The sequence below is a fragment of the Actinoplanes subtropicus genome, from assembly GCF_000721705.1.
GTDB classification, from domain to species: Bacteria; Actinomycetota; Actinomycetes; order Mycobacteriales; family Micromonosporaceae; genus Actinoplanes; species Actinoplanes subtropicus.
In genome coordinates, this window is record NZ_JOJL01000026.1 from 114,522 (window position 1) to 226,983 (window position 112,462).

Genomic DNA, 112,462 nt, shown 5'->3' on the forward strand with positions numbered 1-112,462 from the left:
CCTGGGTCAGCAGGGCGTCGAGAATGCCGTCGCTGATCTGGTCAGCGATCTTGTCCGGGTGGCCTTCCGTGACCGACTCGGAGGTGAACAGGCGGCGTGCCACGGTGCTCCTCAGCTTGTCGAAGTACAAACGTATCGCGAGAGTGTAGTCACGCCGCGCGGGCGCGGTCACCCGGGTGCTAGGTCGTCCGACCGTCGCCGACCAGGGATTCCAGGACGCCGATCGCCCGATCCCAAATCATATCGGCCACATCGTCTTTACGTAATTCACCGAGAGTTGTCGTGGTTCCGTCCGCCCCGAGCAGGGTGACCTCGTTGTGATCACGGCCGAACACCCGGTCCGGACCGACCTCGTTCACCACGATCAGGTCGGCACGTTTCCTCACCAACTTAGCTCTCGCGTGCTCGATCGCGTCGTGCGTCTCGGCGGCGAACGCGACCAGCACCTGACCGGCCCGTTTGTTCGCACCCAGTTCGGCGGCGATGTCCGGGTTCGTCACGAGTGCGATGGGTTCCGGCGTACCCGCATCGGTCTTCTTGATCTTTTGTTGCGCGATCGTTGCCGGGCGGAAGTCGGCGGGCGCGGCCGCCATCACCACGACGTCGGCGTCACCGGCCACTTTGATCACGGCCGCACGCAGGTCTTCCGTCGTGCCGACCCGGATGATCTCGACACCCGCGGGGTCGGGCAGCGTGACGTTCGCGGCGATCAACGTCACTCGCGCGCCGCGGGCCGCCGCCGCCTTGGCGAGCGCGTAACCCTGCTTGCCCGACGACCGGTTTCCGAGGAATCGCACCGGATCGAGCGGTTCGCGCGTGCCGCCCGCGGTCACCACCACATGCCGCCCGGCCAAATCAAGATCAAGACCACGATTGCGTACGCGCAGAGCCAGCTCGAAGATCGTCTCCGGGTCCGGCAGCCGGCCCTTGCCGGTGTCCGCGCCGGTGAGCCGCCCCACGGCCGGCTCGATGACGATCGCCCCGCGCTCACGCAAGGTAGCCACGTTGGCACGCGTAGCCGGGTTCTCCCACATCTCGGTGTGCATGGCCGGCGCGTAAACGATCGGACAGGTCGCCGTGAGCAGGGTGTTGGTCAGCAGGTCGTCGGCGATGCCGTGGGCGGCCTTGGCGAGCAGGTCGGCTGTGGCGGGCGCCACCACGACCAAGTCGGCTTTCCGACCGATCCGCACGTGCGGCACCTCGTGCGCGTCGTCCCACACCTCGGTGGCGACCGGCCGGCCGGACAGCGCGGCCCAGGTCGGCGCCCCGACGAACTTCAGCGCCGACGCGGTCGGCACCACCCGCACCCCGTGCCCCGACTCGGTGAACAACCGCAGCAGTTCACAAGCCTTGTACGCGGCGATACCGCCACAAACCCCCAGCACGACCTCAGTCATAACCGCAATGATCCCGCGCCCCGAACCGGGACGCGGGATCACCCACGAGTTGTGTGACGACGACTGCCCGCCGTTCAGCGACGGCGACTACCCGCCAATTCGCGGGGTGTCCGGGGCTCGGCCCCGGAGCAGAAATGCGGAGTGCTGCGGGTTCGCGTGTTCGGCGAACAGAGTCCGCCCAAGCGCTTCGCGCTTTCCGCGAACAGAGTGCACCGATCCGACTACGGGTTGTCCGTGGCCTCGGCGGTCAGGAGGCCGGCGTTGATCTCGCGCATGGCGATCGACAGCGGCTTCTCCTGCGGAGTGGTCTCGACCAGGGGGCCGACATACTCCAGGAGGCCCTCGCCGAGCTGGCTGTAGTAGGCGTTGACCTGACGGGCGCGCTTGGCCGCGAAGATCACCAGCGAGTACTTCGACGAGGTCTTGTCGAGCAGCTCGTCGATGGGCGGGTTGGTGATGCCTTCGGGGTTCGCGATGGTTCCCACTGTTCAACAATCCTTAGTGATCTGGGGCTTGCGCGGGTGTGAGGTATAACGAACCGAGCAATCCTACCAGCTCGTCCGCCGCGCGCTCGACGAAGTCGTTGACCACCGTACGGTCGAATTCCTTCTCGGCCGCCAGCTCCTCGTCGGCGTGGGCCAGGCGACGGCGGATCGTCTCCTCGTCGTCCGTGCCGCGGCCGATCAGCCGGCGCTTGAGCTCCTCGACGCTCGGCGGCGCGAGGAAGACCAGCTGGGCCTCGGGCATGGCGGCCCGGACCTGGCGCGCGCCCTGCAGATCGATCTTGAGTAGGACCGGCCGGCCCTGGCTGAGCCAGCCCTCGACCTGGGCCCGCGGAGTGCCGTAGAGGTTGCCGGCGAACTCGGCCCACTCGAGCAACTGACCGCCGTCGATCAGACGCTGGAACTGCTGACGGGTCACGAAGTGGTAGTGCTCGCCGTCGGTCTCGTAGTCGCGCTTCCTCCGCGTCGTGGCCGACACGGACAGCTTGATCCAAGGCGAGCGCGCCCGGATCAGCTCGATCACGCTGTCCTTGCCGACCCCTGACGGGCCGGAGAGGACGGTGAGGCGGGCTGCCGGGCGCGCGTCGTCATCCATGCTCACAGGCTCATTCAACACGAGCCGGTGAGTCAGTTCGCAGCGAACTCCCCCAGGAGGGCCTTACGCTGCTGGTCGCCGAGACCGCGCAGCCGGCGGCTGTCAGCGATCTTCAGCTTCTCCATGATCTGCGTCGCGCGGATCTTGCCAATGCCCGGCAGCGCCTGCAGCACGGCCGAAACCTTCAGCTTGCCGACCACCTCGTCCTCCTCCGCACGGTCGAGTACGGCGGCGAGGGTGGTCTTGCCGGACTTGAGCTGTTCCTTCAGCTCTGCCCGAGCCTTGCGAACTTCCGCGGCCTTCTCCAGCGCTGCAGCGCGCTGCTCGGGGCTCAGTGACGGGAGCGGCACCAGTTCTCCTCAGGTCCCTATCGCGCCGTAGTCAATACCGGCGCTTCTGTGAAACGTGGTGTGCCAGGGAACCAAAGGGGCATGTGGTTCCCGGCGCGGGGAAAACTAGCGGTCAACGGCGCATTCGGCAACGTGGGGGTACCCCCGTCCACGCTCCGGCACGGCCTGGTAAACAGGCCCGACTCACTCGAGAGCGGCTCGACAGTCGTCGACGGCACGCCCCGCGGCGGCCCTCAGTCCGGACACGGAAGGTCCCGCGTCGAGGACTTCCCGTGAGTACGACGGCAGCACGTTACGCAGGCTTTCGCCGAAGACGGCGCGCAGGTCGGAGGGGGTCGCGCCCTGCGCGCCGAGCCCCGGAGCGAGCAACGGACCGTTCACTTGGGACAGGTCGTGACCGGTCCGTCCGATCGTCGCACCGACCACGAGACCGAGGTTGCCGAGCGGCTGGGCACCGGCGTTGAGCTGCGAAATCTCGTCGATTACGCGCTGCGCGACGGTGCGGCCGTCCGAACCGGCCGCATGCTGGACACTCGCTCCCTCCGGGTTGGACGTCAGCGCGAGGACGAAAACGCCGGCGCCGTTGGCCGCCGCGAGGTCGAATGCCGGCTGCAACGACCCGACTCCGAGATAGGGACTCACAGTAATCGCGTCGGCACTCAGTGAACTCGCCGGATCCAGGTACGCGGACGCGTACGCGGCCATCGTCGAGCCGATGTCGCCCCGCTTCACGTCCAGCAGGACGAGGGCGCCGGCCTGCCGTAACTGTCGGATAGTTGACTCAAGAATCCCGATGCCCAGTGACCCAAATCTCTCGAAAAAAGCCGACTGCGGCTTCACCACGGCCACCCGATCGGCCAGGGCGTCGACGACCGTACGGGCGAAGCGTTCCAGGCCGGCGACGTCATCGCCGAACCCCCAGCGGGTGAGCAGGGCGGGGTGCGGATCGATGCCGACACACAGCGGCCCCCGCTTCCCGACGGCGTCCGTGAGCCGCTGTCCGAAGGTCTCCATCGCTGCCATCCTCTTCCGTGTCAGGTAGCCGCCACCGCGGCGGCGCTCGGCGCGGTATTGCGATCTCCGGCCCGCCGCCGCGTCCAGGCGGGCGGCAGAGCCGGTCGGGCCCGCCCGCCGGGCCGACCCCGGAGCCGGGCGATTTGTCTGGTCGTCCAGCACCGGGCCGATCCCCGGTTCTGGGCGATTTGTCGGGTCCCGCCGCCACGGCGAGTCGGGCGGGTCAGGTGGCCGCGACCGCCGCGGCGATCCCCGCCACGATCCGGTCGACGTCCGTTCGGTCGGTCGGGTAGGGCGGCATCGTGTAGATCAGATCGCGGAACGGCCGCAGCCACACCCCGGCGTCGACGGCGGCCGCGGTCGCCTTCGCCACGTCCACGGGACGGTCGAGTTGCACCACCCCGATCGCGCCCAGCACCCGCACGCCGGCGACGCCCGGCGCCCCGCGCAGCGGCTCCAGGCCGTCCCGTAGACCGCTTTCGATCACCCGCACGAGTGATCGCCAGTCCGTGTCCCGCAGCAGCCTCAGCGACGCGTTGGCGACCGCGCAGGCGAGCGGGTTGCCCATGAAGGTCGGCCCGTGCGCGAGCCCGCCGCCCTCCCCCCGGGAGATCGCCTCGGCCACCGCCGGCGTGCACAGCGCCGCCGCGAGCGTCAGATAGCCCCCCGTCAGCGCCTTTCCCACGCACATGATGTCGGGGCTCACCCCGGCATGATCGGCCGCGAAGAACTCGCCGGTCCGCCCGAACCCGGTGGCGATCTCATCAAAGATCAAGAGGATTCCGTACGCCTCCGTGGCCTCCCGCAGGACGCGGAGGTACTCCGGATGGTGGAAGCGCATCCCGCCGGCCCCCTGCACCACCGGCTCGACGATCACCGCCGCCACCTCGTCGGCGTGCTCGGCGACCAGCGCCCGCAGCGAGTCGGCATACGCCGGGTCGAACTCTTCCGGCGGCACCTCCGCGAAGACCTGCACCGGCAGCACCCCCGCCCAGAGCGAGTGCATGCCGCCGACCGGGTCGCAGACGGTCATCGGGTGGAACGTGTCGCCGTGGTAGCCCCCGCGCCACGTCAGCAGCCGCCGCCGGGCGGGATGCCCGAGCGCGAGCTGAGCCTGCAGCGCCATCTTGATCGCCACCTCGATGCTCACCGACCCCGAGTCGGCCAGGAAGACGTGCTCCAGCCCGGCCGGCGCCAGCTCGACCAGCGTGGTGGCCAACTCGATGGCCGGCTCGTGCGTGAGCCCGCCGAACATGACGTGACTCATCCGCTGCGACTGCCGGACCAGCGCCTCGTCGAGCACCGGATGCCGATACCCATGGATGGCCGCCCACCACGACGACATCCCGTCGACCAATTCCCGCCCGTCGGCCAGCCGCAGCCGCACGCCCTGAGCGCTCTCGACCAGATAGGGCTCGCTCCGGCCGGGCATCGGCCCATACGGATGCCAGACATGCGCCCGGTCGAGGGCCAGGAGGTCGCTCACCGTATCGCCGCCGCCGCCCGCGCGACTGACCGGACCAGCGCCGGCCCGTGGTAGATGAAGCCGCTGTAGAGCTGCACCAACGAAGCGCCCGCGTCCAGCAGGCGGCGGGCGTCGTCGGCGCACATCACCCCGCCAACTCCGATGATCGGCAGCCGCCCGCCGGTCTCGGTATGGACAAAATGGACTACCTTGCGGGCCTTCTCGGTCAACGGCGCACCGGACAAACCGCCCGTTTCTGCCGCCCTCGGCTGATCCGTCGCGGCGAGCCCGTCCCGAGCGAGCGTGGTGTTCGTGGCGATCACCCCGGCCGCGCCGTGGCTCAGGCACACGTCGAGCAGCTCGGCGATGGCCGGCTCGGTCAGGTCGGGCGCGATCTTCACGAGCACCGGCACCCGGCCGACCAGGGAGCCGAGCAGGTTCCCGATCGCCGACTTGTCCTGCAGCGTGCGCAGCCCCGGCGTGTTCGGCGACGACACGTTCACGGCGATGTAGTCGGCAAACGGGTGCAGCAGCTCGTAGGAGGCCAGATAGTCCTCCACCGCCTCCTCCAGCGGCGTCACCTTGGACTTCCCCAGCGAAACCCCGAGCGGGACTCCCAGGTTGGATGAACGCGGCGGCCCCAGCGCCTTCAGGCGGGCGGCCAGCGCGGCCGCCCCGGCGTTGTTGAAGCCCATCCGGTTGATGATCGCCTCGCTGTCCCGCAGACGGAACAGCCGGGGCTGGTCGTTGCCCGGCTGCGCCTTCGCGGTGACCGTGCCGACCTCGACGAACCCGAACCCGAGCGCCGGCCACGCGCGCAGCGCCACGCCGTTCTTGTCCATCCCCGCGGCGAGCCCGACCGCGTTCGGAAACCTCACCCCGAACACCTCGACCGGCGCATCGGTCGCATAGCGCGCCCGCAGCACCGCCCGGCTCCGCTCCCCCAGCCGGGAGAGGCGCCCGAGCGTGAACTCGTGCGCCTTCTCCGCGTCACCCCCACCGACCCGGAAGAGCGCAGGCCGGACGAAACGCTCGAAAGCGGTCACTTGTCGCCCCGGAGGGCGGCGTGCAACTCCTGCAGCGGGCGGACCGTCATGTCCCCGCGCATCAGGGCCTCGATGCCCATCACCGCGGCCGCCGCCCCCTGCGTCGTCGTGATGCTCGGGATGTCGGCCGTCACGGCGGCGCTGCGGATCTCGTACCCGTCCTCGCGCGCGCTCGCGCCCGACCCCTGCGGCGTGTTGATGATCATCGCGATCTCGCCGGCCAGGATCAGCTCCACCGCGTTCTGCCCCGGGCCCTCGTAGTGCTTCGGGACGACCTCGCAGGCGATGCCGTGCCGCCGCAGCACCTCGCCGGTGCCGGCCGTCGTGACGATCGTGAAGCCGAGGTCGGCCAGCCGCTTGATCGGGAAGATCATCGAGCGCTTGTCCCGGTTCGCGACCGAGACGAAGATCTTGCCGGCGGTCGGCAGCGACCCGTACGCGGCGGCCTGCGACTTGGCGAACGCCTGGCCGAAGCCGGCGTCGATGCCCATCACCTCGCCGGTCGACTTCATCTCCGGGCCGAGCAGGCTGTCCACGCCGTGGCCGGCCGGGGTGCGGAACCGCTTGAACGGCAGCACCGCCTCCTTGATCGCGATCGGCGCGTTCTCCGGCGTGCTGCCACCGTCGCCCGACGGCAGCAGCAGACCTTCCTCGCGCAGCGAAGCGATCGTCGCGCCCAGCATGATCCGGGCCGCCGCCTTGGCCAGCGGCACCGCCGTCGCCTTGGAGACGAACGGCACCGTCCGGGACGCGCGCGGGTTCGCCTCCAGCACGTAGAGGCTGTCGTCCTTCAGCGCGTACTGGACATTCAGCAGGCCGCGCACCCCGACGCCGCGGGCGATCGCCTCGGTGTAGCGGCGCACCTCGGCCAGGTGCGAGCCCGCGAGGGTGACCGGCGGCAACGAGCAGGACGAGTCGCCGGAGTGGATGCCGGCCTCCTCGATGTGCTCCATCACGCCGCCCAGGTAGACCTCGCCGGTGGCGTCACAGAGCGCGTCCACGTCGATCTCGATGGCGTCGTCCAGGAAGCTGTCGACCAGCACCGGGTGGTGGGGCGAGATCTGGGTGGCCCGCTCGATGTAGCCGGCCAGCGTGGGCTCGTCGTACACGATCTCCATGCCCCGGCCGCCGAGCACGTAGGACGGCCGGACCAGCACCGGGTAGCCGATCGCGTCGGCGATCGCCTTTGCCTCCTCGAAGCTGGTGGCGGTGCCGTGCTCGGGCGAACGCAGGCCGGCCCTGCCGAGCACCTGGCCGAACTGCCCGCGGTCCTCGGCCAGGTCGATCGACTCGGGCGAGGTGCCGACGATCGGGACGCCGGCCTCCTTGAGCCGCTTGGCCAGGCCGAGCGGGGTCTGGCCGCCGAGCTGCACGATCACGCCGACCACGCCGGGGCCGCCGGCCGCCTTGCCGCTCTCGTTCTCCGAGTGGAACACCTCGAGGACGTCCTCGAAGGTGAGCGGCTCGAAGTAGAGCCGGTCGGCGGTGTCGTAGTCGGTCGACACGGTCTCCGGGTTGCAGTTGACCATCACGGTCTCGTAGTCGACGCCGCGCAGCGCCATCACCGCGTGCACGCAGGAGTAGTCGAACTCGATGCCCTGGCCGATCCGGTTCGGCCCCGAGCCCAGGATCAGCACCTTGGCCCGGTCGCTCGGCGCGACCTCGGTCTCCTCGTCGTAGGACGAGTAGTGGTACGGCGTGTTCGCCTCGAACTCGGCCGCGCAGGTGTCCACCGTCTTGTAGACCGGGCGCACGCCCAGCCGGTGCCGCAGGGTGCGCACGCCGTCCTCGCCGGCCAGCTCCGGCCGCAGCGCGGCGAGCTGCCGGTCGGAGAGGCCGGCCCGCTTGGCCCGCCGCAGCAGTTCCTCGTCGAGCACGGCGGCGTCCGAAATGTCCCGACGCAGTCCGACCAGTGCCTGGATCTCCTCCAGGAACCACGGGTCGATTCCGCCGCTGGCCTCGTAGACCTGCTCGATCGAGGCACCCAGCCGCAGCGCCTGCTCGACGGTGTAGAGCCGGCCGTCGTGCGGGACCCGCAAGGCGGACAGAACGGCCTCAAGATCGGCAAACGAGTCGGGCGCGGTCCAGAAGCCCGAACGCGACGTCTCCATCGAGCGCATCGCCTTGTTCAGCGCCTCGGAGAAGTTGCGGCCCAGCGACATCGCCTCGCCGACCGACTTCATCGTGGTGGTGAGCTCGGGGTCGGCGCCCGGGAACTTCTCGAACGCGAACCGCGGGATCTTCACGACCACGTAGTCGAGGGCCGGCTCGAAGGCGGCCGGGGTCTTCAGCGTGATGTCGTTCGGGATCTCGTCGAGCGTGTAGCCGATGGCAAGCTTCGCCGCGATCTTGGCGATCGGGAAGCCGGTCGCCTTGGACGCCAGCGCACTGCTTCGCGACACCCGCGGGTTCATCTCGATGACGACCAGCCGGCCGTCGCGCGGGTTGACCGCGAACTGGATGTTGCAGCCGCCGGTGTCGACGCCGACCTCGCGCAGCACGGCGATGCCGAGGTCGCGCAGCGCCTGGTACTCCCGGTCGGTGAGGGTCATCGCCGGGGCCACGGTGACCGAGTCGCCGGTGTGCACGCCCATCGGGTCGACGTTCTCGATCGAGCAGACCACCACGACGTTGTCGTGCTTGTCGCGCATCAGCTCGAGCTCGTACTCCTTCCAGCCGAGCACGCTCTCCTCGATCAGCACCTCGTGCACCGGCGACGCGGCGAGCCCGGACCCGGCAATCCGAGAAAGGTCCTCCCGCGTGTGCGCCATGCCGGAGCCCAGCCCGCCCATGGTGAACGACGGCCGGATGACGACCGGCAGCCCAAGATCCTCAACGGTCGAGAAGACCTCGTCCATGGTGTGGCAGACCCGCGATCGCGGCGTCTCCCCGCCGGCGCGAGCCACGATGTCCTTGAACAGCTGGCGGTCCTCGCCGCGCCGGATCGCGTCGATGTTGGCGCCGATCAGCTCGACGCCGTACTTCTCCAGGACGCCGCTCTCGTGCAGCGCCACCGCGGTGTTCAGCGCGGTCTGCCCGCCCAGCGTCGGCAGGATCGCGTCCGGCCGCTCCTTGGCGATGACCAGCTCGACGAACTCCGGGGTGATCGGCTCGACGTAGGTGGCGTCGGCGAACTCCGGGTCGGTCATGATCGTGGCCGGGTTGGAGTTGACCAGCGAGACGCGCAGCCCCTCGGCCCGCAGCACCCGGCACGCCTGGGTGCCGGAGTAGTCGAACTCGCAGGCCTGCCCGATGACGATCGGCCCGGAGCCGATCACCATCACGTGCTTGAGATCTTCACGCTTCGGCATGAGGCGTCAGCCCTTCTTTTCCACGAGCTCGACACTGGGCTTGCCACTTCGTTCCACAAGCTCCACGAAGCGGTCGAAGAGGTAGTCCGCGTCGTGCGGACCGGCCGCGGCCTCGGGGTGGTACTGGACGGTGAACGCGGGCACGTCCAGGCCCCGCAGCCCTTCGACCACGTTGTCGTTGAGGCAGACGTGCGACACCTCGACGCCGCCGAACTCGGTGTCGATAACCGTGTTGAGCGGGGCGTCGACGGCGAAGCCATGGTTGTGCGAGGTGACCTCGACCTTGCCGGTGGTCCGGTCGAACACCGGCTGGTTGATGCCGCGGTGGCCGTAGCCCAGCTTGTACGTGCCGAAGCCGAGCGCCCGCCCCAGGATCTGGCTGCCGAAGCAGATGCCGAACAGTGGCTTGCGGATCCGCATCACCTCGCGGGCCAGCGCGACCGGCCCGTCGGCGGTGGCGGGGTCGCCCGGGCCCGGCGAGAAGAACACGGCGTCGGGTCCGACCGCCAGCAGGTCCTCGATCGACGAGCTCGCCGGGAAGATGTGCGTGGTCACGCCGCGCACGGCCAGCCGCCGGGCAACGTTGCGCTTGATCCCCAGGTCGAGCGCCGCGACGGTGTACCGGTGCTCCCCGGCCGCCGAAACCGTGTATTTGTCCGGAGTAGACACCTCAGCCGAGAGGTCGGCGCCGAGCATTTGCGGCGAATTGCGCACCTTTTCGAGCAGCGAAGTGGGGTCAAGATCCACGCTCGACACTCCCACCCGCATCGCGCCTCGAGACCGCAGGTGCCGGGTCAGCGCCCGAGTGTCCACCCCACTGATCCCGACGACCCCCTCGGCGCCAAGCCGTTCGCCAAGATCACCCGTGGATCGCCAATTCGACGGACGACGAGCCGGATCCCGTACGACATATCCGGCAACCCAGATTTTGTCGGATTCGTCGTCTTCATCGTTGACGCCGGTGTTCCCGATCATCGGGGCGGTCTGCACCACGACCTGCCGGTGATACGACGGGTCGGTCAGCGTTTCCTGGTACCCGGTCATCCCGGTGGTGAACACGGCCTCGCCGAACGTCTCCCCCACGGCGCCATAAGCGTCGCCGTAGAACGTCCGGCCATCCTCCAGCACGAGGATCGCTTTGCTCATTTCACAGCCTTCCCGTCGAGGACCGTCGGCTCTCCCCGGAGGAAGGTCGCCACGATGCGACCCGGCAGGGTGGTGCCCGAGTACGGCGTATTGCGGCTGCGGCTCGCCAGCTCGGCCGGGTCGACGACCCGGCGGGCGGACGGGTCCACCAGCGTGAGGTTGGCCGGCGAGCCGACCGCGAGGTCGGTGCCGTGCCCGGCCAGCCGGGCGATCCGGGCCGGCGTGCGGGACATCCGGTCGGCGATCAGATCCCAGCGATCGCCGAGGACGCTGAGCACGATCGAGAGCGCGGTCTCCAGCCCGAGCATGCCGGGCCGGGCGTACGCCCACTCGCATTCCTTGTCCTCCACCGCGTGCGGCGCGTGATCGGTGGCGACCACGTCGATCACGCCCTCGACGAGCGCCTCGCGCAGGGCGGCGACGTCCCCGGCCGTACGCAATGGGGGGTTGACCTTGAAAACCGGGTCGTAGGAGGCGGCCAGCTCATCGGTCAGCAGCAGGTGATGGGGGGTGACCTCGGCGGTGACCAGGACGCCGCGGGCCTTGGCCTGGCGCAGCACCTCGACCGAGCCGGCCGTGGAGACGTGACAGACGTGCAGGCGGCTGCCCACGTGCTCGGCGAGCAGCACGTCCCGGGCGATGATCGCCTCCTCGGCGACGGCCGGCCAGCCGGTCAGGCCCAGCCGGGTGCTGACCTCGCCCTCGTGCATCTGCGCGCCCTCGGTGAGCCGCGGCTCCTCGGCGTGCTGGGCGATGATGCCGTCGAACGCCTTCACATACTCCAGGGCGCGGCGCATGAGGCGCGGGTCGGCGACGCAGAAGCCGTCGTCCGAGAAGATCCGCACGTTCGCCGCGCTGGTGGCCATCGCGCCCAGCTCGGCGAGCTGCTTGCCGGCCAGCCCGACGGTGACCGCGCCGATCGGCTGCACGTCCACCAGCCCGGCCTCCCGGCCCAGGCGCCAGACCTGCTCGACCACGCCGGCGGTGTCGGCGACCGGCGACGTATTCGCCATCGCGCAGACGGCGGTGTAGCCACCCAGGGCGGCGGCGCGAGAACCGGTCTCCACGGTCTCGGCGTCCTCCCGGCCGGGCTCGCGCAGGTGGGTGTGCAGGTCGACCAGCCCCGGCAGAGCGACCAGACCCGCCGCGTCGATCTCCTCCAGCGCGCCCGACCTGTCGGAAGAAATCACACCGTCGCGGATGATCAGGTCGGTCGGCGAACCCCCCACGACGGAGACGCCCTTGAGCAGATATGCGGTCATGCCTTGCCCCCCAGCAGCAGATAGAGAACCGCCATGCGGGCGCTGACCCCATTGGCGACCTGTTCGACGATCGTGGAACGGGACGAATCCGCCACCTCGGGCGCGATCTCCATGCCCCGGTTCATCGGGCCCGGGTGCATGACGATCGCGTGCTCGGGCAGCTTGCGCATGCGCGCGACATCGAGGCCGTAGCGCCGGCTGTACTCCCGCGCGGAGGGAAAGTACGAATCCTGCATGCGCTCGGTCTGCACCCGCAGCATCATCACGACGTCCATCACGGGCAGGACGCTATCGAGGTCGTACGACACTTTCGTGATCGCCGCCGGTGAGAAGGCACTCGGTTTGCCGTCGTCCGCGGGGTTTGCGGACGCCGGCAAACCGAGTGCCTTCTCACCGGTTACCAGGCGATCACCGCGGAGCGAAGCGGAGCCCGCCAGCTCAGTCGGCGAGAGCGCCGCCGCGATGTCCACCGGAATCAGCGTCGGCGGCCCCACCAGAGTGATCTCCGCGCCGAGCGTGGTCAGCAGCAGCACATTCGACCGGGCGACGCGGCTGTGCAGCACATCGCCGACGATCGCCACCTTGAGACCGTCCAAACGACCAAGGCGAGACCTCATCGTGTACGCGTCGAGCAGGGCCTGCGTGGGGTGCTCGTGCGTGCCGTCGCCCGCGTTGATCACCGAGCCGTCCACCCACGAGGCGAGCCGGTGCGGCGCGCCCGAGGCGGAGTGCCGGATCACCACCGCGTCCGCGCCCATCGCCTGCAGCGTGAGAGCGGTGTCCTTCAGGCTCTCACCCTTCGAGACGCTGGAGCCCTTCGCGGAAAAGTTGATGACGTCCGCCGAGAGCCGCTTCGCCGCCGCCTCGAACGAGATCCGGGTGCGCGTCGAGTCCTCGTAGAAGAGGTTCACCACGGTCCGCCCGCGCAGCGTCGGCAGCTTCTTCACCTCGCGGCCGGCGAGCGCGGCCATCTCCGCGGCGGTGTCCAGGATCAGGGTGGCGGTGGCCGCGTCCAGGTCGGCGGCCGATCGCAGATGCTTGATCACTTGTCGTCTCCCCCGGTCAGCTTGACCTCGTCCGACCCGTCGGTCTCGGTCAGCGAGACCCGTACGCTCTCGGTCAGCGCGGTCGGGATGTTCTTGCCCACGTAGTCGGCGCGGATCGGCAGCTCCCGGTGCCCGCGGTCGACCAGGACGGCGAGCTGCACGGAGCTCGGCCGGCCGACGTCGTTCAGCGCGTCCAGCGCGGCCCGCACCGTACGGCCGGAGAAGAGCACGTCGTCGACCAGAATCACGCGACGCCCGTCGATGCCCCCGCCGGGCAGCTCGGTCTTGCCGAGGGCCCGGGTGGCGTGCAGGCGGAGATCGTCGCGGTAGAGCGTGATGTCGAGCGCGCCGACCGGCACGTCGATGCCCTCGAAGGCGTGAATCCGGGCGGCCAGCCGCTGCGCGAGCGGCACGCCCCGGGTGGGAATCCCGAGAAGCACGGTGCCGGTGGCGCCCGACGTCTTCTCGAGGATCTGATGAGCGATCCGGTCGACGACCCGATGCAGGTCGGACCCGGTCAAAATGATCTTGGTGCTCGTGTCTGCGCGCGGCGAAGCCACGGCGGACCTCCTTCCCCGCCTCACGGGACGGGTCGTTAAAGGACGTCGAACGGGAGCCCTCCACGGAAGGCTTGCCCCGATGGCTGACGCTACGTTACCAGCGGACGGACCGTTGACCATGGTGACGTGGCTGACCCTGAGCGCCGCAGCTCACGGTATCGGCCGGACGGACGAATCCGACAGTTCACCCGTGGGACGCACGACTCATCGGTAACCAGCACTTGACCGGCGGACTCACACTGCGTACCGTCACGCTCCGTAGCGATCGCGGAGGAGAACCCTCCGGGCCAGCACAGTGGGAGTGTTCCGAATGCCGTCTGAGTACGCCAAGTCGTTGGGTGCCCGCCTGCGCTCCATCCGCCAGCAGCAGGGCCTGTCTCTGCAGGGCGTGGAAGAGAAGTCGAACGGACGGTGGAAGGCCGTCGTGGTGGGCTCGTACGAGCGTGGTGACCGCGCGGTCACCGTGTCCCGCCTCGCCGAACTGGCCGACTTCTACCGCGTGCCCGTCTCGGAACTGCTGCCCGACGGCAGCGGCGTCCGCCTCGAGGCCACCAACAAGATCGTGCTCGACCTGGAGAAGCTGTACGACACCACGGGCGAGGACCTCGCGTACGTCGCGCGGTACGCCCGGGCGATCCAGCAGCAGCGCGGCGACTACAACGGCCGCGTGCTCTCCATCCGGGCCGATGACCTGCGCGCGCTCGCCATCGTTTACGACATCTCTCCGTCGGGGCTCATCGAGCGCCTTACGGAGCAGGGTGTCCTGGTGGCGGACCCGCGCGCGTTCTTCGCCAGCTGAGTTTCAGTCCATCCCCTCGCGTCAAAAGGCCCGCGGTAGGTTCGCGGGCCTTTGGCATATCCGGGGCCTGGACGGCCGCCACGCGCCGTCACGGGGTTGTCCGCCGGTTGAAGCGCTCTACATCACCGATCGTGCCGGAGACCGGAGCGACCTCAACAGGGCCGCCCGTTTTCGCACATGAAGCGAACACGTCGGACATTTCTGGGGTGGAAAAACCCTGGGGCGCTGCCCCAGATCCCGGCCACGCTCAGAGATCAGCCTGGCGTGCTTGTTGCGGTGGGGTGGGGTGATCTCCTCGCGGCGGCAACCGCACGGAATCAGAGCAGGTGGAGGGACGCAACCAAACACCGGTTGCGTCCCTCCACCTGCTCTTGAAGGGTTTGCGTGATGGGAGGGGCGGGGCGGGGTACAACCAAGCCGCCCGGGGAGAACCGGGCGGCTTCGCGGGAAGTGCTAGCGGGTGGCGAACTCCGAGATGCGGCCGAGGATGCCGTTCAGGAAGCGGGGGCTGTCGTCGGTCGACATCTGCTTGGCCAGCTCGACTGCCTCGGTGATGGCTACCGGGTCGTCGATCTCGGGGACGTAGAGCAGTTCGAAGACCGCGATCCTGGCCAGGTTGCGGTCGATCACGGGCATGCGCTCCAGCGTCCAGCCCTCGGCGTAGCTGGCGATCAGCTCGTCGATCCGGTCCAGGTTCTTCGCCACACCCTCGACCAGGCTGATCGCGTAGTCCATGTGGTCGGGACGTGGCTTCTCGATGCGGTCCAGGTAGACCCGCAGCACCTCGCTCGGCGGCAGGTCGCGCAGGTCGGCCTCGTAGAGGACGTCGAGCGCCCGTTTGCGCGCCTTGCGGCGCGCGGGCATCTGCGTCTTGGGGGCCTCGGCCATTGTCAGGAACGACCGAGGTAGCGGCCGTCGCGGGTGTCGACCTTGATCTTCTCGCCGGTGGTGATGAAGAGCGGGACGTTGACCGTGGCGCCGGTCTCGACGGTGGCCGGCTTGGTGCCGCCGGTCGAGCGGTCGCCCTGCAGGCCCGGCTCGGTGTAGGTGACCTCGAGGAAAACGCTGGTCGGGAGCTCGATGTAGAGCGGGACGCCCTCGTGCGTGGCGACCGTGGCCTCGGCCTCGGGGAGCAGGTAGTTCGCGTTCTCGCCGACCGTGCCGGCGGGGACCGTGATCTGGTCGAAGGTGTCCAGGTCCATGAAGACGAAGTCGCCCGCGTCCTGGTAGAGGTACTGCATCGTGCGCTTGTCGACGGTGGCGGTGTCGACCTTCGTGCCGGCGTTGAACGTCTTGTCGACGACCTTGCCGGAGAGCACGTTCTTCAGCGTGGTGCGCACGAACGCCCCACCCTTACCCGGCTTCACGTGCTGGAACTCCACGACGGACCACAGATCGCCGTCGAGGTTGAGCACCAGGCCGTTCTTCAGGTCGTTCGTGGTAGCCATTGCCTGCCTTATCAAGTTCGTATTCGGTGACCGAACGAGTCTACCGGCGGCTACCTTGCGTCGCCCACCTGGGCCAAGTGCTCCAGCGCCAGGCGGTAACCGTCCACGCCCAGGCCCGCGATCACGCCGGTCGCCACACCCGTGATGACCGATTTGTGGCGGAATTCCTCGCGCTTGTGGATGTTCGAGATGTGCACCTCGATCAGGCGGCCGCCGAGCAGCGCGCACGCGTCCCGGATCGCGATGTTGTAGTGCGTCCAGCCGCCGGGGTTGAGCACCACGTCGGCGCCCTCGTCGACCGCCTCGTGCAGCCAGCAGATCATCTCGTACTCGGCGTCGGTCTGCCGCACCCGCACCTCGAGGTCGAGCCGCTTCGCCGCGTCCTGGCAGATCTGCACCAGGTCGGCGTAGGTGGCCGAGCCGTAGATGTGCGGCTCCCGGGTGCCGAGCCGCCCGATGTTCGGCCCGTTCAGCACGTAGATCATTTCGCTACCTCCGCGTAGGCCTCGCGCAGCATCTCCTCGTCGGGGCCGGTCAGGATGCCCGGCTTCGCCAGGCCGTCCAGGACCACGAACCGCAAGGTGTCCGCCCGCGCCTTCTTGTCGACGCGCATCGCGCTGAGCAGGTCGTTCCAAGCCTCTTGCGGGTACGCCGTGGGCAGCCCCGTCATCTCCAGGACCGCCCGGTGCCGGCGCGCGGTCGCGTCGTCCAGCCGGCCGGACAAGCGGGACAGCTCGGCCGCGAAGACGAGCCCGACCGAGATCGCGTGGCCGTGCTTCCAGGTGTACTTCTCGCGCTTCTCGATCGCGTGCCCGAGGGTGTGCCCATAGTTGAGGATCTCGCGCAGCCCGGACTCCTCGAGGTCGACGCTGACCACCTCGGCCTTGACCCGGACGGCCCGCTCGACCAGCTCGGGCAGGTTTTCCGGCTCTTGCTGCTCGACCAGCTCCAGGATCCGCGGGTCGGCGATGAACCCGCATTTGATCACCTCGGCCAGGCCGGCGGTCAGGTCGTCGGCGGGCAGCGTGCCGAGCGCGTCGAGGTCGCAGATCACCCCGGCCGGCGGGTGGAACGCGCCGACCAGGTTCTTGCCGGCCGCGACGTTCACCCCGGTCTTGCCGCCGACCGACGCGTCGACCATGCCGAGCAGCGACGTCGACACCGGCACCCAGCGCACCCCGCGCAGCCAGCAGGCGGCGACATAGCCGGCCAGGTCGGTGACCGCACCCCCGCCGACGCCGACCACCACATCGGTCCGGGTGAACCCGGCCGCGCCCAGCTCGTCCCAGCAGCGGGCGGCGACCTCGACGGTCTTGCCGCGCTCGGCGTCGGGCACCTCGACCGGCGTCACCCGCGCGGACAGCGCGCCGGCGATCCGCTCGGCCCGCTCCCGCAGCGGCGCCGAGTAGAGCACCGCGACCCGCGCCGCGCCGTCGACCAGCCCCGGCAGCTCGCCGGACAGGCCGCGGCCGACCAGCACGTCGTACGGCCGATCGCCACCCACGTGTATGCGCGTCACCACGGACGACACCCTATCGGCGCGCGTCGCGAGCGGCGTTGGGGTTATATCTTCGTACCCCCATAAGGGTTATAACTGCTCCATGCCGAAAATCAACGTGTACCTGCCGGACGACCTGGCCGACGCGGTCCGCGACGCCGAACTGCCCGTCTCCGCCATCTGCCAGCGCGCCCTGGAGCAGGCGATCCGCCGCATCACCGCGATCCGCCAGTCCCTGCTCGACGACCTGCACCCGGATCGGATAGCCGCGCGCCTGCCGAGCTTCACCGCCCGCCTGGTGGCCACCCTCACCGGAGCCGTCGACCGGGCGAAGGCGGCCGGCGCGGCCAACGTCACCACCGGTGACCTGCTGGCCGGCATGATCGGCGAGGGCGGCAACCTGGGCCTGCAGGTCCTCGGCGCCCTGGAGATCGAGTCCGGCTCACTGGAGCCGCCCGCCGAGGCCGAGCCCGGCACGGCGGGCACCGGCCTCCGGTTCAGCGCCCCGGCCGCGGTCGCCATCGAACTGGCGGTCGGTGAGGCGATCGGCATGGGCCACAACTACGTCGGCTGCGAGCACCTGCTGATCGCCCTGGCCACCGAGCCCGACGGCGCGGCCGGCCACCTGCTGCGGTCGAGGGGCGCCGATGGCCGCTCGGTCCGCCGCGCGGTGGCCGCCGCCCTCGTCGGCTACGCCCAGGCGAAGGCGGCCGCCACCCCGACCGGGCTCCGCGCCGCATTGCAGGCCGAACTGGCCCCCCTGATCGAGCGGATCGAGCGCCTGGAGCGTCAGGCCGCCGGCTGACGGCCCGCGTCGGGTGGGAGCTCCATGGACAGGACGATCTTGCCGCGGGTGTGCCGGGCGCCCAGCTCGGTGTAGGCCTCCCGGACCGCCTCCAGCGGGTAGATCGCGGCGATCGGCAGGACCACGCGGCCCCACGCCACCTCGCCGGCCAGGAACGCCAGGATCTCCGCGTCGCTGGCCGTCGAGCTGCCCTCGGCCTTCGCCCCGGCCCGCTGGGCCGCGGCGTAGTCGATGATGGTGTTGATCCGGGACGGGTCCACGCCCAGATCGACGGCCAGATCGACGTACCCCTGCCCGTACGTGTCAATGACGGCGTCGATGCCGGACGGAACCACCTTGCGCAACCGCTCCGCGAGATCGTCACCGTAGGCGACCGGAATGGCGCCCACGGAGCGCAACCAGGCCGCGTTGTGCTCGCTCGCGATGCCGATCACCGTGGCGCCGGCGTTGCGGGCGAGCTGCACGGCGAGCGAGCCGACCCCGCCGGCCGCGCCGCTGACCACGACGACCTCGCCGGCGGTGGGCTGGACCGCCCGGACCGCCGCGTACGCCGTCACGCCGGCGACGAACAGGCCGCCGGCCCGGATCCAGTCGAGCGCCAGCGGCTTGCGGGTCAGGTGGTCGGCCGGCACCAGCACGTAGTCGGCGTGCGACGACCGCCAGTCGGACCAGCCGAGCACCTCGTCGTCGATCGCGAACTCGGTCACCGAGGCGCCCACCTCGACGACCCGTCCGGCGAAGTCGCTGCCCTCGCCGGACGGGAAGGTGGCCGGCCAGCGCTCGTGCAGCAGCCCGGAGCGGATGGCGATCTCGCCCGGATTGATGCCGGCCGCGACCACCTCGACGAGGATCTGGTCGGCCGCCGGCTGGGGACGCTCGACGTTCTCGATGCGGAGAACGTCCACGTCACCGTACTGATCGAAACGAACCGCGCGTGTCATGCCGTCAGTCATATCCCCTCGGCGGGGAGTCAGGCCTTCAGCAGGGCAGTGACCTCCGCCGCTATCTCGTCCGGCTCGCGCCCGTCGGTGGGGATCGTGTGGGTGGCCACCTCGGCGTAGAGCGGGCGGCGCTGGTCGAGCAGGTACTTCAGCGTCGCCCGGGGGTTGACCGCCAGCAGCGGCCGCCCGGCGCCCAGCCCGACCCGCTTGACCGCGTCGCTCAGCTCGACCGAGAGATAGACGACCGTCTGCTCGGCCAGCAGCGCGCGGGTGGCCTCGTTCAGAATCGCCCCGCCACCCAGCGCCAATATCCCATTAAATCCGGACAAAGCGTCAGCGATCGCTTCGCGCTCCAAGGCCCGGAAAGCGTCCTCCCCGTCATCGAAGAAGATCTCCGGGATCGGCTTCCCGGCCCGCTCCTCGATGATCGCGTCCGAGTCGACGAACGGCACCCCGAGCAGCCCCGCGACCGCCTGACCGATGGTCGACTTGCCGGCCCCGGGCGCGCCCACGAAGACCGCCACCGGTGCCATCAGCGGATCACCAGCGCTTCCAGGTACCCCTTGAGGTTGCGCCGGATCTCGGCCACCGAGTCACCGCCGAACTTCTCCGTCGCCGCCTCGGCCAGCACCAGCGCCACCATCGCCTCGGCCACCACGGCACCGGCCGGCACCGCGCACACGTCCGACCGCTGGTTGATCGCCGTCGCCGGCTCCCCGGTGGTCACGTCGATCGTCTGCAGCGCCCGGTTCAGCGACGAGATCGGCTTGAGCGCCGCCCGCACCCGCAGCGGCTCGCCGTTGGTGATGCCGCCCTCGAGCCCGCCGGCCCGATCGGTGACCCGCCTGACCCCGTCCGCGGTCGGAATGATCTCGTCGTGCGCCACCGATCCGCGCGACCGCGCCTGGGTGAACCCGTCGCCGATCTCCACGCCCTTCACCGACTGGATGCTCATCAGCGCGGCCGCGAGCCGCCCGTCGAGCTTGCGATCCCACTGCACATGCGACCCGAGGCCCGGTGGCACTCCGTAGGCGAGCACCTCGACGATGCCACCCAGCGTGTCCGCGTCCTTCTTCGCCGCGTCGACCTCGGCCACCATCCGCGCGCTGGCCTCCGGATCGAGGCACCGCAACGGGTCGGCGTCGATGCGCTCGGCATCCTCGGGCACGGGGATCAGCCCCGACTTGGCCGCCACCGACCCCAGCTCGATCACGTGCGACACGATCTCGATCCCGAGCGCCTGCCGGATCAGCGCCTTCGCCACCACGCCGACGGCCACCCGGGCCGCCGTCTCCCGAGCACTGGCCCGCTCCAGGATCGGCCGCGCGTCGGAGTGCCCGTACTTCTGCATGCCCGCCAGATCGGCATGCCCCGGCCGCGGCCGCGTCAGCGGCGCGTTACGGGCCTGCTTGGCGAGTTCCCCCGGATCGACCGGGTCGGCGGCCATCACCGTCTGCCACTTGGGCCACTCGGAGTTGCCGACCCGCAGCGCCACCGGACTACCCAGCGTCACCCCATGCCGAATCCCGCCGATGACCTCGACGACATCCTGCTCGAACGACATGCGGGCGCCACGCCCATACCCCAGCCGCCGCCGAGCGAGATCACGCCCGATCTCGGCCGTCGTCACCTCGACGCCGGCGGGCACGCCCTCGAGCATCGCCACCAGCGCCGGTCCATGGGATTCACCAGCAGTAAGCCACCGCACCGAAGAATTCTTACACGCGCGTTCTTGCTGCCCTCTCAACCCCGACGCCATCCCGCCCACCGGAATCGTCACGCCCGGCGACCCATCAAGATCCCCACCATGCCGCCGTACGAGGTCGGTGGCCTCCAACCGCAATCCGGCCGAACCCGCCGCTCCCCGCGATCCAGGAGATCCGTTGCGCCCGGACACGCGACCGCCGGGCTGAGCTGCCGGGAATCCCCACGCCAAGCAAGATACTCGCCCAGCAAGATACTCGCCCAGCAAGATACTCGCCCAGCAAGATACTAGCTGGGCGAGGCGAAAGCGGCGGGTGCTGGTTGGTGTTTCGGCTGGCAGAAACGGACGCGGGCGTTTCCGCTGGCGCGGCGGTAGGGTCCGGCTCGTGACAGACGGGGCGACCGACAGTTCGGCTACTCGGGGCGAATCGGGCGGTGGCCTCGAAAGCGCGCCGAGATCCGGCGCTCCCGGCGGGGCGTTGATGGTTGTCATGCTCGGGCTGGTCACGGCCGTGGGGCCGCTGTCGATCGACATGTATCTGCCGGCGTTTCCGGCCATTTCGCGGGAGCTTGGCGTCCCGGCGTCGCAGGTGCAGTTGTCGCTTACCGCGTGTCTGGTCGGGATCGCCGGTGGGCAGCTGATCTGCGGGCCGCTCAGTGATCGGTTCGGGCGGCGGTGGCCGGCGATCGCGGGGCTTTCGGCGTACGCCATCCTCTCGTTCTTGATTGCTCTTTCGCCCTCGGCGGGGATGCTGATCGGGCTGCGGTTGCTACAAGGGCTGGCCGGCGGCACCGGGGTGGTGGTGGCCCGGGCGATCGTGCGGGATCTGCACTCGGGGGTGGCGGCGGCGCGGTTCTTCTCGCGGCTGACGCTGATCTTCGGGCTGGCGCCGATCCTCGCGCCGAGTCTGGGGAGCGCGGTGCTGCGGTTCAGCTCGTGGCACGGGATCTTCGTGGCGCTCGGGGTCCTGGCCACGCTGCTGACCATCCTGCTCGCGGCGCGGCTGCCCGAGACGCTGCCGGTCGAGCGGCGCACGGCCGGCGGCCTGGGGACCATCGTGCGGCTGGCGAAGCCGCTGTTCCGGGATCGGTCCTATGTCGGTTACACGCTGGCGTTGGGGCTCGCCTTCGGAGCGTTGTTCGCCTATCTGGCCAACTCACCGTTCGTGCTGCAGGACGGCTACGGACTGTCCCCGACGATGTTCTCGCTGCTGTTCGGCCTGAACGCGGTCGGGCTCACCGCGCTGAGCCAGGCCAACGCGCGGCTGCTCAACCGGTTCTCGACCCGGTCGCTGCTGATCGCCGCGCAGTGCGGGCAGACGGTCGCCGGCCTGGTGCTGGTCGGCTCGGCGCTGGCGGGCAGCCTGCCGGGCCTGGTGGGCGGCCTGTTCCTGCTGGTCTGCACGATCGGGATGATCCAGCCGAACGCCACCGCCCTGGCGCTGGAGACGCACGCCGACCGGGCGGGGACGGCGGCCGCGGTGATGGGCGGGATCCAGCCGGTGGTGGCGGCGGTGCTGGCGCCGCTGGCGGGGCTGGGCGCGATCGGCACCGGCGTCCCGATGGCGGTGCTGATCCTGGGATGCGCGGTGGCCAGCCTGCTCACGGTCGCGCTGCTGACCCGCGACGCCTGACCTACTGAAGCCGGGAGTGGGCCGCCGCGAACAGTGCCTCCCGCATGGCCGCCTCGGGGGCCGGCACCACGCCGGTGAACTGCTCGAACTGGCTCAGCGCCTGGGCCAGCAACAGGTCCAGCCCGGACGCCACCGGTACGCCGGACCGTGCGGCGGCCGCCGCCAGCGGCGTGGGCCACGGGTCGTAGATCGCGTCGAACAGCACCGTCCCGGGCCGCCAGACCACCTCGTCGGCCAGGTGGTCGGCGGCGCCCTTGGGCACGGTCGAGATCACGGCGTCGGCCTCGAAGAACGACGCCGCCGCCGGCCAGTCCGCGCCGAGCAGCTTCACCCCGAGCGCGTCGGCGGCCGGCTCCAGCTCCTCGCGTGCCGACGGCCGGCGGGTCACCACGGTCACCTCGGCGGCGCCCAGCACGGCGGCGGCGCCGAGGGCGGCCCGGCAGGTGCCACCCCCGCCGAGCACGGTCACCGACGGCGCGGGCTTCAGGCCCGCGTCCCGCAAGACGCGGACCATGCCGGCGACGTCCGTGTTGTCGGCATGCCAGGACCCGCCGGCGCCGCGGACGAGCGTGTTGGCCGCACCCGTCGCCAGCGCCACCGGCGTCGCGGTCGCGGCCAGGCGCAGCGCCTGCTCCTTGAGCGGCATGGTCAGCGACAGGCCGGCCCACGAGTCGTCGAGGCCGTCGAGCACCGGCGCCAGCTCGGCGCACTCGATCGCCACGTAGCTCCACCCGGTGAGCCCGGCGGCCGCGAACCCGGCGTTGTGGATCACCGGGGAGAGCGAATGCGCGATCGGCTTGCCGAGCACCGCCGCCCGGCGGCCGGCGGTCAGGGCCGGCCCCCGGAGACGCGGGTGAACGCTATCCGCACAGCGGAATTCCGTTCCTGCAGGCGAGCTGCTTGTTCGCGTTGTGCTCGGCGTACGTTTTCGCGTACGCCATGGTTCCTTGCTTGTCGATGCTGATGAAGTAGAAGTACGGGAAATTCGCCGGCGGATTCATCGCGCCCTGGAGCGCGGCCTTACCGGGGCTGCCGATCGCGCCCGGTGGCATGCCCGGCTTGTCGTACGTGTTGAACGGATTCTTCGGGTCGTGCATCTCGGAGACGGTGAGATGTTCGGACGCCTTGCCGCCCTTGCCGGTGACCTTCAGCCAGTAGTTGACCGTACTGTCCAGCCCGAGGCAGTTGCACGGGAACTTTTTCGAGTACGCCCGGTTGTAGAGGACCTTGACCACCTTGGGCATGTCCTCGTCCTTGAGCGCCTCGGCCTGCGCGATCGAGGCGGCGACCAGGGCCTCGTTCGGCGAGATCGACAGGTTGTTCTGCACCGTGTCGACGAAGTTGAGGTCCTGCGTCACCGTGAGGAACCGCTGGATCATCGCGGAGAGGATCTGCGCGGCGGTCAGCTTGGGGTCGAACTCGTACGTGTCCGGGAAGAGGAAGCCCTCGACCGTCTTGATCGCCGTCTTGCCGTCGCGCCGGTTGAACCAGTACGCCGGGATGCCGAGACCCACCGGGTCCTTGGCCGCGTCCTGGAAGTCCTTGACCGGGATCTTGGTGGCCTTGGAGAGCAGTTCGAAGGTCTCCGGAACGGTCTTGCCCTCGGGAATGGTGATGCCCGAGGTGATCCGCGACTTGGGGTCGAGCAGCGCGGTCACCGCGTTCTTCGCGGACATCTGCTTCTTCAGGTTGTACGTTCCGGACTGGATGTTCTTGCCGCGCGGATTGTCGTTCGCCGCATTCACGAACGCCTTTGTGCTCTTCACCACGTCCGCGTCGACGAGAGTGTTGCCGATATCGGTGAGGCTCGAACCCTTCGCGATCGTCACCGATACGGCCGTGGTGCCGGTGCCGCTGTAGTCCGCCGCGACGAAGAAGCCCTTGACCTTGCTGTAGCCGAAGTAGACTCCGCCGCCCAGCACGGCCAACAGGATGAACGCCATGACAAAGGCGATGCCGGACTTACCCGAGCCCTTCTTCCCGCCGCGGCTCCCCCGCCGATGGCGAGGCTTGCCGCGATCGGCGTGCTCGTCGAACGCCAGGTCCAGCTCGTCGATCATCTCTGCCTCCGCTGCGCGTCCAGCCAGCTCTGCAGGATCTCCACCGCGGCCGCCTGATCGACGACTGCCCGCTGCCGCTTGCCCCGGACGCCACGCTCGGCGAGCCGTCGGGTTGCGACCACGGTCGACATCCTCTCGTCCGCCAGGACGACCGGCACCGTGCCGACCGCCTCCGCCAGTCGCCCAGCGTACGCACGGATGTCGATGGCGGCGGGACCCTCGGCGCCGTTGAGGCGTACCGGAAGCCCCACCACGATCCCGACCGCCTCGTGCTCCCCCACGAGACGAACGAGCTCGACTATGTCGCCAGGCACGGCATCGGGTGCCGTGCCCATGTCACGGGGCACCGTGACCAGGGGGGTGGCCAGGATCCCGTCAGGGTCGCTTACGGCAACCCCGACGCGCACCTTACCTACATCGACGCCCAGTCGCCTACCCCGCGACAGTGCGGTCATCCGATTACCCTCCGCAATCACCATCACCCGGCGACGTCCAGCACCGCCTTCTCCACCGCCGCTAGCAGCGCCGGAACCTGGTCGGCCGGCACGCCGCCACCCTGCGCAAGCTCCTTGTTACCGCCGCCTCGCCCGGAAAGTGCTCCCTTGACCAGATCAGCAGCGGAGAGACCGTTACCTAGCGCGGCGCCATTGATCGCTACGATCAGCGACGCCTTGCCGTTCGCCCGGGACGCGACCGCGACCACCGCCGGTCGAGCGGCGTCGATCTGGCCCCGGATCTCCTGCGCCAGCGTACGCACATCGTTGCCGGCCGCGCCCTCCGGAGCCTCGGTTCCGACGAACGCGACGCCGCGCAGGTCCTTGGCCTGGCCGGCGAGCGCGCCGGCCCCGCCGAGCACCATCTGGGCGCGCAGCTTCTCCAGCTCCTTCTCGGCGTCGCGCAGCGCGGTCACGGTCTGCTCGACCCGGTCGGCGACCTGCTCGCCGGGCACCCGGAACAGCTCGGCCAGCCGGGACACCAGCAGGTGCTCCTTGGCCAGGAAGCCGAACGCGTCGATGCCGACCAGCGCCTCGACCCGGCGTACGCCGGAGCCGATCGAGGACTCGCTGAGGATCTTCACGAGGCCCAACTGGCCGGAGCGGGCCACGTGGGTGCCGCCGCAGAGTTCACGCGCGTAGTCGCCGACTTCAACCACGCGGACCTCGTCGCCGTACTTCTCTCCGAAGAGCGCCATCGCGCCCAGCCGGCGCGCTTCCTCCTGGGAGGTGATGAACGCGTGCACCTCGAGATCGCGGAGCAGCACCTCGTTCACCTGCTGCTCGACGTCGTGCAGCACCGCGGGCGAGACGGCCCCGGGCGTGTTGAAGTCGAACCGCAGCCGGCCCGGCGCGTTCAGCGAGCCCGCCTGGGTCGCCGACTCGCCGAGGAAGTGCCGCATGGTCTGGTGGATCAGGTGGGTCGCGGTGTGCGAGCGCGAGATCGCCTTCCGCCGGGTGATGTCGATCTCGGCTTCCGCGGACTCGCCGGCCCGCACCTCGCCGCGGATGACCCGGGCCTTGTGCACGATCAGCCCGGGCAGCGGCTGCTGGACGTCGACGATCTCGAGCTGGCCACCGCCGACCCGGATCACGCCGGTGTCGGCCTGCTGGCCACCGCCCTCGGCGTAGAACGGGGTGGTGTCGAGGACCAGCTCGACGAAGTCGCCCTCGCCGGCCGCTTCCAGACGACCGCTGTCCCCCAGAAGCGCCCGTACGCGCGACTCGCGGGAAATTTCCTGATATCCCGTGAATTCCACCGGTCCGCCGGCGTCCAGAACGCCCCGGTAGGCGCTCAGGTCGGCGTGGCCCGTCTTGCGCGCGGCGGCGTCCGCCTTCGCGCGGGCCCGCTGGTCGGCCATGAGCCGCCGGAAGCCGTCCTGGTCGACGGAGAGCCCCTGCTCGGCGGCGATCTCCAGGGTCAGGTCGATCGGGAAGCCGTACGTGTCGTGCAGCTGGAAGGCCTGCGAGCCGGACAAATCTGATTTGCCGGACTTCTTGGCGTCGGTGATCGCGGTGTCCAGGATCGTGGTGCCGGCCCGCAGCGTGGACAAGAAGGAGTCTTCCTCGGCGTACGCGTAATCGGAAATTCGCCCGAAGTCCTCGGCGAGCTCGGGATACGACGGGGCCATGCAGTCCCGGGCCACCGGCAGCAGCTCGGGCAACGCCGGCGCCTGCCAGCCGAGCAGCCGGATCGACCGGATCGCCCGGCGCATGATCCGCCGCAGGACGTAGCCGCGGCCCTCGTTCGAGGGGATGACGCCGTCGCCGATCAGCATCAGCGCGGTACGCACGTGATCGGCGATCACCCGCAGGCGGACGTCGTCCGGGTGGCTCTCCGACGCCGCGTGGCCGGAGTGCGCGCCGTACTTCTTCCCGGTCATCTCCGCCGCGCGGGACAGGATGGGGCGTACCTCGTCGATCTCGTACAGGTTGTCGACGCCCTGCAGGATCGACGCGATGCGCTCGAGGCCCATGCCGGTGTCGATGTTCTGCTTCGGCAGGTCACCGACGATCGTGAAGTCCTCCTTCGACCGCACGTCGGTGATCTCGTGCTGCATGAAGACCAGGTTCCAGAACTCCAGGTACCGGTCCTCGTCGACCTCCGGGCCACCCTCCGGGCCGTACGAGGGACCGCGGTCGTAGTAGAGCTCCGAGCACGGGCCGGCCGGGCCGGGGATGCCCATCGACCAGAAGTTGTCCTTCTTGCCCCGGCGCACGATGCGCTCGGCGGGCAGGCCGGTCTGCTTCCAGATCTCGATGGCCTCGTCGTCGTCCAGGTAGACCGTCGCCCAGATCTTCTCCGGGTCGAGCCCGAAGCCGCCCTGCTCGACCGGCTTGGTGGACAGCTCCCAGGCCAGCGGGATGGCCCCGGCCTTGAAGTAGTCGCCGAACGAGAAGTTGCCGTTCATCTGGAAGAACGTGCCGTGCCGGCTGGTCTTGCCGACCTCGTCGATGTCCGGCGTCCGGATGCACTTCTGCACGCTGGCCGCGCGGGAATACGGTGGCGTGCGCTGCCCGAGGAAGAACGGGACGAACTGCACCATGCCCGCGTTGATGAACAGCAGGTTGGGGTCGTCGATGGCCGGCAGCGGGGCACTCGGCACGACCGTGTGCCCGTTGGCCTCGAAATGCGCGAGAAAGCGCCGTTTGACTTCCGCCGTCTTCATCGGTTCCCCTCCTGGCCAAACTGATCCAACTCAGTGAGCCCGTTTTCGAACAGCTCACCCTCGGCGAACGCCTCGTTGATCTGCTCCTGCCGCTCGGTCATCCCGTCGCGGACGTCCTCCACGAAGCTACGCACCGACTCGACCAGGCCGCCAGCCGATTGCGACAGCGAGGTCGCGATGCCCGACGGGGTGAACTCGTTCGCCTTCTTGGTCATCTTGCGAACGACGAGGGCGCCGACGGCCAGACCGACGCCCAGCCACAGCAGGCGCTTCATGTGCTTTCCCCTTATCGGTTAGCGCCGGGCCTTACGGCGCTGCTTGATCGTCTCGCGGACCTCGCGGTCCTCATCGGCACGCCGCCGGTTGTTCACGGCCTTGCGCAGGCCGTAGCCGAACGAGGCCACCTTGACCAGCGGGTTGGCGGCGGCCGCGGCCACGACCGTGGACAGGTTCGCGACGTTGGCGGTGACGTGCGCCGCGTGCTCGGTGATCGTGTCGACCTTGGCCAGCTGCAGGTTGACACCGTCCAATGAGACCTGCACCTGGCCGAGGGTGGTGTTCACATTCTCCACCGTCTCGTTGACGTTGGTCAGCAGCGGGCCGGTGCGGTCGGTCAGGTCGTCGATCGCCCGGGTCGCGGCGTCGATGGTCCGGCCCAGCTTCAGGATCGGCACCGCGAGCACGATGACGAGCATCAGGAAGGCGCCCGCCGCGATCAGTCCAGCGATTTCTCCGGCGTCCATCTGGCGCTTCTCCTCTACGGGTGGCAGGTCAACGTGCAGACCTTACCGGCCGTGACCGCCGCCCGCCTCACGACGTCGCGGGTGTCGGCGCGCTCGGCGCCAGGAGAGGGTCGTTGGAGAGCGTCGGGGCCGGCGTCTCGCCGGTGAGCGGCTTGTCCTGCTTGGGCTCCGGCTTGCCACGGGTGTCGGAGATCGCATTCTGCACCTTGATGCTGACCGTCGAGCCCACGCATTTCTTCGGCGCCGGCGGAGCCGCGGCCGCCGGCAGCGGCGCCGTCGGATCCTGCTGGGCCACCTGGTCCACGGCGCACTCGGGCTGCCGCACCCAGAGGTCCAAAGTGAACTCGTCTCGCTTCCAGCAGCTGTAGGCGCCCGGCATCGCGGTGTCCGGGCAGTCGGTGACCTTCCACAACGACCAGCCGGCCTTCTTCAGGGCCGCGGCGTACGTCGCGTTGGTGTCGTTGATCGGCCTCGAGGACTGCGCGAGCCGCTCCCGGAACCGGCAGTCGATGAAGCACCACCGGCTGCCGCTGCCGTTGTCGCGCACGTCCTGGGCCGCCCACGACGGCACGCCGAGCGAGTCGAGCGAGCCGAACACCGGGTCCTTGCTGGCCGACCGCAACCCGAACAGGGCCGGCAGCACGACGAGCACGACGACCGCGAGGGAGAGCAGCGTCACCACCCGGAGCCGGCGCTGCGTGCGCATCTTGTTCCGCAGCTCGTCCCGCGCTCCGCGCAGGCCTTCGCCGGCTTTCCGGCCACCTTCCGCCGCTGCGGCGAGTTCTTCACCCCTCGGGGGTACGCCGGGTGCAGCCGTACGCGAATCGCCGCCCCGATCCAAGCCCGGCGCGAGGGTCGAGTTGCCGGCGGCGCCCACGGCGGCGCTCCCGGCGGGAGGTGCGCCGACGGAGGCCGCCCCCACGGAGGCGGCGCCAACCGAGGCGGCCCCGACCGAAGCGGCGCCAACCGAAGCGGCGCCAACCGAAGCGGCGCCAACCGATGCCGAACCCACCGAGGCAGCGCCAACCGAAGCCGAACCCACCGAGGCGCCGCCAACCGAAGGCGCGCCAACCGAGGCAGCGCCGACCGAAGGCGCACCCACCGGGGCAGCGCCAACCGAAGCGGCACCCACCGAGGGCGCGCCCACCGAGGCAGCACCGACAGAGGCGGCGCCAACCGAAGCGGCGCCCCGCGAAGGAGCGCCTGCCGGAGCGGCGCCTCGCGAGGAAGCGCCGGTCGGAGCGGCGCCCTTCGCGGGGGCGCCCACGGATGCGGCGCCCACCGACGCGGAACCCCTCGGCGCGCCATCCACCGGCGCGGCGCCGACCGACGTCGAACCCACCGCGGCGGAGCCGACCGAACCGGAAGCGGCACCCATCGCGGCGCCCGCCACCGAGGCCGCACCGATCGAAGCACCCCCGACGGAAGCTGCGCCTACCGAAGCTGCACCGGCCGCGCCACCGCCGCCCGGCCCGCCATTGCGACCCGGAGCCGCGCCACGCGGTCCCGGACCGGCCTGCGCCGCACCGACCCGGCCCGGCAACGGCTGCCCCTGCTGACCGGAGACGGGCCGTCCCGGAAGCGGCTGACTGTGCTCGGGGTCGCGCATGCCGCGCGGTCCCGCACCCGGCTCGCCCGAAACGGGGCGGCCCGACAGACCGGGCTCACCCGACACCGGACGACCCGGCATACCAGGCTCACCCGATATCGGACGGCCCGGCAAAGCTTGGCTGTGCTGCGCCGAACCGCCGGCGAGCGGCGGTCGCCCCGGCGAAACCGGCCCGGGCGGCATCCCACCGGCCCGACTCCCGATCGGCCCGGACGGCATGTCCACGGGGCCCGACGGCATGTCGTCGACCTCGGGCCGAGGCCTACGCCGCGGGCCGATCGGCCCCGACGGCATCTCGTCCACCCCGGGACGCATGCCGATCGGTCCGGACGGCATCTGGTCCACGCCAGGACGCATGCCCACCGGGCCGGACGGCATCTGGTCCACGCCAGGACGCATCCCGACCGGGCCGGACGGCACCTGGTCCACGCCAGGACGCATGCCCACCGGGCCGGACGGCACCTGGTCCACGCCAGGACGCATCCCGACCGGGCCGGACGGCATCTGGTCCACGCCGGGGCGGGGGCCGGCGTTGGGGCGGCCGTCCGGGCCGCGGCGTGGGCCGACGGGGCCGGAGGGCGGACCGTCCGGGCCGCGGCGGGGGCCGATCGGGCCTGAGGGCGCGCCGTCCGTGCTCGACGGCATGCCGGGCGCGCCCGGGCCGGCCGGCATCGCGCCGCTGGCCGGGCCGTTGCGCGGGCCGCGACCGCCACGAGGCGGGTTGATCGGGCCGGAAGTCTCGCCGGGTCGCTGGGTGGCACCGCCGGCCATTGCGCCCGCACGTCCGGGGACGGCGGGAGTGCGTGCGCCCTGACGCCCCGGCACCACCGGGGGCATGACCTTGGCCGACGCCCGCGCGGTGCCGCCCGCCGCCGGACCGCCGGGAACCACACCCGGGCCACCGGCCACGCCGGGCCCACCCGCCGCGGCCGGGCCACCAGGCATGCCGGGCCTACCCGGCGTAGGGCCACCGGGCGCACCAGGGCCGCCCCCGGGGAAGCCGGGACCACCGGCCGCACCCGGGCCACCAGGCCCACCAGCGGCGCCTCGGCTGCCGGGCACGCCGGGACCACCAGCGGCACCTGGGCCGCCGGACATGCCAGGACCACCAGCCGCACCTGGGCCGCCGGACATGCCGGGACCACCGCCCGCACCTGGAACGCCGCCCGGCATGCCGGGCACGCCCGCTCCGGCTGGGCCTGGGCCGCCGCGGCGGGGGTCGCCCTTGGGGCCGCCCTGGGCGGGGGCCGGGCGGCCGCCGCGGCCGCGGGTTCCGGTGCCGGGCGGGGTGGCGCCGGCTAGGTCCTTTGCTCGGCGCCGGCCGGTCGCGCCGTCGTCGGGGGTGCCGTGGCGGCCGGTGCCTTCGCCGGCGTCGCCGCCGTGCCGGGCCGAGCCGTGCCGGCCGGTCGGCTCGCCGTCTTGATAGCGCGGTCCGCCCGGGAGGTCACCCTCGTCGCCGCCATGCCGACCGGTGGACGCGCCACCGTTCGTAAAATCCGGCCCACCGCCTGGGCCGTCGCCGGCGCGCCTGCCGCTGGCGTCGTTGCCGTGCCGCCCGGCGGCGTCACCCGCGAAGCCGTCACGCCGACCAGGAGCGTCGCCACCGGGGAAGCCATCACGCCGCCCAGAGGCATCGCCACCCGGGAAACCGTCACGCCGCCCAGGAGCGTCGCCACCCGGGAAGCCGTCACGCCGCCCAGATGCATCGCCGCCCGGAAAACCGTCACGCCGCCCAGAGGCATCGCCACCCGGGAAACCGTCACGCCGCCCAGAGGCATCGCCACCCGGGAAACCGTCACGCCGCCCAGGAGCGTCACCACCCGGGAAACCGTCACGCCGCCCAGGAGCGTCACCGCCCGGGAAACCGTCGTGCCTCCCCGGGGCGTCGCCGCCGGGAAAGCTGTCGCTGCCGTGGCGGCCGGCGGACTCGCCGCCGCCATGCCGCCCGGTGACCTCACCGGGGTAGCCCGGGCCACCGCCGGGAAAGCCCGGAGCGCCACCGCCGGGGAAGTTCGGAGCGCCACCGCCGGGAAAGCCCGGAGCGCCGCCGGGGGGACGCGCACCTGGCGGCGGTCCGGCGGGCGAGGACGGCGTCGGCGCGCCGGACACCGGTGCGCGGCCACCCGGCGGGGGCCCGTCGGTGCGGAAGCGGTCGCGCGGGCCGGCCGACGAGGTAGGCCGGGACGCCGGGGACACGGGCCGCGACGCCGGCGAGACCGGGCGCGAGGCGGGCGAAACCGGGCGCGAAGCCGGCGACACCGGGCGCGGCATCGGCACCTCGGGCGCGTTGCCGGAGAGCGGCACCGACGGGATCGGCCCCGAGGTCGACGGGTCGAGCGGCCGCCGGCCCTGTTCCTCGGCCGGAGCGCCGTGCCGGGTGGCGTAGGAGGCCTCGTCGGCCGTCCCGCGCCGCTGCCCGGGGATCTGGGGCTGGCCGGGGATCTGGGGCTGGCCGGGGATCTGGGGCTGGCCGGGCGCGCCCCGACGGCCGGCAGCACCCGGCGAGACCGGCGCGGCGCCCATCGGCCCGTTCGGATACTGCCCCGCCGGACCCTGGCCGGGCGCTACCCGGCCCGGAGGCATCTGCTGGGCCGGCGACACCGGCCCGGTGGCCTGGCGCGGCACCGGGTTGGGCCGGGCACCCCGGCCACCGGGCGCCTGTCCCGCAGCGGGCCGCCCGTCATTCCAGCCGTCAGCCGGCCCGGCCGGGCCACCGTCGGGCCGGCCGGGAGCGGGCCGCGAGTCATCCCACCCGGCCGCACCCGTGGGCCGGCCAGGAGCAGGCCGAGACTCGCCGTCGGATCGGCCAGGAGCAGGCCGGAAATCCCCATCGGGTCGGCCAGGAGCAGGCCGGAAATCCCCGTCGGGACGGCCAGGAGCAGGCCGGAAATCCCCATCGGGTCGCCCAGGCGCAGGCCGGAAGTCCTCATCGGGACGGCCAGGCGCAGGCCGGAAGTCCTCATCGGGACGGCCAGGCGCAGGCCGGAAGTCCTCATCGGGACGGCCCGGAGCAGGCCGGGAGTCGTCAAACCGTCCGGCGGGCGGCGGGACCGGGCCCGACCGAGGAGCCGCCGGAAACCCGCCACTAGGCGACTGCCACCCTGGCTGGCCCTGAGCCGGCGGCGGCGCATCACGCCGACCGGTCGCCGGGTGCGACCCGCTCGGTGACTGCCACCCGGGCTGGCCGTCGCGCCGGCCCTGGGCCGGATGGGCGCCGCTCGGCGACTGCCACCCCGGCTGGGCGTCTCGCGGGCCGACCGTAGGCTGGCCGCCGCTCGGGCTCTGCCAGCCCGCCGCGGCGAACGGGAGGTCGTCCGGCTGGTCGTCGGGGCCGGGCGCCACCCGGCCGCTCTTGCTGGGGCGGGTCTCGCCGGCCAGGGTGCCGGGGCCGATCGCGGCGCGCTGCTCCTTCGCCGTGCGCAGGTCGTCGAGCCAGCCGGTCTCCTCGCGGGGTACCTCCACCGGCTCCGCCGCCTCGGGACGGCCTCGACCGAACCGGCGGCCCTTCCTGGCCCCGGTTCCGCTGCGCAGGTCGGCCTCGTCGTCGGGCCGTTCGGCACCGCGCGAATTCACGGCTGTTCCTCTCCGGCGGCGTCGCCACTGTCGTCTGCCCTGCTCACGGCCTCGTCGGTCGGCGTCGTCGGATCCGCCACCGTTGGCGTGGGCGGCGGCGGATCGGTGCTGGCCGACGAGCGTGGGTCGGTGCTAACCGAAGAGCGTGACGCATCCGGGCCGGATCCACCACCCGCCGCGCGGTCAGGTGTCGGCTCCGGGGCGGGCTCGGGCGGCCGGGGCGGGGCGGCCAGGCCCCGGACGATCCGGCGCAGCCGGGGCACCCGTTCGCTCACCGCTCGTTCGGCGCCGTGGTCGGTGGGCTGGTAGTACTCGGCCTCGACAAGATCGTCGGGGAGGTACTGCTGGGTGACCACGCCGCGCGGGTCGTCGTGCGGGTACTTGTAGCCGCGACCGTGACCAAGACCACGCGCGCCGGGGTAGTGCGCGTCGCGCAGGGGTGCGGGGACCGCGCCGCCCCGGCCGGCCCGGACGTCGGCCATCGCCGCGCCGAGCGCGCTGGTCACCTTGTTCGACTTCGGGGCGGTGGCCATGTGCACGACCGCCTGGGCCAGGTTGAGCTGGCACTCGGGCAGGCCGATGAGCTGCACGGCCTGGGCCGCGGCGGTGGCCACCACCAGGGCCTGCGGGTCGGCCATGCCGACGTCCTCGCTGGCGAAGATGACGATGCGCCGGGCGATGAACCGCGGGTCCTCGCCGGCCACCAGCATGCGGGCCAGCCAGTGCAGCGCCGCGTCCGGGTCGCTGCCGCGCATGCTCTTGATGAACGCGCTGGTCACGTCGTAGTGCGCGTCGCCGTCCCGGTCGTAGCGAACGGCCGCGACGTCGACCGCCTTCTCCGCGGTGGCCAGGTCGATCTCGGGAGCCTGGGCCGTCGAGGGACCGGCCTGGGCCTGGGCCGTCGACGCCGCCGCCTCGAGAGCGGTCAACGCCTTGCGCACGTCGCCCGACGCCAGGCGTACGAAATGGTCTTCGGCCTCGGCGGAAAGAGTGACGGCACCGCCCAGCCCTCGTTCGTCGGTGAGCGCGCGGCGCAGCAGGCGGCGGACGTCGTCGTCGCCGAGCGCCTGCAAGGTCAGCAGCACACACCGCGAAAGCAGGGGCGAAATGATGGAGAAGTACGGATTTTCCGTGGTCGCCGCCAGCAGCGTCACGGTCCGGTCCTCGACCGCGGCGAGCAGGGAATCCTGCTGGGTCTTGCTGAAGCGGTGCACCTCGTCGATGAACAGGACGGTCGGCGGGCCACCGTGCCGGCGCTCGCGCCGGGCCGTGTCGATCACCGCGCGCACGTCCTTGACGCCCGCCGACAGCGCGGACATCGCGACGAACTTGCGGTTGGTGGCGGCGGCGACCAGGTGCGCGATCGTGGTCTTGCCGGTGCCGGGCGGGCCCCAGAGGATCACCGACATCGGGCTCGAGCCGGTGACCAACTGGCGCAGCGGGCTGCCGGCGGCGAGCAGATGCTCCTGGCCGACCAGCTCGTCGAGGCTGGCGGGACGCATCCGGACGGGCAGCGGCGAGTCGGCGGACGGCGGCGTGAAGGCACCGGCCGGCGACGCGACCTGTACGCCACCCGGGGAAGCCAGCGAGAAGAGCCCGTCCGTTTCCATCGGCACCGACAGTACCGGCCCGCCGGGCGATGCCGGAAATGCACCAAAGAGGCGGGCCGGTGGGGAAATCAGCCGCGACCGGGGCGACGGCCGTAGAAGCGACGGCCCGAGCCGGTGCCGGTGCGCGGTCCGCTGCCGAAGCCGGCCAGGTAGAGGGAGAGCAGCAGCAGCCCGATCAACACCAGGGTGTTGAAGTTGAACAGGTCGTGGGCGCCCAGGTCGGTGTTGAAGAAGTCGAGCAGGAGCGCGAACGCGAACACGATAGCCGCGGCGATGGCGAGCATCTGGTTCCTCCGGGGGTAAGGGCCTTCTGAGGTGCAGATACCCACCCGTCGATGAATCCGAAACGCTCAGCTGAGCGAATTGATCGCCTGCGCCACCACCAGGGCCGCGATCGTCAGGGCGATCGCCGACTGGAGCGCCATCCCCAGCTTCGCGCCCCGGGTCATCGGCAACGTGTCGGTCGGGCTGAACGCGGTCGCGTTGGTGAACGCCACATACAGATAGTCGGCGAATCGCGGTTCCCAGTCCTTGTGCGCCATGTCCGGGGAGGTCATCGGCGGAAAGAGGAAGTCCGGGTACGGGTCGGTCCCCCGCGACCGCGCGACCGGCCCGCCGCGGTCCAGCTCCCAGTACCACACCGCGAAGGTGAGGATGTTCATCAGGTAGATCCCGCCGCCGACGAACAGCCGCTGGGCGGGGGTGCCGGCGTCGTACTTGGTGACGATGTCGCGCACGAGCATCGCCACCGAGTAGACCGTGCCCAGGCTGACCACGCCGATCAGGCCCAGCGCGACCATCCGCAGCGACGGGGTGCCCCGCTTCATCCGGCCCGGGTCGGCCGCGTTCAGCACCACGACCAGCACCGCCTCGATCGCCGGCAGCAGCCACCGCGGGCCCGGGGTGAGCCGGTCGGGCAGCACCCACTGCAGCACGATCACCGCGACGATGGCGATCCCGACCGGCAGGCGGTGCTCACCCTCGGTGTGCCGCCGCCAGGCCGGTTGCGCGTCGTCGTCGTTCGCGTCGATTGCCGGGTCTCAGTTCGAGTGCTGGACCGGGTCGGCCTGGCCGTCGGTGCCGGGGGTGCCCGCGGCCGCCTTCGGCTTGGCGTCGATGCCGGCCTCGAGGCGCTGCTGCGCCGTGATCGGGGTCGGCGCGGTGGTCAGCGGGTCGTAGCCGCCGCGGGTCTTCGGGAACGCGATGACCTCGCGGATCGACTCGTTGCCGGAGAGCAGCATGCAGGTGCGGTCCCAGCCGAGCGCGATGCCGGCGTGCGGCGGCGGCCCGTACTTGAACGCCTCGAGCAGGAAGCCGAACTTGTCCTGCGCCTCCTCCGGGGAGATGCCGAGCAGGTCGAAGACCCGGCTCTGCACGTCCGCGCGGTGGATACGGACGCTGCCGCCGCCGATCTCGTTGCCGTTCACCACGATGTCGTACGCGTAGGCGAGCGCGCGGTCCGGCGCCGACTCGAAGTTGTCGATCCAGTCGGCGTTCGGCGAGGTGAAGGGGTGGTGGACCGCCGTCCAGCCGCCCTCGTCAGTCTTCTCGAACATCGGCGCGTCGACGACCCAGCAGAACGCCCAGGCACTCTCGTCGATCAGGCCGGCCCGCTTGGCGATCTCGATGCGGGCCGCGCCGAGCAGCTCCTGCGCCTCCCGGCGCTCGTTCGCGGCGGCGAAGAAGATCGCGTCGCCCGGCTTGGCGCCGGTCGCGTCGGCCAATCCGGACAAATGCTCAGATGACAGATTTTTCGCGACAGGTCCGCGAGGCTCACCGGTTTCGGCGTCGAGCACGACATAAGCGAGACCGCGGGCCCCGCGCGCCTTCGCCCAATCCTGCCAGCCGTCCAGCTCCTTACGGGTCTGCGAGGCACCGCCCGGCATGACCACCGCGCCGACATAGCCGCCCGCGTCGATCGCGCCCGCGAAGACCCGGAACTCGGTGCCACGGAGGTAGGCGGTCAGTTCGACCAGCTCCACCCCGTACCGCAGATCGGGTTTGTCGGATCCGTACCGGTTCATCGCGTCGGTCCAGGTGATCCGCGGGATCGGCAGCTGCACCTGGTAACCCGCGAGCTCGCTCCACAGCCGGGAGACGATCTCCTCACCCAGCGAGATGATGTCGTCCTGAGTCACGAACGACATCTCGATGTCCAGCTGGGTGAACTCCGGCTGCCGGTCGGCGCGGAAGTCCTCGTCCCGGTAGCAGCGGGCGATCTGGTAATAGCGCTCCATGCCGGCCACCATCAGCAGCTGCTTGAACAGCTGCGGGGACTGCGGCAGCGCGTACCAGGTGCCCGGCTGCAGGCGGACCGGGACCAGGAAGTCGCGGGCGCCCTCGGGGGTCGACCGGGTCAGCGTCGGGGTCTCGATCTCGTTGAAATCGCGGGCGTGCAGCACCTCGCGGGCGATCTGGTTGGCCCGGCTGCGCAGCCGCAGCGCCGCGGCCGGCCCGGAGCGGCGCAGGTCGAGGTAGCGGTACTTGAGCCGCAGGTCGTCGGAGGCGGTGGTCGCGTCGTCGACCGGCAGCGGCAGCGGCGCGGCCTCGGAGAGCACCGTCAGCTCGCTGGCGACCACCTCCACCGCGCCGGTGGCCAGGTCGGGGTTCTCGTTGCCCTCGGGGCGGGCGCTGACCTCGCCCACGACCTTGACGCAGAACTCGTTGCGCAGGGCGTGCGCGTCCTCCTCCCGGAAGACCACCTGAACCACGCCCGAGGCGTCCCGGAGATCGACGAAGATGACCCCGCCGTGGTCGCGCCGGCGGGCCACCCACCCGGCGAGCGTCACCGTCGTGCCGGCGTCGCTCGCGCGGAGGCTGCCGGCGTCATGGGTACGGATCACGGGAACTCGACTCCTCACCGATGCTTCTTACAGGGTGCGCACCGGCCATTCTGTCAGGAGTCAACCCGCTACTTTCCACGAGGTGGCCCGCATGCCGGCGGTGCCGGTCGTCCCCACGTCGGTGATCTCGACCAGCGACATCGAGGGCGGGACGGCCGCGGTCAGCACGCACAGGGTCGCGCCCTTGCGCACCTCGACGCTGCCGCCCGGGCCGATCGGGCTGGTCCGGATCGCCTGCTGGCAGCCCTCGGCATCGGTGTCCGAGTCCTTCACCTGCGCGCCGGCCGCGGCGCCCGGGCCGAGCGTGAGCCGCGGCGTGTCCTGGCCGCACCGGCTGTCGTAGCGCAGGTCGCTGACCTTCTCGTCGGCGTTCGCCCGGGGCTCGTCGAGATCCAGGAAGAGCACGGCCGAGCAGCCCACCTGCACCCGCAGTGGCTCCTGGGCGTACGTGACGGTGAAGCCGGTCGTGCGCGGCGCGGCGACCGGCGCGGCGGCGGCCATGCTGGTGGCGACCAGCCGGGACAGGTTCATCGCCCGCCACGCGGCGAACCCCGCGATCGAGGCGGTGGCCAGCGCGCACACGGCGATGAAGACGGCGAGCCAGAGGATCCGGTCGCGCCGGCGCCGGGCCGTCCGCTCGTCGATGCGCTCGGTGGGGCCGTCCGGGACGGGGTCCGGGTGCGACCGGTTGATCACGTACGGGTCGTGGGGCGGCTTGTTGACGTTGTTCGCGGCGCGGAACACGGACATGTGGCGGCTCCCGACGGCTGCCGGCGGCTCCCCGGCAAAAGGCGTAAAGGGGACCCTACGGAGGTCGATCCCTCGATCCCATCCCCCGCCGAGGGGACTCACCTGCCCGGGCGACTCCGCCGTACGATCGGAAAATGGCGCCCGAATCCCGCGCGATCGACCGCGTCGACCGTCAGATCCTCCACGCCCTGCAGATCGCCCCGCGCGCCCCGTTCGCCCGCATCGCCACCGTCCTCGGCGTCTCCGAGCAGACCGTGGCCCGGCGGTACCAGCGGATGCGCGGCGCCGGCATCGTCCGGGTGCTCGCCCGGCAGGAGCCGACCCACCGGCCGAAGGCGTCGTACTGGTCGCTGCGCATCGGCTGCCGGCCCGGCACCGCGGAGGCGCTCGCCGACGCGCTGGCCCGGCGAGGCGACACCTCGTGGATCAGCATCGGCGCGGGCGGCGCCGAGGTGACCTGCCAGGCCGAGGTGGAGGGCGACTCCGGGCTGCTGCACCACCTGCCCCGCGCCTCGACCGTGCTGACCTTCAGCGCCCACCAGATGCTGCACCACTTCCCCGGGCGCGGCGAGATCGACTGGATCCTCCCGGACAACGACGTCACCGCCGAGCAGCGGCTGTTCCTGGCCGAGGGCCCGGCGCCGCGGTCCGGCGACGCCCGGGCCGAGCCCACCGACCGGCCGCTGCTCGACGAGCTGTCCCGGGACGGCCGGGCGAGCTGGGCCACGCTGGCCGCGGCGACCGGCTGGAGCCAGCGGCAGGTCGCCCACCGGGTCGGCGAGCTGGTCGGCAGCCGGGCGATCTACTTCCATCTCGACGTGGCCGACGAGCTGATCGGGGTGCACACGGCGGCGAACCTGTGGTTCACCGTGGCGCCCGCCCATCTGGCCTCGGTCGGCGCGCGCCTGGCCGACCACGCCGAGCTGGCCTTCGTCGCCGCGGTGACCGGCAGCGCCAACCTGATGGCGGCGGCGCGCACGCCCGATGCCCGGGCGCTCTACACCTACATCACCACGAAGGTGGCGGCGATCGAGGGCATCCACAACGTCGAGATCGTGCCCAGCCTCATCCGGGTCAAGCAGTCGCACTCAGTGATGGTGGGCGGCCTGGTCCGCGAGCCACCGCGCTAGGCCGGCCGCCGCGCGTCCACCTCGATCTCGATCCTCATCCGCGGATCGGCAAGCCCACACACCATCATCGTGGCCGCCGGCCGCACCGCTCCGAACGTCCGCCGCAGCACCGGCCAGCACGGCTCGAAATCCGCCCGATCCGGCAACAGATACCGCACCCGCACGACATCGGCAAAGCCACATCCCGCCTCCTCGAGCGCGGCCCCCACATTGACCAGGCATTGCTCCGCCTGAGCCACGACATCATCGGAAATGGTCATGCTCCGGTAATCGAACCCCGTCGTCCCGGAAACGTGCACCCGATCCCCATCGACAACGGCCCGGGCGTACCCGATCTGCTCCTCGAAGGTGGAACCACTGAAAATCGCGCGTCGTTCGCTCACGGTGGAACGCTACCGATCAAAACCATTCGACCGTACGTCCGACGGCTCCCCGACCGCACAGCGGCCGCCCCGCCCTTTCCCCGCGGCCTGCCTGCATCAACAGGCCGTAACGCGGGTCTCGCGGGTGGCGATGGGCAAGCCCGGGTTCGGCGCGGAACCCGGGCTTTTCCGATCGGGCCGCCGCGGGTCAGACGGTGGCCGGCTCGCGGGCCGGCTCCGGCTTCGTCGGGGCGGAGGGGCGGACCAGGGCGAAGACCACCAGCGCGCAGACGATGCCGACCGCGCCGCTGATCAGGTAGCCGGCGTCCAGACCGGCGGCCGCGGCGCCGCGGATCGCGCTCTCGGGGACCGAGCCGGCCAGTCGGGCCGCCTGGCCGCCGGCGACGGCGTGGCCGGCCGTTGCCGAGCCCAGGTGGTCGGTCACCCGCGACGCGAAGACGGTGCCGAGGACGGCCACGCCGATCGCGAAGCCGAGCTGGCGGGCGGTGGTCAGCGAGCCGGCCGCCATGCCGCCGCTGCGGAGCGGGACCGCGGCCATCGCCGAGGACGACAGCGTGGGCATGACCAGGCCGACGCCGAGACCGATCACGACGTAGCCGGGGATCAGCGCGAGCCAGCCGGCCGACGCGTCGACGAGCAGGCCCAGCAGCAGGCTGCCGGCGCCGATCAGCAGCATGCCGACGCCGATCAGCACGCGGGGCGAGCGGCCGTGCAGGCGGGCGCCGACGACGCCGGAGGCCAGCGCCGCGCAGACCGACATCGGCAGGCCGACCAGGCCGGCCCGCAGCGGGGACAGGCCGAGCACCGACTGCAGCCAGATCGAGGTGTAGGTGAAGGCCGAGAACGCCGCGAAGTTGACCAGCAGCCCGGCGATCAGAATCCCGGTGTACGAGCGGCCCCGCAGCAGCCCCAGGTCGAACATCGGCTGCTCGCTGCGCCACTCGACCAGCACGAACGCGGCGAGCGCCACCGCCGAGACCACGAACAGCCCCCACGTCTTGACCGAGGACCAGCCCTCGTCGTTGGCCCGGATCACCGCGTACGTCAGCGTGCCCGCGGCGACCGTGAAGGTCAGCGTGCCCCCCAGGTCGAAGCGGCCCGGCCGGCGTGCCCCGTCGTGCCGCAGCGTGGTGAAGCACATGACCACGGCGGCGACACAGATCGGCAGGTTGACCAGGAAGATCCAGCGCCAACTGAAACCCTCGGTGAGCAGGCCGCCGAGAATCGGGCCGACCGCGGTGGCGGCGCCCGAGACCCCGCCCCAGATCCCGTACGCGACCCCGCGCTCGCGCCCCTGGTAGGAGCTGTTGAGCAGGGCGAACGTCGTGGTGAACATGGCCGCCGCGCCGGCGCCCTGTACCACCCGGGCGGTCACCAGCAGCGCCGGATCGGCGGCGAGCCCGCAGGCCAGCGAGGCCAGCGCGAAGACGATCAGACCGCCGACGTAGAAGCGACGGTGCCCGTGCATGTCGCTGAGCGCGCCGGCGCCGAGCAGCAGCACGCCGAGGGCCAGCGCGTACCCGTCGACCACCCACTGCAAGGCGTTGAACGAGGTGCTCAGGTCGGTGGCCATCTGCGGCAGCGCCACGTTCACGATGGTCACGTCGATGAGCAGCATGAAGGTGCCGAGACACACGGTCACCAATGGCCACCACTTGCGCATGGCTCTTCCTTTCGCGGGTCGTGCTTGCCGCTCCACGATCGGGCCCGGGGCACCGATTCACCCAGCCACCGATCGGAAACGGCGTCTTTCTGCCATGGCGGCCGCGTCAGGGACGGAATCCGCCACGCCGGTCACACCACCGCGAAGGATCCTCCATCGACGAACCACCCGTCCCGGAGCACCGGGACCGCGCTGCTCACGCCCACCGCCGAGGCCACCGCGACGTCGCCCTCGAAGCCGAAGCCGCGCAGCTCACGCCCGCTCACCGACTCGTGCAGCGCACCGCCGAGGCCCTCCGCACCGCGGAGGCCGTCCGCGACGCCCCGATAGGCCCACATCGCGGCGTCGGCCTCGGGCGAGAAGCCCGCGCCCGACCCGTCCGCCAGGCCGTGCAGGAACGCGCCGGCGCCGAGCAGGTCCTCGATCGCCGGGCGCAGCGAGCCGTCCGGCCACCGCTCCCCCGACGCGACGACCCCGATCGGCCGGTCGCCGGCCCGCTCCCGCACCCAGGCCGCGGCGGCCGCCGCGTTGCGCAGCGACACCCCGACCACGGTCACCCCGGCGTCGGCGAGCCGGACCGAGATGGCCGAGCCGTTCGGCGACGGCAGCACCAGCCGGTCGATGCCCTCGGCGCGCAGGTTGGCGTGCAGGATGCTCTCCGGCGACAGGGTGACCTGCCCGGGGCCGGCCTCCTTGCGGAGCACCGCGAGCATCGCCCCGTGCCGGCGGGCCACGTCGACCGCGGAGTCGTCGCGCCACCGGTAGGGCAGCACGTGCAGCCCCTGCTCGATCGCCACGGTCAGCGTGGTGGTGAACGACAGCACGTCGACCACGGCGACGAACGCGGCGCCCGGCGCGACCGCGTCGGCCCCGACCGGACCCCATTCGAACCGCACCCGGTAGCCGCCCTGCCCGTCAGCGAGGTCCATGGCCATCATGCTGCCAGCCCGGCAGGCATCAACGCGAATGAATCAGGGCGGGCCGCCGACCGCCTTCAAATCGAACTGCCAGTCGTGGCAGCGGATCGGATTGCCCTTCGGATACTCGAAATCGACCTCGCCGAGCAACGCGAAGCCGGCCTTGCGGCAGACCGCGTTGGACGGCTCGTTGGTCACCTTCGGATACGCATGCGCGAACCGGTGCCGGCCGCCGGCCGCGGCCAGGCCGATCGCCGCGAGGACGGCGCCGACCGCGATGCCCCGGCCCTGGAAGCCGGGCAGCACCTTCCACCCCATCTCGTAGACGCTCTGGCCGAGCCACTCGGAGTCCCAGAAGCCGACCGAGCCGATCGGGTCGGGATCGTCGTCCACCATGATCAGGAAGAAGCCGGTGGTGCCGTCGCGCACCCCGTCCAGGATGCGTTTGTGCCGCGCCGCGATCGACTCCGCCGACTCGACGCCGCCCAGATGCGCCTGCATCTCCGGGGTATTCGCCCGGCGCTCCAGGATCGGACCCCGCTCGTCCCACGGCTCCAGCCAGAAGTTCGTCATGGCGCCACTCTTCTCCGGGGGTACGACAGTTTTTCTCAGAAGTAGGTCTCGAGGATGTCGACCACTCGGTGGTCTTCGTCGACCACCGGGAGGTGCCGCCACTTGTCGAAGGCGGTGCAGGGATGCGAGATGCCGAAGCGAACGAGATCGCCCGGAGCCAGCCCGTCCGCGGCCAGGTAGGTGTGGTGATCGTTGAGTTTGGACACCGACATGCCGGTCGCGGCGATCGTCCGCCCGTCCCGCCGCACCTCGATCGGCACCGGCAGCCCCTCGTCGAACGGCGCGTCCCGCTTGCCCATCCCGCAGATCGCCAGGCCCGGCTCCGGCGTGGACAGCACCTGCGCCCAGATCTCCAGCGCGGCGGTCAGCGGCCCCTCCGCGGGCACCCGCCGGAACGGCGTACGTTCGCGATAGAAACCGTCGTCGTGGGTGACCGACGCGCCGCTGCGCAGGATCAGCCGCAGGTCGCTCGGCAGCGCGGCCAGCCGGGCCACGACCCGGTCGAACCAGGCGCTGCCACCCGCCGACACCAGCGGGAACGTCAGGCCGGCCGCGCGCAGCCGCTCGACCCCGGCCACCAGCAGGTCGAGGAAGTCGTCCACCTCGCGCTGGGTGGTCAGTTGCCCCTCGTACGCGGTCACGCCGACCAGTTCCAGCCGTTGCGCGTCCCGCGCCGCGCGGGCGACAGATTCCAGGCCTTCGAGCGTACGTACGCCCGTGCGCCCACCCGCATGACCGAGCTCCACGAACACCCGCAGGCATCCGGCCTCGACCGACGCGGCGGCCGCCACGCCCGCCGGCGAGTCGACCTGGAAGTAGATGTCGTCCTGCCCGGCCAGCCAGCGCAGCGCGGCCGGGTCGAGCACCTCGTTCGCGATCAGGATCCGGCCGGCGCCGAGCTTGCGCAGCACGAGCGCCTGGTTCGGGGTGGCCACGGTCATCCCCCAGGCGCCGGCGTCGAACTGCGCGGCGATCAGGCCGGGCGCCATCGTGGTCTTCGCGTGCGGGGCGAAAGCGAAGCCGTGCCGCGCGCAGTAGGCGGCCATGGTCGCGATGTTCGCCAGGGCCGCCTCCCGCCGCAGCGCCAGCACCGGCCAGGTGAAGCCGCCGTCGAACAGGCTCGGTTTCTCCTTGGCGTAGTCGGCGGCGGTGCGCTCCCCCTCGGGCAGGAAGAAGCCCTTGCTGCGCCAGTCGACCCGCGGCTCCGGCACGTCCACCTCGATGCTCCCCTCGTCGGTCGCCTCAGGGTTGCACGACCAACCGCCTTCCGTGCAGATCCGTGCGCTGCCAGGCCGTCTCGATGTCGCTCAGCGGCACCCGTTCCACGCCGAACGTCAGCCGGCCGCTCGTGGCCCACTCGACGACCTGGGCGTAGGCGGCGCCCGTCGACTCGGGCCCGAATCCCTTGGCGGCGCCGTAGATCTCGACGCCCGAGGTGCGCAGGCTCTCGGCGGACACCCGCGGCATTGCCGGAACCAGCGATGAGCACCCTGGTCGCCCGGGGCATGCCGCTGCACCAGGCCCGCGTGATGGTCCTGACGGTCGAGCGCGTGACGATCGGTTTCGTCCTGGAGGAACAGGCCCCGCCCCCGGACACGGAGGGCTTCGACCTGGCCGAGTACACGGCCGCCTACCCCACGATGATCGTCGGCATCACCGAGTACTTCAAACCTGGCCGCACGGTCGACGACCTGTTCCTGGAGTGCGTCACCCTGGTGGTCGAAGGCCCGTCCGTCACCAGGAGCGGATGAGGCGCTTGACAGTAAGGGCTGCCTCGCGAGCCATTTCGGCGGCGGTCATGAAATACCGCCCGTGCGTCCGCCGCAGCGCCTCGGCCGATTCGGCCCACCGCACGACGACTTCAACCTCGTTGCCGAGCGACCGGCCATCCCAGGCGCGCTCACGCTCGACGCGGACGCGGGCTTTTCGCGCGCTGGCGGCGTCCGGGAACTCGACCTGGGCGATCAGGTCGCCCGGGGCCGGATCGAAGACGAGCAGGAAATAGCGCATCGCACCTCACCACTGTGGAGTAGCAGTTGCCTAGCGCCCAGGTTACTCACGCCTAGATCTGGCGCACGCGAATTTGGTGGAGGCGCAGGTCGGCGGTCATCTCGTCGAGTTCGGCGAGGCGGTCGGGCAGCGTGCGGGGGTTGCCGGGGGCGCCGGGTCGGGCGTCGCCCGGGCGCGGGCCGGAGAGCGGCCGGTAGTTGACGCCCAGGGTGTCCAGGTGGCGCAGGTGGGGCTCGAGTCGCTCCAGGAAGGCCGGGTAGTCGCGTTCCGGGCCGGACCAGACCGCTTCGGCGAAGGCGCACAGGCGGGGGTAGGTCATGTAGTCGACTCGGCGGGGGGACTCCATGTGTTCGGTCCAGACGTTGGCCTGGGCGCCCTGGATGTGGGCGGCCTCGGTGGCGGTCAGGTCGGGTGGGATCGGGTCGAAGGCGTACACGTCGGCCAGGGTCAGGAGAGTGCCGACGGGGGTGGGCTCGCCGGGGTCGTCCGACTGGCGGTAGTCGAGATAGCAGGAAATATCGGGACAGGCGACGACGTCGTAGCCGGCGCGAGCGGCCACCGTGGTCGGGAGCGGGCCGCGCCAGGCGGCGATCACGGCGGAGGGCGGGGCGCCGCGGGTCAGCAGCTCGTCCCAGCCGTAGACGCGCCGGCCCAGCGAAGCGAGGAACGAGGCCATCCGGGCGGTGAACCAAGGCTGCACGTCGGACGGCCCGGCGAGGCCGAGCCGGGCCAGGTCGGGGCTGCCCACCCACTCGTCGACCGGGCACTCGTCGCCGCCGATGCCGATCAGCTCGGACGGGAAGATCGAGCAGACGTGGGCGAGCACGTCGCGGCAGAACGACAGGGCGCGGTCGGACATGTTCAGCACGTGGGTGGAGATTCCCCACGATTGCCGTACGGGTCCGGACCAGCCATTGCCCAGCTCCGGATAGGCCGCGACGGCCGCCTGCAGGTGGCCCGGCATGTCCACCTCGGGCACCACGGTCACGAAGCGTTCGGCCGCGTAGGCAACGATCCGTCGCAGGTCGTCGGCGGTGTAGTACCCGCCGTGCGGTTGGCCGTCGTACCGTGCGTGCACGCGCGCGCCGAGCATCGTCGAGGACCGCCAGGCGCCGACCTCGGTGAGGCGCTCCCAGCCGGGCACCTCGATCCGCCAGCCCTGGTCGTCGGTCAGGTGCAGGTGCAGCACGTTGAGCTTGTGGAACGCGGCCAGGTCGATGAACCGCAGCACGTCGGGCACGGGCATGAAATGCCGCGCCACGTCGAGCATCACCCCCCGCCAGCGAAACCGCGGCGCGTCGACGATCCGCCCGAGCGGCGGCTCACCACCGTCGAACAGCAGCTGGCGCAGGGTCTGGGCGCCGTAGAAGACACCCGCCGGCGACCCTCCCGCGAGCACGACGCCGTGCGGGGCGGTGCTCAACGCGTACCCCTCAGGCGGTTGACTTCTGTCGATCGCCAAGCGGAGGCCGCCGTCGCCCGGTGGAAGCGGCAGCGAGATCGCGTCGCGCAGCCGGTCGGCGACGGCGCCGAGGCCCTCGTCGAAGGCCAGGCGGGCACCGGGGCCGAGCGCGAAGCTGCCGCCGGTGAACTGTTCGGACGTCGGCCGGGGGATCACTGGCACCTCCTTCGGATATAGTTTGTTGATCTAGGCAGGATGTCAACGGAAGTGGGCCGATGACCTGGGACCTGCTGCTCACCGGCGGTGACCCCTTCGACGTCGCGGTCAGTGACGGCGTGATCGCAGCGACCGGCCCGAGTCTTCCCCGGGACGCACACACCGTGGTCGACCTCGACGGCCATCTGGTCACGCCGGGCCTGATCGACCTGCACACCCACGTCGGGCCGGGCTACTGGGGCATCGAGCCCGACCCGATCGCGTGGTACACCGGCGTCACCACCTGGGTCGATGCCGGTTCGACCGGAGCCTTCACCTTCGCGGAGCTGCGGGCGAAGCGGACGGACGTGCGGGTCGCGGCGCTGCTCAACATCGCCGCTACGGGCCTGGCCGGGCGCACCGGCGAGTGCCGTGACCTGGCCAATTGCGACGTCGCGCGGGCGGTCGACACGATCCGGCAGAACCGCGACGTGATCCGCGGAATCAAGGTGCGGATGGATCGGGAAACGGTCGGCGACAACGGGTTGGAGCCGCTGCGCCGCGCTCTCGAGGCCGCGGAGCGAACCCATGTCCCGGTGATGGTCCACATCGGGGTCCCGCCGCCGCCCGTGGACGACGTGCTCGACCTGCTGCGCCCCGGCGACATCGTCACGCACTGCGCCAGCGGGCTGGCCTCGCCGCTCGGGCCGGCGCTGCGGGCGGCCGTCGACCGCGGCGTGCTGCTCGACATCGGGCACGGCTCGGGCGGGTTCGCGTTCGACGTCCTCGAGCGGCAACTGGACCACGGCATCCGGCCGACCACGATCTCCACCGATCTGCACGCCCGGTCGCTGCACGGGCCGGCGTTCGACCTGCCCACCACGATGGCGCGGCTGCTCGCGTGCGGCCTCCCGCTGGCCGAGGTGATCGAGGCGGTCACGAGCCGGCCGGCCCGGGCGCTCGGCCTCCCCGGCGGGACGCTGGCGGTCGGGGCGCCGGCCGATCTCGCCGTCTTCGAGGTGCGGCACGAGGAGTTCGAGGTGACCGACGCCCACCTCCGGACGAAACGGTCACCGCTTCGATTGATCAACATCAGCACGTACGTGAACGGTCGGGCACTGCCCCCACGCCTCCCGCCGCCCGTGCCAGGGTGGATCCCGCTCACCGACGCGCAACGCGCCGCGCTCGCCCGCCGTGACCGCGACGTGCGTGCCCTGCTCAGCGCCCCGCTGGTCGGCCCGGACGGCCTGGCCGACCAATTCCCACGAGACCACAGGAGTTCCTGACATGCCCAAGCGCGCGATCAAAGCCGACAAGGCAGCCCCGGCCGGCGGCCCCTACTCGCACGCCGTGGTGGCCGGCGACACGATCTACCTGGCCGGCGCGGTGCCCGCGCTCCCGGACGGCAGCTGGGTCACCGGCAGCTTCGCCGAGCAGGCGCACGCGGCGTTCCGCAACCTGGCGGCCTGCGCGGAGGCGGCCGGCGCGAGCCTCGACGACGCCGTGCGGGTCGGCGTCTACCTGCGCGACTTCGGGGACTTCGCCGAACTCAACGAGATCTACCCGCAATACATCAAGGGCGACAATCTGCCCGTACGCACGACGCTCCCGGTCGCGCTGGTCGGTTTCGACATCGAGATCGACGCGATCCTCTACGTGGGCTGATCGCCGTGCTGCAGGTGACGCCGAACGGACCGTGGACCAAGGACGTCCACCCGAACATGCCCGTCTCGCTGACCGAGGTGCTCGCCGATCTGCGGGAGTGCTTCCGGGCCGGTGCGACCGGCGTACATCTGCATGTCCGGGACGAGACGGGCGCGGAGACGCTGCGCCCGGAGGTGGTGAACGAGACCTGCCGATGGGTGCGGGCGCTCGCCGCCGAGGAGGGGATCGCCGCCGAGATCGGACTGACCACCGGCGAGTGGATCGTGCCCGGCCTGGCCGAGCGGATCGCGATGATCCGCGAGTGGGAGGGGGTCGACGTGGCCACGGTCAACCTCTCCGAGGCCGGCTTCGAGTCGGTCATGGCGGCGATGCTCGACACCGGGATCGGCATCGACGTGGGGCTGTGGGCGCCGGCCGAGATGAAGGTGCTGCTCGCCTCCGGCCTGCTCCCCCGGGCCCGGCGGGTGAGCATCGAGCTCGATCCCGGCGAGCCCTACCACCTGACCGGTGAGCCGTCCGCGGTCGCCCAGCAGGTCAACAGCGCGCTGGACGAGGCCGGGTCGGCCTGCCCGCGGCTCACCCACGGCATGAACGAGTGGACGTGGCCGCTGGTGGCCGACGCGTTCCGGCGCGGGCACGACACCCGGGTCGGGTTCGAGGATTCGATCTACCTGCCGGACGGGTCGATCGCGCCGGGCAACGCCGCCCTCGTCCGGGCCGCCCTGGCCCTGCGCGGCTGACCCGCCAGCACGATCAGCGCGGCCGCCGTGAGCAGGGCGGCCACCAGCGCCAGTGGTCGCGGTCCGGTCTGCGGCAGCAGCGCGCCGCCGAGCAGCGAGCCCGCCGCGATGCCCGCGTTGAACGCCGTGCCCACGCCCGCCGAGGCCATGTCGGTGCTCCCCGGCGCGACCACCAGCAAGCGGCCCTGCACGCTGGTCGCGAACGCCGAGTACGCGAAGCCCCCGCCCGCGATCAGCACCAGGACGGCCGGCCGGAACGTGCCCAGCAGGAACAGACCTGCCAGGGAACCGGCCCCGACGCCAAGCGCGGCCAGCAACGTCCCGATCGGATGGAGGTCGAGCGTGCGGGACACCACGAAGGCGCCGAGAGTTCCGGCCGCACCGGAAACGAACAGCAGCGCCGGCAGGGTGGACTCGGCGAAGCCGCTGACATCCAGGTAGAACACCGTCAGGTAGGTGGTGAAGGTCAGGAACCCGGTGATCGCGAGCGCGACGCCGACCAGCAGGCGGTTGAACGCGCGCCGGTCGGGGGCCGTTCCGCGCGCCGCCCGGCCCGAGCTGGGCCGATAGGACGGAATCAGCGCGAACATGACGACGGTCGCGAGGACACCGAAGGCCGCCACGACGGCGAACGCGGCCCGCCAGCCGGCCTGCTGCCCGATCCAGGTGCAGAGCGGGACGCCGAGCACCGGGGCCAGGGCCGGGCCGGTCGCGAACAAACCGATGATCCGCCCGCGGACAGCCACCGGGAACAGGCCGCTCACGACCGCGTTGACGACCGACCAGAACAGGGCCTGGGTGAGGGCAGTGGCCAACCGGGCGACGGCCAGGACGGCGTAACTGCCGGCGAGCGCGCCGGCCAGGTTGGCGACGGCGAAGAGCAGCAGGGTGGCGCCGAGCAGCTGGCGGCGCGGGATGTGCTTGGTGAGCACGGTCAGCGGGATCGAGCCGAGGACTACGACGATCGCATACCCACCGACCAGGAGGCCGATCTGCGAGCGGGACCGGTGCAGGTCGTCGGCCATCACGGTGAGCAGGCCGGTCGGCAGCAGCTCGGTCGAGACGAACGCGAAGGCCGCCAGCGACAACACGATCAGGGCGGCCCACGCCCGGCGGGGCGCGACGTCGGGCGTCACATGGCCTCCCTCCCCGAGGTCCCGACGCTACCGGTTCCGCCGGCGCGGCCCTACAGGTTTAGCAGCAGCGCGATGAGCAGCAGGGCCGGGGCGCAGAGCACGGTGGACAGGAAGATCGCGTCGCGGGCCAGGACGAGCCCGGTCGCGAAGCGCTGGCCGTAGAGGAAGACGTTCTGCGCGGTCGGCAAGGCGGCGAGCACGGTCACCGCGTACGTCTGCTGCCTGCTCAGCCCGAGCACCACGGCCAGGAGAAAGGCGATCGCCGGCATCCCGGCGATCTTCAGCGCGACGGCGGCTACGGTCGGTACCCGGTCGGGGCCGGCGGCGAGCACGCGGCGGCCGGAGAGCGACATGCCGAAGGCGATCAGCACCAGCGGTACGGCGGCGTGACCCATCGTGGTGATCGGGTCGGCGACGACGGTCGGTAGTCGCAGACCCGTCACGGAGAAGAACGCACCGAGGAGCACCGCGACGATCATCGGGTTCCGCAGCGGGGCCAGGACAGTGCTGCGCCAGGACGCGTGCCCGGTCGCGGCGATCTCCAGCAGGGCCAGCGCGAGCGGCGTGATGATCAGCAGCTGGAGCATGATGATCGGCACCACCAGGGCGGCGTTGCCCAGCACGTACGTGGCGATCGGGATGCCGATGTAGTTCGCGTTGACGTAGCCGGCCGCCAGCGACCCCATGATCTGGGTGCCCCGATCGCGGCCGCGGGTGAACAGCGGGTGCAGAGCGAAGCAGGCGACCGCGGCGGCGGTCGACACCAGCAGCGGCTCGCTGAACAGGACCCGCAGGTCGGCGCCGGCCACGCCGGTGAACAGCAGGCAGGGGTTGAGCACCGCGTACACGAGCCGGCCGGCCACCGCCTCGGCGTTCTCGGGCAGCCCGGCCCACCGCCGCGCGGCCCAGCCGACGAGCACGATGACGCCGATGAGCACGAACCCGGAGAGTGCCGAGATCATGAGTTCGTCATGGCTCTCCGTCTATGTCCATATCGCGGTAACCTGCTGAAGTGACGGATCGTATGCCCGACGTGGGGGACGTGGCGGCGATCCCGTTACGCGGCGGCTACGGCGCCTGCCAGGTCACCGGCCTCGGGCCGACGGCGTGCGCGCTCGACTGGTTCTCCGCCGACCCGCCGGACCTCGACCGGCTGGCCGGGTGCCGCCCGCTCGTGCTCGATCATCACGCCCTCCGCGGCCAACCTACCGAGGTCACCATCGCCGGTGACGAGCCGCCCCCACCGTGGTGGAGCTGGCTGGGCCAACTCGCCCTGCCGCCCGGCCGGTCCGACCGGGTCGCCGACCACGCGGGCTGGCCCTGGCTGGCCGCCCAGATCGCCGCCCAGCGCCGCTGGGACCACGAGCTGCCGCCGGCCGCCAAGCAGGCCTACCGCGACGGCACCGGCAAGGCCACGACGCTGCTGGACCTGACCGGCGGCGGCTCGTCCTGGTCGGAGCTCGATCGCCTGCCCCGCTGCACGGCACTGGCCTGGTCCGGTCCCGACCGGGGCCTGCGCGAGGCCCTCGTGGCGCACCCGATCGTCAGCGACCTGACCTGGGTGGAGCCGCCGGCGGCCGTCGACCTCACCGGCACGTACCTCACCCGCCTGCGCCTCTCCGGTGGCCACGTCGCTTCCCTGCTGCTGCCGCCCGGCGTCGCGACCCTCAAGCTCGACGACGACGCCCAGGTGGCCAGGGTGTCCGCGGCCGACGACGGCCGCTGGCTGCGCCTGGTGGCCGACCACGCCTCCGTGCCCGGCGGGCTGACCGGCCTGCGCGACCTGGAGCTCACCGGCGAGGGCACGATCTCCGTGGCTGCCCTGGGCGGCCTGCACGACCTGCGGCGGCTGCGGTTGACCTGGCGGTCGGCCCCGGGCCGGCTCTGCGACGCGATGGCCCTGGCGGCCCTGTCCCGGTTGGCGGACGTCCGGCTGATCGGGGCGTACGGCATGACCGACCGCACCCTGCCCGAACTGCCGTCCCTGCGGTGGCTGGCCTGCGACGGCCTGTACCGCAAGGCGGCCGCCGCGATCGAGACCCGCTACCGGGACGCGGACGTGCGGCTGGACATCAGCGACGTCGAGGCCGAATGGCGCGAGTACTGAGCCGAACACCCTTTCCATCATGGTTGGATCAAGGGGTAACACCGGGGAAACCTCGGGCTGCGAGCATCGCGGGGATCCAGGGAGGTTCGATTGTTCCTCAGCCATCACGAACAGGAACGCCTGCTCATCCACGTCGCTGCGGAGGTCGCCCAGCGTCGGCGCGACCGAGGGCTGAAGCTCAACCACCCGGAGGCCACCGCGATCATCACGGCCTTCCTGCTGGAGGGCGCCCGCGACGGCCGGACCGTGGCCGAGTTGATGGATGCCGGTCGGCGGGTACTGACCCGGGACGACGTCATGGAGGGTGTGCCCGAGATGCTGAGCGAGGTGCAGGTCGAGGCGACCTTCCCGGACGGGACCAAGCTGGTCACCGTGCACGGGCCGATCTCATGATCCCCGGCGAGGTCATCCCGGGCGACGGGCCGATCGAGATCAACCCGGGGTGCGCGGTGGTCCGGCTGACCGTACGCAACACCGGGGACCGGCCGGTGCAGGTCGGCTCGCACTTCCACTTCGCGGAGTGCAACGCGGCGCTCGACTTCGACCGGGACGCGGCGTGGGGCCGGCGGCTGGCGGTGCCGGCCGGCACGTCGGTGCGGTTCGAGCCGGGCATGCCCCGGGACGTGGAACTGGTGGAGCTGACCGGAAACCGGATCGTGCCGGGCCTGCGCGGGCTGGCGGGCGGCCCGCTGGACGCGGTCACCGAAACGCCGCCGATGACCGTGGCGGAGATCGTCGAGCCGGAGCACGGGAGCCCACGATGACCAGCCTCGACCGCGAGCGGTACGCCGCTCTCTACGGGCCGACCGCCGGCGACCGGATCCGGCTGGCGGACACCAACCTGCTGATCGAGATCGAGGAGGACCGCAGCGCCGGGCCGCGGCCCGGGGACGAGGTGGTCTTCGGCGGCGGCAAGGTCATCCGGGAGTCGATGGGGCAGTCGCGGGCCACCCGGGCCGAGGGCACACCGGACACGGTGATCACCGGGGCGGTCGTCGTCGACCACTGGGGCATCGTCAAGGCCGACATCGGGATCCGGGACGGGCGGATCGTGGCGGTCGGCAAGGCCGGCAACCCGGACACGATGGACGGCGTGCACCCCGGGCTGGTGATCGGGGCCGGCACCGAGATCATCGCCGGGAACGGGAAGATCCTCACGGCCGGGGCGATCGACAGCCACGTGCACCTGATCAGCCCGACCATCCTGGACACGGCGCTCGCCGCCGGCATCACCACGGTCATCGGCGGCGGCACCGGCCCGGCCGAGGGCACCAAGGCCACCACCGTGACGCCCAACCAGTGGCACCTCGCGCGGATGCTCGAGGCGATCGACACCTTCCCGGTCAACGTGCTGCTCCTCGGCAAGGGCAACACGATGTCCGAGGAGTCGATGTGGGAGCAGCTGCGCGGCGGGGCGGGCGGCTTCAAGCTGCACGAGGACTGGGGCACCACGCCGGCGGTGATCGACGCGTGCCTGCGGGTCGCGGACGCCTCCGGCGTGCAGGTGGCGATCCACACCGACACGCTGAACGAGGCCGGCTTCGTCGAGGAGACGCTGCGGGCGGTCGCCGGGCGGTCGATCCACGCCTACCACACCGAGGGGGCCGGGGGCGGCCACGCGCCGGACATCATCACCGTCGCCGGGCAGCCGAACGTGCTGCCCTCGTCGACGAACCCGACCCGGCCGTACACCCGGAACACGCTCAGCGAGCACCTCGACATGCTGATGGTCTGCCACCACCTGAACTCGGCGGTGCCGGAGGACCTGGCGTTCGCCGAGAGCCGGATCCGGCCGTCGACGATGGCCGCCGAGGACCTGTTGCACGATCTCGGGGCGATCTCGATGATCGGGTCGGACTCGCAGGCGATGGGCCGGGTGGGCGAGGTCATCCTGCGGACGTGGCAGACCGCGCACGTGATGAAGGCCCGGCGCGGCGCGCTGCCCGGCGACGGCGCGGCGGACAACCAGCGGGTCCGGCGTTACGTCGCGAAGTACACGATCTGCCCGGCCGTGACGCACGGGATGGCGGCGGAGGTCGGCTCGGTCGAGCCGGGCAAGCTCGCCGACCTGGTGCTGTGGGAGCCGGCGTTCTTCGGCGTCCGGCCGGCGCTGGTGATCAAGGGCGGCATGATCGCGTACGCCCAGATGGGCGATGCCAACGCGTCGATACCCACCCCGCAGCCGATGCTGCCGCGCCCGATGTTCGGCGCGTACGGCGCGGTGCCGGCACAGACCTCGCTCGCCTTCGTGGCCCCGGCGGCGATCGACGCCCTGCTCGGCGACCGGATCGGGGTGAAGCGGGCGCTCTCGCCGGTGGCCGACACCCGGAGGGTGGGCAAGACGGACCTGCCGCTGAACGACGCGCTGCCGCACATCGAGGTGGAGCCGGACACCTTCACGGTCCGTGTCGATGGCGAGGTCGTCGACCCCGATCCGGTGACGGAGCTGCCGATGGCCCAGCGTTATTTCCTGTTCTGACCATGAGCCTCGCGACCCTTCTCGTGCTGGCCGACGGGCGGCTGCCGGCCGGCGGGCACGCGCACTCGGGCGGGCTCGAGGCGCAGGTCGCGGCCGGGCGGGTGGGCGACCTCGACGACCTGGCCGGGTTCCTGCGCGGGAAGCTGCGGACCAGCGGGCTGGTGGCGGCCGCGTTCGCGGCGGCGGCGTGCCGGCGGCCCGGCGAGTGGGCCGCGCTGGACGACGGGATCGACGCGCGGACCCCGTCGCCGGCGCTGCGGAAGGCGTCCCGGGCGCAGGGCCGGGCGCTGCTGCGGGCCGGGCGGGCGATGTGGCCGCTGCCCTCGGTGGGGCGGGAAGCGCACCAGCCGACGGCGCTGGGGATCCTCGCGCGCGCCGGCGGGCTCGGGCCCGGGGAGGCGGCAGTAGCGGCGGCGCACGGCGTCATCACCGGGGCGGCGAGCGCGGCGGTGCGACTGCTCGGGCTCGATCCCTATGCGGTGCACGGGTTGATCGCGCGCCTGGCGCCGGACTGTGACCGGATCGCCACCGAGGCGGCGCGGCGGGCGGACGAGCCGGTCGACGATCTGCCGGCGGCGGGAGCTCCCCTGCTCGACATCGGCGCCGAACACCACGCAACCTGGGAGGTGCGTCTCTTTGCCTCATGACCACGCACACGGCGGCGCTTGGCCCCGGCCGTCGGACAACTACGTGCCGCACGTCCATGGGCCGGACGAGCCGCCGCACAGCCATCCCGATCCCGGCGTCGATCCGCATCAGCCGCTCGCGGGCGGTGCCCGCGCGCTGCGGGTGGGCATCGGCGGCCCGGTCGGCTCGGGGAAGACGGCCCTGGTCGCGGCGCTCTGCCGGGCGCTGGGGACGGAACTTCGGCTGGCGGTGGTGACCAACGACATCTACACCACCGAGGACGCGGACTTCCTGCTGCGCAACGGGGTGCTGCCGGCCGAGCGGATCCGGGCGGTGGAGACCGGGTGCTGCCCGCACACGGCGATCCGCGACGACATCTCGGCCAACCTGGACGCGGTCGAGGAGTTGGAGGAGGCCCTCGGGCCGCTCGATCTGGTGCTGGTGGAGAGCGGCGGGGACAACCTGACCGCCACGTTCAGCAAGGGGCTGATCGATCGGCAGATCTTCGTGGTGGACGTGGCCGGCGGGGACAAGGTGCCGCGCAAGGGCGGGCCCGGGGTCACCGCCGCCGACCTGCTGGTGATCAACAAGACCGACCTGGCGCCGCTGGTGGGCGCCGACCTCTCGGTGATGGAGCGCGACGCGAAGGCGCGGCGGGGCGACCTTCCGACCGTGTTCCTGTCGCTGGTCGAGGACCGTGCCGCCGGGCCGGTCGCCGAGTGGATCCGCGAGCTGGTCCGGCTCTGATGCGGGCGGTCGCGCGGATCGTCGCCGAGGCGGACGGGCGGGGTGGCACCCGGCTGGCCGTGCTGCGCGGGGAGTCGCCGCTGCTGCCGCGCCGGACCGGCGGGCGCGGCGGGGGCGGCGTGACCGTTCACCTGGTCGGCGGGGCGGCCGGGCCGCTGCGCGGGGACGATCTGCGGGTGGAGGTCGCGGTGGGCGCGGGGGCGCGATTGACCGTACGGAGTGTGGCCGCGCAACTGGTGCTGCCGGGCCGGGCGGGGCTGCCGGCGTCGCGGCTCGACATCCGGGCCGAGGTGGCGGGCACCCTGTGCTGGCTGCCGGAGCCGCTGATCGCCGCGGCCGGGTGCGACCACGTCACGAACACCCGGGTCGACATTGCCGAGGGCGGGGTGGTGCTGTGGCGGGAGGACCTGGTCTGCGGGCGGCACGCCGAGCCCTCGGGGACGGTCCGGCTGTCGACGACGATCCGGTACGCGGGCTCGACGCTCTATCGGCACGATCTCTCGGTCGGCCCGGACGGGCGGTCCGCGGCGGTGCTGGGGGATTTCCGGGCGCTCGGGGCCTTGATCGCGGTGCCGGGGCTCGCCGAGGGCTTCGCACCCACCGACCGGGCGGCGGTCATGCCGCTGGCCGGCCCGGGGGTGCTGGCCACGGCGGTCGGCGAGGACATCCGGGAGGTACGCGCGGTTCTCGACCCGCTGCGCGCCGCCGAGCGGCCGGACGACGCGAGGGCCGCGGACCGGCCAGCGAACGCGACGGCTGCCGAGCGGCCGGCGGACGCGAGGGCCGCGGAACGGCAAGCCGAGACCGCGACCTGCGGCTGAGCGGGTCGCGGCCTCGGCCGATGGGAGACGGGTCGGTTTGGTGCGTCCCGGGACGGGCGGTCGGGACTTGGCCCTGCTCCACGGGGCGGCCCGAGGGTGGCGCAGGCCGGGACGGGGAAATCGCGGTCGGGGACGGGCTGGGCCTCGTACGTCCGCACGGGTTTGATCTTGAAGTTAGGCGGCCACCGCGATGGGGACGCCGTGGCTGTCGGTCAGGGCCAGCCGGGTGTGGAGATTGCCCTGCTGGGCCACCCGCGCGAAGTACTCCGAGCGGCGCCGCTGCAGGCAGCCCTTGCGGGTGCGCGGGCCACCGGCCGCCACCGTCAGCAGCTCCGGGGCCAGCGAGCTGTTCAGGCCCTCGCGCAGCAGCTGCAACGCCTCCGTGCGCAGCTGGGAGATCCGGGACTCGGTCACGCCCAGGCGCGCCGCCACGTCGCTCAGCGGCTGCTCCTGCAGGAACGACTCGGTGACCACCAGGCGCAGGCGCTCGGGCAGCGCCTGGATGGCCTGGTGCAGGTAGCCGAGGCGTTCCCGCTTGAGCAACAGGTCCTCCGGGCCCTCGGACAACTCGGGCACCATCTCCTCGGCCGCGCCGGTGGGAAAGCCCTGCAGGCTCAGCAGCGCCGCCTTCTGCACGTCGTCCTCGACGGTGGCCAGTTCGGCCACGCCGATGCCCAGCATCTCGGCCACCTCGGCGTCGGTGGGCGTGCGGCCCAGGGCGGCGGTGAGCTCCTGGCGCGCGGCCGCGGTACGCCGCGCCCGGGCCCGCACCGAGCGGCTGGCCCAGTCCTGTCCGCGCAGTTCGTCCAGCAGGGCGCCGCGGATCCGGACCGCGGCGAAGCGGTGGAAGGGGATGCCCCGGGTCACGTCGAAGGATCGGGCCGCGCCGAGCAGGGCGGCGAATCCGGCCGAGGACAGGTCGTCCGCGTGGACATGGCCGGGTACCCGGTTGAGCAGTTCCCGGACCAGATGGCCAACCATCGGCATGTGTTCGCGGACGAGGTCCTCGATGTCACGCGCGGACGGCGCGTCGTGGGTCGTGCCGATGGTGGCGGGGAGCTCGGTCGTGGTCGTCACGTGGTCCTCCTCGCTCATACGACCGGTTGTGAAAACCGGCTGACGAGGAAGACCTTGGCCGCCGAAAGGTGCAGCGGCGGCCGAACTCGGTTGCTTTTGTGGTGTTTTTTGCGAGAAAGGCTCAGGTATCAGCCGGCGAGAGCGGCGTTCTTCACCACGCCCGCGAGCTCGTCGTGCACCCAGTGCATGCGGCGGACGGCCATCTCCGGATGATCACCGAACTCGGTGGCCACCTCGGCCGCGCACCCGTCGCTGCCGTGCAGCAGGATCATCGCCGTGACGGCCTGCTCCACCGCCCGCCTGCTGGGGCATTCGGACGGCTGCAGGCACGAGACGAACAACGCCTCCGCCGCCAGATCCTTCACGATGCTGATCATTTTGATCGGACTCCCCGATGTACGACTTATCGGCCCCGCTGGAGCGATTCTCGCCGCTGCGGCGCGCGCCCGGTGGCTGCCACGCCGAGGGCGGTCGTCTCATCGGTCGCCGGGCACGCGCGTGCCGCCGATCGCGGATCGCTCCAGAACGAGGCTTATTCAGGGCCTACCTTGAGCCGCACCTCGCCGCAGGTCAGCGGCTTGGTCTCCACCGCCCTGAATAATCCTCGCTGCCTGCTCATATCGATTTCACCCTAACGCGGCGATCGACCGCCCGGCACGTGGTTTTCCGCCGGGCGGTCGATCGGAACGCCGGGACCGATCAGGGCGACGCGGTGCAGGTCGGGTCGAACTGGCAGTCGTTCGCCTCGGTCGTCCCCACCGTCGGCGGCGTGACGCTGGTCGACGAGGCCGACGGGGACGGCGAGGAGCTCGTCGAGGTGAGCCCCCCACCATCGGGAATCGACGGCGGAGGCGGGGTCGGCGAGGTGCTCGTGGACGTCGAGGTGGACGTGGAGGCCCCGGTGGCCGGCGCCGAGGTCGCCGTACGACCGGTGCCCGGCGTGGTGGGCGGCACCGAGATCGGGGTGATGTGCACGCCGCCCTTCGGGTCGATCGAGATGCCCGGCACCGGGGTGGAGGACGCCTTCGGACCCAGCCGGAGCTTGCCGTTGGGCAGCCGCTCGACCAGCCGGGACGGCTCGCCGGGCTTGGCCGACACGAACGTCTCGCAGGTCTGGTCGTTCAACGAGAACGCCATCGGCGGCAGGTTGCTCTCCGTGTACCGCCCGGAGATCGGGACGCTCAGCGTGCTCAGCGGTTTCAGCGGGGCGCTCGAGGTGACCGTGATCGAGCGGTCGGCCTGGGTGAGCAGGGACTTGCCGTTGCCGGAGATGACCTGGTCGCCGGGCATGATGAACCACAGCTTCCAGTTGTCGACCGGCGCGTCGGCCCGGTTGGCGACCGTCACCTGGGCCTTGAACTGGCCGTTCGCGTCCGCCCAGACGGCGTAGCTGACCACGCACTTCTCGGTCGGCGGCACGACCGCCTGCTGCGGCGTGGCGCCGCGCGCGCTGGTGCCGGTCACGTTGCTGACCAGGCTCCACGCGTAGGTGGCGCCGCCCAGCAGCAGGACCAGGCTCGCCGCGACCAGGATCCGCCGGGTGTGCTCGGTCGGCTTCCGGTCCGCCTTCGCCTCGGTCGGCGTCTCGTCGCCGACGGCCGGCCGCAGCGCCGCGCCCATCACGACCGGGCCGGAGGGCAGGTCGGCGAACCGGCTGTTGCGGGCGGGCGGCGGTGGCGGCATCGGCGCCGGGACGGGCGCCGGATCCCGGCGGACCACGTCCGGGTACGACCGCTGGGCCGGCAGGATCGTGGTGTCCTCGGCGTTCTCCGCCCAGTCCGGCACGTAGCCCCGGGCCGCCATCGGCGCGCCGGCCGCGATCTGCGCCAGCACGTGCGCGAGCTCGGCGCTGGACGGCCGGTCCGACGGGTGCTTCTCCAGGCAGCGGCCGACCAGCGCGTCGACCGAGGGCGGCAGGCCCTCGACCGACGGAAGCGGGTCGGGCTCCACGTACTGGTGGGCGCGCAGCAGCGCGGTGGTGGTGCCGACGTCCCAGGGCAGCTGCCCGATCAGCGTGCGGTAGATCAGCAGGCCCACCGCGTACACGTCGGTGGCCGGGCTCACCTGGCCGCCCTCCAGGCGCTCCGGCGCGAGATACGCCGGAGTGCCGAGCAGGCTGCCGTCCGGGTCTATGTCGTTCTCCCCGATCAGCGCCGAGATGCCGAAGTCGACCACCTTGGCGCCGGTCTGGGTCAGCATGACGTTGGCCGGGGTGACGTCCCGGTGCACGATGCCGCGCGCGTGCGCGGCCGCGAGCGCCGCGGCGACCTCGGCGGTGATCCGGACCGCGTGCTGCCAGGGCAGCCGCCGGGTCCGGGCGAGCACGGCGGCGAGCGACTCGCCGTCGATCAATTCCATGACGACGTACGGCACGGGCTCACCGTCGACCGTGGTGGCCTCGCCGTAGTCGTAGACATTCGTGATGTTCGGGTGGGAGAGCCGGGCGGCGGCCTGGGCCTCGGCCCGCAGCCGGCGCCGGAAGGCCGGATCCACACTGGTCGACGGCGGCAGCACCTTCACCGCGACCTGGCGCCCGAGGACTTCGTCGAACCCTCGCCACACCACTGACATCCCGCCGGCGCCGAGCCTTTCCACCAGCCGGTATCTACCGGCCAGCAGGCTCGATCCGGGCAGGTCCGTCGTGCTCATGTGCCCCCACATGCGCGCTCCGAAGAAACGCCGGGTCACACCGCCATGTCACCCGACGCCGGGGATCGCCGGCCCCCCACTGGACCCGGGCGTTCCCCATCGACGGCGAGGATGTTAGCCCACCCCGGCGTCTATCACGAGATGCCGATACCGGGCCCTACCTGCGGATCGTTACGGACCGTTTCCCGGCATATGCCAGCTGTCGGGGCGGCCGATCGGGGCCAAAAGTCGGATCTAGGACTCATTCCGCGGCCGTTTTGCCCGGGATTCCCGGAAATTTCGGCATGAGCCCGATAGGTCGATAGTGCAGCTTTCTGAAGGTCCACCCTGGACCGGTGCACATTCCGTCCCCAACGGGTCACGGACAGCCACTAGATCGGTAACCAACTGATGATCTTTGATTCCTGGCACCCTGACAAATGTTGAAGGATCTAGCTGTGCAACCCCATCTGATCGGGTGAACCCCTCGACTGATCAGCCAATTCCGCGTGCCACCTTCGGCACGTGGCGTGTCCCGCTATCCCAGCAGTACGCCCCGGGCCAGGTCCCGCACCGGCGACGGCATCGCCCCGGGCGCCTTGGGTAGCGCGGTCACCGGCATGTCCGTCCCGCGGACCGCCCCGAGCTCGGCCAGCAGGGCCAGCACCGGCGCCAGCGTCTCGTAGATGACCAGCACCACGTCGCCCGGCCGGGCCAGCCCCAGCGCCTCGGTGACCGCCTCCCGGTAGCCGTCCGCCCGCAGCGCCAGCAGCTTCGGCCGGCGCGCCCGCATCTCCCGCTCGACGAGCGCGGACACCTCCCCCGGTGGCCGGCCGCGCGGGTCCTCGTCGTCGTAGAGCACCGCCCGGCCCACCCCGTCGGCCACGATCTGCGCGCACGCCGACAGCAGGTCGTCGCGCCGGTCGCCGGGCAGGGTCAGCGCGATCACGCACCGCTCGACGCCCCAGAGCCCGTGCAGCGTCCGCAGGGTGGCGGCCAGCGCGGCCGGGTTGTGCGCGTAGTCCACGAAGACCGAGACGTCGCCGACCCGCAGCAGGGTGGCCCGCCCCGGGTTGTCCACCGCCGGGTCGAAGTCGGCCAGCCGGCTCGCCACCGACTCCTGGCCGGCGCCGAGCGCGCGGGCCGCCGCCACCGCCGCCAGGGCGTTCGCGGCCTCGTGCGGGGCCGCGCCGCCGAAGCCGCCGGGCAGGTCGGCCATCCGCAGCAGCGGGGTCCGCCGGGCGCCGGTGGCCTGCACCAGCCAGCCGTCCTGCAGCAGGTAGGCGGTCGCGCCCTTGGCCAGGTGCTCGACCACCACCGGCTGGCGCGGGTCGAGCCCGAACCAGACCAGCCGCTTGCGGTCGGCGCGCACCCGTGGCCGGTCCACCAGCGTGCGCACCCAGGGGTCGTCGGCGTTGAGAACCAGCGTCCCGCCGTCCCGTACGCGCTCGGCCACCAGCGCCTTGACGTGCGCCAGGTCCTCGACCGTGTCCAGCCCGTCCTGCCCGAGGTGGTCGGCGGTGATGTTGGTGATCACGCCGACGTCCGACCAGTCGTAGCCGAGCCCGCGCCGCACCAGCCCGCCCCGCGCCGTCTCCAGCACCGCGGCCTGCACCCCCGGGTCGCCCAGCACCATCTGCGCCGACAGCGGCCCGGTCGCGTCCGCCTCGTAGATCGTCCGGCCGTCCACCGCGACCCCGTCGGTGGTGGTCAGCCCGATCCGCAGCCCGGTGTCGGCGAGCAGGTACGCGGTCAGCCGGGCCACCGTCGTCTTGCCGTTGGTGCCGGTGATCGCCACGGTCGGGATGCGGCCGTCCGACCCGGCCGGGAACATCGCCCGGACGATCGCGTCGCCCACGTCCCGGGACCGGCCGCGGACCGGCGCCAGGTGCATCCGCAGGCCGGGCACCGCGTTCACCTCGATCACCCCGCCGGCGACCTCGCGGCCGTCGACGACCGGCGGCAGCGGCTCGGCGATGTCCGGCAGCCGCAGGTCGATCCCGCAGATGTCCAGGCCGACCAGCGCGGCCACCCGCAGGCAGAGCCGGGCCACGTCGGGGTGCACCCGGTCGGTGACGTCGTGGCTGGTGCCGCCGGTGGAGAGGTTGGTGGTCTCGCGCAGCCAGACCTGGCGGCCGTTCGCCGGCACTGTGGCCAGCCGGACGCCCTGCCGCTCGAGCACCCGCATCGACGCGTCGTCCACGGTGATCCGGGTCAGCACCCGGGAGTGGCCGGTGCCGCGCCGCGGGTCGGAGTTGACGCGGTCGACCAGTTCGGCGACGGTGCCGCGGCCGTCGCCGACGACGTGCGCGGCGATCCGTTCGGCCGCCGCCACCACCTCGCCGGCCACCACCAGCACCCGGTAGTCGCGGCCGCCCAGCTGACGCTCGACGATCACGTCCTGGCCGGCGGCGGTGAACGCGTACGCGGTCTCGGCCCCGGTCGAAACGCTCAGGGTGACGCGATCGCCCTGCCGGCCCTGCCGGGGTTTGACCACGACCGGGCCGCCGAGCTCGGCGAACAGGCGGGCGGCCGCGGCGGCGGTGCGCGCGGCGCCGCCGGCCGGGATGGGCACGCCGGCGTCGCTCAGCAGCCGCCTGGTGATCTCCTTGTCGCCGGCCACGTCGATGCCGACCGCGCTGGTGCGGTCGCTCATCGCCGCCCAGGCCAGCCGCCGCCTGCTGCCCCAGCCGAGCCGGATCAGGCTCAGATCGGCGCACCGCTCCACGGGGATACCCCGCCTCCGCGCGGCTGCGATGATCGCGTTGGTGCTCGGCCCCGTGGCCTCGCGCTCGGCGGTCGCGGCCAGGTGGGAGATCTCGGAAATGTCCGATACTCCGCCTACGACTTTTTCGACCAGATCGATGGCCGCCAACAGGAGACCCTCCGGCACGGACGACGAAGCCGGCTCGTCCACCGGACACTCGATGATCAGGTGATACAGCCCGGGTTCCCCGGCGGAGACCGTGCGGCCGAAGCTCACGTCCCGCCCGATCAGCTGGGACAGTTCAAGGCAGACATGCTCCGTGACATGCCCGAAGTAGGTGCCGCCGCGCAGCCGGCTGACGAACCCACCGGGCGCCCCGGCCGCGCAATGGTGCTCGGTCAGGCCGGGCAGCGCGCGCAGCAGCCGCTCCGCGAAGCCGGTGACGTCCGAGGTCTCCCGGCCGGTCAGGTCCGCGAGGCGGAGCGTGGCCACGACGGCCGGCCGGGACAGGTACACGTTGGGTCCGCGCAGACGGCGAAGGCTTTCGATCTTCATACGATTTCCCGTTCGACGCGCCCGGTGGCGACACATCCTCAGGTTAATCGGAACAAATCCGAAACATCCGGCTAATGCGCGTAGTCGGCCGGGAGCAGATGGGTCACCTCGGCCGGTCCACGCGCGAGGGAGGTGGCCTTCCGCTCGATCTCCTCGTCCCGTACGGTCAGGCGTCCCTCGTGCTGGCGCAGGTGCTCGGCCCAGGTCGGCACCTGATAGACCTCGACGAAGCGGTCCGGCTCCGCGCCGTCGCGGAACAGGCCCCACCGGGTCGCGCCGGTCCGCTGCCGGGAGCCGCGCAGCGACTCCATCACCTCCCGGAACGCCGCCACGTTCGCCTCGTCCACCCGATACACCGAGGTGACCAGCACCGGCCCCTCGTCCAGATGCGGTTCGAGCATCAGGTGCGGCTCGGCCCAGTAGATCGCCGGGCTGCGATCGGCGCCGTCCTGCTCGTGCACCGGCCACCAGAGCACCGTGACGCTGCCGGCCAGCGTCACGGCGGCGGCGATCAGGTAGGTGGTCCGCAGGCTCGTGGCCGTGGCGACCTGCCCCCACGCGAGGGCGCCGAACGCCTGCCCGCCCGCGAAGACCACCTGGTAGATGCCGAAACCGCGGGCCCGCACCCAGTTCGGCAGGAAGAGCTGCAGGGTCGCGTTCATCCGCGAGACCAGCGTCATCCAGGCCAGCCCCGCAAAGATCAAGACCAAGACGATGGCGTACGGGTCGGGGACGAGCGCGATCACCGTCAACGCGAGCCCATAGACCACCCCGGCCAGGATGATCAGCCGATTGGGGGTCACGATCGCTCGGACGCGCGGCATGAGAAGGGCGCCCGCGATCGCGCCGACACCCAGCGCGGCCAGCAGGATGCCGTAGCCGCTCGCACCCATCCGCAGCTCCTGATGGGCGACCAGCGGCAGCAGTCCCCAGATCGCGCTGCCCGGGAGCACGAAGAGGAGAACTCTCCCCAGCAGGCGCCGCACCACGGGCGAGTATCGGACATATCGCCCACCCGCCCGCAGGGCGCTGCCCAGGTGCTCCGGGTGCGAGGCAGGCGTCTGCGGCTTGCGGCGCCAGGCGGCGAGGACAAGCGCGAAAATTCCGAACGAGACCGCATTTACCCCGAAAACTACGGCCGAGCCCAGCTGGGCCACGATAAGTCCGGCGACGGCCGGCCCCGCCGATCGGGCCAGGTTGGTGTTCACCGCGCCGAGCGCCGACGCCGACGGCAACTCGTCCCGGGGCACCACCTCCGGTATCACCGCCTGCCACGAGGGCAGCGTCAGCGCCTGGCCCACGCCCAGCAGAAAGGTGAAGACCAGCAGCAGCGGCGGCGGCATCAGCTCCACCGCCGTCAGGACGGTCAGCACGCACCCGACGGCCAAGAGCGCGACCTGCACGGCCAGCAGCAGCCGGCGCCGGTCGAAGCGATCCGCGAGCGCCCCCGACGGCAGCGCCAGCAGCAGCACCGGCAGGGTGGTCGCGGTCTGCACGAGGCTCACCCAGGTGGCCGCCCTCGGCTCCCCCACCACCAGCCATTGCGCGCCGACGGTCTGCATCCAGGTGCCGACGTTGCTGGCGAGCACGGCGATCCACAGGTTCCGGAACACCGTCTGGCGCAGCGGCACCCACGGGGAGACGGTCACCGGAAAGAATCTAGCGGCGGCGAGCCCCCGGCCCCGGCCTGGGCGCCACGTCCCGCGGGTCCGCCAGCCGGTGCCCGTCGGCGCAGTGGAGCTCCGCGTGCACCTCTCCCCCGCAGTCGCGATGCTCGAACCGCAGCGGCGCCCCCGCCGGGTCGGCCAGATACCGGTTGCCCCACTCGTGCAGCGTGATCAGCACCGGATAGAGGTCGAGTCCCTTCGGCGTGAGCCGGTACTCGTGCCGCTCCCGCGAGCCCGGCTCCCGATAGGGCACCCGCCTCAGCACCCCCTGCTCGACCAGCTTCGCCAGCCGATTGGTCAGCACCTGCCGGGGCACGCCGGTCCGGATCCGCATGTCGCCGAAGCGGCGGATCCCGCTGAAGACCTCGCGCAGCACCACGAGCGTCCACTTCTCGCCGAGCACGTCCATGGCCCGCCCGATCGTGCACCCGTCGATCGACCATTCCAGCGCGTCGAAAGCCGCTGTGGGATTCATGACAGCCAGGCTAGGTCCGCTTGACAGACCCAGCAAGCGCGGCGAGCCTGAGTTCATGACGCAGACCCAGGAGCGCACGCGCACGTTCGGCTGGACCGACCCCGCCCAGCACGCGGCCATGGTGGGCCGGCGGAGCGGCCTGGAACTCCTCCAGGCGATGGCGAAGGGCGACTTCCCGGCGCCGCCGATCATGCACCTGATCGACGTGGCCGCCCTGGAGGTGGTGGAGGGCAGTGTCACCGTCCACCTCGACCCGCAGGAATTCCACTACAACCCGCTCGGCACGATGCACGGCGGCGTCATCTCCACGCTTCTCGACACCGCCGCGGCCTGCTCGGTGCACAGCACGCTGCCAGCCGGCATGGGTTACACGAGCCTCGACCTGTCGGTCAAGTTCCTGCGCCCGGTCACCCTCGCCACCGGCCGCATCACCTGCACCGGCAGCGTCCTGCAGAAGGGCCGCCGCACCGCCCTGGCCGACGCCCGCCTCACCGACGCCGAGGGCCGGCTGCTCGCCCACGCGACCAGTTCCTGCATCCTCTTCGAAATGCCGTAACCGCTCCCGGCTGTCAGTACCGGCGAGTAAGAGGCTACGGTTGCGTAAGTTACGCAACCGTAGGGAGAGATCGTGGACCAAACCGCCCTGCTCGTCGAGTTGGAGCCCGTGGTGGCCGCCAACCTTGACCGGCACCTGTCGCTGGCCAAGGAGTGGTTCCCGCACGAGTACGTGCCGTGGAGCGAGGGGCGCACCTTCGACGGCCTGCTCGGCGGCGAGCCGTGGCGCGAGGACGATTCCGCGATCCCCGACGTGGCCCGCACGGCCCTGATCGTCAACCTGCTCACCGAGGACAACCTGCCCTCGTACCACCACGAGATCGCCACCCTGTTCGGCCGCGACGGCGCCTGGGGCACCTGGGTGCACCGCTGGACCGCCGAGGAGGGCCGGCACGGCATCGCCCTGCGCGACTACCTGACGGTCACCCGCGCGGTCGACCCGGTGGCGCTCGAGCGGGCCCGGATGACCCACATGCAATCGGGGTACGCCAATGCCCACCCCGACGAGATGCTGCACTCGATCGCCTACGTCGCGTTCCAGGAACTGGCCACCCGCATCTCGCACCGCAACACCGGAAAGGCCACCGGCGACCCGATGGCCGAGCAGTTGCTGGCCCGCGTCGCCGCCGACGAGAACCTGCACATGGTCTTCTACCGCAACCTGCTGGCGGCGGCCTTCGACCTCGACGCCGACCACGCCATGCAGGCCGTCGCCGACGTGGTCGCCGGCTTCGAGATGCCCGGCGCGAACATCGAGGGCTTCCAGCGCAAGGCCCTCTCGATCGCCCTGGCCGGCATCTACGACCTGCGCCAGCACCGCGACGAGGTGCTGCAGCCGGTCCTGCGCCAGTGGAACGTGCTCGGCCGCACCGACCTGACCGCCGAGGGCGAGAAGGCCCGCGACCAACTCGCCGCGCACATGGACAACCTGGAGATCCAGGCGGCCCGGTTCGAGGAGAAGCGCGAGGCCCGCCGCCAACGCCAAATTCAAAGGCTTTGAGAGTACGAGCGGCGTAAGGTCCCCTGGTTCGCCGGACCGGCCAGGCGTTCGGTCCGAGCCGTCGCCTGCTTCCGGGCTGATCTGCCGGGTTGCGCCGCAACGGTCGCCGAGGGGAGGCGCGTGGACATCCGGGAACGCCGTGCCGAGGATCTGCCGGCGTGCGTAGCCGGCCTTCGTGCCGTTCATCTGACGGACGGCTACCCGCTCCGATGGCCGCCGAATCCGGCGGCGTGGCTTTCTCCGGCCGGGCTGATTCGCGCCTGGATCGCTTCCTTGCCGGGCGTCGGGCCGGCCGGACATGTCGCCGTCATCGCCGGCGCCGAGCTCTCGCGGCTGTTCGTGGTGCCGGCCGCCCGGCGCCGCAGAGTCGCCGCAGCACTGGTTGATGTCGCCGTTTCCTGGGCCCGGGAACAGGCGCTTCCGTTGGCGCTCGAAGTCGTCGACGAAGGCCGGTCGCCGGCCATCGCGTTCTACGAGGCGAACGGCTGGCAGTGCACCCACACCAGCGTCGCCGGGTGGACCGGGCCCGGCGGCTCGCCGGTCCGGCTGCGCCACTACCGGCTGGGGGCGTAAGTGCTTCGCGTCGGCGCCTGTCAGACACCGGAAGTACTCGGAGATGTGCCCGCCGCGCTGACGGTCATGGAGTCGTTCGCGTCCGCCGAACAGGCCGCCGGCCTCGATCTGCTGCTGTTCCCGGAGTGCTTTCTCCAGGGATACCTGGCATCCCCGGAGCATCTGGCCCGCAATGCGTTCGACCTCGCGTCCCCGCGCTTCGGGGAGGTGCTGGCCCGGCTGGCTCCGCTCCGTCAGGCTCTGGTGGTCGGCGTGATCGAGCGCGACGGTTCCCGATTCTTCAACTCCGCCGTGGTGATCGCGCGCGGGTCGCTCCTCGGGGTCTACCGCAAGACGCATCTGACGCTCGGGGAACGGGCCTTCACAGCCGGCGCCGACTGTCCCGTCCTCGACCTCAACGGCGTCCGCTTCGGCCTGAACATCTGCTACGACACCCGGTTCTCGGCGGTGTCGAAGGCGGTGGCGGCACGGGGCGCGGCATTGCTCCTCGTACTGTCGCAGAACATGATGGGCCGCTCGAAGGCCGAGTTCTGGCAGCCCATGCACAACGCGATCCGGGCCGAGCGGGCACGGGAGACCGGGATGTGGGTCATCTCCGCCGACGTCACCGGAGAGCGCGACGAGGAGCGGATCGGCCTGGGACCGACCAGCGTGATCAGCCCGGATGCCGTGGTGGTGGCTCAGGTGCCGGCTCAGACGGTGGGCATGGTCACGGCCGAGGTCGGCGCCGACCCGGTGATCGCCCCGCCACGATGATCGCCCCGCCACGATGGTCGCCGCCCGTCACGGCTGCGTCGTGGCCGGGCTTTGCCTGCCATGGCCCGGCACCCGCGGGGTCACGGTGACTTCCGCCCCTCACCGCAGCGTCGTGGCCGGGCTTTGCCTGATCGATGGGGCTATTCATGATCTACTTATATTGGCATGATCGAGCGACTGTTCGAGCTTACCGCCGAATTCCCGGAAGTGCGATAATTTGAGGGTGCAGCAGCTGAGCTTATTCTCCCGGGCCCAAGTGGCGGAAATGCGTGATCGTACTAAGTCGCGCAACTATTCCCCGGAGCGAGAAGAGTTCGGCGCGAGCACGCCCGACGACGCGCTTGGGGCCTCGCCCAGCGGCACGGCATGAAGCTGTGGCGCCTGCGTCGCGAGCGCATTGAGGCCGAGGCCGCAGCCGCAGCGTCGTCCACGCCAAGCCCAGCCGCCGCTCGCCAGACGCCCACCACGCGGCCCGCAGCCAACACGCGGGCCGCCCCAAGCAAGCGGCCCGCCCCAAGCAAGCGGCCCACCCCCACCGCGCCGCCGGCCCCCGCCACGCGACACGCTCGCAGCACACGGCCCGCGCCCAGCACACGGCCCGTCCCCGCCGCGCGATTCGAGCGCCCATCGACGCAGCCAGTCGTGCCCGCCGACGACACGCCCACGCCCACGAAGTCGCCCACGCCCACGAAGTCGCCCACGCCCACGAAGTCGCCCACGCCCACGAAGTCGCCCACGCCCACGAAGTCGAGTATCTCCTATCGATTCCGTCGCGTCGCTCGGCACGTGACCAATGTTCCATTTATCCGGCGCACTCGCCATTCCATCCATTCCAAGTGCACGCGAGAGCCAACCCGATCCGACGCACTTTTCGGCTCCCACCCGCCATGAGCGACCGCGCGAATTCAGCTCGAGGCCGAGCGCGCGAATTCAGCTCGAGGCCGAGCGCGCGAATTCAGCTCGAGGCCGACCGGCGATCAGTTCCGGACCGAGCCGCGAGCCGCTACGCGCCTCGAGGACCGGCGGCGGGGTGCCGCCGGTCCGAGCATCATCGCGATGGATTTGGCGTAGAAGCACGGCCGGAGCCGACGTAGGGGTGCACGCCGTTGGGGCCGGGCCCGGCCCCAACGGGAGCTGGACCCTGCCCCAGCGGAAGAGTCACGCGCCGGTGACGACCGGGTGCAGGTCCTCGGCCGGCGGCGCCCACGAGTCCGCCGAGGCCGGCTCCTGCGCGCCCGACCGGATGTCCTTGACCTCGTCCTGGTCGCCGGGGAACCACACGTACGGGATGCCGCGCCGGTCGGCGTACTGGATCTGCTTGCCGAACTTCGCCGCGGTGGGCGCGACCTCGGCCGGGATGCCGCGGCGGCGCAGCGCGGCGGCGATCCGGTCGCAGGCCGCCCGCTGCTCCTCGTTCGGCAGTGCCACCAGCACGCACGTGGGCACCGAGCGGGACACGCTCAGCGCCTGCTGTCCGAAGAGCACGCCGAGCATCCGGGACACGCCGATCGAGATGCCGACGCCGGGGAAGCGGTCCTTGCCGGACGACGCCAGGTTGTCGTAGCGGCCGCCCGAGCAGACCGACCCGAACCGCTCATAGCCGCGCAGCTGCGTCTCGTACACGGTCCCGGTGTAGTAATCGAGCCCGCGCGCGATCTTCAGCTCGGCGACGACCAGGCCGGGCGCGTGTTCCCGAGCCGTCTCGACGACCCGGACCAACTCCTCGAGGCCCTCGTCCAGCAGCGGGTCGGTGACGCCGAGCTTGCGTACGGCGTCCACGAACGACGCGTCCTCCGCCGAGATCGCGGCCAGGTCGAGGCAGGCGGCGGCCTGGGCCTCGGAGGCGCCGGCCGTCCCGACCAGCTGCTCGGCCACGCGGGCCGGGCCGATCTTGTCGAGCTTGTCCACCGTACGCAGGACCTGGTCCGTATCGGAAAGTCCCAGGCCGCGGTAGAAGCCCTCGCAGACCTTGCGGTTGTTGACCTGGATCCGGGCGGCCGGGATGGGCAGCCCGGCCAGCGCGTCCCCGATCACCAGGGGCATCTCGGTGTCGTAGTGGAACGGCAGGATGTCCCGGTTGACCACGTCGATGTCGGCCTGCAGGAACTCCCGGTAGCGGCCCTCCTGCGGCCGCTCCCCGCGCCAGACCTTCTGGATCTGGTACCGCCGGAACGGGAAGACCAGCTTGCCGGCATTTTCCACGACATAGCGGGCGAACGGTACGGTCAGGTCGAAGTGCAGGCCAAGTTGATCGTCCTGGCCGACCGCGCCGTCCTCCGCCTGCAAACGGTGCAGCAGATAGACCTCCTTCGAGGTCTCCCCTTTGCTCAACAAAGTCTCGAGCGGCTCGACCGAGCGCGTCTCCAGCGGCGCGAAGCCGTACAGCTCAAACGTCGACCGGATCCGGTCGATCACCCGTTGCTCGATGATGCGCTGCGCGGGCAGCCATTCAGGGAAGCCGGAAATCGGCATTCTCAAAGTCTCCTAGCAAAATCGTCAGAATCCACGGCGGGGCGCGGCGATCAACTCCCGCAGGTACGGGTTGGACGCGCGCTCGCGGCCGATGGTGGTAGCCGGACCGTGGCCGGGCAGGACGACGGTGTCATCGGCCAGCGGCAGGACCTTCTCCCGCAGGCTGGTCATCATCGTGTCGGTGTTCCCGCCCGGCAGGTCGGTGCGTCCGATGGACCCCGCGAAGAGGACGTCACCCGTGAGGCAGAGGGGTGAGTCGTCCCCGGGCAGGCGGAACAGCACCGACCCGCCGGTATGGCCGGGCGCGTGGTCGACGGTCACCTCGAGACCGACGAGGTTCAATACCGCCCCGTCGGTGAGCTCGGCGACGTCGTCGGGGGCGGTGTAGGTGAGCCGGCCGCCGAACAGCGAAGTCAGGTCGGCGCTGAGGCCCTTCGCCGGGTCGGCCAGCATCTCGAGGTCGGCCGGGTGCACATACGCCGGGATGCCGCGCGCCCCGCACACCGGCGCCACCGAGAACGTGTGATCGAGGTGGCCGTGGGTGAGCAGGACCGCCGCCGGGTGCAGCCGGTACTCCGCGAGCACCTCGTCGAGCTGATCGAGCACGCCGATACCGGGATCGACGATCAGGCATTGCTCGCCCGGGCCCGTCGCCACCACATAGCAGTTGGTGCCGAAGGCCTCCGCCGGAAAGCCGGTGACGAGCAAAGGATCTCCCAAAGACAAATCGGGTACGAATCGTAACGAGCCTAGCCGGGCAGGCGCACACCACTTTCCCAGGAGGTACCCGTACACTCTTGCGGGCGTGTGACAGGACACAGTGAGGAAGGGCAGCGTTCGGTGGCATCCAGTAAGGACCGGCAGCGCAAGCTCGCCCGGGCGAAGCTCGAACGGCAAAATGCCCGGCGAGCCGTCAAGGAGCGGCGCAGGCGCCGGATATACGCCGGGATCGGCTCGGGTGTCGCGGTCCTGCTGATCGTCGCCGGCGTCGCGTGGATGGGCGGGGCGTTCGACTCCAAGAAGTCCACCACCGCGGCCGACCAGGACATCTGCGCCTGGACGCCGCAGAGCGCGACGACCAACACCAACCTCAAGGAAGTCGGCACGCCGCCCACGAAGAACATCCCGGTGTCCGGCACCGAGACCATGACGATCAAGACGGACCAGGGCGACCCGATCGAGGTCAGCCTCGATCTGACCACCGCGCCCTGCGGCTCGGAGGATCTGCGGTACCTGGCGAGCAAGAAGTTCTTCGACAACACCACGTGCCACGAGATCACCACGTACGGCGCGATCCGCTGCGGTGACCCGACGGGCACCGGGCTCGGCGGCCCGACCTACAGCGTGTACAGCGAGAACACCCCGGCCGCGCCGACCCCCTCGCCCAGCGCCGCGGCCGGCAAGGCCCCGCAGACCGCCCCGCTCTATCCGAAGGGCACGGTCGCGCTGATCGGCAACCCGCCGGGCACCAACGGCAGCCAGTTCCTGATCTTCTTCAAGGACTACTCGCCGGCCAGCCCGGAATACTCGATCGTCGGCTCGGTCTCCGGCGGCATGACCACGGTCGAGAAGATCGGCAAAATCCCCACCGTCGCGGACGATGCCGGCGACAAGGTCAAGCCCAAGACCAAGATCACCATCGCCAGCCTCACCGTCGCGCAGCCGGCCGCCTCGACGGCCGCCACCGCGGCGCCCTCGGCGAGCGCACAGTCTTAATCCCCCAGGCCGAACACAGCAGGAGGAACACCGTGTCGTCGATCAAGGACCGGCAGCGCGCGGCGGCGCGAGCCCGGCTCGAGAAGGAGATGGCCGAGCGCGCCGCGGCCGCTCGCAAGCGCCGCCAGCGTCAGGCGGTCATCGGCTCGGCGATCGCGGTCGTGGTCATCGCCGGCGCCGCGGTGTGGCTCGTGACCGCGATGAAGGACGACAACAAGAAGAAGAGCCCCAGCGCCAGCTCCAGCGCCGCGGCCGTCCCGGCCGGCTCGGTCGCCTGCACCTGGACGCCGGACTCCGGCGGCGGTGGCAAGGTCAAGGACGTCGGCACCCCGCCCGCCACCGCGGTGAAGTCGGGCACGGCGACCCTGACCATGGACACCAACCTGGGCAAGATCGTGGCGACGCTCGACAAGGCGAAGGTGCCCTGCACGACGGCCAGCTTCGAGTACCTGAGCAGCAAGAAGTTCTGGGACAACACCAAGTGCCACCGACTGGTGAACGAGAAGAACTTCCAGGTCCTCCAGTGCGGCGACCCGTTCGCCACCGGCAAGGGCTACCGCGCGACCGACGGCCAGGGCGGCCCGAGCTACACGATGGCCGAGGAGAACCTGCCCACCGACACGAACAACCCGTACCCCGCGGGCTCGATCGCGATGGCCAACACCGGCCAGCCCGGCAGCACCGGCAGCCAGTTCTTCATCTGCACGGCGAACACGCAGCTCCCCGCGAGCTACACCCTGCTGGGCACGATCACGTCCGGCCTGGACATAGCCCAGAAGGTCGTCAAGGCCGGCGACGACGGCGCCTTCAAGTCCTCCGCCGGCGGCGGCCACCCCAAGATGGAGCTGGACATCAAGACGCTCACCACGAGCTGACCACCAGCGGTTCCGGAAAGGGCGGGGCTCCGGCTCCGCCCTTTTCTCGCGCGCCGCCCGTTTCCCAAACCGATTCGGTACGAGAAAAGCCCTCCCCCGCGGAGGTGCGACCCGCCCCACCTCCTCCCCATGCAGCGGCGAGCGCACCACGTACCGCCCGTCAGCCCCTCCACCGACGAGGCACGCGCCCCGCACGAGCCACCACCCCACACGAGCCACCACCCACACGAGCCACCCCCTCGGCACGAGCCACCGCCCACACGAGCCACCAACCCCCGGCACGAGCCACCGCCCACACGGGCCACCACCCCGGCACTCGCCACGACTCCACATGCCACGCCCCACCCCGGCGCGCGCAGCCGCTACCGCTCCCCGCCCCGTCCTCCGCCCCTCGGCCCCGGCCCCGCCCCGTCCCGATCTTGAAGGCGCGCCGTTTGCAGCTAACGGCAATTCTTCGTTCTCGGGTCGGGACGAGCGAATCCGTGCAGAGCTCCCGTTAGCAGCGAACGCATCGCCTTCAAGATCAGACACGCCACCGCTGCGCGCACCCCAGCGGCCGCCACCACCCGAATGGGGTGCCGCGGCACTCCCCGCCACCGCCGCGTAGTCCACTCAGGCCCCCGCAACCCTGCCGCGTGACCGCCTCAAGCCCGCCACGCAGCCGACCGACACGCCGCCGCCCGTGCCCACGCCCGTCGCGCCCACGCCCGTCGCGCCCACGCCCGTCGCGCCCCGTCGCGCCCACGCCCGCCGCGCCCCGTCGCGCCCACGCCCGTCGCGCCCGCGCCCGTCGCGCCCGCGCCCGTCGCGCCCGCGCCCGTCGCGCCCGCGGCCGCCACCGCCGCTCGACCGCACCCTCAAGTGGCTCGCCCCACACACGCCGCTCAGCCGGTCGACACGCCGTCTCGGCCCGCCGCACCGTCCCCGCCTCAGGCTCCACCGTGGCAACGCGCGACCTCAGGCGCACCCCGCGACGGCGGCGCAAAAATCTCGGCTACTCCCAAGTCCGCGGCCCACCCCCACCCTCGATGGGTGGGGCCCCATTCAACCGACTGCGTCCGACAATTTGGCCGCGTTGTCCACAGCAGGGGTCGTACTTCGCCCCGTACCGCCGGAAATGCGTGAGTTTACGCGCCCGATGTCACCCGGTAGGCGTCGAAAACGCCGTCGACCTTGCGGACGGCGGCCACCAGGTGGCCCAGGTGCTTCGGGTCGGCCATCTCGAACGTGAAGCGACTTACCGCGACCCGATCCCGCGTCGTCGTCACCGTCGCCGACAGGATGTTGACGCGCTCCTCCGACAGCACCCGGGTCACGTCGGCCAGCAGCTTGTGCCGGTCGAGGGCCTCCACCTGGATCGCTACCAGGAAGGTCGACGCGCTGGTCGGTTTCCAGCTCACCTCGACCACGCGCTCGGACTGGTCGCGCAGGTCCTCCGCGTTCGCGCAGTCCTCCCGGTGCACCGAAACCCCGCCGGAGCGGGTCACGAAGCCGAAGACCGCGTCGCCCGGCACGGGAGTGCAGCAGCGGGCCAGCTTGACCCACACGTCGCTGACGCCCTTGACCACGACGCCCGGGTCCTGCGCGGTGCTGCGGTTGCGCGGGGGGCGGGTCGCGACGGCGGTCTCGGCGATGTCCTCGACCGCGCCCTCCTCGCCGCCGAAGCCGGCCACGAGTTTCTGCACCACCGACTGGGCCGAGACCGTGTTCTCGCCGACCGCCGCGTACAGCGAGGCCACGTCGGCCAGGTGCAGGTCGCGGGCGATCGTCGTCAGGTTTTCGCTGGTCAGCATGCGTTGCAGGGGCAGGCCCTGCTTGCGCATCGCCTTGACGATCGACTCCTTGCCGACCTCGATCGCTTCCTCGCGGCGTTCCTTGTTGAAGAACTGCCTGATCTTCGTACGGGCTCGGGGGCTCTTCACGAAGCCGAGCCAGTCCTGCGTGGGCCCGGCCGTGGCCGACTTCGACGTGAAGATCTCGATCACGTCGCCGTTGGAGAGCGTCGACTCGAGCGGGACCAGCTTGCCGTTCACCCGCGCGCCGATGCACTTGTGCCCGACCTGGGTGTGCACCGCGTACGCGAAGTCGACCGGGGTCGAGCCGGTGGGCAGCGGGATCACGTCGCCCTTCGGCGTGAAGACGTAGACCTCCTGGCTGGACAGGTCGAACCGCAACGCATCCAGGAACTCGGACGGGTCGCTCGCCTCGCGCTGCCAGTCGAGCAGCTGCCGCAGCCACGTCATCTCGTCGATGTGCGCCGGCGGGCCGACGATCGTCGCGCCCTTCTGCTCCTTGTACTTCCAGTGCGCGGCGATGCCGAACTCGGCCGTACGGTGCATCGCGAAGGTGCGGATCTGCATCTCGACCGGCTTGCCGGTCGGGCCGATGACCGTCGTGTGCAACGACTGGTACATGTTGAACTTCGGCATCGCGATGTAGTCCTTGAACCGGCCCGGCACCGGCTGCCAGTTCGCGTGGATGACGCCCAGCGCGGCGTAGCAGTCGCGGACCGTGTCGACCAGGATGCGCACGCCGACCAGGTCGTAGATGTCGTTGAAGTCGCGGCCCCGCACGATCATCTTCTGGTAGATCGAATACAGGTGCTTCGGGCGGCCGGTGGTCTCCGCCTTGATCTTCGCGGACTTCAGATCCAGCTGTACGCGGTTGGTGACCTGCCGCAGCAGCGCCTCCCGCTGCGGCTGGTGCTCGCCGATCAGGCGGTTGATCTCCTCGAACCGCTTGGGGAACAGCGTGCCGAACGCGAGGTCCTCGAGCTCCCACTTGATCGTGTTCATACCGAGGCGGTGGGCCAGCGGGGCGAGGATCTCCAGCGTCTCCTTGGCCTTCTGCTCCTGCTTGGGCCGGGGCAGGAAGGTCAGCGTACGCATGTTGTGCAGCCGGTCGGCCAGCTTGATGACCAGTACGCGCGGGTCCTTCGCCATGGCCACGACCATCTTGCGGATCGTCTCCGCCTTGGCCGCGTCGCCCAGCTTGACCCGGTCGAGCTTGGTCACGCCGTCGACCAGCAGCGCGACCTCGCCGCCGAAGTCGCTCTTCATCTGGTCGAGCGAGTAGTCGGTGTCCTCGATCGTGTCGTGCAGCAGGGCCGCGACCAGGGTGGTCGTGTCCATGCCGAGGTTCGCGAGGATGGTCGCCACGGCGAGCGGGTGCGTGATGTACGGGTCGCCGGACTTGCGGTACTGCCCCGAGTGCCAGCGGGCGGCCACGTCAAAGGCGCGCTGCAACTGCCGGCCGTCCGCCTTGGGATGGCTGGCGCGATGGGTGGCGATCAGCGGCTCGAGCACCTCGCTGACCTGAGTGCTCTGCCAGGGCGCGTTGAAACGGGCGAGCCGCGCCCGGACCCGCCGGCCGGTGGGCGCGCTGGCCAGGCCGAAGCCGCCGCTCGGCTCCTCCTCGGGCGGCAGCGGCTGGGTGACCTCGGGGTCTGTGCCGTTACCGGCACCTGGCTCTTCGGACGGCGCAGAAACCGCCGGCGGCACAGGCTGGGGCTGAGCGGCCTCGACGGGCTGCGCCGTCTCGGCCGGGCGTGTCTCCTCGACGGGCGGCGCCTCAGCGTCCGCGCCGGTTCGTGTGTTCTCGGTCGGCTGCACCGTGCCCTCCGCCGGAGGGGCGACGTCGCTGGACACCGGCCTCCTCACACCATCGCCTGGAACCTCACCGGTCGCCGTCGGCCGGAGAAGTCCGCTCATGCCATTGGTCACCTGGTTAGGAACGCCATCCTACCCGCATGGTCTTCCCCGATGGCGTGGCCGAACCTCCGAAAGAGCAGCTCCCCGCCGGATAAACAGGCATCAAACGGTCAGCAACGCGTGGACCGTACGCGGCGCGAGCCGCTCCCGGCCGTCCAGGAAGCCCAGCTCCATCAGCACGGTGAAGCCCGCGACCGTGCCGCCGGCCCGTTCGACCAGCTCGATCGCCGCGGTCGCGGTGCCGCCGGTGGCCAGAACGTCGTCGACCACCAGGACCCGCTGGCCGGCGATGAACGCGTCCTCGTGCACCTCGAGGGTGGCCTCGCCGTACTCGAGCGCGTACGAGGCGCTGAGCGCCTTCCGCGGCAGCTTGCCGGCCTTGCGTACGGGCACCACGCCGGTCCCGGTGGCATACGCGACCGCGGCGGCCACCACGAACCCGCGCGCCTCCACCCCGGCCACCACATCGAACCCGTCCGGGTAGTGCGCGACGATCCCGTCGACCACCCGGCGGAACGCCGCGCCGTCGGCGAACAGCGGCATCAGGTCCTTGAACAGGACGCCCGGCTGGGGGAAGTCGGGAACGTCGATGGTGCCGTTCGCGACGACGGCGGCCAGCTCGGGCCCGCTGTCGCCGCGGGGGATCTCATCAGTCACGGCCGACAGACTAACGGCCCGCCTCTCCGGGGAGAGACGGGCCGTCGTGTGCTCTGAGACTAGCGGCGCTTCGAGCCGCCGGGGCGGTTGCCGGTGCCGCCGGGGCGGCCGCCGCGGTTCGTGCCGCTGCGCTTGGCCGCGGCCGGCCGGCTGCCCGGCCGCGGGGCCGACGTGCCGGTCGAGGCCATGGCCGGCGCCTCGTCCGACGCGGTCGCGTTCCGCTGCCGCTCGGCGCGCGGCGCGACGTCGCCGGACTTGGCCGCCGCCCGGCGGGCCAGCACCCGGGCGGTGTGCGCCTTGATCTTCGGATCCTGGTCCTTGAACGCGGTCAGCAGCGGCGCCGCGAACATGATCGACGAGATGACGCCGATGCCCATGCCGACGAACAGCACGAGGCCGAGGTCCTTCAGCGTGCCCGCGCCGAGCAGGCCGGCGCCGATGAACAACAGGCCGCCGACCGGCAGCAGCGCCACCAGACCGGTGTTGATCGACCGCATGATCGTCTGGTTGACCGCGAGGTTCGTCGCCTCGGCGTACGTCCGGGTGCTGCCGGCCGTGATGCCGCGGGTGTTCTCCTGCACCTTGTCGAACACGACCACGACGTCGTACAGCGAGTAACCGAGGATCGTCAGGAAGCCGATCACCGTGGACGGCGTGACCTCGAAGCCGACCAGCGAATACACGCCCGCGGTCAGGATCAGGTCGAGCAGCAGCGAGGAGACGGCGGCCGCCGCCATCCGCCACTCGAACCGGATGACCAGGTACACCATCACCAGGGCGAGGAAGATGATCAGACCGATGATCGCCTGTTTGGTCACCTGACCGCCCCAGGCCGCCGAGACCTGGTCGTCGCTGACCTTTTCGGCCGGTACCCCGAGAGCCTGGACGATCGACGCCTTGACCTGCTCGGCCTGCCCGCGGCTCATCGCCGGGCCGCGCACGGTGAAGCTCGCACCGGCGCCCGAACCCACGCCCTGCGCCGCACTCACCTCGGCCTTCGGATCGACGTCGTGGATGGCGCGGGTCACCGCATCGGAAACCTCGGCCTGGGTCAGCACCCTGGTGGCCGCCTGGGCCGGCACGGAGAACGACGTACCGCCGGCGAACTCGATGCCGAGGCTGAAGCGCAGGGTCGCGAAACTGACGATCGAGACCAGCACGAGGACGGCGGCCACCGCGAACCAGATCTTGCGCCGGCCCACGATGTTGATGTTCGCCTCGCCCTGGTAGAGGCGAGTGGCTAGACCGGAACGGGCCATCTCAGGCCTCCTTGACGTCGGTCGAAGGGCGACGCAGGACGCGGCCGAGACCGCTGACCCGCGGCGACAGGAACGCCTTCGTGTTCGCGAACATCGTCATGATCGGGTGCCGGAACAGGAACACCACGACCAGGTCGAGCACGGTGGAGAGACCCAGTGCGAAGGCGAAGCCCTGCACCGCGCCGATCGAGACGATGTAGAGGACCACCGCGGCCATGATCGTGATCGTGTTGGCCGAGATGATCGTACGGCGAGCCCGGGCCCAGGCTCGTGGCACCGCGCTGCGTGCGCTCCGGCCCTCGTGGATCTCGTCCTTGAGCCGCTCGAAGTAGATGACGAACGAGTCGGCCGCCACACCCAGCGACACGATGAAGCCGGCGATGCCCGCCAGGCTGAGCGTGAAGCCGATCGTCCGGCCCAGGAAGACCAGCGCGCCGAACGTCAGCAGACCGGAGAGGGCGAGGCTCAGGAAGATCACCGACCCGAGCAGCCGGTAGTAGAAGAACGCGTAGACCGCGACCAGCGCCATACCGATACCGGCGGCCAGCAGGCCCGCGCGCAGTTGCTGCCCGCCCAGGGTCGCGGAGACCGTCTGCGCCGGGCCGGAGGTGAAGGTCACCGGCAGCGCGCCGAAGTTCAGCTGGTCGGCCAGCTTCTTCGCGGAGGTGGCGGTGAAGTCGCCGGTGATCTGCGAGGTGCCGGTGAGCACGCCCTGGATCTGCGGCGCGGAGATGACCTCCTTGTCCAGCACCACCGCGACGGCGCAGTGCTGGACCTGGCCACTGCTGTACATCGCGGTGGCGGCGACGTAGCACGGGTCGCTGGAGGTGGCGTTGAACGCCTGGCGGGTCAGGTTGGCCCACTTCGTCGAGCCCTCGCTCTTGAAGTCGAGCGAGACGACCCACCGGCCGGTCTGCTGGTCGAGCTGCGGGCTCGCCTTGGAGATGTCCTCGCCGACGACCGGCGCCTTGTCCATCAGGATCTTGCCACCCTCGAAGCAGACCGTGGCCTGCTTGCTCACGTCGTCGATCGCGCCGTTGGGCCGGGCGGCCAACTGCGCGCAGCTGATCGTCGGCACGTCGTACTGCATCTGCGCCGGCAGCAGGTTGACCTCGGCGCCGCCCAGCTTCCCGAACGGCGCGTACGGCAGGCCGGCCTTGGGGTCGGTGGAGAGGTCGACCGGGGCGGTCAGCTTCTGGGCGGCGGCCCAGGCGGCGGCGCCGACCTTGTTCTGCACGTCGGCGAGGGTCACCTTCTCCTCACCGGTGGCCTGCGGCAGCGCGGCCTCGGTGGGCGCGGCGGTCGGGGTGGCGGCGGGGGTTGCCGTGGTGGCGGCCGGGCTGCCGGCCGCGGACGGCGTGACGCTCGGGCTCGGCGCCTTCACGACCTCGCCACCGCCCTGGCCGCCGGTCGACGACGAGGGCTTGGCGGAGGCGCCGGTGGCGGCCGACGCGCTGGTCGACGGCTTGGCCGAGGTCCCGGCCGAGGCGCTCGCCGAAGGCTTCGCGGTCGGCGGGTTCAGCGCGGTCGTCGACACGTCGCCGGTCGCGCCGATCACCAGGCGGAAGCGCATCTGGGCCGCCTGGGCGAGGTCCTTGAGCTGGTCCTTGGCCTCACCGGCGAGCGACACCACAATGTTGCGCTGGCCCTGGACGACCACCTCGGCCTCGGACACGCCGAGCGCGTTCACGCGGTTCTCGATGATGCCCTTGGCCTGCTGCATGCTCTCCGGCGACGGCACCTGGCCACCCTGCACGGACGCGATGTAGGTGGCCTGCGTGCCGCCCACCAGGTCCAGGCCCAGCTTGGGCTGGAGCCGGTCGGTGAAGCTGCCCTTGGCCCCGCCGGCGAAGAAGACGAGCAGATACAGGACGACGAAGACCAGGCCGAGCACTCCGAGTTGCCGTCCGGGATGCATCTGTCCCTGTGGTGGTCGTGCCACGGCGTTGGGTCTCCCTGCGTTACGGCCGCCCCCCTGGCGGCACTCGATACATTGTCAATGGCCGATCTCCGGCCGTACGAACCGGCCCGGCGGCCGAATACGCCGCGGGCCGGTCCGGGAAAAAGAGTCAGTCCTTTTTCTTGGTGTCGGCCACGGTGTCGTCTGCGACCGGTTCCTCCGCCGCCGGCTCGGCCTCGGCCTCGTCGGCTGCGGCGGCGCTCTCCTCCGCGTCCTGCCGGGGCAGGGTGCGGGCGATGGCCTGGCGAGCGAACTTCACCTGAACACCGGGAGCGACCTCCAGCGTAGCCACGTCGTCGTCGATCGAGACGATCGTGCCGTGCAGTCCGCCAATGGTGACGATCTGGTCACCCGGGCCGAGTTGACTCTGCATGTTCATCGCCTCGCGGCGCCGCTTCTGCTGCGGGCGGATCATCAAGAAATAGACCACGCCGAAGAGCAGGAGCAGGAACAGGATGGTGGTGAAGCTGTTCCCTGCTCCCTGACCGGCTGCTAGTGGCACAAGAAAGCCTTCCGTAGGCCCCGGTGCGCTGGTGTGCGCACGTCGGGGCGATATACACATCGGGGTTGAACCGCGGCGAGTCTAATCGGTCAACCTGGGAAGTCCGAATGCGGCACACATCACGTTCACATTACGAGCGGATTTCATACGTCTCGGGCGAACAAGTCCGCCTGAACCGCCCCCGACGGCGGCGTCTTGCCGAGATGCAGCCAGCCCGATTCGGTCGCCACCCGGCCCCTCGGCGTACGCGCCAGCAGCCCCGCCCGGACGAGGAACGGCTCGCACACCTCCTCCACCGTGTCCGACTGCTCACCGACCGCGACGGCCAGCGTGGACAGGCCGACCGGGCCGCCACGGAACGTCTCGATAAGCGCCCGCAGCACGGCCCGGTCCAGCCGGTCCAGGCCGAGCGCGTCCACGTCGTACACCCGCAGGGCTTCTTTCGCGGTTTCCTGCGTGACCACCCCGTCGGCCCGCACCTCGGCATAGTCGCGCACCCGGCGCAGCAGGCGGTTGGCGATCCGCGGCGTCCCGCGCGACCGGCCGGCGATCTCCGCGGCGCCCTCCGGCGTGATCGGCACGCCGAGGATGCGGGCCGAGCGGTGCAGCAGGACGTCCAGGTCGGCCGGCGAGTAGAAGTCGAGGTGGGCCACGAAACCGAACCGGTCGCGCATCGGGGCGGACAGCAGGCCGGCCCGGGTGGTCGCGCCGACCAGGGTGAACGGCTCGACGTCCAGCGGGATCGCGGTGGCGCCCGGCCCCTTGCCGACCACCACGTCGACCCGGAAGTCCTCCATCGCGCTGTACAGCAGTTCCTCGGCCGGCTTGGCGATCCGGTGGATCTCGTCGATGAACAGCACGTCGCCGGGGGCGAGGCTGGTCAGGATCGCGGCCAGGTCACCGGACCGCTCGATCACCGGACCGCTGGTGGTACGGATCCCCGTCCCCAACTCCGCCGCGACGATGTTGGCCAACGTGGTCTTACCCAGGCCGGGCGGCCCCGAGAGCAGGATGTGGTCGGGCGGGGCCTCGCGACCCATCGCGCCCTTCAGCAGCAGCTCGAGCTGGTCGCGCACGCGGTGCTGGGCGATGAACTCGGCGAGCCGGCGCGGCCGAACGCTTACCTCGGCGTCCAGCTCCTCGTCTTCGGCGTGGGGCGAGACCAGGTCATCGGTCACCGTCGACGACCCCCAGGGCAGCGGGCGCGGGGTCCCGTCGCGGCACACACCGATCGACGCCCCACACCATCACCACCATCCCCTGTCCCGAAATTCGTCTTCACTTTAGTCCGCGCCGTGCGGCATCCCGGGCCCGACACTCGCCAAATGGGACGGCGGCCCGCCTCCCATCGGGAAACGGGCCGCCGACTGCCGCTCAGGTGCTCGGCGATCAGGTGAGGTAGTACACGACCGGGCTGTCCACCTGCAGCGCCGTGGCGCCGCTGCTGGAGAAGATGATCACCCGCGTCATGGCGTGCTCGTCGGCGGCCGGAAGGGAGGCAACGCCCTGGGAGAGAGCGGCGTAGTGACCGGTGTGGTCGATCGCCCCGGTACGGGTGTTCTTCCTGACCCACGGCTTGTTCGGCCGACCGGTCCAGATCTCGATCCGGTACTTGACCCGGGAGGAGTCCGGCGCCGCGTACTGGTAGAAGTCGCCGTAGACGAAGTTGTTGCTCCAGCTGATGCACGGCGTGGTGTCGGTGCGCTGGTTGCAACCGCCACCGGTGGCGGCCATCGCCGGCGACGCCGCGACGGCGCCGAGCGTCGCGGTCGTCGCGCCGACGACAGCGAGTCGCTGCAGAAGCTTACGCAAGTGTTTCCACCTCTCGATTTCCGAGAAGAGAAGCGAATTCAGGCGGCCGGCATCGCCGGTTCCGCGGCAAAATCGCCGTCTCCCCCATCGGGGTCCCCCGTTGGAACCAAGGCGACGGTAGCAGCTTGATCGACACCTAGCGATCCCGTCGGCCGCCCGGCGAGAATGACCAATCCCACAGTCGCCCGGACGGGATCAGTCCCATTTTCATTTATCTTCCTGAATGGGGCGCGGCCCCCCTTATTGTTCCACCTTGTAGCGTTATGTCCGTTTGGGCCCTAACGGGTCCGGCCCAACAGGCGGATCGCCTGGCGCAGCAGCACCGGGACCGGCGGCGCCTCGCCGTCGATCGACTCGGCCAGCTTGGACACCGCCTGGTCGGCCTGCGCGACGGTCCAGCCCAGCGCGAGCACGCCCTGGCGCACCTGCTCCTGCCACTCGCCGCGGAGCACGCCGGCCGGGGCGCCGTCGCCGAGCGTCAGCGGGCCGATCCGGTCGCGCAGCTCGACGACCATCTTCTCGGCGCCCTTCTTGCCGATGCCCGGCACCTGGGTGAGGGTCGCCAGGTCGGCGCCGGCGATCGCCCGGCGCACCACTACCGGCGAGTGCACGGCCAGCACCGCCTGGGCGAGCCGCGGCCCGACCCCGCTGGCCGTCTGCAGCAGCTCGAACAGCTGCTTCTCGTCGTCGTCGGCGAACCCGTACAGGGTCAACGAATCCTCCCGGACCACCATGCTGGTGGCCAGCCGCGCCTCGACGCCGGCCTTGAGGCCGGCGAGGGTGCCCGGCGCACACTGCACCTGCAGGCCGACGCCGCCGACCTCGATCACCGCGCTGTCCGGATTGACGGCGGCCACCACGCCACGAACGCTGGCGATCATCGTCGTGCTCCCCTTCTGGCGGCGAGGGCCGCGGCTTCTATCCGGGCGCGGGTGCCGCCGCGCCAGATGTGGCAGATGGCGAGGGCGAGCGCGTCCGCCGCGTCGGCCGGCCTGGGCGGCGCGTCCAGCCCGAGCAGCCGGGTGACCATGCTGGTCACCTGCTGCTTGCCGGCCGTGCCGGAGCCGGTCACGGCCGCCTTCACCTCGCTCGGCGTATATGTCTGCACCGGCAGCCCGGCCCGCGCGCCGGCCAGCACGGCGACCCCGCTGGCCTGCGCCGTGCCCATCACCGTCCGCACGTTGTGCTGGGAGAACACCCGCTCCACGGCGACGCTCTGCGGCTTGTGCTCGGCGACCAGCTTGGCCAGCTCGGTGTCCAGCCGCAGCAGGCGCAGCGCGATGTCGTCGTCGGGGTCGGTGTAAACCACGTAATACCCGATCAGCTTGCACTGCCGCCCGGGCACGCCCTCGACGACGCCGACGCCGCAGCGGGTCAGGCCCGGGTCGACGCCGAGCACGCGCACCTCAGACCTCCCCTGCCGCACGTACGTGTGTTCGACACCCTAATACGGGCCGGTCTTGCGCCCGGCACCGACACGCCTCGACGATGAGTGCGGGAGGTAGTGGGCATGTACCTCGTTCCGCCGATGGATGACGAGCCGCCACCGGAGTTCGTCGCCTTCGTCACCGGCCACCTGACGGCCCTGCGCCGCGAGACGGACCGCTTGGTGGGCGGCGATCCCGAGGGCGGCCACCTCTACATGGACGTGCTCGCCGACGTGGCCGGCCACTGGCGCCGGCTGCGCGCCTGGTCACGGCTGGCGGGCAAGGACGCCCCGGCCGAATACCTGCACCGGAGGCTGGCGTCGCGCACGAAGCAGTGGCGCGACGAGCAGATCTACGACGTCGACATCCGCGTGCTGCGCACGCAGCCCTACGTGCCGCTGCATGGCCCGGGTCAGACGCTGGCGTTGCGCAAGGCGAGGGTGCTTCCCGACACCGTACGTACGGGAGCGGTCCCGCTGGCCGACGCGTGCATAGCGTGGGTCCACGCCTGCAAGAAAGAACGATGGCACCGGGTCGGCCGCCTGGTGGTGACCGGCATTCTCCTGATCGGCGGAATCATCCAGTACATGTCCTGGCTCTCCCCCGGCACCTGACCTTTACCGATCGACCGGCGCCATTACCGCTGCGCGCCCTTCATACGATACTCCACTTCCAGTTCGGACAGCCGGACGGTGCGCTCGCGAACGTAGGCCGGCGTCGAGCCACCCGAAAGCGTCAGGCGATGAAGATGCACCACCGCGTTGTCGCGCGCACGTTCCGGCGTCCGGTCGACGACCCAGTACTCAGGGATGCCGCGCTCCGCATACCACTGAGCCTTGTCGGTGTACTCACCGTTCATGGAGTTTTCCGACACGATCTCGGCGACCAGGCGGAACGCTGAGCCAGGAAGGTTTGCGTCCTCAGCGACGTCGGCGAGGTCATTGATGAGCACGCCCACGTCAGGAACCCGGTTGTCGCGTGGCCGATCTCCTCGAACGCCGGTGTCTTGGAGCGCCTCAAACCCGGCCGCGCAGAACCTGTCCACGAGCCGGCGGGCCATCCACTTATGCCAGTAGATGGAGGGCGTCATGATGACGAGGCTTCCGTTGTGCAACTCGTAGCGATATTCCTTGGGCAGGGAGGCGAGATCATCGACGTCGAGGTCCTCGATGGGCGGCAGATTGATGCTCGGCATGCTGGCCAACACCCCCTCATCCTACTGGTCACTGGACCAGCTGTCACTAGTCAACTGTTCTCATGCTCGCATGCGTGCGAAACGCCGACACCAGTATCGCCCGAAATACACGGACGGGGCCGGTGCAGACCGCACCAGCCCCGTCCTGAAGCTCACGCCTCACGCGTCACGCGTCGATAGCCGCCATGACCTCGTCCGACACGTCGAAGTTGGCGAAGATGTTCTGGACGTCGTCGCAGTCCTCGAGCGCGTCGATCAGCTTGAACACCTTGCGGGCCGCGTCCTCGTCCACCGGCACCGTCATGGTCGGCACCAGTGACGACTCGGCCGAGTCGTACTCGATGTCGGCTTCCTGCAGCGCCGTGCGCACCGGAATCAGGTCGGTCGGTTCGCTGACCACCTCGAACGAGTCCCCGAGGTCGTTGATCTCCTCGGCGCCCGCGTCGAGGACCGCCAGCATCAGGTCGTCCTCGCTGAGGGCGCCCTTCGGGACGATCACCACGCCCTTGCGGTTGAACAGGTACGACACGCTGCCGGCGTCGGCGAACGTGCCGCCGTTTCGGGTCAGCGCGGTGCGCACCTCGGTGGCCGCACGGTTCCGGTTGTCGGTGAGGCACTCGATCAGGATCGCGACGCCGTTCGGGCCGTACCCCTCGTACATGATCGTCTGCCAGTCGGCGCCGCCGGCCTCCAGGCCGGAGCCGCGCTTGACCGCGTTGTTGATGTTGTCGTTGGGGACGGAGCTCTTCTTCGCCTTCTGGATGGCATCGTAGAGCGTCGGGTTGCCGGCCGGATCCCCACCGCCCGTGCGGGCCGCAACCTCGATGTTCTTGATGAGCTTGGCGAACATCTTGCCGCGCTTGGCGTCGATGACGGCCTTCTTGTGCTTGGTCGTCGCCCACTTGGAGTGGCCGGACATGCGAAAACCTCCGTGTCTCAGGCGGCCTGGCGGACCATCTCGACGAAGTACCGGTGGACGCGGAGGTCGCCGGTGAGCTCCGGGTGGAAAGCCGTGGCGAGCAGGTTCCCCTGCCGAACGGCGACAATCCTACCGGCGGCCGGACCGTCCTTGACGCGGCCCAACACCCGCACGTCGTCGCCGACCTCCTCGACCCATGGCGCACGGATGAAGACGGCGTGAAAATCGCCGCCCGGGATGTCGTCGATCGGCACGTCGCCCTCGAACGAGTCGACCTGCCGGCCGAACGCGTTACGCCGCACGGTCATCTCGATCCCCTGGAAGGACTCCTGGTCGGGCCGCCCGTCGAGCACCATGGTGGCCAGCATGATCATGCCGGCGCAGGAGCCGTACACCGGCATGCCGTCGGCGATCCGCTTCCGGATCGGATCGAGCAGCCCGAAGCTCACCGCGAGGTTGCTGATCGCGGTCGACTCGCCGCCGGGGATCACCAGCGCCTCGACGTCGGCGAGCTCCTCCGGCCGCCGCACCGGCCGCGCCAGCACGTCACTCTCGGCCAGCGCGGCCAGATGCTCCCGAACGTCCCCCTGCAGGGCAAGCACTCCAATGTTCACGCGTCCAGCTTAGGCAGCTCAACTTCAAGATCAAATTCAAGATGTCGTATCCGGGTGGGTGGTGCGGACCGTCGCTCACGCCGAGGCCGGGCCAGGGGCCCAGCTGACGCTGCCCCTGGCCCTTCATTCTGCGTAAGTGGTCAAAAACCACGAAAAAGCCGGCCTCGCGAGGGAGGCCGGCTCTTCGGAACGTGGGTCAGCCGAGCAGCTGCGGCAGCTTTTCGAAGAGCTGGGTGGTGTAGGTGACCATCTCGTGCAGCATCCAGTTGCCGGAGAAGAGTAGGGCGGCGCCGCAGGCCACGGCCTTGGGGACGAAGGAGAGGGTCGCCTCCTGGATCTGGGTGACCGACTGGAAGAGGGAGATCGCGAAGCCCACCACCAGGGCGGTGAGCAGGACGGGAGCGGCCATCTTGGCCGCGATGGTCATCGCCTGCAGGGCCAGCTCGGTAATCATCGCGTCGGTCATGCCAGTCAGTTCGGGTCGGGTGGCCGGTGGTGGAGTGCGAAACGGGCGCAGGCGGGTTGCGGTTCGGTTCGCGGGGGCGAAATCCTCAAGTCGGCCGCCTGGCCGGATGCGGGCGCTACGGCCCGGTGTTGCAGGTGGTCGCCGGCGCCAGCGGCGAAGCCGGGTTGGGCGGTTTGTGCGGTTGTGGGCCGGGCCGGGCGTACGGCCGGAATCGCGGAAGTCAAGGACGGCGCGCAGGCCACCGGGGGGTCGATTGGCCATCGGTGCGGGGGTGGGCGCTGCGTAGGATTCAGGTACCGAAACCCCGCTTGAGGAGCAGAACCATGTCTGACAACCAGCCCGCCGTCGGGACCGCGCGGGTCAAGCGCGGTATGGCGGAGATGCTCAAGGGCGGTGTGATCATGGATGTGGTCACGCCGGAGCAGGCGAAGATCGCGGAGGACGCCGGGGCCGTGGCGGTCATGGCGTTGGAGCGGGTGCCGGCCGACATTCGCGCGCAGGGTGGCGTGTCCCGGATGTCCGATCCTGACATGATCGACGGCATCATCGAGGCGGTGTCGATCCCGGTGATGGCGAAGGCGCGGATCGGGCACTTCGTCGAGGCCCAGGTGTTGCAGGCGCTCGGGGTCGACTACGTCGACGAGTCCGAGGTGCTGACGCCGGCCGACTACGCCAACCACATCGACAAGTGGCAGTTCACCGTGCCGTTCGTCTGCGGCGCCACCAACCTCGGCGAGGCCCTGCGCAGGATCACCGAGGGGGCCGCGATGATCCGGTCGAAGGGTGAGGCCGGCACCGGGGACGTCTCCAACGCGACCACGCACATGCGCAAGATCCGGCAGGAGATCCGCCGGCTGCAGACCCTCCCCGAGGACGAGCTGTTCGTCGCCGCCAAGGAGCTGCAGGCGCCGTACGAGCTGGTCAAGGAGGTCGCCGAGGCGGGCAAGCTGCCGGTGGTGCTGTTCACCGCGGGCGGTATCGCGACGCCCGCCGACGCCGCAATGATGATGCAGCTGGGCGCCGAGGGGGTCTTCGTCGGCTCGGGCATCTTCAAGTCCGGCAACCCGGCTCAGCGCGCCTCCGCGATCGTCAAGGCCACCACGTTCCACGACGACCCGGACGTGCTCGCCAAGGTCTCGCGCGGCCTGGGCGAGGCCATGGTCGGCATCAACGTCGACGACATCCCGGTGCCGCACCGGCTCGCCGAGCGCGGCTGGTAAATAAAACGGCTGGTCATAGCACGGCTGGTGACTAGACCGACTCGAGTGGCGCGGTGGGCGGGGAGGCCGGCAGCGGCACCCCGGCCACCGACTCGGGCAGCGCCGGGTCCTCGATGTCGAAATACTGCGGCAGCGGGTAGCGCCGGGCCATCCCCAGCGCACGCACCAGCAGCCGGTCGCGGGCGGTCAGCGCGTCACGCACCTGGTCGGTGTGCACCTGCCGGGCCAGCCCGACCCGGCGGCTGGTGGCGATCAGCTGGCGGGTGGCCGGGTCGGCCCCGGTGAGCGGCGCCGAGCGCAGGAGGCGGGTCAGGTCGTTCTCGGCCGGCTCGCGCTCGTCGGGGTCGGCGTCGAGGGCCAGCCGGGCCGCCGCATACAGCTCGTCGTTGTCCTGCTCCTCGGCGACCACCGCGGCGGCCGCGGCCCGGCGCAGCAGGTGCGCGTCGAGGGCCCGCTCGGCCGACTGGGCCCGCACGTGCACGCGCTCGACCCGGTGCGCCGTCCAGCCGAGGTAGGCGGAGAGCAGCGCCACGAGCGCGACCACCCCCAGCACCCACCACATGCCGGGCATCGTAGTGCCCCGCGACGACCGCGGGTCAGGCCCCCGGCCGTGGCTCTGCCCACTCTTCGTCGATGACCCGGCCGTCGGTGGCCTCGATCGCGGTGGCGTAGACCTCGAGCACCCGCTGCGCGACGACCGGCCAGTCGAAGGCCGCGACGGTGGTGTGCGCGGCCGCCGAGAGGGCCCGCCGGCGGTCCGGGTCGTCGAGCAGCGCGCCGAGCAGGACGGCCAGCGCGGCCGGGTCGCCGGTGGGGAAGAGCGCGCCGGCCTTGCCGCCGTCGAGTACCCGGCGGAACGCGTCCAGGTCGCTCGCCGCGATCGCCGTCCCGGCCGCCATCGCCTCGGTGAGGATCATGCCGAAGCTCTCCCCGCCGGTGTTCGGCGCCACGTATACGTCGACACTGCGGAGCATGCGAACTTTGTCCGCTTCCGACACTAAACCGAGAAATTTGACCCTATCGTGCATATCGTCGGGAATATCGTCGTAAAGCTGGGAAGCGTCGCCGGGGCCGGCCACCAGCAGGCGGACACCGGGGCGCTCCCGGGCCAGCGCCACGAAGGCCGACCGCAGGATCGGGAAGCCCTTGCGCGGCTCGGTGAACCGGCCGAGGAACCCGAGCGCCCCGCCGCTCCCGGGCCAGCCGTCCAGCGGCTCGGCGTCCGCGTACTTCGCCAACGCCACCCCGTTGGGGATCTCCACCGCTCCCCCGCCGAGGTGCTCCACCTGCACCTTCCGGGCCAGCTCGCTGACCGCTATCCGGGCGGTGATCTTCTCCATCACCAGCTGCAGCAGCCCCTGGGCAACCGACAGCGCCCGTGATCTCGTCATCGCGGTATGGAACGTCGCCACCACCGGTCCCCGCGCCGACAGCACCGCCAGCATCGAGAGGCTGAGCGCCATCGGCTCGTGCACGTGCAGCACGTCGAAGTTGCCGCGGTTGAGCCACCGCCGCACCCGCGCCGTCGACACCGGGCCGAACGAGATCCGCGCCACCGACCCGTTGTAGGGGAACGGCACCGCCCGCCCGGCCGCCACGACATAGGGCGGCAGGTCGGCGTCCTCCTCGGCGGGCGCGAGCACGCTGACCTCGTGACCCAGGCCGATCAGCGCCTCGGAGAGGTCCATGATGTGGTTCTGCACGCCGCCGGGCACGTCGAAGGAGTAAGGCGAGACGATCCCGATCCGCACGACGCTCCCCCTAGAGCCACAGTTTCTGCAGCATGTGCCAGTCCTGCGGATGTTCGGCGATCCCCGCGGCGTAGGCGTCGGCCAGCAGTTGCGTGGTGGCCTTGACCCGCTCGTCGAGCGGCCCCTCGGCGGGCGGCACGACCGGGCGCAGCACCGCGTAGGTCTGGGTCGGGGTGAAGGAGAGGTCGGCGGCGTAGAGCGGCGCCCCGGTGCGGATCGCCAGGATCGCCGGGCCGGCCGGCATCCGGGTGGTCCCGCCGAAGAACTTGACCTCCACCCCCCGCTTGGAGAGGTCGCGGTCGCCGAGCAGGCAGACGATCCAACCCTGGCCGAGCCGCTCGGCGAGCACGTCGAGCGGGGGCCGTTCGCCGCCGATGAGCGGCATGATCTCCATGCCGATCTTCTCGCGGTACGCGACGAACTGCCGGTAGACACCCTCGGGCTTGAGCCGCTCCATCACGGTGGTCATCCGCCAGCCGTTGGAGACGACCCAGGCCGCGGCCGCGTCCCAGTTGGCCATGTGCGGCAGCGCCAGGATTATGCCGGTGCCACTGGTCGTCCCGCTCCTGATGTATTCGTAGTGCTCCGGGGAGATCCCGAACCCGTCGAGGAACTGCTGCTTGGTCCCGGACGGGAGCCGGAAGGCCTCCATCCAGTACCGCGCGTACGAGCGCAGCCCGTCGCGCACCAGCGAGTCCGGCATATCCGGTCCGACGACCTGGGTGAGGTTCCGGCGCAGGCGCTGGGTGCCGGGGCCGTTCTTCCGGTACGCGTGATCGGCGGCCGCGTTGAACAGGGCGCGCGCGACCGGGAGCGGCAACATGCGGACCAGCCGCCAGCCGGCCGCGAACCCGATCTCGGTCAGCCGGTCCTTCACGAAGTCTCCGGGGCCGGCTCGGGGGCGGGCTCGGTGCGGGCGGCGTGGATCAGGCGCTGGAAGACGGTGATCACCGAGAGCCCGGCCACCACCCAGAGCGCGGCCGGCAGCCCCCAGGCGAGCCCGGCCGAGCCGAGCAGGCCGCCGACGCCGAGGATGACCAGCCGTTCGAGGCGCTCGGCGATGCCCACGTCCGCGTTCAGCCCCAGGCTCTGCGCGCGGGCCTTCACGTACGAGACCACCTGGCCGGCCGCGAGGGCGATCAGGGCCGCGGCCGTGCCGCCGTACGGATTGCCCTGGGTCGCCATGTAGAAGACGACCGCGCCGAAGACCGCGCCGTCGGCGATCCGGTCCATCGACGAGTCGAGCAGGGCGCCGAACTTGCCGGAGCCGCCCCGCATCCGGGCCATCGTCCCGTCGAGCACGTCGGTGAGCGCGCAGGCGGTGACCACCCACGTGCCCCAGAAGAGGTGGCCGGTCGCGCCGAGCCACGCGCCGATCAGCACGCCGACGGTGCCGGCGATGGTCACGGCGTTCGGGGAGATCCCGATCCGCAGCAGGAAACGCGCGGTCGGGTTGACGCCGTGCGACACGACGGCACGGGCGGGTACTTGGACGATCTTTGCCATGGCGGTCCCCACCCTATCGGCGCCGAACCTCCGGGCGGCACCTCCCCGCCCGGCAGTGGCCGTATCGTCATCTCTGCGACGTTTTGCCGACTACAAAGGGTTGCGAGCATCACAGCGCCGGGTGTGGGATTCAGGAACAGCGTCGTAACGTTCACGAAACGACAGGGAGCGGCCGGCCATGGCGCAGAAGACCTCGGAGAAGGGGCTCAACGGCGCGGCGGCGCCGGTGGTGACCGAGCCCGGCAGAGTACGCAACGTGGTGCTGGTGGGCCACTCGGGTTCGGGCAAGACCACCCTGGTCGAGGCCCTGCTCGCCGCCACCGGGACGATTCCGCGGGCGGGCACGGTGACCGACGGCACCACGGTCTCCGACCATGATCCGGCGGCGGTACGCCAGCAGCGGTCCGTCTCGCTGGCCTGCGCGCCGCTGATCCACCAGGACGTGAAGATCAATCTGCTGGACACGCCCGGTTACGCCGACTTCGTGGGCGAGTTGCGCGCCGGCCTGCGGGCCGCGGATGCCGCCGTCTTCGTGGTCTCGGCCGAGGGCGGCGTCGACGACGCGACCACCGCGCTGTGGGAGGAGTGCGCCGCAGTCGGCATGCCGCGGGCCGTCGTGATCACCCGGCTCGACCATCCGCGCGCCGACTACGACGGCACCCTGGAGGCCTGCCAGGAGGCGTTCGGCGAAAACGTGATGCCGATCTACCAGCCGATGCTGGCCGACGACGGCGAGTCGGTGGCCGGCCTGCTCGGCCTGGTCACGCTGCGCGTGCTGGACTACTCCGAGGGCTACCCGCCGAAAGTGGGCGAGGCCGAGCCCGAGCACCTCGAGCCGATCGCCGACGACCGGAACACGCTGATCGAGGGGATCATCGCCGAGAGCGAGGACGAGACCCTCATGGACCGCTACCTCGGCGGCGAGGAAGTCACCGCCGACACCCTGGTCGCCGACCTGGAGAAGGCGGTCGCCAAGGGCAACTTCTACCCGGTCATCCCGGTCTGCTCGGCCACCGGTGTCGGGCTGGACGCGCTGCTCGACGGCCTGGTCACCGGCGCGCCCTCGCCGCTGGAGCACGACCTGCCGGTGGTCACCGGGGTCGACGGCGCGCCCCGCCCGCCGCTGACCTGCGACCCCGAGGGCCCGCTGGTCGCCGAGGTGGTCAAGACCACGATCGACCGGCACGTCGGCCGGGTCTCGCTGGTCCGGGTCTTCTCCGGCACCCTGCGCCCCGAGCAGGTGCTGCACGTCTCCGGGCACGGCCTGGCCGAGCGCGGCCACCCCGACCACGACGCCGACGAGCGGGTCGCCCACGTCTACTCGCCGCTGGGCGCGAGCCTGCGCGAGGTGCCGTACTGCGTGGCCGGCGACATCTGCGCGATCACCAAGTCGGGCAGCGCGGAGACCGGCGACACGCTCTCCGGCAAGGACGACCCGATGCTGATGGCGCCGTGGTCGATGCCCGAGCCGCTGCTGCCGATCGCGATCGTCGCCAAGAGCCGCTCCGACGAGGACAACCTTGCGAAGAACCTGGCCCGCCTGGTGGCCGGCGACCCGACCCTGCGGCTCGACCGCAACCCGGAGACCCACCAGCTGGTGCTCTGGACGATGGGCGAGTCGCACGCCGACGTGGTGCTCGACCGGCTCCGCTCGGGCGGCGTCGAGCTGGACACCGAGCCGGTCAAGGTGCCGCTGCGGGAGACGTTCACGACCACCGCCAAGGGCCACGGCCGGCACGTGAAGCAGTCCGGCGGCCACGGCCAGTACGCGGTCTGCGACATCACCGTCGAACCGCTGCCCCGCGGCTCGGGCTTCGAGTTCGTCGACAAGGTGGTCGGCGGCGCCGTCCCGCACAACTACATCCCGTCGGTGGAGAAGGGCGTCCGCAGCCAGCTCGACCGCGGCCTGGTCGCCGGCTACCCGGTGGTCGACCTCCGGGTGACCCTCTTCGACGGCAAGGCGCACAGCGTCGACTCGTCGGACGCCGCGTTCCAGACCGCCGGCGCGCTCGCCCTGCGGGAGGCGGCCGCGGCCGCCCAGGTCACCCTGCTCGAGCCGATCGACGAGATCGCCGTCCGCGTCCCCGAGGCCTTCGTCGGCGCGGTGATGAGCGACCTCTCCGGCCGCCGCGGGCGACCGCTGGGCAGCGAGTCCGAGGCGGACGGCGCGCACAGCGTGGTCCGGGCCGAGGTGCCGGCGACCGAGCTGATCCGGTACGCGGTGGAGCTGCGCGCCCTCTCCTCGGGTGCGGGCACGTTCACCCGCACCTACATCCGCCACGAGCCGATGCCGGCCCACCTGGCCGAGGCCGTACGCAAGGAGCATGCCAAGTAACCACTAGATCGCGATGGCGTTGGCCGCCTCGTACATCGGCGCGAGGATCTTGTGGATCACCTGCTCCTTGCGCGGGTGGTACTTCAGGGTCCGCATGCCGTAGCTGCGGAAGGTGATCGCGAGGCGGCCGCCCGGCACCATGTCCTTGGCCATCTTCTTGCCGATGGCCATGTTCTTGTCGACGTACGGGCGCATCAGCCGCTCGTACTCCTCGAGGCCGCCCGGCTCGCCCAGGTGCTGCCCGAGCACGTGCGCGCCGACCAGCGCCAGGCTGGTGCCCTGCCCGGAGGCCGGCGACGGGCAGTGCGCGGCGTCACCGAGCAGCCCGACCCGGCCGGACGACCAGCGCGGCAGGCCGACCTGGGCGAGCGAGTCGAAGTAGAAGTCGCCGGCCGCGTCGAGCGACGCGAGGAACCGGTCGGCCTCCCAGCCCATCCCGGCGAAGGCGTCCTTGATCAGCGCCTTCTGCGCGGCGACGTCCCGCCGGTCGTGGCCGAGCAGCGCCGATGCGAAGACCATGCCGACCTGGGCGGGCCGGTGCGGGCCCATCGCGTACGCGAAAACCAGCCGGCCCGGGCGGAAGAACATGATCTCCTCCCGGTCGATGCGCAGGTGGTTCGGCACCGAGAAGATCGAGATGTACGCGCCGAGGTGCTCCGGGGGCACGTCGCCAAAGCCCTCCGACCGCCCCGCACGCCACCCAAAACCGGACTGAAGGCCGGCCAGCTTGCGGGTCGCCGAGTGCAGGCCGTCGGCGCCGACCACGTAGTCGAAGCGGCGCGCCGCGCCTCGCTCGAAGGTGACGTCCACACCGTCCGGGCCGTCGTGCAGGCTCGCGATCGCGTCGCCGAAGACGTACTCCACGTCGGCGGCAGTCTCCGCGTACAAAATCTCGCTCAGGTCTCCCCGCAGCACCTCGATGTCGTCACCGCGCCGGCCCATCAGGAGGTCGGCCGGGAGCGCGGCGATCGGCCGCCCGTCCCGCCGGACGTAGGTGATCTGTTTCATGCCGACGTCGACGGCCCGCGCCCGCTCGTAGACGCCCAGGTGCTTCAGCGCGGTCACGCCGGCACCGCGGACGTCCACCTTGTACCCACCGGTGCGCAGCGACGGCGCGCGCTCGACGACGGTCACCGCGAAGCCACGGCGGCGCAGGCCCAGCGCCAGGGCGGGACCGGCCACGCCGGCTCCCGAGATCAGAACACTTCCAGCAGTCATGAGAAGTAATATACAAGCGTCTAAGACGTTTGTATAGGACGCTTGTATAGAAGTTAGGATCAGCCCGTGGGCCACAAGGAAGATCTGCTGGTGGGAGCAAAGCAAGCGCTGCTCGAGAAGGGGTATGCCCGGGTGACCGCCCGCGACATCGTCGCACTTTCCGGCACCAACCTCGGCTCGATCGGCTACCACTACGGCTCGACCGACGCACTGATGACCGCCGCGATGCTGAGCGCCATGGAGGACTGGGGCGACAAGATCGGCCTCGCGCTGGCCGGCCCGGGCCGTGCGGGCGAGGAGCAACTGGTCGGCTTCTGGCGCCGGGTGATCGGCTCGATCACCGACGACCGCCCGCTCTGGATGGCCAGCATCGAGATCGTGGTGCAGGCCGAGCACAACCCGAAGCTGCGCGAGCAGCTCGCGGCGGGCGTCGAGCAGGGCCGCCGCGGGATGGCCTCGCTGCTCACCGGCGTGCCGGAGGATCAGCTCGACGACGAGACCGTGCGCACCCTCGGCGCGGTGCAGATGGCGCTGATGTCCGGCATCCTCACCCAGTGGTTCACCGACCCGGCCACCGCGCCGGGCCCCGAGGAGATCGTCGCCGGGATCAGAGCGCTGGCGACGATGGCCACGCCTTCGCCAGCATGACCCGGGTGTCGGCGAGCACCTGCGGGATGACCCGGGCGCGGCCGATCACCGACATGTAGGTCGAGTCGCCGCCCCACCGGGGCACCACGTGCTGGTGCAGGTGCGCGGCTATCCCGGCGCCGGCCACCGCGCCCTGGTTCATGCCCAGGTTGAAGCCGTGCGGGGTGCTCACGCTGCGGGTCACCCGCATCGCCGTGCGGGTGAGCGCGGCCAGTTCGACCGCCTCGGGGTCGGTGAGGTCGGTGTAGTCGGCCACGTGCCGGTACGGGCAGATCAGCAGGTGCCCGGGGTTGTACGGATACCGGTTGAGCACCGCGTAGACCAGCTCGCCGCGGGCCACCACCAGGCTTTCCGGCTCGGGCAGCCCGGGCGCCCGGCAGAACGGGCAACCGGCCGGCTCGGCATAGCCGCCGGGCGGCGCGTCCTCGCCGGTGAGGTAGGCCATCCGATGCGGCGCCCAGAGCCGCTCCAGGCCGTCGGGCTCGCCGCTCTCGGTCACAGCAGAAGCCTATGCCAACGCGGCGGCGAGCCAGGACGGCAGCGCCTCGCGGGCCGACAGCCAGGCGGCCGGGATGCCGTCCATCCCGGTGTGCGCGGCGACTATCCCGCCGGCGATCGCGCAGGTGGTGTCGACGTCCCCGCCGGCCGCCGCGCAGGCCTCGATCGCCGCCGGGTAGTCGGCGAGGAACCGGTCAGCCACCCACACCGCGAACGGGACGGTGTCGCGGGCCATCGCCTGTGACCCGTTCCCCAGCTCGTACGCCGCCTCCTCGGCCGACCGCACCCGGGTCGCCCGCAGCAACCCCTCGCGGACCGGACCGTCCGGCGTGTGCGCCGCCACCGCCTTCAGCAGCTCCGGCCGGTGCCCGTCGAGCCGGCCGGCCGCCGCGAGCGACGCCGCCACCGCGACCGCCACCCCGCCGGCGATCCCCTCGGCGTGCGCGTGGGTCACCTCGGCCGCGCGGGCCCCCTGCGCCGCCGCGTGCGCGAGCGAGTCGGCGTGCCAGGCGCCCAGCGGAGCGGCCCGCATCGCCGCCCCGTTGCCCAGCGATCCGGCCCCGTCGAAGGCCGCCGCCGACGCGATCGGCCAGGGCAGGCCCTCGCGGATCGCGCGCAGCAGGACCACCGCGCCGGGACCGTAGCCCCGATACGGATCGTGATGACGGCCGAGCAGTTCGGCGAACGCGTCCCGGTCGAGATCGCCCTCGTCGAGCACGGCGACCAGGCAGCACGCCTGCTCGGTGTCGTCGGTCCACTCCCACGGGGCCGGCGGCAGCTCAGCGAAGTCGATCCGGCTTCTTTCCACAACCGCCCCGAGCGCGTCGCCAACGCTCAGACCGGCCAGGCTCTCCAGGGCCAGGGCCAGTCGCGTACCGGGAAAAAGCGTGAATGACATCGGCACATCGGATGGTATTCCACTACGGAACGTGATCGAAGGGTGTCCCTCAATCACCGGTTAGGCCCGGCTGGCGGTTGGCAGTACGGTCTCTGCATGGCCACGGTGTTGCTCGTCGAGGACGATCACGTCGTGCGCGGCGCCATGCTCCGATCCCTCACCGATCGGGGCCATGCCGTGCACGCCGTCGGCACGGCGCTGGACGCGCTGCGCCGGGTCGCCGCCGAGACGCCCGACCTCGTGGTGCTCGACCTGGGCCTGCCCGATCTGGACGGTTCGGACGCGTTGCGCATGCTGCGCGGCATCACCGACGTCCCGATCATCATCGCCACCGCGCGTGACGACGAGCAGACCGTCGTGCGGCTGCTGCGGGCCGGCGCCGACGACTACATGGTCAAGCCGTTCACGGGCGCCCACCTCGACGCGCGGATCACCACCGTGCTGCGCCGGGTGGGCCGCGCCAGCCGGACGGCTCAGCCGGCCGTGCACGAGGTCGGCGAGCTCCGGGTGGACGTGGGCGAGCGCAGTGCCAGCCTGGCCGACCAGCCGCTGGCCCTGACCCGCAAGGAATTCGATCTACTGGCATATTTGGCAGCACGCCCGGGCCGCGTGGTCTCCCGTCGTGAGCTGTTGGAGGAGGTATGGCGACAGCCATCGGTCGGCGAGGACCAGACGATCGACGTTCATCTGTACTGGCTACGTCGGAAATTGGGCGAGTCCGCGGCGAAGCCTCGCTACCTGCGCACCGTGCGGGGGGTCGGATTCCGGTTGGTGGCGCCGGACTGAGATCCCGGCTGGCGACGATCACCGCCGTGACCACCGCCGTCGCCGCGCTCGCGTTCCTCGTCCCGCTGGGCTGGGAGCTGCGCTCCGACCACCGCGACGACGTGCTGTCGGCGGCGCAGCGGCGCGGCGCGATGGTCGCCGGCGCGGTCGCGGCCGGCGCCGACAAGAAGGGCCTGGCCGCCGCCGTCGCGGCGGCCGGGGGCCAGATCGTGATCCATCCGCCGGGCGACACCGCGCCGGGCCGGGCGGGCGCGGCCGAGGTGCGCAAGACGGCTTCCGGGGGCGCCATCCGCGAGGTGGGTGTCTCCGACGGTCTCGTACGCCTGGAGCCGGTCACCGTGTCCGGGAAGACGTCGGTGGTCGAGGTGTTCATCCCGGCCCGGGACCTGAACGGCGACATCACCCGCGACTGGCTGCTGCTGCTCGGCATCGCGCTGGGCCTGATCGGCGGCTCGGTGTTCGTGGTCGACCGGCTGGCCCGCGGCGCGGTCAGCTCGGCGCGCAATCTGGTGCACGCCGCGCTCGCGGTCGGCGACGGCGACCTCGGCGTACGCATCCAGCCGTCCGGCCCGCGCGAGCTGGCCGAGGCCGGGTACGCGTTCAACCGGATGGCCGACCGCCTGGTCAGCGCCCGCACCGACGAGCGGGAACTGGTCGCGGACCTGTCGCACCGGCTGCGGACCCCGCTGACCGCGCTGCGCCTGGACGCCGAGGCACTCGACCCGGACGACACCCAGGTCGGCATGTTCGACCAGGAGGAGCTCGACCGGCGGCGCGGCATCCGGCGCATCCGCAAGGCGATCGTGACGCTGGAGGGCGAGGTCAACTCGCTGATCAACACGACCCGTCAGGCGGTCGCCGCGCAGGTGGCGAGCGCCCCGGAGGACGGGGTGTGCGACGCCAGCGAGGTGGTCCGGGAACGCATGACGTTCTGGTCGGCGCTGGCCGGCGACCAGAACCGGCAGTGCCGGGTGATCGGCGCTCAACTCCGCATCCCGGTTCCCGTCGCGCGGGCGGAACTGGCTGCCGCGCTCGATGCCGTTTTGGGTAATGTCTTCCGCTATACCCCGCAAGGTACGGCGTTCGAAGTGGGCATTTCCCGGCGTGACGGCTGGGTCGCCGTGCGTGTCGACGACGCGGGGCCCGGTATCCCCGACCCGGAGAAGGCGATGCAGCGTGGCCAGAGCAACCAGGGCTCGACCGGACTCGGACTCGACATCGCCCGCCGCGCCGCCCAGGCGGGGGGTGGCTCGGTGAGCCTCGACCGTGCCGCGATGGGCGGCGCCAGCGTGGTCATGCTGTTCGCCGACGCCGATGCCGCTCCCAAGCAGGCCAGCCGGTTCGGCCTGGTCGGCCGGCTCGCCCGGGAGCGGACCACTCGGGAGCGGACCACTCGGCCCGGCCGGGCCGAGTGAGCGGGTCGGTAGCGGTGCAACAGTTGCTTAGATCTGGATTAAAGAGGTTCCGCCGGTTCCTCAAGGCTGGCAGTGTTCGCTTCGATCCCATCCGGCTTCCCGGTTCGGACCCCGCACATCGTCCCCGCGTAGCGAACCGGCGAAGCTCACACGCGGTGAGAGGCGGTAACCCCATCGCCGCCTCCCACCGCGCCCCCGCCAGGCAAGGAGAGGATTTGTCCACCCACCGCCGGCCGGTCGTCGCGCCGAGCGCGCATCGCCGGGTGGAGACCCCGCAGGCGCCGAGGCGCCCGTGGACGCACCGGCTGCTGCCGGTCGGCCTCGGCCTCGCCGTGCTGGGTGTGGGCGGGGTGGTCGGCCCCAGCGTGCTGCACCAGGTCACCGGCGGTTCGCAACAGCTCGAGCTGGCCGCGCTGCCGAAGGACAACCCCGGGCTGGGCCTGATCTACGAGGGACTCCAGGCGGCCAAGGCCGGCGCGATCTGCGCCGGCGCGTACCAACTGGACGACCAGACCTGCACGCACGGCCCCGACCCGGTGCCCGCCGGGCTCGCGGTGCGCCGCGGCGTGACCCCGGTGACGGCCAAGGCGCCCGAGCCGGTGCAGCCGACCCTGGAGTCCGGCTCGGTGCCGACCGACGCCGAGATCGCCCGGGACGAGGGCGGCAGCGCGCTGACCGCGGACGCGCCGGCGCTGATCCCGGACGCCGCGCCCGCGGACGCCGACTTCATCATGGGCAACCAGGGCGTCGCCTGCGAGGCCGACGGGCGCGACGGCAAGCGGGTCCAGGTGCTCTACCTGCACGAGTTCGGCACCCCGTCGCGGTACACCGACTTCCTCGGCTCGATCCGCACCTGGGCCGGCGGCGCCGACCAGATCTTCGACGAGAGCGCCGGCGAGACCGGCGGCTCGCGGCACATCCGCTTCGTCACCACCCCGCAGTGCCGGGTGGACGTCGAGGAGGTGCAGGTGCCGTCGGACGCGCTGGACACGTTCGCCAAGAGCGTGCAGGCGCTGCAGACGCTCGGCTACAACCGCACCGACCGCAAGTACCTGATGTTCGCCGACACGAACGTCTACTGCGGCATCGCCACCTACATCGCCGACACCCGCGCCGGGCTGGGCAACCGCAACAACGGCGGCCCGTCGTACGGCCGGATCGACTCCGGCTGCTGGAGCTCGGTGATGGCGGCCCGGGAGCTGACCCAGACGCTGGGCGCGGTGCTGATCGACTCGCCGAACGCCGACGGCGCCGGCGGCTGCCTCGACGAGTACGACCTGCTCTGCGACGGGAACCAGTCGGGCAAGCCGGTCCGTGACGTCTGCCCGAAGAAGCACGAGACCCGCCTCGACTGCGGCCACGACGACTACTTCAACACCAACCCGAAGCCGGGCAGCTACCTCGCGAAGAACTGGAACATCGCGACCAGCGAGTTCCTGCTGCGTGGCGACGGCGGGGACGACATCCCGGACGCGCCGGGCGCTGTCGAGCCCAGCGCCACGCCCAGCGCGCCGGCGGCCGCGTCGGTCTCGGCGAGCGTCTCGGCGCCGGCCGGCGACACGTCGCCCAGCCCGGCCGGCAGCACGACCGGCGGGCACGGCGACGGCAACGCCACCGGCCAGCAGGCCAGCATCGCGCCGTCGTCCGCGCCGGCCGCGAACCAGACCGAGCCGGTGGTGAACAACCTGTCGGCCGAGCCGGTCCAGGCGGTGCTCGAGATCCGCGACGCGACCAGCAGCTCGGTGCACCTGACCTGGAGCGCCGCCTCGGAGACGGCCACCTACGAGGTCTGGGTCGGCAACAAGCCGATCGCCACCACCAAGGCGACCCGCGCCCGGCTGATCGGCCTCAAGCCGGACGCTACCTACCAGGTGACGATCAAGACCGGCAGCACGTACGCCGCGAAGGCCACCGCCGAGACCGCGCCGGCCGCCCGGCCGGCCCAGAACACGTGGTTCACCCTCACCAACGCGCTGACCGGCGGGTCGGCCGACCTGTACGCGGCCCGGACCGCCAACAGCACGCCGCTGACGCTCGCCGAGAACGACGGCAACGCGCAGCAGCAGTGGCAGCTGGTGCCGGCCGGGAACGGTTCGTACTCCCTGGTCTCCCGGGCCACCGGCAAGTGCATCGTGCCGCTGGACGGGAACCCGGTCGCCGGGGCGCCCCTGGTGGAGGGCGACTGCGGCACCGACGACGGGGCCCGCTGGCAGTTGCAGGCCTCGCCGTTCGGATTCACCTTGCGCACCACGGTCGGCGACCTGGTCGTCGGCGCAGGACAGCAACGCTTCGGCGCGCACCGTGTGCTGGTGCTCCAGAACGGCAACGGTCAGCGCCACCAGAGCTGGACAGCGGTACCGGATTAGCGGGAGGCGACAATGCCCGAGACGCTGACTAAACCCCTGGCCGAGCCCGAGGAGGGCCCGGCCCGGTTCAACAAGCGGCGCCTGGTGCGCTGGATCGCGATCCTCACCATCGGCATCATCGTGGTGCTGGCGGTGTGGCAGGAGCCCCTCTACGCCAGGTTCTGAGTCACGTAGGCGTCGATCTCCGCGATCAGGGCTTCCTTACCGGCCGAGTCGAGGAAGCTCTGGTCGACCGCGGCGAAGGCCAGCCCGGCCACCCCGGCCTTGCCGAAGTCGAGCAGCCGGGCCGCGACCGCGTACTCCTCCTCCAGCGTGGTGCCGAACATCGGCGGGTCGTCGGAGTTGATGCTGACCCGAACGCCCGCCCGGAACAGCGTTGCGAGCGGGTGCTCCTCGATCGCGGCGACCGCCCGGGTGCGCACGTTGGAGGTCGGCGAGATCTCCAACGGGATCGCGTGCTCCGCCAGGTACGCCATCAGCTGCGGGTCCTGCACGGCGGAGATGCCGTGCCCGATCCGCTCGGCCCCCAGATCGCGGATGGCCGACCAGATCGTCTCCGGCCCGGTGGTCTCGCCGGCGTGCGGCGCGCTGTGCAGCCCGGCCGCCCGCGCCTGGTCGAAGTACGGCTTGAACTGCGGCCGCGGCACGCCGACCTCCGGCCCGCCGAGTCCGAAGCTGATCAGCCCGTCCGGCCGCTCGTCCAGGGCGATCCGCAGCGTCTCCTCGGCCGCGGGCAGCCCGGCCTCGCCCGGGATGTCGAAGCACCAGCGCAGCTCGATGCCGAAGTCGGCCCGGGCGCCGCGGCGGGCGTCCTCGATCGCCTCGCAGAACGCCTTGGCGGCGATCCCCCGCTTCACGCTGGAGTACGGCGTGATGGTCAGCTCGGCGTACCGGACCTGCTGGCGGGCCAGCTCGCGGGCGACCTCGTAGGTGAGCATCCGCACGTCCTCGTCGTCCCGGATCAGGTCGACCACGGTCAGGTAGACCTCGATGAAGTGCGCGAAGTCGGAGAACGCGAAGTAGTCGGCGAGCGCGGCCGGGTCGGCCGGCACCGGCGACCGGCCCTCGTGCCGGGCGGCCAGCTCGGCCACGATCCGCGGCGAGGCCGAGCCGACGTGGTGGACGTGCAGCTCGGCCTTCGGCAGCCCGGCGATGAACGAGGTCAGGTCGGTCACCAGTGATCCCCTTTGTCTCAGGCCGCGGTCCGGGCCACCACGAAGACGCGGCGGAACGGGAACGCGACGTGCCCGTGTGCCGCCGGGTAGGCGGCGGTCAGCTCCCGGCCGAGGTCGGCGCGGAACGACTCCCAGGCATTCTCGTCCAGGGCGGCCTTGACGGGCCGCAACGCCGTGCCCTCCATCCAGCGCAGCACCGGGTGCCCGTCGCCGGCCGCCGGCAGCAAATGCAAGTAGGTCGTCTCCCACGCGTCGACCCGGGCACCGGCGCCCATCAGCAGGTTCGCGTAGCCGGCCGGGTCGTCGACCGGGGCCTCCCGGGTCGCGTGGGCGACGCCGTACCGCTCGGCGACCTGGCGGAGCAGGCGGTGCGAGGGGGCGTCGAAGTTGCCGGGCACCTGCATGGCGATCCAGGCGCCGGGCGGGAGCTCGGCCGCCCAGCGGGCGAGCAGGTCGTGGTGGCCGTCCACCCATTGCAGGGTGGCGTTGGTGACCAGCACGTCGACGTCGGGGCCGGGCTTCCAGTCGCGGACGTCGCCGAGCTGGAACCAGGCCGGGCCGCCGTGCGCGACCGCCTTGTCGATCATGTCGGGCGACGAGTCGACGCCGGTCACCCGGGCGCCCGGCCAGCGTTCGGCGAGCGTCAGGGTCAGCTCACCGGGGCCGCAGCCAAGATCGACGACGGTTCGCGGGCGTGCCGCGTCGATGCGGCCGGTCAGATCGAAGAACGGGCGGGAGCGCTCGGCCCCGAAACGCCGGTACACGGTGGCATCCCACATGATCAACCTTCCTAAACCGTACGTACGTCTTGCTAGAAGATAGCAGAGGAGGCGATAGGGTCGGGCGGTGGAAAATCGCAGCTTCTCGAGGATGGGCCGCGCGGTCGGCGTGATCGGCCTGGGCGCCTGGCAGCTCGGCGCCGACTGGGGTGACGTCAGCGAGGCCGACGCGCACGCCACCCTGCAGGCCGCGGGCGACGCCGGGGTCACCTTCATCGACACCGCCGACGTGTACGGCGACGGGCGCAGCGAGCAGATCATCGGCTCGTTCATCAAGGACAAACCACAGCTGACCGTGGCCACCAAGATCGGGCGCCGCGAGCCGCAGACGGTCGAGAACTACACGCTGGACAACTTCCGCCGGTGGACCGACCGCTCCCGGGCCAACCTCGGCGTCGAGACGCTCGACCTGGTGCAGCTGCACTGCCCGCCGACCCCGGTCTTCTCCTCCGGCGAGGTCTACGACGCGCTCGACACCCTGGTGCAGGAAAAACGCATCCGGGCGTACGGGGTGAGCGTCGAAAAGGCCGACGAGGCCCTCGCGGCGATCGCCCGCCCGGGGACCGCGAGCGTGCAGATCATCCTCAACGCGTTCCGGCTGAAGCCGCTCGAGCGGGTGCTGCCCGCCGCCGCGGCGGCCGGGGTGGGCATCATCGCCCGGGTGCCGCTCGCCAGTGGACTGCTCTCCGGCCGGTACGACGAGCACACCACGTTCCCGGCCGACGACCACCGCAACTACAACCGGCACGGCGACGCGTTCGACGTGGGCGAGACCTTCGCCGGCGTCGACTACGAGACCGGCCTCGAGGCGGTCCGCCGGTTGCGCCCGCTGGTTCCCACCGGCGCGAGCATGGCGCAGTTCGCGCTGCGCTGGATCGTGGATCAGCCGGGCGTCACCGTGGTCATCCCGGGGGCCCGCAACGCCGAGCAGGCCCGGGCCAACGCGGCCGCGGCCGGCCTGGCGCCGCTGCCGGCCGAGACCCAGGCGGCGGTCAGGGCCGTTTACGACGAACTGATCCGCCCGGCGGTGCATGACAAATGGTGAACGAACCGGCAAGACCGCCCCACCTCAAGGGATGGTTGCTCATGACGATCGGCCTTCTCGCGATCGTTGTCGGTGCGTTGTGGACAGTCCAGGGACTTGACATTCTCCCCGACAGCAAGATGAGCGGCAAACACGTCTGGACATTCATCGGCGCCGGTGTTGCCGTGATCGGCTTGATCTTGACGGTGATCGGCGAGCGTGTCCGATCTCGATCAAAAAGACAAGGGCAATAAACAAGAAAGGCCCCGCACTCTGCGACGAGAGTGCGGGGCCTTTGTCTCGATCCAAGCCGACCTCCGCCAGGCGATCGGCGTGCCGGTCACGGGGGACCGGCGTGATGTCTCAGAGCGGGCGAACCTGCTCCGCCTGCGGGCCCTTCTGACCCTGCGCGATCTCGAACTCCACCCGCTGGTTCTCCTCCAGACTGCGGTAACCGCTCATCTGGATGGCCGAGAAGTGGACGAACACGTCAGCACCCCCACCATCGACGGTGATGAAGCCGAAGCCCTTGTCCGCGTTGAACCACTTCACGGTTCCTTGCGCCATGCTCAACTCTCCCTCTGAAAAAGCCAGCCCTGCTAAAGCCCAGGGCCTATGACCGTTTTCGAGCAGCGGCGCCGTGAGGCGGCCCTTTCAGAGGACGTCCCATCCGCCGCAACCCGGCGACACCCACCGACACTCATACCGGTCGGCATCCCCGGTCTTGGCGGAAGCAGCGAACCACGTACGCAAAAACTGGGCACACTGTACCCGAAAAGCCACCCGCAAAGCTGCCCCCGGAGCAAATCGAATAAACGTCTGCTGATGCGGAAAAGGCCCCCCACTTCGCTCTCGCGATGTGGGAGGCCGTTGCGCTGTGGCAAACTCTTAGTCCGGCCACTGGCCAGTGAGTTTACGAACTCCGGTAGCGCCACCTCGATCGACGGCCGCCTTCACGACAGCGAAGATCAGGCCCTGGAGCGCGGCGGCCGCGAGAATCTCCCCCCAGCCGCGGTCCTCATCGGTCGCATTCGGCGCATCGTCATCGCCGGACACCACCTTCCAGACCTCCTTGAACGCGAAGCCCGCCAGCGCGCCGGCCGCCGCGCCCAGCAGCAGCCCCACCGGCTTGTACGCGATCTTGGATACCTTGCTCAACGCCGCCTCCCTCGCAGCACCAGGATGATCCCGGCCACCGCCACCGCGGCGGCCACCACCATCGCGATCGGGACCTGGTTGGTCCGGACCGTCTCGAGGGCGCGTTCCCGGGCGACCTCGACCTGCTCCCTCGCCCGCGCCTTGACGTCGGCCTTGGCCGCCAGGGCCTGCACCGTCTCGCCGAGGTCGGCCCGGGTCTGCTTGATCTCGGCCCGTAGCTCCTCGATGGTCGGTTTCGGCGCCGGCGTCGCCGTATCGTCCGTCCGCTCACTCATGCCCGGCTCCGCTCCTTGACCGCCTGCTTGACCTCGTCCACGTCGAGCTTCACGCTCTCGATCGCGGCCTTGGGCTCGGGCGGGACCGCCTTGGTCACCTGATTCTTACCGAACAGCGCCAGGATTCCGGCGACCAGGAACAACGCGACGGTCCAGATCAGCGCGGCCAGCCAGAGCGGCAGGAACAGGTCGAACACGATGATCAGGGTGGCGATCGCCGCGCCCACGCCGTAGAAGACGAAGACTCCCCCGGCGCCGAACAGGCCGATCCCGATGCCGGCGTGCTTGCCCTTCTCGGCGAGTTCGGCCTTGGCCAGCGCGATCTCGTCGCGGACCAGGCGCGAGAGCTGCTCGCTCGCGGTCTGCACGAGCTCGGCGGTCGACTGCTCGGCGACCGGTCGCTTGCCGTTCAGGACGTCGGCCATGGTGTCCCCCTTTTCCCTACCCAGGGTTTATGCCCTGATCAACAAGGCGTCAATCCCCTTGCGGAAAATGTGACTGCGCCCCCGCGAAGCGGGCGCCGCGCTCCTCGCCGTCCCGGCCGCCGGAGAAGACCTGGGCGTCGCTGGACGGCTCGCGGGGCGTGGCCCGGGGCGGGGCGGGCTCGGCGGACCGATCGAGGTCCGCGCGCACCTTGGGGAGGCTGTCGCGCTGGTGCTGCCAGACGTACGCGACAAGGCGCTCACGCACCAGGCAGCGCAGGTCCCACAGGGCCGCCGCGTCGGCGGCGCTGACCAGTGCGCGCAGCCGGACGTTCCCGCCGACCGCGTCGGTCACCTGCAGCACGCAGACCCGGCCGTCCCAGAGCTTGGAGCCCTCGCAGGCCGTGCGGAGCTCGGTGCGCAGGGACTCGACGTCGGCCGAGAAGTCCACGTCCAGCTCGGCGGTGCCGAGGACGGCCGAGCCCGTACGCGTCCAGTTCTGGAACGGCTTGGTGGTGAAGTACGAGGTCGGCAGCAGCAGCCGGCGGTCGTCCCAGATCTGCACGGCCACGTACGTGAGGGTGAGCTCCTCGATCCGGCCCCACTCCCCCTCGACCACGACCACGTCATCGACCCGCACGGCGTCGCTGAACGCGAGCTGCAGCCCGGCGAAGACGTTGCCGAGCGTGCTCTGCGCGGCCAGCGCGGCGATCACCGAGACCAGCCCGGCCGAGGCGAGCACGCTGGCGCCCAGCGCCCGGATCCCGGGGAAGGTCATCAGCACCACGCCGAGGGCGAGCACCACGACCCCGGCGACGGTGACCCGGCGCAGGATCACCACCTGGGTCTTGACCCGGCGGCGTTTCAGGTTGTCCGGCACGTCGGTGCGCCAGCGGGCGAGCGCGGTGTCCTCGAGCACCAGCACGAGGGCGGCGACCAGCCAGGCGAACGCGGCGATGAACAGGATCACCAGCAGGTGCAGGATCGGGCCGCGGCCGGGGAAGTCGCCGGCCCAGCCCCGGACCGCCTGCTGGATCGCGAACAGGGTCACCGTGGCGAGGAACGGGTGGTGCGCGGTGCGGGCCAGGTCGGCGGCGAGTTCGGAGCGCCGCCCGAGCCGGCTCGTCGCCGCGTGCAGGATCTCGACGAGCACGATCGCGGCGCCGGCCGCGATCGCGACGGTCAGGATGGCGATCATCATCGGCGGGGCGTCACACCCTCCGGTACCGCGCCTGGGCGAAGCAGTAGACGCCGAACGCGGCGATGCCGAGCCCGATCAACGCCAGCAGCCACACTCCCCACGGCTGCCCGGCCAGCGTCTTCAGCGCGGCATCGAGGCCCCGGGCCTTGTTCGGGTCGAAGGTGACGGCCGCGATGAACACCAGAACCCCGGCGATGGCGTACGCGACACCCTTGGCGACGTAGCCGGCCATACCCAGACGGGTCGTCGACTTGCGGACCGAGGGCGTCATCTGCTGCGTGTTGAGGCGCTTGAGGAACGTCTTCTTCCACCCGTACAGGAAAATGCCGATGCCGACGCCGATCACCACGAGCCCGACGAACCCGACCAGCCAGCGGCCGCCCGAGTGCGCCATGATCGTCGCCGACTTGCTCTGCTGGTTCTGCGCCATCGACGCGTTCGCCCCGTTGAGGATCTTGAAGGCGTAGAAGGCCAGCCAGAGGTAGAGGAGCGCGCGGACGCCGGAGATCACCCGCTCGGCGATGGCGGTCCTGGTGCGGGGGCCGCTCTCGCCGATCGCCGCCGCGAAGGCCTGCCAGACGGCGAGGCCGATCATGCCGATCCCGATCAGGACCAGCAACACTTTGCCGACACCGTTGCCGGCCAGCGTCTTCAGGGCGCCGGACTGGTCGCTCTCCTGGCCGGAGCCGCGGAAGGCGACCTGGAAGGCGACCCAGGCGAACAGCAGGTGGATGATGCCGTAGCCGACGAAGCCGGCGCGGGCCACGTACTCCAGCGGCTTGCTGTCGGCCGCTCGGGAGGCCGTGTACTTGACATGAGACGTGGCGGAAGACATGCCCCTCAATTGACCCGTGCCGACGTCAGACAAACCTTTCGACCCTAGAGTTGAGGCCGTGAGCGACTACGAGGTGCGCGACAACGCCGAGAATCACCGCTTCGAGCTGCTGGTCGACGGCGAGGCGGCCGGGCTTGCCATGTATCGGCATCGCGGCGAGGACACCGTTGTGGTCACGCACAGCGAGGTGAAGCCGGCCTTCCGCGGGCGGGGGATCGGCAATGAGCTGGCGCAGCGGACGCTGGAGTTGATTCGCTCCCGCGGGCAGCGGGTCGTGCCGATCTGCCCGTTCTTCGCCCGCTACGTCGAGGAGCACCCGGAGTACGACGACATCATCGCCTCCTGACGGTCGCCGGACGCCGAGCGGCGCGGGCGTCAGGCTGCGAGCGGGGCGGGGATCGGGCCGCCGGCGATGAGTTCGGCGGCGGCCAGGCCGCAGGCTCTCGTGGCGCCGTGGGTGGCGATGTGTACGCCGCCCAGGATGGTAACCGGGACGCCCATCTCGACGACGATCGCGTCCGGGCGTGCCTCGAGCACCCGGGCCAGCGCCGTTGCCAGCCACGGGTGCCGGTGCACGTCCCGGGCGACCAGCACGAGGGCACGGCCCTCCGCGCCGGCCAGCACCGGGGCCGCCGGGTCGGCGAGACCTTCGAGGTCGTCGGCCGTCAGTCGCACCGAGGTGGTGCCGGGGAGCAGGTCGTCCAGGGGGGCGCCGACGCCCCACGGGGTCTCCGCGCCGATCGCGATGTTGCGCGGCGCGACGAACTCGACCACATGAGCGGGGCGGCTGATCGGCAGCGAGGTGGCGCCCTCCGACCTGGTCACCTTGACCGCGCGCCGCGCCGCCTCGAAGCCCACCGCCGAGCCGGCCGCCTCGTCCAGCGCCGCGCCGGCCGGCGCCGGGGGGACCGCCGCCAGCTCGACGGCCGGGCGGGCCGCGTTCGCGATCGCCCGGGCGCCGGTCTGAGTCTGGGCGCGGGTTGACCGCGCGCCGAGTTCCCGGACCCGGGCCGCCGCCTCGGCCAGGCGGTCCTCGGCGAGGTCGCCCTCGCGGACCGCGGCGACGATCGCGTCGCGGAGGACGGTTGCGGTCTGTTCGTCGGCGTGGTCGCCGCCTACGCAGATCGCGTCCACGCCGGCGGCCAGCGCTCGGACCGTGGCGCCGGCCAGGCCGTACTTTCGGCGTACGCCCTGCATCTCGATGCCGTCGGTGACGATCAGGCCGGCGAAGCCCAGCTCCTCGCGGAGCAGCTCGGTCATGATCTTCCGGCTCAGGGTGGCGGGCAGCTTGTCGTCGTAGGCGGGGACCAGCAGGTGGCCGGTCATCACGACGCGGACGCCGGCCCGGATCGCCGCACGAAAGGGCAGCAGCTCGCAGGCGTCCAGCGCGGCCCGGTCCCGGGCGATCAGCGGCACGTCGTGGTGCGAGTCCACACTGGTGTCGCCGTGGCCGGGGAAGTGCTTGGCGCACGCGGCGACACCCGCCTCCTGCAGGCCGCGGACGAAGGCGGCCGAGTGGCGCGCGACCAGGTGCGGCTCGGCCCCGAACGCCCGTACGCCGATGACGGGGTTGTCGGGGTTGCTGTTGACGTCGGCGTCCGGGGCGTAGTCCAGCGTGATGCCCGCCGCGGCCAGGTCGGCACCCAGGTCGCGGGCCACCGCCTCGGTCAGCTCCGGGTCGTCGATCGCGCCGAGCGCCAGGTTGCCGGGGCGGGAGCTGCCGTGCCGCGACTCGAAGCGGGTGACGTCGCCGGCCTCCTCGTCGATCGCGACGATCACGTCCGGCCGCTCGGCGCGCAGCTGGGCGGTGAGCGCGGCCACCTGGGCGGGCGACTCGACGTTGCGGGCGAACAGCGCGACGCCGCCGAGACCCTCGGCCAGCCATCGGCGGACCCAGTCCGGCGC

General features: G+C 71.3%; 114 protein-coding genes (2 of these 114 only partly in view). 33 read left to right on the forward strand and 81 right to left on the reverse strand.

Annotated features, from left to right (window positions below; genetic code table 11):
* The 13 genes from metK to pyrR all read right to left on the reverse strand — a co-directional run.
* Positions 1–103, reverse strand: the 5' portion of a protein-coding gene (gene metK, locus IH26_RS0132695) for a methionine adenosyltransferase (protein WP_030440116.1). The gene continues 1,088 nt to the left of window position 1, outside the view; 103 of the gene's 1,191 nt are visible here — the first part of the coding sequence; the start codon lies at positions 101–103; its stop codon lies beyond the left edge, outside the window.
* A gap of 76 nt (positions 104–179) precedes the next feature.
* Positions 180–1,397 (reverse strand): bifunctional phosphopantothenoylcysteine decarboxylase/phosphopantothenate--cysteine ligase CoaBC, encoded by a 1,218-nt coding sequence (coaBC, locus tag IH26_RS0132700; protein ID WP_030440117.1) that lies wholly within the window; start codon positions 1,395–1,397, stop codon positions 180–182.
* 221 nt (positions 1,398–1,618) lie between these two features.
* Entirely contained in the window at positions 1,619–1,882 is a 264-nt protein-coding gene (gene rpoZ, locus IH26_RS0132705; protein ID WP_015623990.1) for a DNA-directed RNA polymerase subunit omega, read from the reverse strand.
* Between the two features lie 13 nt (positions 1,883–1,895).
* Positions 1,896–2,495: a guanylate kinase gene (gmk, locus tag IH26_RS0132710; protein ID WP_034216454.1), complete on the reverse strand. Its 600-nt coding sequence runs from the start codon at positions 2,493–2,495 to the stop codon at positions 1,896–1,898.
* Between the two features lie 32 nt (positions 2,496–2,527).
* The gene (gene mihF, locus IH26_RS0132715; protein ID WP_020517554.1) at positions 2,528–2,845 is read right to left on the reverse strand and encodes an integration host factor, actinobacterial type; all 318 of its coding nucleotides are present in this window, start codon (positions 2,843–2,845) and stop codon (positions 2,528–2,530) included.
* A 183-nt stretch (positions 2,846–3,028) separates the two neighbouring features.
* A complete protein-coding gene (pyrF, locus tag IH26_RS0132720; protein WP_030440119.1) occupies positions 3,029–3,859 on the reverse strand; it encodes an orotidine-5'-phosphate decarboxylase in 831 nt (276 codons plus the stop codon).
* Positions 3,860–4,082: 223 nt separating this feature from the next.
* The gene (locus tag IH26_RS0132725; protein WP_030440120.1) at positions 4,083–5,345 is read right to left on the reverse strand and encodes an adenosylmethionine--8-amino-7-oxononanoate transaminase; all 1,263 of its coding nucleotides are present in this window, start codon (positions 5,343–5,345) and stop codon (positions 4,083–4,085) included.
* The gene (locus tag IH26_RS0132730) at positions 5,342–6,370 is read right to left on the reverse strand and encodes a quinone-dependent dihydroorotate dehydrogenase (RefSeq protein ID WP_030440121.1); all 1,029 of its coding nucleotides are present in this window, start codon (positions 6,368–6,370) and stop codon (positions 5,342–5,344) included. The genes IH26_RS0132725 and IH26_RS0132730 overlap by 4 nt, the downstream gene beginning before the upstream one ends.
* Positions 6,367–9,681, reverse strand: a complete 3,315-nt coding sequence (gene carB, locus IH26_RS0132735; protein ID WP_030440122.1) for a carbamoyl-phosphate synthase large subunit — start codon at positions 9,679–9,681, stop codon at positions 6,367–6,369. Before carB ends, IH26_RS0132730 begins: the two co-directional genes overlap by 4 nt.
* Positions 9,682–9,687: 6 nt before the next feature.
* On the reverse strand, positions 9,688–10,827 hold the full coding sequence (carA, locus tag IH26_RS0132740; RefSeq protein ID WP_051808941.1) for a glutamine-hydrolyzing carbamoyl-phosphate synthase small subunit: 1,140 nt from the start codon (positions 10,825–10,827) through the stop codon (positions 9,688–9,690).
* Complete coding sequence (locus IH26_RS0132745) at positions 10,824–12,089, reverse strand: dihydroorotase (RefSeq protein ID WP_030440124.1); 1,266 nt, start codon at positions 12,087–12,089, stop codon at positions 10,824–10,826. The genes carA and IH26_RS0132745 overlap by 4 nt, the downstream gene beginning before the upstream one ends.
* Positions 12,086–13,135: an aspartate carbamoyltransferase catalytic subunit gene (locus tag IH26_RS58560; protein WP_030440125.1), complete on the reverse strand. Its 1,050-nt coding sequence runs from the start codon at positions 13,133–13,135 to the stop codon at positions 12,086–12,088. Before IH26_RS58560 ends, IH26_RS0132745 begins: the two co-directional genes overlap by 4 nt.
* On the reverse strand, positions 13,132–13,695 hold the full coding sequence (pyrR, locus tag IH26_RS0132755) for a bifunctional pyr operon transcriptional regulator/uracil phosphoribosyltransferase PyrR (RefSeq protein ID WP_030440126.1): 564 nt from the start codon (positions 13,693–13,695) through the stop codon (positions 13,132–13,134). Before pyrR ends, IH26_RS58560 begins: the two co-directional genes overlap by 4 nt.
* A gap of 310 nt (positions 13,696–14,005) precedes the next feature.
* Between pyrR and bldD the strand changes: the two genes are divergently transcribed.
* Positions 14,006–14,494, forward strand: coding sequence for a transcriptional regulator BldD (gene bldD / locus IH26_RS0132760; protein WP_020517563.1), 489 nt, complete (start codon positions 14,006–14,008; stop codon positions 14,492–14,494).
* 453 nt (positions 14,495–14,947) lie between these two features.
* Here bldD and nusB read toward each other — a convergent pair whose 3' ends face one another.
* The 4 genes from nusB to aroB are packed head-to-tail and all read right to left on the reverse strand — an operon-like array spanning position 14,948 to position 17,464.
* Positions 14,948–15,358 carry a transcription antitermination factor NusB gene (gene nusB, locus IH26_RS0132765; RefSeq protein ID WP_211268796.1) on the reverse strand — a complete coding sequence of 137 codons (411 nt, stop codon included), beginning with the start codon at positions 15,356–15,358 and terminating at the stop codon, positions 14,948–14,950.
* Between the two features lie 26 nt (positions 15,359–15,384).
* Positions 15,385–15,942 (reverse strand): elongation factor P, encoded by a 558-nt coding sequence (efp, locus tag IH26_RS0132770; protein ID WP_030440128.1) that lies wholly within the window; start codon positions 15,940–15,942, stop codon positions 15,385–15,387.
* A 50-nt stretch (positions 15,943–15,992) separates the two neighbouring features.
* Entirely contained in the window at positions 15,993–16,427 is a 435-nt protein-coding gene (aroQ, locus tag IH26_RS0132775; protein ID WP_030440129.1) for a type II 3-dehydroquinate dehydratase, read from the reverse strand.
* On the reverse strand, positions 16,424–17,464 hold the full coding sequence (gene aroB / locus IH26_RS0132780; protein ID WP_030440130.1) for a 3-dehydroquinate synthase: 1,041 nt from the start codon (positions 17,462–17,464) through the stop codon (positions 16,424–16,426). Before aroB ends, aroQ begins: the two co-directional genes overlap by 4 nt.
* Positions 17,465–17,543: 79 nt before the next feature.
* Here aroB and IH26_RS0132785 point away from each other — a divergent pair, with 79 nt between their 5' ends.
* Positions 17,544–18,245 carry a Clp protease N-terminal domain-containing protein gene (locus tag IH26_RS0132785; RefSeq protein WP_030440131.1) on the forward strand — a complete coding sequence of 234 codons (702 nt, stop codon included), beginning with the start codon at positions 17,544–17,546 and terminating at the stop codon, positions 18,243–18,245.
* On the opposite strand, the gene IH26_RS0132790 is transcribed toward IH26_RS0132785, so the two are convergent.
* Genes IH26_RS0132790 through aroC form a run of 3 tightly spaced genes read right to left on the reverse strand, consistent with a single transcriptional unit; the run spans position 18,230 to position 20,945 of the window.
* Complete coding sequence (locus tag IH26_RS0132790; RefSeq protein ID WP_030440132.1) at positions 18,230–19,186, reverse strand: NADP-dependent oxidoreductase; 957 nt, start codon at positions 19,184–19,186, stop codon at positions 18,230–18,232. The genes IH26_RS0132785 and IH26_RS0132790 overlap by 16 nt on opposite strands.
* Before the next feature lie 29 nt (positions 19,187–19,215).
* Positions 19,216–19,719, reverse strand: coding sequence for a shikimate kinase (locus IH26_RS0132795; RefSeq protein WP_030440133.1), 504 nt, complete (start codon positions 19,717–19,719; stop codon positions 19,216–19,218).
* Entirely contained in the window at positions 19,719–20,945 is a 1,227-nt protein-coding gene (gene aroC / locus IH26_RS0132800; protein ID WP_084599242.1) for a chorismate synthase, read from the reverse strand. Before aroC ends, IH26_RS0132795 begins: the two co-directional genes overlap by 1 nt.
* Before the next feature lie 427 nt (positions 20,946–21,372).
* On the opposite strand from aroC, the gene IH26_RS0132805 reads away from it, so the two are divergent.
* Positions 21,373–22,524, forward strand: coding sequence for a multidrug effflux MFS transporter (locus tag IH26_RS0132805; protein WP_051808946.1), 1,152 nt, complete (start codon positions 21,373–21,375; stop codon positions 22,522–22,524).
* A 1-nt stretch (position 22,525) separates the two neighbouring features.
* Here IH26_RS0132805 and IH26_RS0132810 read toward each other — a convergent pair whose 3' ends face one another.
* The 8 genes from IH26_RS0132810 to IH26_RS60225 all read right to left on the reverse strand — a co-directional run bounded on the left by IH26_RS0132810 (position 22,526) and on the right by IH26_RS60225 (position 31,952).
* Positions 22,526–23,356, reverse strand: a complete 831-nt coding sequence (locus IH26_RS0132810) for a shikimate dehydrogenase (RefSeq protein WP_030440136.1) — start codon at positions 23,354–23,356, stop codon at positions 22,526–22,528.
* A 28-nt stretch (positions 23,357–23,384) separates the two neighbouring features.
* Complete coding sequence (gene mltG, locus IH26_RS0132815; RefSeq protein ID WP_030440137.1) at positions 23,385–24,584, reverse strand: endolytic transglycosylase MltG; 1,200 nt, start codon at positions 24,582–24,584, stop codon at positions 23,385–23,387.
* Entirely contained in the window at positions 24,581–25,039 is a 459-nt protein-coding gene (ruvX, locus tag IH26_RS0132820; RefSeq protein ID WP_030440138.1) for a Holliday junction resolvase RuvX, read from the reverse strand. Before ruvX ends, mltG begins: the two co-directional genes overlap by 4 nt.
* Positions 25,040–25,062: 23 nt before the next feature.
* Positions 25,063–27,747 (reverse strand): alanine--tRNA ligase, encoded by a 2,685-nt coding sequence (gene alaS / locus IH26_RS0132825; protein WP_030440139.1) that lies wholly within the window; start codon positions 27,745–27,747, stop codon positions 25,063–25,065.
* Positions 27,744–28,022, reverse strand: coding sequence for a hypothetical protein (locus IH26_RS0132830; RefSeq protein ID WP_030440140.1), 279 nt, complete (start codon positions 28,020–28,022; stop codon positions 27,744–27,746). The genes alaS and IH26_RS0132830 overlap by 4 nt, the downstream gene beginning before the upstream one ends.
* A gap of 18 nt (positions 28,023–28,040) precedes the next feature.
* On the reverse strand, positions 28,041–28,490 hold the full coding sequence (locus IH26_RS0132835; RefSeq protein WP_030440141.1) for a DUF948 domain-containing protein: 450 nt from the start codon (positions 28,488–28,490) through the stop codon (positions 28,041–28,043).
* Positions 28,491–28,557: 67 nt separating this feature from the next.
* A complete protein-coding gene (locus IH26_RS60220; protein ID WP_034216461.1) occupies positions 28,558–29,196 on the reverse strand; it encodes a hypothetical protein in 639 nt (212 codons plus the stop codon).
* 2,201 nt (positions 29,197–31,397) lie between these two features.
* On the reverse strand, positions 31,398–31,952 hold the full coding sequence (locus tag IH26_RS60225; RefSeq protein ID WP_030440143.1) for a hypothetical protein: 555 nt from the start codon (positions 31,950–31,952) through the stop codon (positions 31,398–31,400).
* A gap of 287 nt (positions 31,953–32,239) precedes the next feature.
* Here IH26_RS60225 and IH26_RS0132850 point away from each other — a divergent pair, with 287 nt between their 5' ends.
* The gene (locus tag IH26_RS0132850) at positions 32,240–32,485 is read left to right on the forward strand and encodes a hypothetical protein (RefSeq protein ID WP_030440144.1); all 246 of its coding nucleotides are present in this window, start codon (positions 32,240–32,242) and stop codon (positions 32,483–32,485) included.
* Positions 32,486–32,663: 178 nt separating this feature from the next.
* Here IH26_RS0132850 and IH26_RS0132855 read toward each other — a convergent pair whose 3' ends face one another.
* From IH26_RS0132855 to IH26_RS0132880, 6 genes are all read right to left on the reverse strand, one after another.
* A complete protein-coding gene (locus tag IH26_RS0132855; protein WP_157437507.1) occupies positions 32,664–33,095 on the reverse strand; it encodes a hypothetical protein in 432 nt (143 codons plus the stop codon).
* Positions 33,096–33,668: 573 nt separating this feature from the next.
* Positions 33,669–35,282, reverse strand: a complete 1,614-nt coding sequence (locus tag IH26_RS0132860; protein WP_030440146.1) for a replication-associated recombination protein A — start codon at positions 35,280–35,282, stop codon at positions 33,669–33,671.
* Positions 35,283–35,350: 68 nt separating this feature from the next.
* A complete protein-coding gene (locus tag IH26_RS0132865; protein WP_030440147.1) occupies positions 35,351–35,566 on the reverse strand; it encodes a hypothetical protein in 216 nt (71 codons plus the stop codon).
* Positions 35,567–35,632: 66 nt separating this feature from the next.
* The gene (locus tag IH26_RS0132870; protein WP_245665729.1) at positions 35,633–36,223 is read right to left on the reverse strand and encodes a hypothetical protein; all 591 of its coding nucleotides are present in this window, start codon (positions 36,221–36,223) and stop codon (positions 35,633–35,635) included.
* Between the two features lie 99 nt (positions 36,224–36,322).
* The gene (aspS, locus tag IH26_RS0132875) at positions 36,323–38,125 is read right to left on the reverse strand and encodes an aspartate--tRNA ligase (RefSeq protein WP_030440149.1); all 1,803 of its coding nucleotides are present in this window, start codon (positions 38,123–38,125) and stop codon (positions 36,323–36,325) included.
* Between the two features lie 60 nt (positions 38,126–38,185).
* The gene (locus IH26_RS0132880; RefSeq protein WP_030440150.1) at positions 38,186–38,875 is read right to left on the reverse strand and encodes a hypothetical protein; all 690 of its coding nucleotides are present in this window, start codon (positions 38,873–38,875) and stop codon (positions 38,186–38,188) included.
* Between the two features lie 134 nt (positions 38,876–39,009).
* On the opposite strand from IH26_RS0132880, the gene IH26_RS0132885 reads away from it, so the two are divergent.
* Complete coding sequence (locus tag IH26_RS0132885; RefSeq protein WP_030440151.1) at positions 39,010–40,005, forward strand: AsnC family transcriptional regulator; 996 nt, start codon at positions 39,010–39,012, stop codon at positions 40,003–40,005.
* Here IH26_RS0132885 and IH26_RS0132890 read toward each other — a convergent pair.
* From IH26_RS0132890 to IH26_RS0132915, 6 genes are all read right to left on the reverse strand, one after another.
* On the reverse strand, positions 40,002–40,388 hold the full coding sequence (locus IH26_RS0132890) for a RidA family protein (protein WP_030440152.1): 387 nt from the start codon (positions 40,386–40,388) through the stop codon (positions 40,002–40,004). The two genes, IH26_RS0132885 and IH26_RS0132890, sit on opposite strands and share 4 nt — an antisense overlap.
* Positions 40,389–40,575: 187 nt before the next feature.
* The gene (locus IH26_RS0132895) at positions 40,576–42,051 is read right to left on the reverse strand and encodes an MFS transporter (protein ID WP_030440153.1); all 1,476 of its coding nucleotides are present in this window, start codon (positions 42,049–42,051) and stop codon (positions 40,576–40,578) included.
* A gap of 131 nt (positions 42,052–42,182) precedes the next feature.
* Entirely contained in the window at positions 42,183–42,980 is a 798-nt protein-coding gene (locus IH26_RS0132900; protein WP_034216464.1) for a 2-phosphosulfolactate phosphatase, read from the reverse strand.
* A 42-nt stretch (positions 42,981–43,022) separates the two neighbouring features.
* Positions 43,023–43,541, reverse strand: coding sequence for a GNAT family N-acetyltransferase (locus IH26_RS0132905; protein WP_030440155.1), 519 nt, complete (start codon positions 43,539–43,541; stop codon positions 43,023–43,025).
* Positions 43,542–43,576: 35 nt separating this feature from the next.
* Complete coding sequence (locus tag IH26_RS0132910) at positions 43,577–44,758, reverse strand: alanine racemase (protein WP_084599234.1); 1,182 nt, start codon at positions 44,756–44,758, stop codon at positions 43,577–43,579.
* Positions 44,759–44,783: 25 nt separating this feature from the next.
* Complete coding sequence (locus IH26_RS0132915) at positions 44,784–45,008, reverse strand: hypothetical protein (RefSeq protein ID WP_030440157.1); 225 nt, start codon at positions 45,006–45,008, stop codon at positions 44,784–44,786.
* A 14-nt stretch (positions 45,009–45,022) separates the two neighbouring features.
* On the opposite strand from IH26_RS0132915, the gene IH26_RS0132920 reads away from it, so the two are divergent.
* Positions 45,023–45,292, forward strand: coding sequence for a hypothetical protein (locus IH26_RS0132920; protein WP_211268792.1), 270 nt, complete (start codon positions 45,023–45,025; stop codon positions 45,290–45,292).
* Here IH26_RS0132920 and IH26_RS0132925 read toward each other — a convergent pair.
* Together IH26_RS0132925 and IH26_RS0132930 are read right to left on the reverse strand one after the other, a co-directional pair.
* On the reverse strand, positions 45,276–45,551 hold the full coding sequence (locus IH26_RS0132925; RefSeq protein WP_030440158.1) for a hypothetical protein: 276 nt from the start codon (positions 45,549–45,551) through the stop codon (positions 45,276–45,278). The genes IH26_RS0132920 and IH26_RS0132925 overlap by 17 nt on opposite strands.
* Before the next feature lie 52 nt (positions 45,552–45,603).
* Complete coding sequence (locus IH26_RS0132930; protein ID WP_245665731.1) at positions 45,604–47,169, reverse strand: beta-N-acetylhexosaminidase; 1,566 nt, start codon at positions 47,167–47,169, stop codon at positions 45,604–45,606.
* A gap of 59 nt (positions 47,170–47,228) precedes the next feature.
* Here IH26_RS0132930 and IH26_RS0132935 point away from each other — a divergent pair, with 59 nt between their 5' ends.
* Genes IH26_RS0132935 through IH26_RS0132945 form a run of 3 tightly spaced genes read left to right on the forward strand, consistent with a single transcriptional unit; the run spans position 47,229 to position 49,553 of the window.
* Positions 47,229–48,434 carry an amidohydrolase family protein gene (locus IH26_RS0132935; protein WP_030440160.1) on the forward strand — a complete coding sequence of 402 codons (1,206 nt, stop codon included), beginning with the start codon at positions 47,229–47,231 and terminating at the stop codon, positions 48,432–48,434.
* Position 48,435: 1 nt separating this feature from the next.
* A complete protein-coding gene (locus IH26_RS0132940) occupies positions 48,436–48,813 on the forward strand; it encodes a RidA family protein (RefSeq protein ID WP_030440161.1) in 378 nt (125 codons plus the stop codon).
* Between the two features lie 5 nt (positions 48,814–48,818).
* A complete protein-coding gene (locus IH26_RS0132945) occupies positions 48,819–49,553 on the forward strand; it encodes a 3-keto-5-aminohexanoate cleavage protein (RefSeq protein ID WP_030440162.1) in 735 nt (244 codons plus the stop codon).
* Here the strand turns inward: IH26_RS0132945 and IH26_RS0132950 are convergent.
* Both IH26_RS0132950 and IH26_RS0132955 read right to left on the reverse strand, forming a co-directional pair.
* Entirely contained in the window at positions 49,481–50,689 is a 1,209-nt protein-coding gene (locus tag IH26_RS0132950) for an MFS transporter (RefSeq protein ID WP_051808948.1), read from the reverse strand. The two genes, IH26_RS0132945 and IH26_RS0132950, sit on opposite strands and share 73 nt — an antisense overlap.
* 50 nt (positions 50,690–50,739) lie before the next feature.
* Positions 50,740–51,651: an AEC family transporter gene (locus IH26_RS0132955; RefSeq protein WP_030440164.1), complete on the reverse strand. Its 912-nt coding sequence runs from the start codon at positions 51,649–51,651 to the stop codon at positions 50,740–50,742.
* A 50-nt stretch (positions 51,652–51,701) separates the two neighbouring features.
* On the opposite strand from IH26_RS0132955, the gene IH26_RS0132960 reads away from it, so the two are divergent.
* From IH26_RS0132960 to IH26_RS64040, 7 genes are all read left to right on the forward strand, one after another.
* Entirely contained in the window at positions 51,702–52,796 is a 1,095-nt protein-coding gene (locus tag IH26_RS0132960; RefSeq protein WP_157437508.1) for a hypothetical protein, read from the forward strand.
* 90 nt (positions 52,797–52,886) lie between these two features.
* On the forward strand, positions 52,887–53,189 hold the full coding sequence (locus IH26_RS0132965) for an urease subunit gamma (RefSeq protein ID WP_030440166.1): 303 nt from the start codon (positions 52,887–52,889) through the stop codon (positions 53,187–53,189).
* Positions 53,186–53,560, forward strand: a complete 375-nt coding sequence (locus IH26_RS0132970; RefSeq protein ID WP_034216468.1) for an urease subunit beta — start codon at positions 53,186–53,188, stop codon at positions 53,558–53,560. Before IH26_RS0132965 ends, IH26_RS0132970 begins: the two co-directional genes overlap by 4 nt.
* Positions 53,557–55,275 (forward strand): urease subunit alpha, encoded by a 1,719-nt coding sequence (locus IH26_RS0132975; protein ID WP_030440168.1) that lies wholly within the window; start codon positions 53,557–53,559, stop codon positions 55,273–55,275. Before IH26_RS0132970 ends, IH26_RS0132975 begins: the two co-directional genes overlap by 4 nt.
* Before the next feature lie 2 nt (positions 55,276–55,277).
* Positions 55,278–55,922: an urease accessory protein UreF gene (locus tag IH26_RS0132980; RefSeq protein WP_030440169.1), complete on the forward strand. Its 645-nt coding sequence runs from the start codon at positions 55,278–55,280 to the stop codon at positions 55,920–55,922.
* A gap of 43 nt (positions 55,923–55,965) precedes the next feature.
* The gene (ureG, locus tag IH26_RS0132985; RefSeq protein ID WP_034216470.1) at positions 55,966–56,649 is read left to right on the forward strand and encodes an urease accessory protein UreG; all 684 of its coding nucleotides are present in this window, start codon (positions 55,966–55,968) and stop codon (positions 56,647–56,649) included.
* The gene (locus tag IH26_RS64040; protein ID WP_084599235.1) at positions 56,649–57,470 is read left to right on the forward strand and encodes an urease accessory protein UreD; all 822 of its coding nucleotides are present in this window, start codon (positions 56,649–56,651) and stop codon (positions 57,468–57,470) included. The genes ureG and IH26_RS64040 overlap by 1 nt, the downstream gene beginning before the upstream one ends.
* A gap of 174 nt (positions 57,471–57,644) precedes the next feature.
* Here the strand turns inward: IH26_RS64040 and IH26_RS0132995 are convergent, their stop codons facing one another.
* The 6 genes from IH26_RS0132995 to IH26_RS0133020 form a co-directional block, all read right to left on the reverse strand.
* Positions 57,645–58,547 (reverse strand): sigma-70 family RNA polymerase sigma factor, encoded by a 903-nt coding sequence (locus IH26_RS0132995; RefSeq protein ID WP_034216517.1) that lies wholly within the window; start codon positions 58,545–58,547, stop codon positions 57,645–57,647.
* A gap of 128 nt (positions 58,548–58,675) precedes the next feature.
* Positions 58,676–58,924, reverse strand: coding sequence for a hypothetical protein (locus IH26_RS0133000; protein ID WP_030440173.1), 249 nt, complete (start codon positions 58,922–58,924; stop codon positions 58,676–58,678).
* 322 nt (positions 58,925–59,246) lie between these two features.
* Complete coding sequence (locus IH26_RS54285) at positions 59,247–61,196, reverse strand: serine/threonine-protein kinase (RefSeq protein WP_157437509.1); 1,950 nt, start codon at positions 61,194–61,196, stop codon at positions 59,247–59,249.
* Positions 61,197–61,713: 517 nt separating this feature from the next.
* The gene (gene cphA, locus IH26_RS0133010) at positions 61,714–64,437 is read right to left on the reverse strand and encodes a cyanophycin synthetase (RefSeq protein WP_030440175.1); all 2,724 of its coding nucleotides are present in this window, start codon (positions 64,435–64,437) and stop codon (positions 61,714–61,716) included.
* A 71-nt stretch (positions 64,438–64,508) separates the two neighbouring features.
* Complete coding sequence (locus IH26_RS0133015; protein WP_030440176.1) at positions 64,509–66,086, reverse strand: MFS transporter; 1,578 nt, start codon at positions 66,084–66,086, stop codon at positions 64,509–64,511.
* A gap of 10 nt (positions 66,087–66,096) precedes the next feature.
* The gene (locus IH26_RS0133020; protein WP_030440177.1) at positions 66,097–66,579 is read right to left on the reverse strand and encodes a winged helix-turn-helix transcriptional regulator; all 483 of its coding nucleotides are present in this window, start codon (positions 66,577–66,579) and stop codon (positions 66,097–66,099) included.
* A 55-nt stretch (positions 66,580–66,634) separates the two neighbouring features.
* Between IH26_RS0133020 and IH26_RS0133025 the strand changes: the two genes are divergently transcribed.
* From IH26_RS0133025 to IH26_RS0133040, 4 genes are all read left to right on the forward strand, one after another.
* Positions 66,635–67,135 (forward strand): PaaI family thioesterase, encoded by a 501-nt coding sequence (locus IH26_RS0133025; RefSeq protein ID WP_030440178.1) that lies wholly within the window; start codon positions 66,635–66,637, stop codon positions 67,133–67,135.
* Between the two features lie 69 nt (positions 67,136–67,204).
* Positions 67,205–68,134 carry an acyl-ACP desaturase gene (locus IH26_RS0133030; RefSeq protein ID WP_030440179.1) on the forward strand — a complete coding sequence of 310 codons (930 nt, stop codon included), beginning with the start codon at positions 67,205–67,207 and terminating at the stop codon, positions 68,132–68,134.
* Between the two features lie 273 nt (positions 68,135–68,407).
* Entirely contained in the window at positions 68,408–68,707 is a 300-nt protein-coding gene (locus IH26_RS0133035) for a GNAT family N-acetyltransferase (RefSeq protein WP_245665733.1), read from the forward strand.
* A complete protein-coding gene (locus IH26_RS0133040) occupies positions 68,708–69,463 on the forward strand; it encodes a carbon-nitrogen hydrolase family protein (protein ID WP_030440181.1) in 756 nt (251 codons plus the stop codon).
* A 1,158-nt stretch (positions 69,464–70,621) separates the two neighbouring features.
* Here IH26_RS0133040 and hisS read toward each other — a convergent pair.
* A complete protein-coding gene (gene hisS, locus IH26_RS0133050) occupies positions 70,622–71,935 on the reverse strand; it encodes a histidine--tRNA ligase (RefSeq protein ID WP_030440183.1) in 1,314 nt (437 codons plus the stop codon).
* Positions 71,936–71,959: 24 nt separating this feature from the next.
* Positions 71,960–72,643, reverse strand: coding sequence for an MBL fold metallo-hydrolase (locus tag IH26_RS0133055; RefSeq protein ID WP_030440184.1), 684 nt, complete (start codon positions 72,641–72,643; stop codon positions 71,960–71,962).
* A 132-nt stretch (positions 72,644–72,775) separates the two neighbouring features.
* On the opposite strand from IH26_RS0133055, the gene IH26_RS0133060 reads away from it, so the two are divergent.
* Together IH26_RS0133060 and IH26_RS0133065 are read left to right on the forward strand one after the other, a co-directional pair.
* Positions 72,776–73,651, forward strand: a complete 876-nt coding sequence (locus tag IH26_RS0133060; protein ID WP_030440185.1) for a peptidylprolyl isomerase — start codon at positions 72,776–72,778, stop codon at positions 73,649–73,651.
* 32 nt (positions 73,652–73,683) lie between these two features.
* Positions 73,684–74,526 (forward strand): peptidylprolyl isomerase, encoded by an 843-nt coding sequence (locus IH26_RS0133065; protein ID WP_030440186.1) that lies wholly within the window; start codon positions 73,684–73,686, stop codon positions 74,524–74,526.
* A gap of 1,127 nt (positions 74,527–75,653) precedes the next feature.
* Here the strand turns inward: IH26_RS0133065 and IH26_RS0133070 are convergent.
* The 9 genes from IH26_RS0133070 to ruvC form a co-directional block, all read right to left on the reverse strand.
* Positions 75,654–78,173 carry a RelA/SpoT family protein gene (locus IH26_RS0133070; protein ID WP_030440187.1) on the reverse strand — a complete coding sequence of 840 codons (2,520 nt, stop codon included), beginning with the start codon at positions 78,171–78,173 and terminating at the stop codon, positions 75,654–75,656.
* Positions 78,174–78,338: 165 nt separating this feature from the next.
* Positions 78,339–78,893: an adenine phosphoribosyltransferase gene (locus IH26_RS0133075; protein ID WP_030440188.1), complete on the reverse strand. Its 555-nt coding sequence runs from the start codon at positions 78,891–78,893 to the stop codon at positions 78,339–78,341.
* Positions 78,894–78,952: 59 nt separating this feature from the next.
* Complete coding sequence (gene secF, locus IH26_RS0133080; protein ID WP_030440189.1) at positions 78,953–80,152, reverse strand: protein translocase subunit SecF; 1,200 nt, start codon at positions 80,150–80,152, stop codon at positions 78,953–78,955.
* Between the two features lies 1 nt (position 80,153).
* Positions 80,154–82,070: a protein translocase subunit SecD gene (secD, locus tag IH26_RS0133085; protein ID WP_030440190.1), complete on the reverse strand. Its 1,917-nt coding sequence runs from the start codon at positions 82,068–82,070 to the stop codon at positions 80,154–80,156.
* Between the two features lie 151 nt (positions 82,071–82,221).
* A complete protein-coding gene (yajC, locus tag IH26_RS0133090; RefSeq protein ID WP_030440191.1) occupies positions 82,222–82,614 on the reverse strand; it encodes a preprotein translocase subunit YajC in 393 nt (130 codons plus the stop codon).
* Positions 82,615–82,757: 143 nt separating this feature from the next.
* Entirely contained in the window at positions 82,758–83,792 is a 1,035-nt protein-coding gene (ruvB, locus tag IH26_RS0133095) for a Holliday junction branch migration DNA helicase RuvB (protein ID WP_030440192.1), read from the reverse strand.
* Between the two features lie 211 nt (positions 83,793–84,003).
* Entirely contained in the window at positions 84,004–84,426 is a 423-nt protein-coding gene (locus tag IH26_RS0133100) for a hypothetical protein (protein ID WP_030440193.1), read from the reverse strand.
* Positions 84,427–84,704: 278 nt separating this feature from the next.
* Positions 84,705–85,307, reverse strand: coding sequence for a Holliday junction branch migration protein RuvA (gene ruvA, locus IH26_RS0133105; protein WP_030440194.1), 603 nt, complete (start codon positions 85,305–85,307; stop codon positions 84,705–84,707).
* The gene (ruvC, locus tag IH26_RS0133110; protein WP_030440195.1) at positions 85,304–85,831 is read right to left on the reverse strand and encodes a crossover junction endodeoxyribonuclease RuvC; all 528 of its coding nucleotides are present in this window, start codon (positions 85,829–85,831) and stop codon (positions 85,304–85,306) included. The genes ruvA and ruvC overlap by 4 nt, the downstream gene beginning before the upstream one ends.
* Positions 85,832–85,936: 105 nt before the next feature.
* Here ruvC and IH26_RS0133115 point away from each other — a divergent pair, with 105 nt between their 5' ends.
* Positions 85,937–86,467 (forward strand): hypothetical protein, encoded by a 531-nt coding sequence (locus tag IH26_RS0133115; protein WP_030440196.1) that lies wholly within the window; start codon positions 85,937–85,939, stop codon positions 86,465–86,467.
* 23 nt (positions 86,468–86,490) lie between these two features.
* Here the strand turns inward: IH26_RS0133115 and IH26_RS0133120 are convergent, their stop codons facing one another.
* The 4 genes from IH26_RS0133120 to fliQ form a co-directional block, all read right to left on the reverse strand.
* The gene (locus IH26_RS0133120) at positions 86,491–87,060 is read right to left on the reverse strand and encodes a Uma2 family endonuclease (protein ID WP_245665737.1); all 570 of its coding nucleotides are present in this window, start codon (positions 87,058–87,060) and stop codon (positions 86,491–86,493) included.
* Positions 87,061–87,214: 154 nt separating this feature from the next.
* Entirely contained in the window at positions 87,215–87,967 is a 753-nt protein-coding gene (locus tag IH26_RS0133125; RefSeq protein ID WP_030440198.1) for a YebC/PmpR family DNA-binding transcriptional regulator, read from the reverse strand.
* A gap of 17 nt (positions 87,968–87,984) precedes the next feature.
* Positions 87,985–88,581 carry a pyridoxal 5'-phosphate synthase glutaminase subunit PdxT gene (gene pdxT, locus IH26_RS0133130; RefSeq protein ID WP_030440199.1) on the reverse strand — a complete coding sequence of 199 codons (597 nt, stop codon included), beginning with the start codon at positions 88,579–88,581 and terminating at the stop codon, positions 87,985–87,987.
* 196 nt (positions 88,582–88,777) lie between these two features.
* Positions 88,778–89,047 (reverse strand): flagellar biosynthesis protein FliQ, encoded by a 270-nt coding sequence (fliQ, locus tag IH26_RS0133135; protein WP_030440200.1) that lies wholly within the window; start codon positions 89,045–89,047, stop codon positions 88,778–88,780.
* A 323-nt stretch (positions 89,048–89,370) separates the two neighbouring features.
* Here fliQ and pdxS point away from each other — a divergent pair, with 323 nt between their 5' ends.
* Positions 89,371–90,267, forward strand: a complete 897-nt coding sequence (pdxS, locus tag IH26_RS0133140) for a pyridoxal 5'-phosphate synthase lyase subunit PdxS (RefSeq protein WP_051808950.1) — start codon at positions 89,371–89,373, stop codon at positions 90,265–90,267.
* Positions 90,268–90,298: 31 nt separating this feature from the next.
* On the opposite strand, the gene IH26_RS0133145 is transcribed toward pdxS, so the two are convergent.
* Genes IH26_RS0133145 through pgsA form a run of 4 tightly spaced genes read right to left on the reverse strand, consistent with a single transcriptional unit; the run spans position 90,299 to position 93,524 of the window.
* Complete coding sequence (locus IH26_RS0133145; protein WP_030440202.1) at positions 90,299–90,838, reverse strand: hypothetical protein; 540 nt, start codon at positions 90,836–90,838, stop codon at positions 90,299–90,301.
* A 25-nt stretch (positions 90,839–90,863) separates the two neighbouring features.
* On the reverse strand, positions 90,864–92,018 hold the full coding sequence (locus tag IH26_RS0133150; protein WP_030440203.1) for a glycosyltransferase family 4 protein: 1,155 nt from the start codon (positions 92,016–92,018) through the stop codon (positions 90,864–90,866).
* 10 nt (positions 92,019–92,028) lie between these two features.
* A complete protein-coding gene (locus IH26_RS0133155; protein ID WP_051808963.1) occupies positions 92,029–92,841 on the reverse strand; it encodes a phosphatidylinositol mannoside acyltransferase in 813 nt (270 codons plus the stop codon).
* A gap of 50 nt (positions 92,842–92,891) precedes the next feature.
* Positions 92,892–93,524 carry a phosphatidylinositol phosphate synthase gene (pgsA, locus tag IH26_RS0133160; RefSeq protein WP_030440205.1) on the reverse strand — a complete coding sequence of 211 codons (633 nt, stop codon included), beginning with the start codon at positions 93,522–93,524 and terminating at the stop codon, positions 92,892–92,894.
* A gap of 178 nt (positions 93,525–93,702) precedes the next feature.
* Between pgsA and IH26_RS0133165 the strand changes: the two genes are divergently transcribed.
* Positions 93,703–95,859 (forward strand): elongation factor G-like protein EF-G2, encoded by a 2,157-nt coding sequence (locus IH26_RS0133165; RefSeq protein WP_030440206.1) that lies wholly within the window; start codon positions 93,703–93,705, stop codon positions 95,857–95,859.
* 3 nt (positions 95,860–95,862) lie between these two features.
* Here IH26_RS0133165 and IH26_RS0133170 read toward each other — a convergent pair whose 3' ends face one another.
* Complete coding sequence (locus tag IH26_RS0133170; RefSeq protein WP_030440207.1) at positions 95,863–97,077, reverse strand: FAD-dependent monooxygenase; 1,215 nt, start codon at positions 97,075–97,077, stop codon at positions 95,863–95,865.
* A gap of 66 nt (positions 97,078–97,143) precedes the next feature.
* Here IH26_RS0133170 and IH26_RS0133175 point away from each other — a divergent pair, with 66 nt between their 5' ends.
* Positions 97,144–97,725 carry a TetR/AcrR family transcriptional regulator gene (locus tag IH26_RS0133175; RefSeq protein ID WP_030440208.1) on the forward strand — a complete coding sequence of 194 codons (582 nt, stop codon included), beginning with the start codon at positions 97,144–97,146 and terminating at the stop codon, positions 97,723–97,725.
* Here the strand turns inward: IH26_RS0133175 and IH26_RS0133180 are convergent.
* Together IH26_RS0133180 and IH26_RS0133185 are read right to left on the reverse strand one after the other, a co-directional pair.
* The gene (locus IH26_RS0133180; RefSeq protein WP_084599244.1) at positions 97,685–98,170 is read right to left on the reverse strand and encodes an HIT family protein; all 486 of its coding nucleotides are present in this window, start codon (positions 98,168–98,170) and stop codon (positions 97,685–97,687) included. The genes IH26_RS0133175 and IH26_RS0133180 overlap by 41 nt on opposite strands.
* Before the next feature lie 63 nt (positions 98,171–98,233).
* Positions 98,234–99,121 (reverse strand): ADP-ribosylglycohydrolase family protein, encoded by an 888-nt coding sequence (locus IH26_RS0133185; RefSeq protein ID WP_030440210.1) that lies wholly within the window; start codon positions 99,119–99,121, stop codon positions 98,234–98,236.
* Positions 99,122–99,217: 96 nt separating this feature from the next.
* On the opposite strand from IH26_RS0133185, the gene IH26_RS0133190 reads away from it, so the two are divergent.
* From IH26_RS0133190 to IH26_RS60230, 4 genes are all read left to right on the forward strand, one after another.
* A complete protein-coding gene (locus IH26_RS0133190) occupies positions 99,218–99,907 on the forward strand; it encodes a response regulator transcription factor (RefSeq protein WP_030440211.1) in 690 nt (229 codons plus the stop codon).
* Between the two features lie 17 nt (positions 99,908–99,924).
* Positions 99,925–101,322, forward strand: a complete 1,398-nt coding sequence (locus IH26_RS0133195) for a HAMP domain-containing sensor histidine kinase (protein WP_030440212.1) — start codon at positions 99,925–99,927, stop codon at positions 101,320–101,322.
* A gap of 215 nt (positions 101,323–101,537) precedes the next feature.
* Positions 101,538–103,688 (forward strand): RICIN domain-containing protein, encoded by a 2,151-nt coding sequence (locus IH26_RS0133200; protein ID WP_030440213.1) that lies wholly within the window; start codon positions 101,538–101,540, stop codon positions 103,686–103,688.
* A 12-nt stretch (positions 103,689–103,700) separates the two neighbouring features.
* On the forward strand, positions 103,701–103,853 hold the full coding sequence (locus IH26_RS60230; protein WP_157437510.1) for a hypothetical protein: 153 nt from the start codon (positions 103,701–103,703) through the stop codon (positions 103,851–103,853).
* On the opposite strand, the gene IH26_RS0133210 is transcribed toward IH26_RS60230, so the two are convergent.
* Together IH26_RS0133210 and IH26_RS0133215 are read right to left on the reverse strand one after the other, a co-directional pair.
* A complete protein-coding gene (locus tag IH26_RS0133210) occupies positions 103,838–104,863 on the reverse strand; it encodes an adenosine deaminase (RefSeq protein WP_030440214.1) in 1,026 nt (341 codons plus the stop codon). The genes IH26_RS60230 and IH26_RS0133210 overlap by 16 nt on opposite strands.
* 17 nt (positions 104,864–104,880) lie before the next feature.
* Positions 104,881–105,642 carry a trans-aconitate 2-methyltransferase gene (locus tag IH26_RS0133215; protein ID WP_030440215.1) on the reverse strand — a complete coding sequence of 254 codons (762 nt, stop codon included), beginning with the start codon at positions 105,640–105,642 and terminating at the stop codon, positions 104,881–104,883.
* A 67-nt stretch (positions 105,643–105,709) separates the two neighbouring features.
* Between IH26_RS0133215 and IH26_RS0133220 the strand changes: the two genes are divergently transcribed.
* Positions 105,710–106,687 (forward strand): aldo/keto reductase, encoded by a 978-nt coding sequence (locus tag IH26_RS0133220; protein WP_030440216.1) that lies wholly within the window; start codon positions 105,710–105,712, stop codon positions 106,685–106,687.
* A gap of 41 nt (positions 106,688–106,728) precedes the next feature.
* Positions 106,729–106,920: a hypothetical protein gene (locus tag IH26_RS0133225; protein ID WP_245665739.1), complete on the forward strand. Its 192-nt coding sequence runs from the start codon at positions 106,729–106,731 to the stop codon at positions 106,918–106,920.
* A gap of 109 nt (positions 106,921–107,029) precedes the next feature.
* On the opposite strand, the gene IH26_RS0133230 is transcribed toward IH26_RS0133225, so the two are convergent.
* The 6 genes from IH26_RS0133230 to IH26_RS0133255 all read right to left on the reverse strand — a co-directional run bounded on the left by IH26_RS0133230 (position 107,030) and on the right by IH26_RS0133255 (position 110,557).
* Entirely contained in the window at positions 107,030–107,233 is a 204-nt protein-coding gene (locus IH26_RS0133230) for a cold-shock protein (protein WP_030440218.1), read from the reverse strand.
* Between the two features lie 321 nt (positions 107,234–107,554).
* Positions 107,555–107,824, reverse strand: a complete 270-nt coding sequence (locus IH26_RS0133235) for a DUF4235 domain-containing protein (protein WP_030440219.1) — start codon at positions 107,822–107,824, stop codon at positions 107,555–107,557.
* Positions 107,821–108,099: a DUF3618 domain-containing protein gene (locus tag IH26_RS0133240; protein ID WP_051808952.1), complete on the reverse strand. Its 279-nt coding sequence runs from the start codon at positions 108,097–108,099 to the stop codon at positions 107,821–107,823. Before IH26_RS0133240 ends, IH26_RS0133235 begins: the two co-directional genes overlap by 4 nt.
* A complete protein-coding gene (locus IH26_RS0133245; RefSeq protein ID WP_030440221.1) occupies positions 108,096–108,524 on the reverse strand; it encodes a phage holin family protein in 429 nt (142 codons plus the stop codon). The genes IH26_RS0133240 and IH26_RS0133245 overlap by 4 nt, the downstream gene beginning before the upstream one ends.
* Before the next feature lie 49 nt (positions 108,525–108,573).
* Positions 108,574–109,722 (reverse strand): mechanosensitive ion channel family protein, encoded by a 1,149-nt coding sequence (locus IH26_RS0133250; protein ID WP_030440222.1) that lies wholly within the window; start codon positions 109,720–109,722, stop codon positions 108,574–108,576.
* A gap of 10 nt (positions 109,723–109,732) precedes the next feature.
* Positions 109,733–110,557, reverse strand: coding sequence for a DUF1206 domain-containing protein (locus IH26_RS0133255; RefSeq protein ID WP_030440223.1), 825 nt, complete (start codon positions 110,555–110,557; stop codon positions 109,733–109,735).
* Positions 110,558–110,615: 58 nt separating this feature from the next.
* Here IH26_RS0133255 and IH26_RS0133260 point away from each other — a divergent pair, with 58 nt between their 5' ends.
* Positions 110,616–110,903 carry a GNAT family N-acetyltransferase gene (locus IH26_RS0133260; RefSeq protein WP_030440224.1) on the forward strand — a complete coding sequence of 96 codons (288 nt, stop codon included), beginning with the start codon at positions 110,616–110,618 and terminating at the stop codon, positions 110,901–110,903.
* 29 nt (positions 110,904–110,932) lie between these two features.
* Here the strand turns inward: IH26_RS0133260 and IH26_RS0133265 are convergent, their stop codons facing one another.
* On the reverse strand, positions 110,933–112,462 hold the 3' portion of the coding sequence (locus IH26_RS0133265; RefSeq protein ID WP_030440225.1) for a glycoside hydrolase family 3 protein. Its footprint extends 66 nt past the window's final position; the window shows 1,530 of its 1,596 coding nt (coding positions 67–1,596); the start codon falls outside the window, past its right edge; the stop codon is at positions 110,933–110,935.

Excerpts from the sequence above, each read along its gene's own strand:
- IH26_RS0132785 (WP_030440131.1), top strand. The coding sequence starts at position 17,544 with ATGCCGAAAATCAACGTGTACCTGCCGGACGACCTGGCCGACGCGGTC.
- IH26_RS60220 (WP_034216461.1), bottom strand. The coding sequence starts at position 29,196 with ATGCGCACGCAGCGCCGGCTCCGGGTGGTGACGCTGCTCTCCCTCGCG.
- IH26_RS0133170 (WP_030440207.1), bottom strand. The coding sequence starts at position 97,077 with ATGACTGCTGGAAGTGTTCTGATCTCGGGAGCCGGCGTGGCCGGTCCC.
- IH26_RS0133255 (WP_030440223.1), bottom strand. The coding sequence starts at position 110,557 with ATGTCTTCCGCCACGTCTCATGTCAAGTACACGGCCTCCCGAGCGGCC.
- mltG (WP_030440137.1), bottom strand. The coding sequence starts at position 24,584 with ATGATCGACGAGCTGGACCTGGCGTTCGACGAGCACGCCGATCGCGGC.
- IH26_RS0132920 (WP_211268792.1), top strand. The coding sequence starts at position 45,023 with ATGAGCACCCTGGTCGCCCGGGGCATGCCGCTGCACCAGGCCCGCGTG.
- IH26_RS0132955 (WP_030440164.1), bottom strand. The coding sequence starts at position 51,651 with ATGATCTCGGCACTCTCCGGGTTCGTGCTCATCGGCGTCATCGTGCTC.
- IH26_RS0132860 (WP_030440146.1), bottom strand. The coding sequence starts at position 35,282 with ATGGAAACGGACGGGCTCTTCTCGCTGGCTTCCCCGGGTGGCGTACAG.
- secD (WP_030440190.1), bottom strand. The coding sequence starts at position 82,070 with ATGCATCCCGGACGGCAACTCGGAGTGCTCGGCCTGGTCTTCGTCGTC.
- IH26_RS0132795 (WP_030440133.1), bottom strand. The coding sequence starts at position 19,719 with ATGGCACCGGTGGCGGTCTTCGTGGGCGCGCCCGGGGCCGGCAAGTCG.
- ruvX (WP_030440138.1), bottom strand. The coding sequence starts at position 25,039 with ATGACCGCACTGTCGCGGGGTAGGCGACTGGGCGTCGATGTAGGTAAG.
- coaBC (WP_030440117.1), bottom strand. The coding sequence starts at position 1,397 with ATGACTGAGGTCGTGCTGGGGGTTTGTGGCGGTATCGCCGCGTACAAG.
- IH26_RS0132885 (WP_030440151.1), top strand. The coding sequence starts at position 39,010 with ATGGCGCCCGAATCCCGCGCGATCGACCGCGTCGACCGTCAGATCCTC.
- IH26_RS0132745 (WP_030440124.1), bottom strand. The coding sequence starts at position 12,089 with ATGACCGCATATCTGCTCAAGGGCGTCTCCGTCGTGGGGGGTTCGCCG.
- cphA (WP_030440175.1), bottom strand. The coding sequence starts at position 64,437 with ATGAAGATCGAAAGCCTTCGCCGTCTGCGCGGACCCAACGTGTACCTG.
- secF (WP_030440189.1), bottom strand. The coding sequence starts at position 80,152 with ATGGCCCGTTCCGGTCTAGCCACTCGCCTCTACCAGGGCGAGGCGAAC.
- nusB (WP_211268796.1), bottom strand. The coding sequence starts at position 15,358 with ATGCCCGCGCGCCGCAAGGCGCGCAAACGGGCGCTCGACGTCCTCTAC.
- IH26_RS0132790 (WP_030440132.1), bottom strand. The coding sequence starts at position 19,186 with ATGACACGCGCGGTTCGTTTCGATCAGTACGGTGACGTGGACGTTCTC.
- IH26_RS0133145 (WP_030440202.1), bottom strand. The coding sequence starts at position 90,838 with ATGCCCGGCATGTGGTGGGTGCTGGGGGTGGTCGCGCTCGTGGCGCTG.
- pyrF (WP_030440119.1), bottom strand. The coding sequence starts at position 3,859 with ATGGAGACCTTCGGACAGCGGCTCACGGACGCCGTCGGGAAGCGGGGG.
- IH26_RS0132905 (WP_030440155.1), bottom strand. The coding sequence starts at position 43,541 with ATGACGAACTTCTGGCTGGAGCCGTGGGACGAGCGGGGTCCGATCCTG.
- IH26_RS0133115 (WP_030440196.1), top strand. The coding sequence starts at position 85,937 with ATGTACCTCGTTCCGCCGATGGATGACGAGCCGCCACCGGAGTTCGTC.
- aroC (WP_084599242.1), bottom strand. The coding sequence starts at position 20,945 with ATGGCGTCGGGGTTGAGAGGGCAGCAAGAACGCGCGTGTAAGAATTCT.
- IH26_RS64040 (WP_084599235.1), top strand. The coding sequence starts at position 56,649 with ATGCGGGCGGTCGCGCGGATCGTCGCCGAGGCGGACGGGCGGGGTGGC.
- hisS (WP_030440183.1), bottom strand. The coding sequence starts at position 71,935 with ATGCCGATTTCCGGCTTCCCTGAATGGCTGCCCGCGCAGCGCATCATC.
- ruvA (WP_030440194.1), bottom strand. The coding sequence starts at position 85,307 with ATGATCGCCAGCGTTCGTGGCGTGGTGGCCGCCGTCAATCCGGACAGC.
- IH26_RS0133165 (WP_030440206.1), top strand. The coding sequence starts at position 93,703 with ATGGCGCAGAAGACCTCGGAGAAGGGGCTCAACGGCGCGGCGGCGCCG.
- fliQ (WP_030440200.1), bottom strand. The coding sequence starts at position 89,047 with ATGACCGACGCGATGATTACCGAGCTGGCCCTGCAGGCGATGACCATC.
- aroQ (WP_030440129.1), bottom strand. The coding sequence starts at position 16,427 with ATGATCTACGTGCTGAACGGGCCGAACATCGGGCGGCTCGGCACCCGG.
- IH26_RS60230 (WP_157437510.1), top strand. The coding sequence starts at position 103,701 with ATGCCCGAGACGCTGACTAAACCCCTGGCCGAGCCCGAGGAGGGCCCG.
- IH26_RS0133250 (WP_030440222.1), bottom strand. The coding sequence starts at position 109,722 with ATGATGATCGCCATCCTGACCGTCGCGATCGCGGCCGGCGCCGCGATC.
- efp (WP_030440128.1), bottom strand. The coding sequence starts at position 15,942 with ATGGCTACCACGAACGACCTGAAGAACGGCCTGGTGCTCAACCTCGAC.
- IH26_RS0132900 (WP_034216464.1), bottom strand. The coding sequence starts at position 42,980 with ATGGACCTCGCTGACGGGCAGGGCGGCTACCGGGTGCGGTTCGAATGG.
- IH26_RS0132940 (WP_030440161.1), top strand. The coding sequence starts at position 48,436 with ATGCCCAAGCGCGCGATCAAAGCCGACAAGGCAGCCCCGGCCGGCGGC.
- IH26_RS0132830 (WP_030440140.1), bottom strand. The coding sequence starts at position 28,022 with ATGAAGCGCCTGCTGTGGCTGGGCGTCGGTCTGGCCGTCGGCGCCCTC.
- alaS (WP_030440139.1), bottom strand. The coding sequence starts at position 27,747 with ATGAAGACGGCGGAAGTCAAACGGCGCTTTCTCGCGCATTTCGAGGCC.
- IH26_RS0133190 (WP_030440211.1), top strand. The coding sequence starts at position 99,218 with ATGGCCACGGTGTTGCTCGTCGAGGACGATCACGTCGTGCGCGGCGCC.
- IH26_RS0133180 (WP_084599244.1), bottom strand. The coding sequence starts at position 98,170 with ATGGCCTACCTCACCGGCGAGGACGCGCCGCCCGGCGGCTATGCCGAG.
- IH26_RS0132935 (WP_030440160.1), top strand. The coding sequence starts at position 47,229 with ATGACCTGGGACCTGCTGCTCACCGGCGGTGACCCCTTCGACGTCGCG.
- carB (WP_030440122.1), bottom strand. The coding sequence starts at position 9,681 with ATGCCGAAGCGTGAAGATCTCAAGCACGTGATGGTGATCGGCTCCGGG.
- IH26_RS0133240 (WP_051808952.1), bottom strand. The coding sequence starts at position 108,099 with ATGAGTGAGCGGACGGACGATACGGCGACGCCGGCGCCGAAACCGACC.
- IH26_RS0132915 (WP_030440157.1), bottom strand. The coding sequence starts at position 45,008 with ATGCCGCGGGTGTCCGCCGAGAGCCTGCGCACCTCGGGCGTCGAGATC.
- IH26_RS0132970 (WP_034216468.1), top strand. The coding sequence starts at position 53,186 with ATGATCCCCGGCGAGGTCATCCCGGGCGACGGGCCGATCGAGATCAAC.
- IH26_RS0133020 (WP_030440177.1), bottom strand. The coding sequence starts at position 66,579 with ATGAATCCCACAGCGGCTTTCGACGCGCTGGAATGGTCGATCGACGGG.
- IH26_RS0132865 (WP_030440147.1), bottom strand. The coding sequence starts at position 35,566 with ATGCTCGCCATCGCCGCGGCTATCGTGTTCGCGTTCGCGCTCCTGCTC.
- IH26_RS0132835 (WP_030440141.1), bottom strand. The coding sequence starts at position 28,490 with ATGGACGCCGGAGAAATCGCTGGACTGATCGCGGCGGGCGCCTTCCTG.
- pdxS (WP_051808950.1), top strand. The coding sequence starts at position 89,371 with ATGTCTGACAACCAGCCCGCCGTCGGGACCGCGCGGGTCAAGCGCGGT.
- IH26_RS0133230 (WP_030440218.1), bottom strand. The coding sequence starts at position 107,233 with ATGGCGCAAGGAACCGTGAAGTGGTTCAACGCGGACAAGGGCTTCGGC.
- IH26_RS0133185 (WP_030440210.1), bottom strand. The coding sequence starts at position 99,121 with ATGTCATTCACGCTTTTTCCCGGTACGCGACTGGCCCTGGCCCTGGAG.
- IH26_RS0133000 (WP_030440173.1), bottom strand. The coding sequence starts at position 58,924 with ATGATCAGCATCGTGAAGGATCTGGCGGCGGAGGCGTTGTTCGTCTCG.
- IH26_RS0133225 (WP_245665739.1), top strand. The coding sequence starts at position 106,729 with ATGACGATCGGCCTTCTCGCGATCGTTGTCGGTGCGTTGTGGACAGTC.
- IH26_RS0133155 (WP_051808963.1), bottom strand. The coding sequence starts at position 92,841 with ATGTTGCCGCTCCCGGTCGCGCGCGCCCTGTTCAACGCGGCCGCCGAT.
- IH26_RS0132805 (WP_051808946.1), top strand. The coding sequence starts at position 21,373 with ATGGTTGTCATGCTCGGGCTGGTCACGGCCGTGGGGCCGCTGTCGATC.
- carA (WP_051808941.1), bottom strand. The coding sequence starts at position 10,827 with ATGAGCAAAGCGATCCTCGTGCTGGAGGATGGCCGGACGTTCTACGGC.
- IH26_RS54285 (WP_157437509.1), bottom strand. The coding sequence starts at position 61,196 with ATGAGCACGACGGACCTGCCCGGATCGAGCCTGCTGGCCGGTAGATAC.
- IH26_RS0132925 (WP_030440158.1), bottom strand. The coding sequence starts at position 45,551 with ATGCGCTATTTCCTGCTCGTCTTCGATCCGGCCCCGGGCGACCTGATC.
- IH26_RS0132855 (WP_157437507.1), bottom strand. The coding sequence starts at position 33,095 with ATGAGGACTTCCGGCCTGCGCCTGGCCGTCCCGATGAGGACTTCCGGC.
- IH26_RS0133245 (WP_030440221.1), bottom strand. The coding sequence starts at position 108,524 with ATGGCCGACGTCCTGAACGGCAAGCGACCGGTCGCCGAGCAGTCGACC.
- gmk (WP_034216454.1), bottom strand. The coding sequence starts at position 2,495 with ATGGATGACGACGCGCGCCCGGCAGCCCGCCTCACCGTCCTCTCCGGC.
- IH26_RS0133125 (WP_030440198.1), bottom strand. The coding sequence starts at position 87,967 with ATGTCCGGCCACTCCAAGTGGGCGACGACCAAGCACAAGAAGGCCGTC.
- IH26_RS0132895 (WP_030440153.1), bottom strand. The coding sequence starts at position 42,051 with ATGCGCAAGTGGTGGCCATTGGTGACCGTGTGTCTCGGCACCTTCATG.
- IH26_RS0133025 (WP_030440178.1), top strand. The coding sequence starts at position 66,635 with ATGACGCAGACCCAGGAGCGCACGCGCACGTTCGGCTGGACCGACCCC.
- IH26_RS0132975 (WP_030440168.1), top strand. The coding sequence starts at position 53,557 with ATGACCAGCCTCGACCGCGAGCGGTACGCCGCTCTCTACGGGCCGACC.
- pgsA (WP_030440205.1), bottom strand. The coding sequence starts at position 93,524 with ATGGCAAAGATCGTCCAAGTACCCGCCCGTGCCGTCGTGTCGCACGGC.
- IH26_RS0132980 (WP_030440169.1), top strand. The coding sequence starts at position 55,278 with ATGAGCCTCGCGACCCTTCTCGTGCTGGCCGACGGGCGGCTGCCGGCC.
- bldD (WP_020517563.1), top strand. The coding sequence starts at position 14,006 with ATGCCGTCTGAGTACGCCAAGTCGTTGGGTGCCCGCCTGCGCTCCATC.
- IH26_RS0132880 (WP_030440150.1), bottom strand. The coding sequence starts at position 38,875 with ATGTCCGTGTTCCGCGCCGCGAACAACGTCAACAAGCCGCCCCACGAC.
- IH26_RS0133215 (WP_030440215.1), bottom strand. The coding sequence starts at position 105,642 with ATGTGGGATGCCACCGTGTACCGGCGTTTCGGGGCCGAGCGCTCCCGC.